Consider the following 115,343-nt stretch of genomic DNA (forward strand, 5'->3'; position numbering starts at 1 on the left):
GACGGGTTTCGATCTCGCCCAGCTCGATGCGAAAGCCACGAATCTTGACCTGATGGTCGATGCGGCCCAGGTACTCGACCAGCCCGTCGGCACGCTGGCGCACCAGGTCGCCGGTGCGGTACAGACGACCGCCCTCGCGGGCAAACGGGTCCGCGACAAAACGCTCCGCCGTCATGCCCGGCCGTTGGTGATACCCCAGGGCCAGACCGGCGCCGCCAACGTAGAGCTCGCCGGTTGCGCCCTGCGGCACCAGCGCCAGGTCGGCGTCGAGAATATAGGCGACGCGCGCGCCGATGAGGCTGCCGATCGGTACGCTGGCGGCACCCTCGTCCAGCTGCTCCGGGGCCAGGCTGGCGAGCGGCATCACCACGGTTTCGGTCGGGCCATAGGCATTGAAAAACACTTGCGGCTGGAACGCTGCGCGAATGCGCTGCAGATGTTCACCGGTCAGCGCTTCGCCACCGGTGATGCACATGCGCACCGGTAACGTCTGCTGCTGGGTGGCCAGCCACTGCGCCAACTGGCTGCCATAGCTTGGGGTGAAACCGAGAATATTGATGCGATGGGTACGGATCAGCGCGCAGATTTGCTCGGCATCCCACTGCCCCTGGGCACGCAATACCACCTGCGCACCGCTGAGCAGCGGCACCAGCAAACGCTCGGTGGCGGCGTCGAAATTGATCGAATAAAAATGCAGCTCGCAGTCGTCCGGGCGCATGCCGAAACGCTCGATCACCGCCTGGCAATGCATGGCGATTTCACCATGGGACACCACCACGCCCTTGGGTTTACCGGTGGAGCCCGAGGTGTAGATCAGGTACGCCTGATGTTGCGCCAGGCTGACAAATGGCACCTCGCTGACGGGGTAGTTCGCCAGCTTCGGCAGGTCATTTTCCAGGCACCAGCAGGCCACGGTCGCCGGCAACGGGCCGAGGGCCTCGAACATCGCCGCATCGCTGAGCAACAGGCCGATGCCGCTGTCTTCGATCATGTAGTGCAGGCGGTCCAGCGGGTACTCCGGGTCCAGCGGTACGTAGGCGCCGCCTGCCTTGAGGATCGCCAGCAAGCCGACGACCATTTCCAGTGAGCGCGGCAACGCCAGGCCCACCCGCACCTGCGGGCCCACACCGCGTTCACGCAGCACCCAGGCCAGGCGATTGGCGCGTGCATCGAGTTCGGCGTAGGTCAGGGTTTCACCGGCGAAGGTCAGCGCGGGGGCGTCACCGCGCTTGAGCGCCTGCTGGCTGAACAGCGAATGGATGCACTGGTCGAGGCGATACTCACCGGCTTCAACCCCGAGGCTGTCCTGCAAGGCACGCTGCTCTGCCGCCACAAGCAGCGGCAACTCGCTGAGGCGCTGCTGCGGATCGGCGATCAACGCCTCCAGCAGGTTGCGCCAATGCTCGGCCATGCGTGCAATGCGTGGTTCATCGAACAGGTCGGTGCTGTAGGTCAGGCAGCAACCCAGGCGATGGTCGAGGTCGGTGACTTCCAGGTTGAGGTCGAACTTGGTGGCGCGCGCATCGTTGGCCAGGTACTCGACGCTCATGCCGGCCAGTTGGCGGCTTTGCTGGAACTCCCAGCGCTGCACGTTGCACATCACTTGGAAAAGTGGGTTGTACGCCGCACTGCGCGGCGGTTGCAAGGCTTCAACCAGGTGGTCGAACGGCAGATCCTGGTGCGACTGCCCCTCGATCACCGTGTGGCGCACCTGCTCGAACAGCTCGCCGACGCTCATCTGCCCGTTGAGCCGGCAGCGCAGCACCTGGGTATTGAGGAACGCGCCGATCAGCCCTTCGCTTTCCGGGCGAATGCGGTTGGCCACCGGCGCGCCGATGCGCAGGTCGGTCTGGCCGCTGTAGCGGTAGAGCAACACCGCCAGTGTCGCGGTCATGGTCATGAACAGCGTGAGGCCACGTTCGGCGTTGAACGCGCGTACGCGCGCCGCCAGATCAACGCTCAGATCAAAGCGATACAGTTCGCCTCGGTGGCTTTGCACGGATGGCCGTGGACGGTCACCGGGCAGTTCCAGCAACGGGTGCTCATGCCCAAGTTGCGCGGTCCAGTAATCGAGCTGGCGCTGGCGCTCGCCGGCTTCCATCCACTGGCGTTGCCACACGCTGTAATCCAAGTATTGCACAGGCAGCGGCGCCAGCGGCGAGTCGCGCTCGTCGATAAAGGCTTCGTACAGGGCGCTCAGTTCACGGGCAAAGATGTCCATGGCCCAGCCTTCGGTGACGATGTGGTGCAGGGTCAGCACCAGGTAATGGTCCTGCTCGGCGGCCTTGACCAGGCACGCGCGCAGTAACGGTCCGGTTTCCAGGTTGAAGGGGGTGTGGGCTTCGTGGTCGGCCAGTTGCTGGATGCGTTGCGGGCGCTCGGCCTCGTTCAGCGCCGAGAAGTCCTGCCAGTCCATGCGCAGGCCGGTTTGCGCCGCGACCCGCTGATACGCCACGCCATCGACGCTCGGGAACGTGGTGCGCAGGGTTTCGTGGCGCATGATCAAGGCCTGCAACGCCGCCTCGAACCGGCCCACGTCCAGCACGCCGCGCAAGCGCGCCATGCCACCGACGTTATAGGCCGGGCTGTCGGGTTCCATTTGCCAGAGGAACCACATGCGTTGCTGGGAGTAGGACAGCGGCACCTTCTGGTTGCGGTCGACCCGGGCGATGGCGGTTTGCTGATTGCGCTGGCCGGCGTTCTGGATCAGCGCGACTTGGGCTGCAAACGCGCCCAGTTCGCTGGCGTCGAACAAGGTACGCAACGACAGCTCGACGTCGCAGGCCTGACGGGTGCGCGAGATGATTTGCGTGGCCAGCAACGAGTGGCCACCGAGGGCGAAAAAGTCGTCGTGCAGGCCGATACGCGGCAAGCCGAGCACTTCGCGCCAGATCGCGGCGATCTGCTGCTGCAGCGGTGATTGCGGCTCGACGTGTTCGCGGATGTGCCACACCGGTTCCGGCAACGCGCGGCGGTCGAGTTTGCCGCTGGGGCTCAGCGGCATTGCGTCCAGGCGCATCAGCACGGCGGGCACCATGTATTCCGGCAGCTCGGCGGCCAGGGCGGCTTTCAGCGCCTGGGGGGCCAGCTCGGCATGGCCGGTGTAGTAGCCGATCAACTGCGCATCGCGCACCAGCACCACGGCCTGGGCGACGCCGTCCTGGGCGAGCAGGCGCGCTTCGATTTCTTCCGGCTCCACGCGGAACCCGCGCAGCTTCACTTGCTGATCCAGGCGGCCAAGGTATTCGAGCACGCCGTCAATGCTCCAGCGCGCACGGTCACCGGTGCGGTACAGGCGCGTGCCGGGCTCGCCCAGCGGGTCGGCGACAAAACGTTCGGCGGTCAGCCCGGCCCGGCCCAGGTAACCCCGGGCCAGGCCGATGCCGCCGATGCACAGCTCGCCCGGCACACCGGCCGGCAGCGGGTTGAGTTGCGCATCCAGCACGCGGCAGATCACATTGCCCAACGGCCGGCCAATCGGCGAGCGCTCGCCATCGACCACCGCGCACTGCCAGTGGGTGACGTTGATCGCGGTTTCCGTCGGGCCATAGCGGTTGTGCAACTGCACCGCCGGCAACTGCGCCAGCACACGGTTGCGCAACTCGGCGGGCAAGGCTTCGCCGCCCGAGAACAGGCGACGCAAGCTGGTGCACTCGGCCGCCAGCGGTTCGTCGATAAACAACTGCAACAATGGCGGCACGAAGTGCAGCGTGGTCACGCCATGCGCCTGCACCAACTGCGCAATGCGATGAGGATCGCGATGCTCACCGGGCCCGGCCAGCACCAGACGGCAACCGGTGATCAATGGCCAGAAGCATTCCCACACCGACACGTCGAAACTGATCGGCGCCTTTTGCATCAGCACGTCGTTGGCGTCGAGCTGATAGGTGGCCTGCATCCATTGCAAGCGTTCGGCCAGGGCCGCATGGGTGTTGCCCACGCCCTTGGGCTGGCCGGTGGAGCCGGAGGTGTAGATCACGTAGGCGAGATTATCGCCGTGCAGGTGCAGGCCGGGCGGCTGGGTTGGCCAGCTGTCCAGGTGCAGGCTGTCCATGGCGATGACGCACACCCCTTCAGCGCTGGGCAGTTGCGCCAGCAGTGAGGTCTGGGTGAGCAGCAGGTGCACGCCGCTGTCCTTGAGCATGTAGGCCAGGCGCTCGGCCGGGTAATCCGGGTCGAGCGGCACATAGGCGCCGCCGGCCTTGATGATCGCCAGCAGGCCGACCAGCAGCTGCGGCGAGCGCTCGGCGGCGATGGCCACGCACACGTCCGGGCCGACGCCTTTGTCGCGCAGGTAATGGGCCAGACGGTTGGCCTGGGTATGCAGTTGGGCGAAGCTCAGGCTGCCGTGCTCCCACACCAGCGCCGTGGCCTGCGAGGTGTGCTGATTGAGCAACTCGGGCAGCCACTGGGTGGCGGGCGCACAAGGCGTGGTGTTCCATTGGCGCTGCTCGTCCTGAGGCATGAGCGGCAAGTCGCCAATCGCCTGTTGCGGCTGCGCGCAGGCGGCGTGCAGCAGCGCAATGTAGTGTTCGGCGAGACGCTGGATGGTTGCGCCATCGAACAGCTCATCAGCGTAGTCGAACGCCAGGCTCAGGCGTCCATGGCGGTCTTCTTCGCTGTGCAGTTGCAGGTCGAACTTGGCTTCGCGACTGTGCCAGGGCAGCTCATCGGCGAGCAGGCCGGGCAGGCGGCGCAATGCACTCAGGTCGCGCTGCTGGTGGTTGAACATGACCTGGAACAGGCCCTGTTCGCGGGCCTGGGGGAAGGCTTCCAGCAGTTGCTCGAAGGGCAGGTCCTGATGGGCCTGGGCGCCGAGTGCGGCCTGGCGCGTTGCCGCCAGCAGTTGATTGAATGGCAGGCGCCCGTCCAGCTCGGCACGCAACACCAGGGTGTTGATGAAGAAGCCGACCAGCCCCTGGGTTTCCTGGCGCGGGCGGTTGGCGTTAGGCACGCCGATGCGGATATCGCGCTGGCCAGTGTAGCGATGGAGCAGGGTCTGGAACGCGGCGAGCAACAGCATGAACGGCGTCGACTCATGGGCCTGGGCCGCTTTGCGCACCGCTTCGCAGAGGTCGGCGCTCAGGCGCACGCTGTGGCGGGCGGCGGTGTGGCGGTGACGGGCCGAGCGCGGGTGGTCGGTGGCCAGGCTCAAGGCCGGATGCTCATCGCCAAGGCGGGCCTTCCAGTACGCCAGTTGCCGCGGGCCTTCGCCTTCGGCCAACCATTGGCGCTGCCAGCTGCCGTAATCGGCGTACTGCAGCGCCAGCGGCGCCAGCTCCAGGGGCTGGCCCTGGGAGGCCGCGGCGTACAGGCGCGAGAATTCATCGATAAGGATATTCAGCGACCAACCGTCGGCGATGATGTGATGCAGGGTCACCAGCAACTGGTGCTCTTCATCGTCCAGACGCACCAGGGTCACTTGCAACAGTGGGCCTTTTTCGAGATCGAACCGGGTCTGCGCTTCGTCCTCGCGGATCTGCTGCGCGCAGGCGTCACGCTCATGGGCAGGCTGGTCGCTGAGGTCGATGACGCGCAGCTCGAACGCCCCGCTCGCCTCGATGCGCTGGAAGGCCTGGCCGTCGCGCTCATAGAAGCGCGTGCGCAGCGCTTCGTGGCGCTGGACCAGGTACTGGAAGCTTGCGCGCACGGCGTCTTCATCCAGCTCGCCGCGCAGGCGCAGCGCGCCGGGAATGGTGTAGGCACTGCTGTCGGGCTGCAGCTGCCAGGTGATCCACAGGCGGTTATGTGCCAGGGATTGCGGCAGTTCGGCCTGGCGCGACAGGGCCTGAATCGCGCCCTGGGCGACACCGCCGTCCTGCTGCAAACGGGCAACGCTGGCGGCAAAATCCTGCAGGGTCGGTGCTTCGAACAGCAGGCGCAGGTTCAGCTCCAACCCCAGGCTTTCGCGCAGCCGTGCGACCACCTGGGTGGCGGTGATGGAGTTGCCGCCGAGCAGGAAGAAGTGATCGTCGGCAGCGACTTGGTTGACGTGCAAGTGCTCGCACCAGATCGCCGCGATCTGGTTTTGCAGCTCGGATTCCAGCACCGCATCCTGGGTCTGCACGGGCAAACCGGGGAACTGCGCGTAGCTGTCGAGGCTGCCATCGGCGTGACGAAGCGCGCAGGCTGAGCGCTGCACCTTGCCACTGGAGGTTTTGGGCAGCGCGCCAGGATTGAGCAGCACCACCACGCTCGGGGCCTGTTGATACGCCTCGGCCACCGCCTGACGGATAGCCTTGATCAGCGCTTCGGGCGGCAGGATTTTCTGCACGCTGCGGCTGATTTCGGCGGCGATGCCGATGCCTTCCAGGCCCTCATCGTTTACCGCAAACGCGGCGACCCGCCCCTTGCGCACCACTTCCACGTCGCGCTCGATGGTCTGTTCGATGTCCTGGGGATACAGGTTGTGGCCGCGCACGATCAGCAGGTCCTTCAAGCGACCGGTGATGTACACCTCACCGTCGCGCATGAAGGCCAGGTCCCCGGTGCGCAACCAGGTGCGGCCGGCATGCTGCATGAACGTTTTGGCGGTGGCTTCAGGGTTGCGCCAGTAGCCGTGGGCGATGCTTGGGCCGCTGGCCCAGAGTTCGCCGACGTGGTTGTCCGCCAGTTCGCTCAGGGTATGCGGGTCGACGATCAGTACGGCATGGTCGGGCTGACCGGTGCCGCAGCTCATGATCGCACTGCCCTGCCCCGGCTCGGCACGGTTGGCGGCCAGCGCCTGGTCATCCACCCGCAGCGCCGGGATGCCCTGACCACGGCGCCCACCGGCGACAAACAGGGTCGCTTCGGCCAAGCCATAAGAGGCGATAAAGTTGTTGTCGCTGAACCCGCAGACGGCGAACTTCTCGGCGAAGCGTTCCAGGGTATCGAGGCGGATCGGTTCGGAACCGGAATAGGCCACGCGCCACTGGCTCAGGTCGAGGCGTTCCAGTGCGGACTCGCTGACCCGTTCGCTGCACAGGCGGTAGGCGAAATCCGGACCGCCGCTGATGGTGCCGCCGTATTCGCTGATCGCTTCCAGCCAGCGCAACGGCCGGCCAAGGAAGTAGGCTGGCGACATCAGCACGCAAGGCACGCCGCTGAAGATCGGTTGCAGCAGGCCGCCGATCAGGCCCATGTCGTGGTACAGCGGCAGCCAGCTGACGATCACGTCATGCGGGTTCAGATCAATGCCAAAGCCACGGCGGATCAGCACTTCGTTAGCCACCAGATTGCCGTGGCTGACCTGCACGCCTTTGGGCAGCGCAGTGGAGCCGGAGGTGTATTGCAGGAACGCGATGTCGTCGGGCTGCAGTTGGGGCGCGATCCACTCGCCGACACCCTGCACGGTATCGACGCTCAGTATCGGCGGCGCGTTCTCAATCTGTGCCAGGCCCTCGGCGAGGCTGGCGATGGTCAGCAGCAGGCGCGGTTCGGCATCTGTGATGATCGACAGCAGGCGCTCCTGATGATGGCGTTTGGTGGACTCCGGCGGGTAAGCCGGCACCGCAATGACCCCGGCGTACAGGCAGCCGAAGAACGCCGCCACATAGTCCGGCCCGCTGGGGAACAGCAACACCGCACGGTCACCCTGTGCGGCGCTGGCTTGCAGGGCTGCGGCAATGGTGCGCGCGCGCAGGTCGAGGTCGCGGTAACTGAGCACCACGTTGTGCTCGGCCGACTCGGCAAGGAAGCGCAGGGCGACCTGGTCCGGGGTCTGCGCGGCACGGCGTTGAAGGGACTGGACCAGGGTGCGGGGAAGTTCGAAGGCGTCCATCATGGGGTTCCTGCCTGAAATCGGCTTACGGGAAATCGAGAAATAGGGGCTGTCAGCCGGCGGCCAGTTGCCGCGCCGCGCCATTGCGAAAGCGGGCCAGGTGTTCCTCGGCGTAGCGGCGCAGGCAGCGCAATACGGCGCTTTCGTGCTGCATGAGGAAGAAGTGGTGGCCGTCGAACATGTCCAGAGAAAACCCGCTGGCTGCGTCGAGTTGCCAGTCGAGCAACTGGTCGGCGCGCACGCTGTCCTGCTTGCCGCCGAACACATGGATCGGCAGGCCCAGCGGCTCACGCTGGCCGTAGGTGAAACTGCCGCACAGCAGGAAGTCGGCGCGCAGAATCGGCAGCATCAATTGCATCAATTCGGGGTTGGCCAGCGCTTCTTCGGCGGTGCCCTGCAGTTCGCGCAGGCGGGCGATTAGCTGTTCATCGGTCTTTTCGACGGCGTATTCGCTGACGTCCCTGGTTGCGGGTCCAGCCGTGCCGGAGGCAAACAGCGCCAGCGGCGCGGGCACGTTAAGGGCGCGCAGGGCGTGGACCAGCTCGAAGGCCAGTAGCCCACCGAGGCTGTGGCCGAACAAGGCGTAGGGGCCGTTCAAATCGCGGCTGATTTCCTCTGCAAGCTGCGCGGCCAGGGCCTTGATATCGCGCTGCAAGGGCTCGTCCATGCGCATGCCGCGCCCAGGCAGTTCCAGCGGGCACACTTGCAGCCAGTCCGGTAAGGATCGACGCCAGCGCGCATACACCATGGCGCTGGCGCCTGAGTAAGGCAGGCAAAACAGCCGCAACCGGGTTGGCGTACTCATCGAGCCGGAACTCCAGGCAAAGACATGCTGCGTGCGCGATAAAAACCCATTGCGTCCTCCTGCGGGTGCTGGTCCATGGCCGTTTTTCCAACGAGCCTGTCACCCAGAAGAACGGACGGCATCGGCAAATAATTAGTCGTCGAGGGCGAGCAAGAGCGCTCACTGCAAGGAGGCGCACCCAGGATTAGTTCGTCTTCTCATTTGACAATCATTATCATTTAGCATAATTTGTTGCCCGATGTGTAGGAGGCCTCAGCAAGGAAGCCCTCCCCTAACCTATTCAGCAGTCAGGTGATTTCCATGACGGAACAAGTATTCACAGGCAGGTGCGACTCACCCCTTCTGCAGGCCTTTGTCGATAATCGGTTGATTCTGGTGAAGATCGCGGCACGCATCACCGGGTGCCGCTCCCGAGCCGAAGACGTGGTGCAGGACGCTTACTTCCGGCTGCAATCGGCGCCGACGATCACTTCATCGTTCAAGGCCCAGTTGAGTTACCTGTTCCAGATCGTGCGCAACCTGGCCATCGATCACTATCGCAAGCAGGCGTTGGAGCTCAAATATTCGGGAACCGAAGAGGAAGGCCTGAATGTGGTGATTCACGGCGCGTCACCGGAAACCTCGCATATCAATTTCAGCACCCTGGAAAACATCGCTGACGCCCTGACGGAACTGCCCCAACGCACCCGCTACGCGTTCGAGATGTACCGCCTGCACGGCGTGCCGCAAAAGGACATCGCCAAGGAACTGGGGGTTTCGCCGACGCTGGTGAACTTCATGATCCGCGATGCGCTGGTGCATTGCCGCAAGGTCTCGGGCAGCCATAGCGATACGTTTGCGCGCAGGGTCTGACACACGGCACACATTCATGTGGGTGGGAGCGTGCTCCCTCCCACATTTTGATTATCTTTGGCTTCAGTGCACCGGCATCACATCGATGCGATACGGCTGGAAAATCTTCAACAGCTGGCCGTCTTCGCGCAGGCGCTTGAGCAACCCGGCGAACGCCTCGCCGCTGATCGGCGCGTTCGGCCGTAACAGGGCGTAGTGGTGATACACCTGGTCAACGCGGTCGGAGACCAGGTATTGCTCGGCCATGTCGGCATTGCGCACCAGAAAATCACTCAGGTACGAGCGCGTCACCAGCGCGATATCCGCCCTGCCGCGCGCGACCATCAGCAGATTGCTGTCGTGGGAGTAGGTCAACGTCGCGTTGAACTGCTCGACCATGAACCTGGGGTCGGGGTTGAAGTTGGCAAAGGCGTAGTGGTAACCGCTGAACACCGCCAGGCGCTTGCCCTTGAGGTCGGCGAAATAGCCCTGGTCGCGCCCGGGCTGTCGCTGAGCGACGAACACCTCGGCGTCTTCCAGGCCCATGTCGACGCTGGTGTGGGGGATGTCCTGCCAACCCCAGGCGGGATTCTCGAAAATGGCCATGTCGATCCGGCCTTGCTCAAGGTCGCGAAAGCGCCGGGGGATCGAGGTGGGCACCAGCACAAAGCGGTAGTCGGTCTGCGTGGCATTCAGGGCTTCGATCAGTTGCGGCAGCAGGCCGGTGTCGGCACCCTGCTCGGGGCGTACGGTGTAAGGCGGAAAATGCGCGGCGCCGATCCTGACCACTTGCGCGGGATTGGTCTGCGCCCACCCTGCGGTGCCCAGTGCCCATAAAGTCAGTCCTGCAGCCAGCCGCCATGGCGAAAACATCAAGGCACACACCGTTCGATTCTCTGATGGCGATAAGCTAGGCGTTTTTGTCTGCGGAGACAACTTTGTACTGGCAAATTAATAGTTTGCCTCTCGATCGGCGTTCAGCCCGGGCGCTGATCAAAAAGCGGCGCGGAACTACAGGCGCGGGCTACGCTCTATCCCCATCAGGACGGAAAAAGTACGGGAACCTGCACCATGCCTCATTGGCTGATTATTGACCTTGAAGCCACAACGGATGAAGGCGGCTGGCCCGTTACGGAGATGGAAATCATCGAGATCGGCGCGAGCCTGGTGAACCGCCAGGGCCGCGAGCTGGATCATTTCCAGCGTTTTGTACGGCCGTTGCGCCGGCCACTGCTGACGCCCTTTTGCCGTCAACTCACCCATATCACCCAGGCGAATATCGACGCCGCCGCGCCGATCACCGAGGTGTGGCCGCTGTTCGAACGCTGGCTGGGTCAGCATCAATCACGCCTGGAAGGCTGGGCCAGTTGGGGCGACTATGATCGCGCGCAGCTGGAGCTTGAATGGCAGCGTCACGGCCTGACCAGCGCGCTCGCAAACACACTGCATGTGAACCTCAAGCAGCGCTTCGCCAAGGCCCGGCGCCTGGACAAACCACTTGGGCTCAACGGCGCCCTGCAATTGGCCGGCATGCAGTTCCACGGCCAACAGCATCGGGCGCTGGAGGATGCACGCAACACTGCGCGCCTGCTGCCACTGATTTTGCCGGTCTAGGCAGTTACAGCGGCCTTGGGCATACTGGCCGACCTTTCCAGACCCTTTTGCGAGGATTCGCCCATGTTCAAAGTCAACGAGTACTTCGACGGCACCGTCAAGTCGATCGCCTTCGGCACCGCAGAAGGTCCGGCGACCATCGGCGTCATGGCCCCGGGTGAATATGAATTCGGCACCGCCCAGCGCGAAATCATGCACGTGGTGTCCGGCGCCCTGAGCGTCAAGCTGCCCGACGCCAGCGACTGGGAAACCTTCGCCGCCGGCAGCCGCTTCAATGTGCCGGCCAACAGCAAGTTCCAGCTCAAGGTCGCCGTCGACACCGCCTACCTCTGCGAATACCGCGGCTAAGCGTTGCGGCGCGAAAAAAATGCCCGTCTCCTGCGAGACGGGCATTTTTTATTCAAGCACTGTCACCGGCATCCCGACCGCCAACTCACCGATGCCGTCGTTGACCAGGTTCTGGCCGAACATCGCACCGTTCTCGGTCTTGCGATAGGTTTCGAGCGTCGCGAAAGGCTCGCGGTCGGCGCTGCGCTCGCCGGTCTGCGGGTCGATGGTGGTAAGGATGCAGCGTGAGCAGGGCTTGACCACGCGAAATTCGATATCGCCGATGCGCAGGCGTTTCCAGCCATCCTCAGCGAAAGCTTCGGCACCTTCAATCACAAGGTTGGGACGAAAACGCAGCATCGGCATGGGGCGCCCGATGCGCGCGGATAAATCGTCGAGCGACGCCTGGCCAATCAACAGCAGCGGGTAGCCGTCGGCAAAGCCCACTTGATCGCTGTCCTTGCCAAAGCCTGCGTCGGTGGCGCGCGCACGCTCCAGCGGCATGTGCACCAGGCGCGTCGGCTTGCCGATGAAGTCGCTGACCCAGCGCGCGGCGGCTTCCCCCGCATCCGGCACACGCAGGGTGTCGCGCCAGATTGTGATGCCGCGCAGTTCGGCCGCGCTGTCGGGCAAGGCCACGTCGAGCGTGGCGTAACCCGGCGAGCTCAGCGTGAGGCCGCCAGCAGGGTTGTACAGCGCCGACAGCTGGCTCATTTTCGCCACTGCCCGCTGTGTGAGAAATCGCCCGCTGGCTTCGTCCACCAGCATCCAGCGTCGATCCCCTTGCAGCCCGAGTTTATCCAGGCCGATGTGCTGCAAAGTGTCGGCCTTGCCGGACTTCAAGGGGTAACGGTACAACGCGCTGAGACGAAGCATGGGCCTGCTTTCCTGAGGGGCAAAGCCGTCACCCTAAGGTCAAGCCGACGCTTCGTCCAGCATCAGACGTTGACGTACTACATCCACCAGCTTGTCGGGCTGGAATTTGGAGAGGAAGTTGTCGCAGCCGACCTTCTTCACCATGGAGTCGTTGAAGCTGCCCGACAACGAGGTGTGCAGCACCACATACAGCTGCCGCAGGCGCGGATCGTTGCGGATCTCGGTGGTGAGGCGGTAGCCGTCCATCTCGGGCATTTCGGCGTCGGTGAAGATCATCAGCAGTTTGTCGGTCATCACCTGGCCGCTGTCGGCCCAGCCCTTGAGCATGTTGAGCGCCTTGAGGCCATCGCTGGCTATGTGCATTTTCATGCCGAGCTGACCCAGGGTGTCGCGCAATTGCGAAAGGGCGACATTGGAGTCGTCCACCAGCAGCACTTCGCGGCCACGGGCGCGCTCGAGCACTGGGTCTTCGAGTTTTTCGCGGGAGACCTTGGCGTTGTACGGCACGATTTCGGCCAGCACTTTTTCCACGTCGATGATTTCCACCAACTGGTCATCGACCTTGCTGATGGCGGTGAGGTAGTGCTGACGCCCGGCGCTGGTCGGCGGCGGCAGGATGGCTTCCCAGTTCATGTTGACGATGCGGTCGACGCCGCCCACCAGGAATGCCTGAACCGAGCGGTTGTACTCGGTGACGATGATGGTGCTGTTCGGACCCGGTACCAGCGGGCGCATGCCGATCGCCTGGGAGAGGTCGATGACCGGCAGGGTCTGGCCACGCAGGTTGACCACGCCGCACACGAACGGGTGACGCTGGGGCATCAGGGTCAGCTTGGGCAGTTGCAGCACTTCCTGCACCTTGAACACGTTGATCGCGAACAGTTGCCGCCCGGCCAGGCGAAACATGAGGATCTCCAGGCGGTTCTCACCCACCAGTTGCGTGCGTTGATCTACCGTGTCGAGAATGCCGGCCATTGAAAGCTCCTGGTGCGCTGAGGGATTGTGCTGTTCGCTTAAGGTTGTTTATCGGCGGCGGGCGCCAGACCTTGACCCCTGTAAAATGCCATTTAAACGCATTGATGTCACACTGATATCATGCTTTACTTCGTTGGTGCTTCCATACGGCATTGCCATGACGCCACGCGACCTTCAAAACGACGCAGGGTTCCGTCGTGTAAGGGGTTCCCCTAGGCGCAATCGGGCCCAACCTGATATTCGCAATATCTAATAGCCATTAATGTGACGCCATTCTCATTGCACGAATGGAGTCAGGCTTTTGCTTGCCATCGCCAGCCCTCGGCCTAAAGGCCTTCAAGACGTAAACCTGACGGCAACCGAAGCGGTGCGAATGAACCCGGCTGCACGTGTCACAGGGGTCAGCCAGACGTTTTTAAATAAACTTCCTACTAAAATATCGGAAGCTGCCTACAGATCTCAGTCATATTTCAGCGCTAGTTTTAAGCCATTCACCCAGTGCGGCATCTCACCACCCGACCTTACGTTGTGGAGACTTGCATGATGAACGACGCTAACGAATGGCAAGTTGCACTTTCCCGATTTCAGCAGGAGTCCGAAAAACTGCTGGCCAAGTCGGAAGAGTGCCTGAGCCACCTGCAGATGATTCGCAACGACAGTGACGCCATCGACTGCATGCAGAGCAGCCTCAGCACGCTGGCGGAAAAGGCCGACAGCCTGGCCCTGCAGGGGATCGGTGAGTTTTCGCGGCATATCCAGCACCTCATCGCCAATGCCGAAAACCCCTTGCAACTGCACGATCAGGCGCTGGCAGCCCTGCACGACTGTCTGACCTTACTGGCCTGGCAACTTGAGCTGATAGATGCCCGTACCGGCCGACTGCAATTGGACGAAACTGAACAAACCACGCTGATCGCGACGGCCTCTCTGCAGATCCCGCAGAAGAACTTCAGCTATAAACCCCAGCAACGTTTGCACCACAGCGCCTGAGTTGCAGGCGGGCATATATTCGTTAACGACGCGAATCGTCGCCGTTTGAACTTTACTTGCCGGCAAAAATATCGATTGGTCGTGAACCGCCCTGCCAATACATACGCGACGGGATACCGCACCGTCCCTTTTCTGACTGCCAAAACTGCCGCCCGGGCCATTGGCCTGAACGGGCCAGGCGACGTCATGCGCCTGGCGACCAACGGTAATAGTGGTGGTACTATGCGCCGCTCGAAGACTCAACTTCATTGGCTCCATCCGCTATGTACGCCAGCCTCAAGTCACTTATCACAAGGTCTGTTTCGCGCAGCAATGCGCGCCGCATGGTTCTTGTCCTGTGCCTTGGGTCGCTGTTGCTGAGTCTGTGGGCGTACGCCCGGTCCAGCCCGCTGCCGCTGGCGGTGCTGCTGCTCAACCTGGCGATGTTGCTGGTGGTCGGCCTGCAACAGTGGAAATCACGCACAGCCATCAGGTTCCAGCCTCAGGAGCTGGCCGAGCGCCTGCTGCAGGTGCAGGAAAACGAACGCCACCGCCTCAGCCGCGAACTGCACGACGATATCGGCCAACTGCTCACCGCCGCCAAGCTGCAAAGCGAATGGCTGCAGCGCCGCCTGCCGGACGACCTGCAGGGTCAATGCACGGTGCTGTGCAACACCCTGACTGAAACCCTGGCCAAGGTGCGCGACGTGTCCGCCATTCTCAACCCGCGTCAATTGTCCAGCCTGGGCCTGGAAGCCAGCCTGCGCGCGCATCTGCTCAAGACACTGGCGAACACCCCGGTGCACTGGAGCCTGGAATGCCAGCAGCGGCTGACCGGTATCCCGGAAGAAATGGCCGTGGCGGCCTTTCGCATTACCCAGGAAGCGGTCACCAACATGCTGCGCCACGCCCAGGCGCACAATCTGCTGGTGCGCCTGCAACGCCTGCCCGAAGGCCTGTCGCTGGTGATCCACGACGACGGCCAGGGCTTCTCCCCCGCCAGCAACCCCGCGCTTGAAGGCCAACGCGGCATGGCCGGGATGTGCGAGCGGATCGACCAGCTGGGGGGCACCCTGGTGGTGAGCAGCCAGCCCGGTAAAGGCACTTGCATCGACGCACTATTCCCCTGGGCACCGCGCGCCCTCGAGCGCGCCAATCGTACGAAGGTTATCGAGTGACCTGCGGTGTGCTCCTGGTGGACGACCACGCGCTGATCAGAGCCGGCGTGCGCGCAATGATCATGGATATTCCCGACTACGCGGTGATCGGCGAAGCCAGCGATGGCGCGCAGTTGCTTGAACGATTCGGCGCCCTGCAACCGGACATCGTGCTGCTGGACCTGTCGATGAAACACACCGGCGGCCTCGATGCCCTGCAGCAACTCAAAGGTGCGTATCCCAAGAGCAAGGTGTTGATTCTGTCGATGCACACCGACCCGGAGATGATCATGCGCGCCCTGGAGTGCGGCGCCCATGGCTATCTACTCAAGGACACCACCGCCACCGAACTGGAACACGCGCTGCGCGCGCTGCGCAACAACGAGCGCTACCTGAGCCCGGCCATCGCCCACACCGTGATCAACCAAGCACTGGTGCGCAGCCAGGGTACAACTTGCGCTGCCGTGCCGAGCCACACGCTCACCGCGCGGCAACTGGAAATCCTGCGCCTGATCGTGCGCGGCAAGTCCACCCGCGAAATCGCCCAGGGCCTGGGCCTGAGCATCAAAACCATCGAAGCGCATCGCTCGCAGATCATGAAGCGGCTGCAGATCTTCGACGTGGCGGGGTTAGTGTTATTCGCCGTGCGCGAGCAGATTATCAGCCTGGACGACTAGCGGCGAACCCTCGGGCAGGTGCACGCGCAAGGCCCTGGGCAGTGCCTCGAAGCGCAGGTCATCGCCGCTGAGCGGCTCACCGTCGAGGTTGATGTAAAGCTCCCTCGCCTGCCTGATCTGCACCCACGGCAGGCGCGCCCGCACAAACATCGCATCCAGGCCCCAGCCATTGTTCATCAGCTCGCGCAGTGTGCCGACCACTTCCTGGGGCGCCGGGAGGATACTCACGTCGAGCAGGCCGTCATCGGCCATCGCTTCAGGGCACAGCTCATGCCCACCGCCCGCCTGCCGACCGTTGCCAATCCCCAGCGCCAGCAGCTCGCCCTGCCAGTGAAAATCCGGCCCGTCCAGCTCGGCATAGGCAGCCTTCAACTCGCTGAAGCGCGTGAGACCAGTAAACAGGTAGGCGGCGCCACCGAGGACTTTTTTGAGGTCTTCAGAAGTGTTGGCGGTGACCTGGCTGCCGAAGCCACCGGTGGCCATATTGAGGAAGATCTGCCCGCCCACCTGGCCCAGGTCAATCGCCCTGGCCGGCGTATCCAGCAGTGCCAGCGCCTGGGCCGGCTCCTGGGGCACACCGGCGGCCTTGGCGAAGTCATTGGCGGTGCCCAAGGGCATCAGCACCAGGCTGGCATCAGCCTTGGACTGGGCCATGGCTTCGGCCACATCACGCAAGGTGCCGTCGCCGCCACCGGCGATAATATGGGTGTAGCCGTTGCCCAGCGCTTCATCGACCAGGCGCCGCGCATCCCCACCCTCCCATGTCACCCGAACCGCCAGCTCCCAGCCCAGCTCGCGCCTGGCGTTCACGGCGCTGCGCACGTCCTCGTTGAGGGCTTGCTTGCCGTGGAGGATCAACAGGGCTTTGGGGGTGGTCATGGGTGGGTTACTCCGGGAGTTGAAGGTGCATGAGCAATGTGACCTTTGCCGAGGGGGATTGGTTTACCGGGGTTGGCGCGATTTTTTGATGATGGCGACTTTGGGTGAGGCTAGGCATGCACTCACTCCGACCCGCGTGTTTAACGCGGCGCTCCAGATCAAAAGCAACATCGCGGCAGCCTTTGCGTCGACCGGTATGGGGGTGTGAACCCGATCAAATGTGGGAGCTGGCTTGCCTGCGAAGGCATCGACCGGGTGTTCCTGATGAATTGAGGTGCCTGCATCGCAGGCAAGCCAGCTCCCACAGAGAAGCGGATTGGGGACAGATCATGCTTTTGCCCTGCTTTTGATCTGCTTTGCTTTGGCTTTTGATCTTGCTTTTGATATTGATCTCAGGCGCCCCGTCAACCACGCTGGCCGCACACCGAGCCTGAGCGAGGTGCCGAGTGGTGGGCCCCCTCCCACAAAAGCCAAGCGCTCCAACCGCACACCTAGCTCTTGTGCAACTTGCTCATCAACTGCGCCTCAGCCTGGGTCAGCCCGCACGACTGCGTCAGCTCATCCACCGTCGCCCCCATGCCGACCAACCTCGCCGCCTGGGCAAACGACAGATTCGCCGGATCACGCTGCTCAAGCTGCTCCAGCTTGTCCGGGATCGGCGCCAGGATCGCGCGCAGTTCATGCACCTCATCCCCCACCTTCACCGCACTCTGCTGGTAGTGATCCACCCGCCGGACCAGATCGAGAATGCGCCGCTCACGCAGCGTATCCCGCTCGGCCTGTTGCAGGGCCAACTCCCGTTGCTGGCGCATGTAACGCAGCACGAACGCCACCGTCCCGGCCCACAGCAGGGCCAGGACAATCACCAACGCTTCAAAGAACAAATCAGATGTTCTCCAGATCCGACCACTCTTCCTCGCTCATCATCTTGTCCAGCTCAACCAGAATCAGCAGTTCGCCGTTCTTGTTGCACACGCCCTGGATGAATTTGGCGGATTCTTCGTTACCCACGTTCGGCGCGGTTTCCACTTCCGATTGGCGCAGGTAGACCACTTCGGCCACGCTGTCGACCATGATCCCGACCACTTGCTTGTCGGCTTCGATGATGACGATACGCGTGTTGTCGTTGACCTCGGTCGGCACCAGGCCAAAGCGCTGGCGGGTGTCGATCACGGTCACCACGTTGCCGCGCAGGTTGATGATACCCAGCACGTAGCTGGGCGCACCCGGGACCGGCGCGATCTCGGTGTAACGCAGGACTTCCTGCACGCGCATCACGTTGATGCCGTAGGACTCGTTGTCCAGTTTGAAGGTAACCCATTGCAGGATCGGATCATCCAAACCTTGTGCGGACGCTGACTTGTTCATTTCTCTGACCCCTTCAAATACCGTAGACACGGCGTGTGTACTTGCCTGACCGCACTTGCGCGCAGCCCTTATTGTTCACTCAACTGCGTTTGACCTGCGCCATCGTCTTGACTGCACCGCTGGCGATCAACTCGGCCAGTTCGGCGACATCAAGCAACGCGCACATGTGTTCGATCACGGTGCCCGCCAGCCACGGCCGTTGGCCACGGTGGCTGCGCCATTTGATTTCGTTCGGGTCCAGGCGCAACGAACGGCTGACTTGATGCACCGCCAGCCCCCACTCGTAGCCCTGCACCGAGATCACGTATTGCAAGCCCTGGCGGAAGTCGTCGCGATAGCGATCGGGCATCACCCAGCGCGCGGTGTCGAGCACCTTGAGGTTGCCGGCCTGGCTGGGCAGGATGCCGAGGAACCACTCTGGTTGCCCGAACAGCGGCGTCAACTCCTGGCCTTCGAGCGAATAGATCGAACCCAGGCATACCAGCGGCACCGCCAAGGTGAGGCCGGCGACATCGAACAGCAGGCACTCGAACGGCTCGGCGGCCCAGGCCGGACGTTCATCGCCACGCACCGGCGGCGGCGTGATGCTCGGTGGCATGTGCACTTCGACCACGGGCTCGACCACTGCCGGCGCAACCACCACCGGCAGCGGAACAATCGGCACCACCACCTGCGCATCGCGCGCCTGTTCTTCCAGTACCGCCAGCTGGAACTCGTCCAACGGGGCTTGCGCCGCCTGGGCCGGTTCGAGCACGAGGATCGGCTCCGGCAATTCTTCGGCGGTCGCTTCCTGCAGCAAGGCATCCAGATAGGATTCGAGTGCCAGCTGCGGCCGGGTCTTGAGCTTGAAATCGACAGGTCGGTTCATCATGCCACCTGCGCCACAAGCTGCTGCGACAACAGGTGCTTGAGCAACGCACGGTAGGCCAGCACGCCACGGCTCTTGCCATCGAACTGCGACGGCGTGAGCCCCGCGCGGCTGGCGTCACGCAGGCGCGTGTCGACCGGGATGTAGCCGTTCCAGATCGCGTCCGGGTAGCCGTCGCGCAGCACACGCAAGGTGCCGAGCGATGCCTGGGTACGCCGGTCGAACAGGGTCGGCACGATGCTGTAGGGCAACGGCTGCTTGCGCGAGCGGTTGATCATCGCCAGGGTGCTGACCATGCGCTCCAGGCCTTTGACGGCGAGGTGCTCGGTCTGCACCGGGATCACCAGCTGCTGGCTGGCCGCCAGGGCGTTGACCATCAGCACACCGAGCAACGGCGGGCTGTCGATGATTGCGTAGTCGAATTCCTGCCACAGTTGCGCCAGGGTCTTGGCGATCACCAGGCCCAGGCCGCTTTGCCCTGGAGACTGTCGCTCAAGGGTGGCCAGCGCAGTGCTGGACGGCAGCAGGGAAATGCTTTCGTTGCTGGTGGGCAGCAGCAGCTGCCCCGGCAAGTCGGCCGGCACACTGCCCTTGTGCAGGAACAGGTCGTAGCAGCTGTGCTCCAGGGCATCCGGGTCGTAGCCGAAATAGCTGGTCATCGAGCCGTGAGGGTCCAGATCGACCACGACCACACGCTTGCCCGCCTCGGCCAGCAAGCCGGCTAAAGCGATGGAGGTGGTGGTCTTGCCGACTCCACCTTTTTGATTGGCAACTGCCCAGACTCTCATTCGGTTGGTTCCTCCCGGCAGGCAATGGCGCGACCGAGACAGTGCATAAAATTAGTGAGCCGGCGACGGGGAATTGACGGAGCCCTGTCGAACCGGCGGCTTAACCGCTGGCGGTGCAGTTTGTGTGCCAGCGCGCTTCAACGCGGCATCCGGTGTTGCATTTGCAGTGCCGGTGCCCGTAAGGCTGCGGCGTACGTCCAGGTTGCGTGATACCACCAGCACCACGCGGCGGTTGCGCGCGCGGCCCTGCACCGTGGCATTGTTGGCCACCGGCTGAAACTCGCCATAACCCACCGACGCCAGGCGGCCGGGGTTCACACCCTGCATGGCGAGCATGCGCACGATGCTCGCCGCCCGCGCCGACGACAGCTCCCAGTTGGTCGGGTACTGCGCGGTGCTGATCGGCACGTTATCGGTAAAGCCTTCCACATGGATCGGATTTTCAAACGGCTTGAGGATCGCCGCCACCTTGTCGATGATGCTGAACGCCTGGTCGCTGGGGATGGCGTCGGCACTGGCGAACAACAGGCTGGAGTTGAGTTCGATCTCCACCCACAGCTCATTGCCGCGCACGGTCATCTGATTGGAGCTGATCAGGTCGCCGAACGCCGCGCTGATGTCATCCGCGATGCTTTTCAGCGGGTCGCTGGTGCCGCCTATTCCCGCAGCGGTTTCGTCGCTGTCGTTGACCAGCGGCTTGGCCGGGGTCACGGTCTTGGGCCGCTCGTCGCCAATGGGAATCGGCTTGAGCGCGCGATCCGTGTCGTTGAACACGCCCACCAACGCCTGGGAAATGATCTTGTACTTGCCTTCGTTGACGGACGAGATCGAATACATCACCACGAAAAACGCGAACAGCAAGGTGATGAAGTCCGCGTAGGACACCAGCCAGCGTTCATGATTGACGTGTTCTTCAGGCTCGCGGCGGCGACGGCTCACTGGCAACTCCCCCCATCAATCCATGAAGCCCTGGAGCTTCAATTCGATGGAACGCGGGTTCTCGCCCTCGGCAATCGACAGGATGCCTTCGAGCAACATTTCGCGATAACGGGACTGGCGCAGCGCAATCGACTTGAGCTTGCTCGCCACCGGCAGCAGCACCAGGTTGGCACTGGCCACACCATAAATGGTGGCGACGAACGCCACGGCAATCCCGCTGCCCAGTTGCGACGGATCAGCGAGGTTGCCCATCACATGGATCAGGCCCATCACCGCACCGATGATGCCGATGGTCGGCGCGTAGCCGCCCATGCTTTCAAAGACTTTGGCCGCATTGATATCGCGGCTTTCCTGGGTGTAGAAATCCACTTCCAGGATGCTGCGGATCGCCTCCGGTTCGGCGCCGTCAACCAGCAGTTGCAGGCCTTTGCGGGCGTAGCTGTCAGGCTCGGCATCGGCCACGCCTTCCAGACCCAGCAGACCTTCCTTGCGTGCGGTGAGGCTCCAATTGACCACGCGGTCGACGCCGCCGGCCAGGTCCACGCGCGGCGGGAAAATGATCCACACCAGAATCTGCATGGCGCGCTTGAACGAACTCAAGGGCGCCTGCAGCAAGGCCGCGCCCACGGTGCCGCCGATCACGATCAACGCAGCCGGACCGTTGGCCAGGGCGCCGAGGTGGCCGCCCTCCAGGTAGTTGCCGCCAATGATCGCGACAAAGGCCAGGGTAATGCCGATCAGGCTCAACACATCCATCAGAGACAGGCCTCCACCAGATGCCGGCCGATGTCGTCCAGGCTGTAGACGGCGTCGGCAAGGTCAGCCTTGACGATGGCCATGGGCATGCCATAGATCACGCAGCTGGCTTCGTCCTGGGCCCAGATGGCGCTGCCGCCCTGCTTGAGCAGGCGAGCGCCTTCACGGCCGTCGGCGCCCATGCCGGTGAGCACCACCGCCAAAACCTTGTCGCCGTAGGACTTGGCGGCGGAGCCAAAGGTGATGTCCACGCACGGCTTGTAGTTGAGGCGCTCGTCGCCCGGCAGGATTTTGATCGCGCCACGCCCGTCCACCATCATCTGCTTGCCACCCGGTGCCAGCAGCGCCAGGCCAGGACGCAGGATGTCGCCATCCTCGGCTTCCTTGACGCTGATGCGGCACAGCTTGTCCAGGCGCTCGGCGAACGCCTTGGTGAACGCAGCGGGCATGTGCTGGATCAGCACGATGGGCGCCGGAAAGTTGGCCGGCAGTTGGGTCAACACCCGTTGCAGGGCTACCGGGCCACCGGTGGAGGTGCCAATGGCGACCAGCTTGTAAGCCTTGCGCTTGGGCGCCGATGAGTGCGTGTGCGCATGGGCGCCGGGCGCCGGGTTACGGGCTGGCGCGGCGGGTGCAGGCCGGGTCGTCGGCGCAGGTGCCGGGCGGTTGAACGAGGAACCTGCGGGCGCAACCGGTGCGGCTGCCGGCGCTGGTGCGCTGGACAGGCTGCGGCGGTTACTGCGCGCAATGCTGTGCACCTTCTCGCACAGCATCTGCTTGACCTTCTCGGGGTTGCGCGAGATGTCTTCGAAATTCTTCGGCAAAAAATCCACCGCGCCGGCGTCCAGCGCGTCGAGGGTCACTCGGGCGCCTTCGTGGGTCAGCGAGGAGAACATCAATACCGCGGTGGGGCAGCGTTGCATGATATGGCGCACGGCCGTGATGCCATCCATCATCGGCATCTCGTAGTCCATGGTGATCACGTCCGGCTTCAACGCAATCGCCTGGTCAATCGCCTCTTTGCCGTTGGTGGCCGTGCCGACCACCTGGATGCTTGGATCGGCGGAAAGAATTTCCGAGACGCGGCGGCGGAAGAAACCCGAATCGTCCACCACCAGGACCTTGACTGCCATAAACACTCCGTTAGGTGGGGCGGGCGTTACCGCCTGGGCCCCACCAAAATCAAATACGCCGTGCGGCGTAACGCTTGAGCATGCTCGGAACATCGAGAATCAGCGCGATCCGACCGTCACCGGTAATGGTCGCACCCGACATGCCCGGGGTCCCCTGCAGCATTTTGCCCAATGGCTTGATCACCACCTCTTCCTGGCCCACCAGTTGGTCGACCACGAAGCCGATGCGCTGGGTGCCCACGGACAGGATCACCACATGGCCTTCGTGTTGTTCCTCATGCTTGGCCGATGCCACCAGCCAGCGCTTGAGGTAGAACAGCGGCAAGGCCTTGTCGCGCACGATCACCACCTCCTGGCCGTCGACCACGTTGGTGCGCGACAGGTCGAGGTGGAAGATCTCGTTGACGTTGACCAGCGGGAAGGCGAACGCCTGGTTGCCCAGCATCACCATCAGGGTCGGCATGATCGCCAGGGTCAGCGGCACCTTGATGACGATCTTGGAGCCCTGGCCCTTCGTCGAGTAGATGTTGATCGAGCCGTTGAGCTGGCTGATCTTGGTCTTCACCACGTCCATGCCGACGCCACGGCCGGACACATCGGAAATCTCGGTCTTGGTCGAGAAGCCCGGGGCGAAGATCAGGTTGTAGCACTCGGTGTCGGTAAGACGGTCGGCGGCGTCCTTGTCCATCACGCCACGCTTGACGGCGATATTGCGCAGGATCGCCGGGTCCATGCCTTTGCCATCGTCGGTGATCGACAGCAGGATATGGTCGCCTTCCTGCTCGGCCGCCAGAATCACCTTGCCGCTGCGCGACTTGCCCGCCGCTTCACGCTCTTCGGGAGTTTCCACGCCGTGGTCGACAGCGTTGCGCACCAAGTGGACCAACGGGTCGGCCAGGGCCTCGACAAGGTTCTTGTCGAGGTCGGTTTCTTCGCCCACCAGTTCCAGGTTGATTTCTTTCTTGAGCTGGCGTGCCAGGTCGCGAACCAGACGCGGGAAGCGGCCGAAGACTTTCTTGATCGGCTGCATGCGGGTTTTCATCACCGCGGTCTGCAGGTCGGCGGTGACCACGTCGAGGTTCGACACGGCCTTTTGCATGGCTTCATCGCCACTGCTCAGGCCCAGGCGCACCAGACGGTTACGCACCAGCACCAACTCGCCCACCATGTTCATGATGTCGTCCAGGCGTGCGGTGTCTACCCGTACGGTGGTTTCGGCTTCGGTGGTGACCGGTTTTTCGGCCACGGCGGCAGCCGGGGCACGTGCAGGTGCTGCGGCCGGTGCCGGCGCGGGCTTGGCCACCGGTGCAGGTGCCGGCTTGGCGACCGGTGCAGGTGCTGGCTTGGCGACCGGTGCAGGTGCTGGCTTGGCGGCCACAGGCGCGGCAGTCGCCGCTGCGGCCGGGGCCACTTCGGCGAACTTGCCCTTGCCATGCAGTTCGTCGAGCAAGGCTTCGAATTCGTGATCGCTGATCAACCCGTCACCGGCCGGTGCTGCGCTGGCGGCAGCAGCGGCTGGCGCGGCGGCGGCTGGCGCCGTCGCGGCGACTTCCGGCAAGGCATCGGCAGCGAACGTGCCCTTGCCGTGCAGTTGGTCGAGCAAGGCTTCGAATTCGTCGTCGGTGATATCGGTGCTGGCGCTGGCTGTGGCTGCGGGCGGCGCGGCCACCGGTGCCACGGCGTCGGCAGCGAACTGACCTTTGCCATGCAACTGGTCGAGCAGGGATTCGAATTCGGCGTCGGTGATGTCTTCGCTGGTCGGCGCGGCAGGTGCCGCAGCCGGTGGCTGTGGCGCTTGCGGTGCTTCGGCCTCGGCCTTCACGGCGTTGAGCGAATCGAGCAGTTGTTCGAACTCGCTGTCGGTGACATCCGGCTCAGGCTCAGGCTCGGCCACCGGTGCAGGCGCAGCTTGCACGGCGACCGCCTCGTCAGCTGGCTCTGCCAGGCGCGCCAGGGCGGCCAGCAGTTCCGGGGTGGCGGCGGTGATCGGGGCACGTTCGCGCACTTCGCTGAACATGCCGTTGACCGCATCCAGTGCTTCGAGAATCACGTCCATCAACTCCGAGTCGACCTTTCGCTCACCCTTGCGCAGGATGTCGAACACGTTCTCGGCGATGTGGCAGCACTCCACCAGCTCATGGAGCTGGAGGAAGCCGGCGCCCCCTTTTACAGTGTGAAAACCGCGAAAAATTGCATTGAGCAGGTTCGCATCATCCGGTCGGCTTTCCAGCTCGACCAGTTGTTCGGACAGTTGCTCTAAAATTTCGCCGGCCTCTACAAGGAAATCCTGAAGGATTTCTTCATCGGCGCCGAAGCTCATGTGGGTGCTCCTTAGAAGCCTAAACTGGATAACAGGTCATCGACATCATCCTGACCTGACACAACGTCTTCACGTTTATCGGCATGAATCTGCGGACCTTCACCCTTGGCGAGATGTTTTTGTGGATCTTTTTCCGAAAGGATCGCCGCACGGTCATGTTCGATGCCGGCAAAACGATCGACCTGCCCGGCCATGAGCACCAGTTTGAGCAGGTTGCTTTCCACTTCGGTGACCAGTTGGGTCACGCGCTTGATCACTTGACCGGTGAGGTCCTGGTAATCCTGGGCCAGCAGAATATCGTTGAGGTTGCTCGCCACGGTGCGGTTTTCCTGTTCGCTACGCGACAGAAAACCGTCGACCCGACGGGCCAGCTCACGAAACTCTTCAGCACCCACTTCGCGACGCATGAAGCGGCCCCAGTCGTGACTGAGCGCCTGGGCTTCGGTGGCCATGCCATTGACCAGCGGCGTGGCGTTTTCCACCAGGTCCATGGTGCGGTTGGCCGCTGCCTCGGTCAGCTTGACCACATAGGACAGGCGTTCAGTGGCATCGGTGATCTGCGAAATTTCTTCGGCCTGGGGCATGTGCGGATCAATCTGAAAATTGACGATCGCACTGTGCAGCTCGCGCGTGAGCTTGCCCACTTCCTGGTACAGGCCGCGGTCACGGGTCTGGTTAAGCTCATGGATCAACTGCACCGCGTCGCCGAAATGACCTTTTTCAAGGCTCTCGACCAACTCGTGAGCATGCTTTTTCAGGGTCGACTCAAAATCGCCCAATGTTGTTTCTTTCTGCTCCATAGCTCCCCCGCGATGGCATTAGCCTTGGATGCGTTCGAAGATTTTTTCGATCTTCTCTTTTAGCGCCAATGCCGTGAATGGCTTGACCACGTAACCGTTTACCCCGGCTTGGGCGGCTTCGATGATCTGTTCACGCTTGGCTTCGGCGGTCACCATCAGCACAGGCAGGCTGCGCAGCTTCTCGTCGGCGCGCACATGGCGCAACAGGTCGATGCCGGTCATGCCCGGCATGTTCCAGTCGGTTACCAGAAAGTCGATGCTGCCGCTGTTGAGGATTGGAATCGCGGTAATACCGTCATCCGCCTCGACCGTGTTTGTGAACCCAAGGTCACGCAACAGGTTTTTTATGATCCGCCGCATCGTTGAGAAGTCATCAACGATGAGGATTTTCATGTTCTTGTCCAATTCGACCTCCAAGCAGTCTTAAACGCGCCCAGCACCTGGACGCGCCATTTCAATCAACAGGCGTTACACAAAAAGGACTGCCGGGTCCACCACGGGTCGAACCCGCGAAAGTAGTGACCTTCGCGGTATCGTCTGCAGTGTCCCCACACTGCCTGTCAGCGCGCGCGCCACTCTCCCAAACGCCCCCGCAAACGGGCTGCGCACTGGCTATGCAACTGGCTGACACGCGATTCGCTGACCCCCAGGACCTCACCGATTTCCTTGAGGTTCAGCTCTTCGTCGTAGTACAGCGCCAGGACCAGGCGCTCACGCTCCGGCAAGTTGGCAATGGCGTCCGCCAGTGCGCCCTGAAAACGTTCATCTTCCAGGTCGCGTGACGGTTCCATATGCGCACTCGCGCCGTCCTCGTGCAGCCCTTCGTGTTCGCCGTCCTGCAACAGGTCGTCGAAACTGAACAGGCGGCTGCCCAAGGTATCGTTCAAAATCCCGTAATAATCATCGAGACTCAATTGGAGTTCGGCCGCAACTTCGTGATCTTTAGCGTCGCGACCGGTTTTTGCTTCAATTGAGCGAATTGCGTCACTGACCATCCGCGTATTGCGGTGCACCGAACGCGGCGCCCAATCCCCTTTACGCACTTCATCGAGCATGGCGCCACGGATACGAATACCCGCATACGTCTCGAAACTGGCGCCCTTGCTCGCGTCGTACTTGGTCGACACTTCGAGCAGACCGATCATGCCGGCCTGGATCAGGTCTTCGACCTGCACGCTGGCCGGCAGGCGTGCCAGCAGGTGATAGGCGATGCGCTTGACCAGCGGCGCATAGCGCTCGATCAATTCGCCCTGGCTGTCACGTGCCGATTTTTTATAGAGGTTGTAGCCGCTGGATGTCATAGCACAGGACCCGCGCTTGTCTGATGCACCAATCGCTCGACGAAGAATTCCAGATGCCCGCGCGGGTTGGCGGGCAGCGGCCAGGTATCGACCTTCTGGGCAATCGCCTTGAATGCCAGCGCGCACTTGGAACGCGGGAATGCTTCGTAGACCGCACGCTGTTTTTGCACAGCCTTGCGCACGCATTCGTCGTAGGGAACCGCGCCAACGTATTGCAGGGCGACATCAAGAAAACGATCCGTGACCTTGGTCAGCTTGGCGAACAGGTTGCGCCCTTCCTGCGGGCTCTGGGCCATATTGGCCAGCACGCGGAAGCGATTCATGCCGTAGTCACGGTTAAGCAGTTTGATCAGGGCGTAGGCGTCGGTGATCGAGGTGGGCTCGTCGCACACCACCAGCAGCACTTCCTGCGCAGCGCGTACAAAGCTGACCACGGACTCGCCAATGCCGGCGGCGGTATCGATCACCAGCACGTCGAGGTTGTCGCCAATGTCGCTGAACGCCTGGATCAGGCCGGCATGCTGCGCCGGGCTCAGGTGCACCATGCTCTGGGTGCCAGAGGCAGCCGGCACGATGCGGATCCCGCCAGGCCCCTGCAGCAACACATCGCGCAGCTCACAGCGCCCCTCGATCACATCGGCGAGCGTATGTTTGGGGGTCAGCCCCAGCAGAACGTCCACGTTCGCCAGGCCCAGGTCAGCGTCCAGCAGCATGACGCGACGGCCAAGCTCTGCCAGGGCCAGGGACAAATTCACTGACACGTTAGTTTTCCCGACGCCACCTTTGCCGCCGGTCACCGCGATCACCTGTACGGGATGCATGCTGCCCATTTTATTTCTTTACCTTGTCTTGCTTAGACGCAGGCTACATGGCTTGGCCGCTTGAATCGCTTGCAGACCATCGATGTAGGTACATTTCACGGCGTTCATCCTGCCTCAACCGACCCGTTTTGCCGGGTTGTGGTAAAGGTCGGCGAACATATCAGCCATTGCTTCCTCGCTAGGCTCGTCTTGCATTTGCACACTCACGGCACGGCTGACCAACTGATGACGACGCGGCAGATGCAGATCATCCGGGATCCGCGGGCCGTCGGTCAGGTAGGCGACCGGTAATTCATGGCTGATTGCCAGGCTCAGCACCTCGCCCAGGCTCGCGGTTTCGTCGAGCTTGGTGAGGATGCAGCCGGCCAGCCCGCAGCGCTTGTAACTATGATACGCAGCGGTAAGAACCTGTTTCTGGCTGGTGGTTGCAAGCACCAGGTAATTTTTCGACTTGATCCCGCGGCCCGCCAGGCTTTCCAGCTGCATGCGCAACGCCGGGTCGCTGGCTTGCAGGCCGGCGGTATCGATCAGCACCACGCGCTTGCGCAGCAGCGGGTCGAGGGCGTTGGCCAGGGACTGGCCCGGGTCGACGTGGGTCACCGGCACATTGAGAATGCGGCCGAGGGTCTTGAGCTGCTCCTGGGCGCCGATACGGTAGCTGTCCATGCTAACCAGCGCGATGTTGTTGGCGCCGTATTTGAGCACGTAACGGGCGGCCAGCTTGGCCAGGGTGGTGGTCTTGCCCATGCCGGCAGGGCCGACCATGGCGATCACACCGCCCTCTTCCAGGGGTTCGATTTCCGGGGTGGCGATCATCCGAGCCAGGTGCGCCAGCAGCATGCGCCAGGCCTGGCGGGGCTCTTCGATGCTGCCGGTCAGCGCCAGCAGGTCGCGCGACAGCGGGCCGGACAGGCCGATGCGTTGCAGACGGCGCCACAGATTGGCCTGTTGCGGCTTGCTGCCTTGCAATTGGTTCCAGGCCAGCGAGCCCAGTTGCACTTCGAGCAGTTCACGCAGGCCGTTGAGTTCAAAGCGCATCGAATCGAATACGCGCTGGTCGACGCTGGCGGCCGGGGCCGGTGCGGCAGGACGCGGCGGTTCGACAAAGGTCGGCTCCACCAGCGGCTCGGCAGCGGTCAGCGGCAGGCCGGCAAACAGCTGGCGATTGGTGGTGGTGTCGCTGTCGCCGCGCATGCTCAGCTCGGCCTGGGCCGACACAATGCGCGAGGCGGTCTTGCGCAGCTCGTCTTCGAGTTCCATGTTCGGCACGCGTGGCGCCAGGGCCTGAGGGGTGTAATCCAGGGCAGCCGTCAGCTCCACACCGCCGGCGATGCGGCGGTTACCGATAATGGCGGCATCGGCGCCCAGCTCATCACGCACCAGTTTCATGGCCTGACGCATATCGGCGGCGAAAAAACGCTTCACTTGCATAACCCACTACCTCAGCCGTTGGGCCCTACTGTCGCGACGATAGTCACTTGCTTATTGTCAGGAATTTCCTGGTAAGCCAACACGTGCAAATTCGGTACTGCCAGACGTCCAAACCGCGACAACATCGCTCGGACCGGGCCTGCCACCAGCAGAATCACCGGTTGGCCCTGCATTTCCTGGCGCTGTGCGGCGTCGATCAACGAACGCTGCAGTTTTTCAGCCATGCTTGGCTCCAGCAGAACGCCCTCTTCCTGGCCTAATCCTGCCTTCTGAATACTATTGAGCAAGATCTGTTCCAACCTTGGCTCCAGGGTGATAACAGGCAGCTCGGAGTCAAGCCCTACAATGCTTTGCACGATTGCGCGGGACAATCCAACGCGCACCGAAGCCACCAACGCGGCGGTATCTTGACTCTTGGCGGCGTTGTTGGCGATAGCCTCGGCAATGCTGCGAATGTCGCGCACCGGCACCTGTTCGGCCAGCAGCGCCTGCAGCACCTTGAGCAACTGCGACAGCGAGAGCACGCCCGGCACCAGCTCCTCGGCGAGCTTTGGCGAGGCCTTGGCGAGCAAACCCATCAATTGCTGGACTTCCTCGTGCCCGATCAGCTCGTGGGAGTGCTTGTAGAGGATCTGGTTGAGGTGGGTGGCGACCACGGTGCTGGCGTCCACCACGGTGTAACCGAGTGATTGCGCCTGGCTGCGCTGGCTGACTTCGATCCACACCGCTTCCAGGCCAAAAGCCGGATCTTTGGCGGTAATGCCGTTGAGGCTGCCGAACACCTGGCCCGGGTTGATCGCCAGTTCCCGATCCGGGTAGATCTCGGCTTCGGCGAGGATCACGCCCATCAGGGTCAGGCGATAGGCACTGGGAGCCAGGTCGAGGTTGTCGCGAATGTGCACAGTGGGCATGAGGAAGCCCAGGTCCTGGGACAGTTTCTTGCGCACACCCTTGATCCGCGCGAGCAACTGGCCACCCTGGTTGCGGTCCACCAGTGGAATCAGGCGGTAGCCGACCTCCAGGCCGATCATGTCGATTGGGGTCACGTCGTCCCAGCCCAGTTCCTTGGTTTCCTGGGCGCGGGCCGGGGATGGCAGCAATTCCTGCTGGCGCGCCACTTCCTGCAGGGCCTGCACCTTGACCGCGTTCTGTTTTTTCCAGAACAGGTAAGCACCGCCGCCAGCCAGGGCCGCCATGGTCAGGAACGACACGTGGGGCATGCCCGGCACGATGCCCATGATCGCCATGATGCCCGCCGCCACGGCCAGGGCTTTGGGCGAGGCGAACATCTGCCGACTGATCTGCTTGCCCATGTCTTCAGAGCCTGAAGCACGGGTCACCATGATGGCCGCTGCTGTGGATAACAACAGTGATGGCAATTGCGCCACTAAACCGTCACCGATGGTCAGCAGGGCGTACACCTTGCCGGCGTCGCCGAAGGTCATGCCGTGCTGGAAGATGCCCACGGCCATGCCGCCGATGAGGTTGATGAACAGAATCAGCAGACCGGCGATGGCGTCGCCACGCACAAACTTGCTCGCACCGTCCATGGAACCATAGAACTCGGCTTCCTGAGCCACTTCCAGGCGGCGGCTCTTGGCCTGGTTCTGGTCGATCAGGCCGGCGTTGAGATCGGCGTCGATGGCCATCTGTTTGCCGGGCATGGCGTCGAGGGTAAAGCGTGCGCTCACCTCGGAAATGCGCCCGGCACCCTTGGTCACCACCACGAAGTTGATGATCATCAAGATCGCGAACACCACGATACCAACCACGTAGTTACCGCCGATCACCACCTCACCGAACGCCTGGATCACCTTGCCGGCGGCGGCATGGCCGTCCTGGCCGTGCAGCATCACCACGCGGGTGGACGCGACGTTCAGTGCCAGCCGCAGCAGGGTGGCCACCAGCAGGATGGTGGGAAACACCGCAAAATCCAGCGGCCGCAGCGCGTACACGCAGACCAGCAGGACCACGACGGACAGGGCAATGTTGAAGGTGAAGAACACGTCGAGCAGAAACGGCGGCATCGGCAACATCATCATTGCCAGCATCACCAGCAACAACAACGGCACACCCAGATTGCCCCGCGAGAGGTCAGTCAGGGTCGTACGGGCCGTACCGAACATTTGAGAGCGATCCACCACCGGTATTCCTCGTAACGTAAAGCAAACTTTTGACGCCAAGAGGCGACTTGCAGGCGGTATTGCAAGAAGCTGTCCAACTTTGGTTTTGGTATCAGGATCAAAAAAATATGGGAGGGGGCTTGCCCCCTCCCATATTTTTTGTCTCGCTGTGTCATCAAGGCTTGGGGGTGGCTGATTTGATCGGCGGCAGCGCGTACGGGCCTTTGGGTCGATGGATCAATTGAAAGGCCAGTTTCCGGCCGACCGAAAACCTGGTCTTGCCCCAATCTCTCTTGTCGACAAATACTTCATCTTTCCAGTCATCAGACCAAATCACCCACTCTTCCCTGATCCGATCGTAGGATTTGACAGCCCCGCTATACACCTTCAACACCGCTCTCCCCGCATCTAGCTCAAAACCTGCGTCACGTTTTCAATGCAATGGAACCGCGCACAGGTATTGCTGGCTACTGTCAAAGTTGACAGGTAGACGCTGCACAACAACGAGTGTTAGAGATGTAAAAATGGGCCACTGTGAAGCCACACCGCGTCAGGAATCGCGCCGCAGCTCCGGCGGAATCGGCAGGTCCTTGAGCGGGTCCGGCCGTTTGCCTTTACCCGCGCGGTACTGGCGGATCTGGTAGACATAGGCCAGAACCTGCGCCACGGCCAGGTACAGACCGGCGGGAATTTCCTGGTCCAGGTCGGTGGAATAGAAGATCGAGCGCGCGAGCGCCGCCGATTCCAGCAACAGGATGTCGTTGGCCACGGCAATTTCACGGATTTTCAGCGCGGTAAAGTCGCTGCCCTTGGCCAGCAGCATTGGCGCGCCGCCTTTCTCGGGATCGTACTTGAGGGCCACGGCGTAGTGGGTCGGGTTGGTGATGATCACATCGGCGTCGGGCACCGAGGCCATCATCTTGCGCTGGGACATTTCACGCTGCAGCTGACGGATGCGCTGCTTGACCTCCGGCCGCCCTTCCTGGTCCTTGTGCTCGTCACGCACCTCCTGCTTGGTCATCAGCAGTTTCTTGTGGCTCTCCCACAGCTGGATCGGTGCGTCCACCGCCGCAATGATGATCAACCCCGCAGACATCCACAGCGCGCTCCAGCCCACCAACTGCAAGCTGTGGATGATCGCCGACTCCAGCGGCTCGTGGGCGATGCGCAGCAGGTCGTCGATATCCGACGACAACACCGCCAGCGCCACGAACAGAATCAGGATGAATTTGGCCAGGGCCTTGAGCAGCTCCACCAGCGCCTTGGCGGAGAACATGCGTTTGAGCCCTGCCCCCGGGTTCATGCGGCTGAACTTGGGCGCCATACTGCTGGCGGCAAACAGCCAGCCTCCCAGCGCCACCGGGCCGATCAACGCAGCCAGCAACAAGGTGATCAGGATCGGCAGCACCGCCAACAGCGCGATATTGCCCGAATGCATCAGGTAATGGCCCATGGCGTCGGGATTGAGCAGCACCTCGCGCGGCAGGCTGAAGTTGTATTTCATCAACTCCAGCAAATCCAGGGCCAGGCCACCACCATAGATCAGCAGCGCGCCGGAACCGGCCATCATGGTCGCGACGGTGTTGAGTTCCTTGGAGCGGGCGATCTCACCCTTTTCCCGGGAGTCCTTTTTACGCTTCTCCGTGGGGTCTTCTGTCTTGTCCTGACCGCTCTCGCTCTCGGCCATGGCTCAGCGCGCCCGTGCCAGGTCACGTAAAAACTGCAGGGCGTCGGTCGCCAGCGGTTGATACTGATTGAGAATGTCAGCCAGGCCGACCCAAAAGATGACCATGCCCATTACAAGGGTCAGCGGGAAACCGATGGAGAAAATGTTCAACTGCGGCGCCGCGCGCGTCATCACGCCGAACGCGATGTTCACCACCAGCAACGCGGTGATGGCCGGCAGCACCAGCAACAGCGAGGCGCCCAGCACCCAGCCAAGGCGCCCCACCACTTCCCAGAAATGATTGACCACCAGCCCCGATCCCACCGGCAAGGTGGTGAAGCTTTCGGTCAGCACCTCGAACGCCACCAGGTGGCCGTTCATGGCCAGAAACAGCAAGGTCACCAGCATCGTCAAAAACTGCCCGATCACTGCTGCCGAGACGCCATTGGTAGGGTCGACCATGGACGCGAAGCCCATGCCCATCTGCACCGAAATGATTTGCCCGGCGACCACGAAGGCCTGGAAGAACAGGGTCAGGGAAAAACCCAGCATGGCACCGATCAGCACCTGCTCGGCGATCAGCAGCAAGGCACTGAGGTCGAGCGCGTTGACCGGCGGCATCGGCGGCAGACCGGGCACGATCACCACCGTGATAGCCACCGCAAAATACAGACGCACACGCCGGGGCACCAGGGTGGTACCGAACACCGGCATCGCCATCAGCATCGCTGTGACGCGAAACAGCGGCAGGATGAACGAGGCAACCCACGTACTGATCTGGGTGTCGGTCAACGCCAGCAGCGATTGCATGGGCTCAGCCGATCAACTGCGGAATACTGCCGTACAGCTGCAGGATGTATTCCATGAAGGTTTGCACCAGCCACGGGCCGGCGACGATCAGCGTGATCAGCATCACCAGCAGGCGCGGCAGGAAGCTCAGGGTCTGTTCGTTGATCTGGGTCGCGGCCTGGAACATCGCCACCAGCAGGCCCACCAACAGGCTCGGCACCACCAGCACGGCGACCATCATGGTGGTCAGCCACAGCGCTTCACGGAACAGGTCGACCGCTACTTCTGGCGTCATGGCCTCATACCCCTCCGAAGCTGCCGGCCAGGGTGCCGATTATCAGCGCCCATCCGTCCACCAGCACAAACAGCATGATCTTGAACGGCAACGAGATGATCAGCGGCGACAGCATCATCATGCCCATGGCCATCAACACGCTCGCCACCACCAGGTCGATGATCAGGAACGGGATGAAGATCATGAAGCCGATTTGAAACGCGGTCTTGAGCTCCGAGGTGACGAACGCCGGCACCAGGATGGTCAGCGGCGCCTGATCCGGGGTGGCAATGTCGGTGCGCTTGGACAGGCGCACGAACAGCTCAAGGTCGCTGGAGCGCGTCTGCGACAGCATGAAGTCCTTGATCGGACCCTGGGCCCTGTCGATTGCGACCTGGGGGGTGATGGTCTCGGCCAGATAGGGTTGCAGGGCTTGCTGGTTCACCTTGTCGAACACCGGCGCCATGATGAACATGGTCAAAAACAGCGCCATGCCAGTGAGGATCTGGTTCGACGGCGTCTGCTGCAGGCCCAGGGCCTGGCGCAGGATCGAGAACACGATGATGATCCGCGTAAAGCTGGTCATCAGCATGACGAACGCCGGGATAAAACTCAGCGCGGTCATGATCAGCAAAATCTGCAGGCTGACCGAATACTCCTGCGCGCCGGCTGCGTTGGTGCCCAGGGTGATCGCCGGGATCGACAACGGGTCGGCGCCCAGCGCCAGTGGCGCGACCAGCAACAGCATGAGCGTCAATAAAACGCGCATTACTTCTTATCCTTCTGATCCTTGCCCAGCAACTCCATCAGGCGCTGAGCGAATTCCGGCGTGGCAGGCGTGGACGTGTCCACGTTCACCGGGTTCTTGAGCACGTGCAGCGGGGTGATACGGCCCGGCGTGATGCCCAGCAAGATCTGTTCGCCGCCCACCTGCACCAGCACCAGCCGGTCCCGCGGCCCCAGCGCACGCGCGCCGATCATCTCGATCACCTGGCCATTGCCGGGGCCGATACGCTGCATGCGGCGCATCACCCAAGCCAGCACGAAGATCAGCCCTACCACCAGCAGCAACCCCAGCACCAGCTGGGTCAGTTGCCCGCCGACACTGCCGCCGACCACGGGCGCGGCCGCCTTCGCCACAGGTTCGGCCGCGAGGGCGCTCAATGGCAGCGCCAGACACAGTCCCGCCAGTGAATACTTCATGTCAGCGCAACTTCTTGATGCGTTCGCTCGGGCTGATCACGTCCGTCAGGCGGATGCCGAACTTTTCGTTGACCACCACCACTTCGCCGTGGGCGATCAGCGTGCCGTTGACCAGCACATCCAGCGGCTCACCGGCCAGGCGGTCCAGCTCGATCACCGAGCCCTGGTTGAGCTGCAGCAGGTTGCGGATGTTGATTTCGGTGCTGCCCACTTCCATGGAGATCGACACCGGAATGTCAAGGATCACGTCCAGATTGGGACCGTCGAGGCTCACCGGGTCATTGTTCTTCGGCATGCTGCCGAATTCTTCCATCGCCAGGCGCTTGCCGGCGGGCGCGGTGGCGGCATCGGCGGCCAGCAGCGCGTCGATATCGTCCTGGCCGACATCGCCGGTTTCTTCCAGGGCCGCTGCCCATTCGTCAGCCAGGGCCTGGTCTTCGGCGGAAGTGTTTTCGTGTTCGGTAGCCATTACATGTCCTCGGCGAAGCAAACATTCATAAAAAGAGGGGGATCAGCGCCGGTTGATCGGCTCGATCACCTGCAGCGCCAGGTTGCCCTTGTGGGAACCGAGCTTGACCTTGAACGACGGCACGCCGTTGGCGCGCATGATCATTTCTTCCGGCAACTCGACCGGAATCACGTCGCCGGGCTGCATGTGCAGAATATCGCGCAGGCGCAACTGGCGACGGGCCACGGTGGCGCTCAGCGGTACGTCGACGTCGAGCAGGTCTTCGCGCAGGGCCTTGACCCAACGTTCGTCCTGGTCGTCAACGTCGGACTGGAAGCCGGCGTCGAGCATCTCGCGCACCGGTTCGATCATCGCGTACGGCATGGTCACGTGCAGATCGCCGCCGCCGCCATCGAGTTCGATGTGGAACGTCGACACCACAATAGCCTCGCTCGGTCCGACGATGTTGGCCATGGCCGGGTTCACTTCCGAATTGATGTACTCGAAATTGACCTCCATGACGGCCTGCCAGGCTTCCTTCAAGTCGATGAAGGCCTGCTCCAGCACCATGCGCACCACACGCAATTCGGTAGGGGTGAATTCGCGGCCTTCGATCTTGGCGTGGCGACCGTCGCCACCGAAGAAGTTGTCCACCAGCTTGAACACCAGCTTGGCGTCGAGGATGAACAGCGCGGTGCCGCGCAGCGGCTTGATCTTGACCAGATTGAGGCTGGTGGGCACGTACAGCGAATGCACGTACTCGCCGAACTTCATCACCTGCACGCCGCCCACCGCCACGTCGGCCGAGCGACGCAGCATATTGAACATGCTGATGCGGGTGTAGCGGGCGAAACGTTCGTTGATCATCTCCAGGGTCGGCATGCGCCCACGGACGATGCGATCCTGGCTGGTCAGGTCATAACTTTTGACGCTGCCGGGCTCGGCAACCATTTCGGTCTGTACCAGACCATCGTCCACGCCATGCAGCAGCGCATCGATTTCATCCTGGGACAGCAGGTCCTGCACGGCCATGTCGTGATCCTACTGCAATACGAAATTAGTGAAGAGCACTTGCTCGACGGCGACTTTACCGAGTTCCTTCTGGGACACTTCCTGCACGCTGGCGGTGACTTTCTGGCGCAGCATTTCCTGGCCAACCGGGGTCACCAGGCTGTCGAAGCCCTGTGCGGATAACAGCATCACCAGGTTGTTGCGGATCACCGGCATATGCACCTTGAGCGCATCCAGGTCCGCCTGATTACGCGCCAACAGCGTCATGCTCACCTGCAGGTAGCGTTGACGGCCGTTCTGATTGTAGTTGGCGACAAAGGCCGGCAGCATCGGCTCGAAGATAGCCGGCTGCTTGGCGTTGGTGGCGGCCTCGGCGACGGGGGCCGGTTTGCTGGCACTGCTGTGCATGATGTACCAGGTGCCGCCCACTGAAGCACCAATGGCCAGGAGCAGACCCAGGACGATCATCAGGATAAGCTTGAGTTTGCCCTTCCCCTTGACCTTGCCTTCGGGTGCTTGTGCTGCGTCTTCGCTCTTCGCCATGCCAATAATCCGTCACTATTCTGGGATTCATAGATCTACGGAAAGGCAAGAGCAAGTGTTATGCCAGAATTGTCTGGTAGACAGGCACATATCCATGTGGGAGGGAGCAAGCCCCCTCCCACATTTAATCAGGCGTAGTAATCAACGGCGCTGGAGCCGATCACGCTGGTCGTTACCGGCGCTGTGGCAGCGGTGACTTCCGCGTGGTCAGCACTGTCGGCCCTGCCACCCCGTGCGCCGCCACTCACGCCGCGCATCTGGTTCTGCTGTTGCTGTTGCTGCTCCTGACCACGGGACTGGTCGGACACGTTCACGTCCACCTGGCCCATGCCCTGCTGAGCGAACATCTCGCGCAGGCGGCCGGACTGGCTTTCCAACGCTTCACGCACCACGGCGTGACCGCTCATGAACGTCACCTGAGCCTGCTGATCCGGTGTCATGTTGACCTTGATGTCCAGACGCCCCAGCTCGGCCGGCTGCAACTGAATCTCGGCCGACTTGAGGCTGGCGCTGGAGAGGTACATCACGCGGTTGACCACCTCTTCGGTCCAGCCGCTCTGGTGCATCGCCAACGGTGCGTTGGCTACCGGCGGCAGCGCATTGGCGGTTTTCGGGGTGGCGGCCTGGGTCAGCGCGGCCAGGCGATCGGCGAAGTTATCGACGCGGGTATCGCTGCCGGCGTTTTTCAGGTCCTTGAGACCGTCATCGATCAACGCGCCGAACGCCTTCTCGCCGCCCTGATGGGTGCTGCCCTTGGCGGCTTGCTGGTCCACCAGGGTGGCGATGCCGGCGGCAAATGTCTGCGCGGCGGTTGGCTGATCCTGGGTGGAGGTAGTCGGTGCGGCCTTCTGCGGCGCCTGGCTGCTGGCGGACACGTGACCGCCCTGTTCCATCGCCAAACGCACGGCGGGCATATCGTCCAGCGGGTCGGCGGCGGGGTCGAAGGCAGGCTTGGCTGCATCGGTTGCCGCGACAGGCGCTGCGACCGCAGGTTGCGTCTTGTCAGCCTTGTCGGGCTTGGCGGCAATCGGGGTCGGCGTTTCCGGCGGCACCGGCAAAGCCACTGGCGTGAGCGTGGCCACCAGGGCCGGGTCGACTACCGGATCGGCCGGCGGTTGTTGCGCCAGGGCCGGGTCGGTGGGTTTGTCGTCGTCACTGCTGGCGCTGTCGTCGGACTTGGCTGGCGGCGTGGCAGGCAAGGGTTTGCCGCTATCGGCAACCGCCGGCGTGCTGGCGGCAGGTTTGTCGCTGTCGGCAACCGGCTTGGCCGGGCTTTCGACAGGCTTGTCGCGCGTGGGTTTGGCCGGGCTGGCGTCGGGTTTTGCGGCAGGTTTTGACGCTTGGTTGGCGAACACTTGAGCGAAGCCAGGGCCTTTATCCCGGGGGTCCGCCGCCACTGAAGATGAAACGGCGACGGGCGCTTGAGGCTTGGCCGCAGGGGCAGCCTGAAGGAGGGCGTTGGGGGCGACTGGCATAAGTAGGGTCTCCAACTGCATGGGGGTCATGGGATGCAGTTGTGGAGATAAAGCAAGAGTTGGGCCAGGTTGGATTGGTTGGATATATATCGCCGCACTGGGCCAGTGCGCTAACCCGGTGTCCTGCCGGGTTACCCACGGATTCAAGCCTTCGTTCGGCCAGCGTGGTTAACGGGTCGCCTGAGCTCAAGAGCCGGAGCAAAGCAGATCAAAAGCGGTGTGATATCCATCAGACAAATGGAGATTCAAATGTGGGAGGCAAACAATCCCGGTCGGCTCCAAGGCCGCCGCACTCTTGCTTTTAATCAGGGAGCCCCTTCAGCCGGGCCAAGAATGATCGCCTCCGCCGTAAGGGCGGAACCCAATCACCCCGCAAAAACCCGCTGCAGCTCGCGCTTATACATGGCCCGAACCAGAGCAAACTCGCGGTCAATCTGATCCACCAACCCGCCAATATCCCCCGCCGACGCCATCTCCAACTCCTGACACAACAAGGCCAACTGCACCGCTCCCAGGTTCCCGCTGCTCCCCTTGAAACTGTGCGCAATCTGCCGCAACGCCTGCGTATCACCACCCGCCTTGTGCAGCGCCTTCACCCGCTCTTCAGAGTCATGCAAAAAGGTATCCAGCAAATGCGGATACTCCCCCTCCATGACCTCCTGCAAACCCGCCAACACCTGCGGGTCCATATGAACATCAACCACTTGCTCGCTCCTTGATCAAGAATCGCCGGATTATGCCAGAGCCCCCCAGCAAAACTCCACGCATACACTGCGCCCGCCATCCGACCAGCCTACAGTGCTGCTCAATTGACGCACCAGGCTGAGCCCCCGGCCAGACAGACGGTCGATATCCAGCGGCCGCGCCAGTATCTGCTCCACGTCAAAGCCCTGACCACTGTCCTCAACGCGCAAGCTCAGGGTGCCCCCGGTATCAGTGGGCACCACCTGCACATGCACGCGCACAAATCCCGTGTCCAGTTGCGCCAACCGCTCGTTGCGCAGACGGTAATACTGCGCAAACCCCTCGGCATCGCGCTTGAGCCGCGAGTCCAGCCCCAGCACGCCATGTTCCAGCGCATTGGAATACAGCTCGGCCATCACGCTGTAGAGCGCCCCGCTCTGCTCGCGCAGGCCGTGGATTTCCAGCAGCAGTTGCAGCAGGTAGGGCAACGGGTTGTAACGCTTGAGCGTGTCGGCGCGAAACTCGAAACTCACCGACCAGTCCAGCGGACACGACTGGCCGCTGTCGGCATACAAAGGCCCGGTCGCACGCAGCGACTGACCAGCCTGCAGGGTGATTTCCACCATGCTCACATCATCGCGCACCTCGCCGCGAAATGCCGCCAGCGCCTGCTCGATGTCTTCGAACAGGCGGTCCGGTTCGCGATTGGCGGCAAATACCTGCAGCAAGCGCTCGGCACCAAATAATTGTTCGTTGGTGTCGGCGGTGTCGAGCACGCCATCGGACAGCAAAAACACACGGTCGCCCAAGGCCATCGGCCAGACCTCGGTGCTGTCGTCAAACTGCTCCGCCGACAGCACGCCCAGGGGCAAATGCCGTGACATCAACGGCGTGCGCTTGCCCGTGGCGACCTCGTGCACATAGCCCTCGGGCATGCCGCCATTCCACACCTCCACCGCTCGCCGCTGGGTGCTCAGGCACAGCAGCGTGGCACAGCAGAACATGTCCGCCGGCAGGATGCGTTTGAGCTTGGCGTTCATCTCGCGCAAGGTCTGAGCCAGGCCATAGCCCTTGGCGGTCATGCCGTAGAACACTTCAGCCAGCGGCATGGCGCCCACCGCTGCAGGCAAGCCATGGCCGGTGAAGTCGCCGAGCAGCACGTGCATGTCACCCGACGGCGTGTAGGCCGCCAGCAGCAGGTCGCCGTTGAACAGCGCATAGGGCGATTGCAGGTAACGGATGTTCGGCGCCGCGTTGATGCAGCCCGAATGGGCGACCTTGTCGAACACCGCCTTGGCCACCCGCTGTTCGTGCAGCAGGTATTCATGATGCTTGGCGATCAAGTCGCGCTGCTGCAATACCGTGGCCTGCAGGCGACGCAGACGGTCCATGGCGTTGATCTTGGCCGCGAGGATCACCGGGTTGTAGGGTTTGGCCAAAAAGTCGTCGCCGCCGGCATCCAGGCACTGTGCCAGGGCTTCGCTTTCGCGCAGGGAGGTGAGGAAGATCAGCGGCACCAGCGCTTCCCCCGCCAGTTGCTTGATGCGCCGCGCTGCCTCGAAACCGTCCATTACCGGCATCAGCGCATCCATCAATACCAGGTGCGGGCGTTCACGGGTGAACACCTCGACCGCTTCAGCGCCGTTGGTGGCGGTGAGCACCTGATGACCCTGTCGCCGCACGATGGTCGACAGCAACAGCAGGTCGGCGGCGCTGTCTTCGGCGATCAGAATCGTCAGCGCCTCAAGCACGGGGGCCTGGACACTCATTCGATATCGAACAGTTTGTCGAAGTTGGAAATGGCGAGGATCTTGCGCACGTCGGAACTGCTGTTGACCACACGGATATAGGCCTTGTCGCCCCCCGCATGGTCGCGCAGCAACAGAAGCATGCCCAGGGCCGAGCTGTCCATGTAGGTGGTTTCCTTCAAGTCCACCACGACTGTCTCGGGCTTGGGGTAAACGTCTTCATAAACGTTGCGAAAATCCTGGTGGCTGCTGAAATCGAAGCGGCCCTTGATCACGATCGTCAACGTCTTCCCGTCCATGGATACTTTTTTTTCGACTGACATTTACTGCTTCCTTGTCATTGGCAATGTGACACAGGTTTAGCAGCTCAAAGGAATCCGAGCAACACAGCAAATCAATTGCACGAGAGCCCCTGCCACATTCAGAACGGGGACTGGCGAGGCAGACGTTGCGACAGCTCATCGAGCAGCTTCTGCTCGCGCTTGTCTTCCAGCGCGCGCGCTTCGTCGATGTAACGCTGTACCAGCTTGCGCAGGCCCTCGACCCGGGCATAGGCGGCCTGCCAACTTTCGCGCGCCTTGTCGAGGTTGTTCTGATGCCAGGCCAGGCTCTGGCGCTGCTGGCCGACGGCGGTTTCCAGTTGGTTGAGAAAACCCTGGTACCCCATCAGCCACTGGCCGGACACGCCCTTGCTGCCACGGTCGATCCACTGCTGCTGGTACTCGCCGCGAAAGCGTTCAAGGTCGCCCAGCTTGCTTTCGGCCAGGCGGACCTGCCCCTGAAAATACCCCAGACGCTGCACCGCAGCTTTTTCGGCCTTTTCGGCCATCTCCACCACCGGCGCAAGGCGTGCAGAACGCGAGTTGGCCATGGCTTAGCCGCCCGGCGCGGGGGCGAAAATCGACTGCAAGTGAGCCTCGCTTTCGCCCATGCTGATGTTGTCGTTGAGGCCCTGGCGCAGGTAGGTCACGAGTTGCGGTTGCAGGGCAATCGCAAGATCGGTCTCGCGATCACCGCCGGCCACGTAGGCCCCCACGCTGATCAGGTCGCGGCTTTGTTGATAGCGCGACCACAGTTGCTTGAACTGCTGGGCCCGGGCCATGTGCTCCGGCGTCACCACCGACGGCATTACCCGGCTGATGGAGGCTTCGATATCGATGGCCGGGTAGTGCCCTTCCTCGGCCAGACGCCGGGACAGCACGATATGGCCGTCGAGCACGCCCCGCGCCGAGTCGGCAATCGGGTCCTGCTGGTCATCGCCTTCGGACAATACCGTGTAGAACGCGGTGATCGAGCCCCCGCCCGCCTCGGCATTACCGGCGCGCTCCACCAGTTTGGGCAACTTGGCGAATACGGACGGCGGATAACCCTTGGTCGCTGGCGGCTCGCCGATGGCCAGGGCGATTTCCCGCTGGGCCTGGGCGAAACGCGTGAGCGAGTCCATCAGCAACAGCACGTTCTTGCCCTTGTCGCGAAAATATTCGGCGATGCGCGTGCAGTACATGGCCGCGCGCAAGCGCATCAGCGGCGCATCATCGGCCGGCGATGCCACCACCACCGAACGCTTGAGGCCTTCCAGGCCAAGGCTGTGCTCGATGAACTCCTTGACCTCACGGCCACGTTCACCGATCAGCCCCACCACGATGATGTCGGCCTCGGTGAAGCGCGTCATCATGCCCAGCAGCACCGATTTACCCACGCCGGTACCGGCAAACAGGCCCAGACGCTGGCCGCGGCCAACCGTCAATAATCCGTTGATGCTGCGAATGCCCACGTCGAGTGGCTGGCTGATGGGGTTGCGATTGAGCGGGTTGATCGTGGGACCGTCCATCGGCACCCAGTCCTCGGCCTTCATGCCACCCTTGCCGTCGAGCGGACGACCGGCGCCGTCGAGCACGCGGCCGAGCATGCTCATGCCCATGGGCAGGCGGCCGGTGTCGGCCAGCGGCACCACGCGGGCACCGGGGGCAATGCCGGCAACGCTGCCGACCGGCATCAGGAATACCTTGCTCCCGGAGAAGCCCATCACTTCGGCTTCGACCTGCACCGGGTGGTAGCTGTCGTCGTTGATCACCAGGCAGCGGCTGCCCATGGCGGCGCGCAGGCCTTCGGCTTCGAGGGTCAGGCCGACCATGCGCAGCAGGCGCCCTTCCAGAATCGGCTGGCCGGGCAACTGCGTGGCCTCGGCGTAACCGCCCAGGCGCTTGGCGAAGCTGGTGCGATCAAGGCGCATCCGGGCGGTCCAGGTCGATACTGATATCGGGTTCGCCCGGGTTCATGGCCTGTTCGTGCTGCTGGTCGAGCAACTTGGCCATGATCTGGCTGATGCGGGTTTCAACCGTGGCATCGATGCGGCTGTGTTCGGTCTCGACTCGGCAGCCACCGGGCTGCAGCGCGGCGTCCTCGACGATGCGCCAGGTTTCTTCATGGCGCTCGCGCAAGGCTTTGACCTGCTCGAAGTCCTGCGGATTGATGTACAGCCGCACGTTGCCGACGCCCAGAGGCAGCAATTTGAGCGCTTCGCGCATGACGCCTTCAATCTGGCTGGAGTCCAGCACCAGTTCGCGCTGGATCACTTGGCGCGTGATGTGCTGCACCAGTGCGACCATCGATTTTTCGATCTGCGCATCCTGCCCGGCGATCGGTTCGAACAGCCCGTCCATCAGGCGCTCCAGGCTGGCGAGCTTGACACCCAATGCCACCTCGGCCTCCTGGCGCACCTTGAGGGTGGTGCTGCGAAAGCCGTCCTTTTCGCCCGCCGCGAAGCCTTCGTTGTAGGCCTCCTGGCGGATGGCCTCCAACTCATCGAGGGTCAGCGGCTGGACTTCATCCAGCGGCACTTCCTCCATCTCCACCGGGGTTTGCACCACCGGCTCGGGTTCGGGCTCCGGCACGTGCGGGTCGAAGCTGGGCAACGACCAGATGTCGAACCCGCCCACGTCCCGCGCGCGAATCAGGTCGCTGGGCGTTTCATCTTTGCTCGACATGGGCAGCGCCTTAAATCATTTCTTCGCCGCCCTTCCCGCCGAGAACGATTTCTCCGGCTTCGGCCATACGGCGGGCAATCGTGAGGATTTCCTTCTGCGCGGTTTCGACGTCGCTGACGCGTACCGGCCCCTTGGCTTCCAGGTCGTCGCGCAGCAGTTCGGACGCGCGCTTGGACATATTCTTGAAGATCTTCTCCTTGACGTTCTCGTCGGAGCCCTTGAGCGCCAGCACCAGTACGTCCGAGGACACCTCGCGCAGCAACGCCTGAATGCCACGGTCGTCGACATCGGAGAGGTTGTTGAACACGAACATCAGGTCTTCGATCTGGCCGGACAGGGTATCGTCGATCTCGCGGATAGAGTCCATCAACTGGCCTTCGACCGAGCTGTCGAGGAAGTTCATGATATCGGCCGCGCGCTTGATGCCACCCAGGGTGGTGCGCGAGGCATTCGAATTGCCGGAGAACTGCTTCTCCAGAATAGTGTTGAGTTCTTTGAGGGCCGCCGGTTGCACGGTGTTCAGCGACGACACGCGCAGGATGATGTCCAGGCGCACCTTATGGTCGAAATGACCGAGCACTTCGCCGGCCTGGTCCGGGTCCAGGTACGCGACGACGATGGCCTGGATCTGCGGGTGTTCGTAGCGGATCACGTCGGCCACCGCGCGCGGCTCCATCCACTTGAGGCTGTCCAGGCCGCTGGTGTTGCCACCGAGCAGGATGCGGTCGATCAGGCCGTTGGCCTTGTCTTCGCCCAGCGCCGAGGTGAGCATCTTGCGGATGTAGCTGTCGGAGCCGACGCCCAGGCTGGTCTGGTCGCCGACAATCTCGACGAACTCGCTCATCACCTGCTCGACTTGCTCACGGTGCACATTGCGCATCTGCGCCATGGCCACGCCCACGCGCTGGACCTCTTTGGGCCCCATGTGACGCAGCACCTGGGCGGCGTCGGTTTCCCCCAGCGACAGCAGCAGCACGGCGGCTTTGTCGACTCGGGAGAGCTTGGCAACAGCGGCTCGATTATCACTCATCTGCGTTGATCCACTCTTTCACGACCTGGGCCACACGGCCCGGGTCTTCTGCTACCAGACTCTTGATTGCGTTCAGCTGAGCGTCATAGCCTTCGCTCGGGCTGGGCAACAGGATGCTTTGCGGGCCGCCGAGGCTGACGCGGTCGTTGGCCAGTTCGCCGTCCAGACCGCCCATGCCACCCAACTCGACGTCGCCACCGGCCAGGGCCAGTTGTTTCTTGCCGTTGCCGGTGATGTTATTGAGCACCGGACGCAGCACACCGAACACCAGCACCAGGATGAACAACACCCCCAGCACTTGCTTGACGATGTCCCAGAACCACGGCTGGGTGTAGAACGCCGCTTCAGCGATGACTTCGCCACGCTCGGCAGAGAACGGCATGTTGATCACGCTGACGCTGTCGCCACGGCTGGCGTCGAAACCGACGGCGTCCTGCACCAGGCGGGTGAAGCGCGCCAATTCGTCGGCGGTCCACGGCGCACGGGTCACGGCGCCATCGGCGGCGTTGACCTTGACCTGGTCATCGACCACCACCGACACCGACAGGCGATTGATGCGGCCCTGCTGCTGCTTGGTATGGCTGATGGAACGGTCAAGCTCGAAGTTCTTGGTGGACTGGTTACGCTTGTCCGCCGGGTATGGCGCGAGCATCGGCTGGCCGGTGGCCGGGTCCATGATCTGTTGGCCGTTGGCGTCGAGCAGCGGCTGCCCGGCGGCAATGGCGCCCGCCGTCGCGGCGGCACCACCGGTGGTTTGCGGGGCAGTGGCCGGCGTCGGTGGCTGGTTGCTCAGGGCACCCGGCACACCTTGCGGGCCACTGCTGGCGGTACGTTGTTCGCTGGTCGATTGCTCGCTGCGCAGCGCGGGCTGGTCCGGGTTGAACTGCTCTGAGGTCGACTCGACGGCGCTGAAGTCAACATCGGCGGACACTTCGGCCTTGTAGCGGTCGTTGCCCAGCACCGGTTGCAGGATGTTATGCACCCGCTGGGTGAGCATGCTTTCCATGCGGCGACTGTAGTCGAACTGCTTGCCGGCCTGGGTCAGCGCAGAGTTTTCGGCCATGTCGGACAAGAGGTTGCCCTTCTGGTCGACCACGGTGATTTGCGACTTGCTCAATTCGGGAACGCTGGTGGCCACCAGGTTGACGATCGCCAGTACCTGGCCAGGCTCCAGGGAGCGGCCGGAAAACAGCTCGACCAATACCGAGGCGCTGGGCTTGCGCTCATCACGCACAAACACCGAGCTTTTCGGAATCGCCAGGTGCACACGGGCGCCCTTGACGTTGTTCAGGCTGGAGATCGTGCGTGCCAGTTCGCCTTCCAGGCCACGACGGTAGCGGGTGGCTTCCATGAACTGGCTGGTGCCCAGGCCCTGGTCCTTGTCGAGGATTTCAAAACCGATATTGCTGTCGGACGGCGTCACGCCAGCGGCGGCCAGCTTCATGCGGGCACGGGCCACGTCATCGGCCTTGACCAGCAGGGCGCCGGAATTGGGCTCTACGGTATAGGCGATGTCGGCTGCGGCGAGGGTTTCCATGATCTGCTTGGAATCCATGCCCGCCAGGCTGCCGTACAGCGGACGGTAATCGGGTTGCTGCGACCACAGCACCACGGCAAAACCAATCGCCACGCTCGCTGCCAGGCCGACCATCAGGCCTACCTGACGCAGCATGGTCATTTCCGAGAGGTTTTCCAGGAACGACAGGCCAAACAGCGGCGGCTTGCCACCTGCCTTGGCGGGTACGTTATCGGTGACTGCTTCTGCCATGACTTAACTCTCGCCCTTAAACCGGCATCTGCATGATGTCTTGGTAAGCCTGAACCACTTTGTTACGCACTTGGGTCAAGGCTTGAAAGGAAACGCTAGCTTTTTGCGAGGCGACCATCACATCGGTGAGGTCCACGCCGCTTTTGCCGATCTCGAACGCGGTGGCCAACTGGCTGGAGGCTTGCTGGGTGTCGCTGACCTTGTTGATGGCCTGACCGAGCATGTCGGCAAAATTGCTTTGGCCCAATTCCGGCACGGGTGCGACGGATTTCGGCCGGGCCATGGCGTCCATTTGCATGGAGCGCATATCCAACATCAACCGATTGAACTCAATACCCTGGCTCATGACCTTCTCTCTCCGACAACCCGCAAATTTTTGACACTACGCAGCAGTTATCAGGGGTAGGTGCAACAAGGGTGCCAGCTCTGCAGCAACTCGTAAGAAAAGGCGACAAAGCTGGTCGGACTATATTCCACACAGCCACTAACGACGACTACAGACCTGTGGCGAGCGGGCAAGCCCTAATGCCGTTCAGTTAAGCGCAGACTCCCTGTGGCGAGCAGGCTTGTCCTGCGTTGGGCTGCGCAGCAGCCCCAAAACCAGGCGCTGAGCAGCATCAGGTACACCGCGTTTTGCTGGATTGGGGGCGCTTCGCACCCCAACGCGGGGCAAGCCCGCTCGCCACAGGGAATCTGAGCTTTATTGAACGGCATTGGGACAAGCCTGCTTGCCAAAGGATCCGAGCAAACCTGTGGAGGGTTGACTCAGGTGGCGAAGAGGTAGGCTTCGACGTCCATGCCGGCGTCGCGCATCTGCGCCAGCTTGTAGCGCAGGGTGCGCGGGCTGATGCCCAGGCGCTCGGCGGCCTCTTTGCGGCGGCCGCGCTCGGCACGCAGGGTGTCGATGATCATCTGGAATTCGCGGCGACGCAGGTCGTCGCCCAGTGCGCCGGCCGATTCAGCTTCGGCGACCACGGGCGCCGGTGCCAGGCTCGGCAACGGCGCCGCGCCTGTGCCGGTGGCCAGGCAGAAGTCCTGCGGCTGGATCAGGCCGCCCTGCTGCAGGATCAACGCGCGCTGGATCGCATTGTCCAGTTCGCGCACGTTACCCGGCCACGGGTAGCCGATCAGGCAGGTCTGGGCCTCGGCCGACAGCCGTGCCTGGGCGTGCTTCATTTTTTTGACGTGGTTGCGCAACAGGCGCTCGGCCAGCGGGATGATATCCGCCGGGCGCTCGCGCAACGGGCGCCAGGCCAGGGGGAACACCGACAGCCGGTAGAACAGGTCTTCGCGAAAGCGCCCCGCCGCCACTTCGCCCGCCAGGTCGCGGTTGGTGGTGGCGACCACGCGAATGTCCAGCTGGATCGGCTTGCGCGCGCCTACCCGCTCTACTTCACGCTCCTGCAATACCCGCAACAGCTTGGCTTGCAGGCCCAGGGGCATTTCCGAGATTTCATCGAGCAGGATGGTGCCGCCGTCCGCTTGCTCGAACTTGCCGGCCTGGGCCGCGATGGCACCGGTGAACGAGCCCTTTTCATGGCCGAACAAGGTGGCCTCGAGCATGTTGTCAGGGATCGCTGCGCAGTTGATCGCGATAAACGGTTGTTTGGCGCGGCTCGATTGCTGGTGGATGTAGCGCGCCAGCACTTCCTTGCCGGTGCCGGACTCGCCGGAAATCAGCACGGTGGAATCGCTGCGCGCCACACGGGCCGCGAGCTCCAGCAATTGGGCGCTGGCCGGTTCGAAGGCAATCGGGCCCTCGCCGTCGGGATTGGAAATAACGCCAAGGGCGTGCCGGGCAACCAGCTCTATAAGCGCCTTGGGCTCGAATGGCTTGACCAGATAATCCGCAGCGCCCTGGCGCATGGCATCCACCGCGCGCTCGACGGCACCGTGGGCGGTCATCAGCAGCACCGGCAGTTGCGGGTGGCGCGCGCGCAGCAGGCCGAGCAATTGGTGACCGTCCATGCCGGGCATGTTCACGTCGCTGACTACCAGGCTGAACGCCTCCTGCTCCACGGCTGCCAAGGCGTCTTCAGCGGAACCGACCGCACAGTAGTCATGGCCCGCCAGCAGCAGCGTGTCAGCCAATGCTTCACGCAGGGCGCGATCGTCTTCCACCAACAGAACCTTGATAGCCATGTCCTTACTCCGTGCCTGCCGCGCTGGTAAACAGCGGCAAGGTCATCAATGCACAGGTGCCGCGCCCCAGCCGGGAATGCAGCAGCAATTCTCCCTGATGGGCACGCGCCACGGCCTTGACCACGGTGAGGCCCAGGCCCGTGCCGTTGGTCTTGGTGGTGAAAAACGGTTCGCCCAGACGCTGCAGCACCAGCGGGTCGATGCCGCTGCCGCTGTCGCTGATGCACAGGCGCAGGGTTTGCTCACGGCTGTACAAGTGAATCTTCAGGCGTGCGCCAGGGCCGCTGGCCTGAGTGGCGTTTTCGATAAGATTGAGCAGCGCGCCCACCAGGGTGTCGCGGTTGCACAGCAGCTCACCGAGGTGGCTGTCGCACTGCCAGCGCACTTGCACGTCCTGGATATGGGTGGCAGCGGCGGCCTGCAACGCCTGCATCAGCGCCGCCGGGGTGACGCGGTCGGTCAGCGGCAATTCGCCACGGGCAAACACCAGCATGTCGCGCACCTGATGCTCCAGCTCATGCAGGCGCTCTTTGAGGCGTCCGGCAAAACGCTGGTGGGTGGTGGCGGGCAATTGCTCGTCAGTCAAATGACTGGCATAGATCAGCGCGGCCGACAGCGGCGTGCGGATCTGGTGCGCCAGAGAAGCGACCATACGGCCCAACGACGACAAACGTTCATGGCGTGCCAACTGATCTTGCAGGTGCCGGGTTTCCGTCAGGTCGTTGAGCAGCACCAGTTGACCGGGCTCGGCGTCAAGAGAACGGGTGGCGATGGACAGGCGGCGCCCGTCCTTGAGAGAGATTTCATGACCGTCGTCTTCACGCGGCGCAAAGCAGCGAGCAATGACTTCACGCCACAGCTCGCCTTCGAGCGGCAGGCCGAGCATGTCGCAGGCGGCCGGGTTGGCCTCACGCACGCGGCCCTGATCGTCAATCACGATGACGCCCCCGGGCAACAACGAGAGCAGGTTTTGCAGACGATTGGCCAGACGCTCTTTCTCGGCCAGCTCTTGCATGCGCTGGGCGCTGACCACCGCCAACTCGCCCTTGAGCTCGGAAACCCGGGCTTCCAGCAGGCTGTAGGAGTCGGTCAGTTGGCTCGACATCTGGTTGAACTGGGAGAACGCCTGCTCAAGACCCTGGTGGATCGGCGACTCTACAGGCGGAACCAGCCCCTGGATGGCAGGGGCCGAGGATAGCTGGGCGGCGTGGGGCATGATGCTCTCTCGCTGGCTGACCGTCAGTTAAACGGAACGTTGCGAGAGCTATAGCAATACCCGTGCCTAAAAAAATAAGCTTACTTTTCAGTCAGTTGAAAAACAGGCGTCAATCATCTGCCTGTTCATCACCTTCCCGACGGCTCATTCCGTACTTGCGCATCTTCTCCACCAGGGTGGTCCGACGGATGCGCAGTCGCTCTGCGGCGCGGGCGACGATGCCGTTGGCGTCGTCAAGCGCCTGTTGGATCAGGCCTTGTTCCAGGTTGCCGAGGTAGTCTTTCAGGTCAAGACCTTCGGGCGGCAGCATCGCGGTGGAACCGAAGTCCTGAGTATGGCCGTTGATGGCCACTCGCTCCTCCATGTCACTGCGCAGGCTGTCGACCATCTGTTCGTCTTCATCGTCGACGTAGCGGAATTTCTTCGGCAACTCGACCACACCGATCACACCGTAGGGATGCATGATCGCCATGCGCTCCACCAGGTTGGCCAGCTCACGGACGTTGCCCGGCCAGCCGTGACGGCACAGGGACATGATCGCGGCCGAGTTGAAACGGATCGAGCCGCGTTTTTCATGTTCCATGCGCGAGATCAGTTCGTTCATCAACAACGGGATGTCTTCCACGCGCTCGCGCAGCGGAGCCATCTCGATGGGGAATACGTTGAGGCGGTAGTACAGGTCTTCGCGGAAGCTGCCGATCTCGATCATGCTTTCGAGGTTTTTGTGGGTGGCCGCGATGATGCGCACGTCGACGCTCTGGGTCTTGTTGCTGCCCACACGTTCGAAGGTGCGCTCCTGCAACACGCGCAACAGCTTGACCTGCATCGGCAGCGGCATGTCGCCGATTTCGTCGAGGAACAGGGTGCCGCCATTGGCCAGCTCGAAGCGCCCGGCACGGCTGGTGATGGCACCGGTGAAGGCGCCCTTCTCGTGGCCGAACAGTTCGCTTTCGAGCAGCTCTGCAGGGATCGCCCCGCAATTGACCGGCACAAAGGGCCCGTCACGCCGCTTGGAATGATAGTGCAGGTTGCGCGCGACCACTTCCTTGCCGGTGCCGGACTCGCCCAGAATCAGCACGCTGGCGTCGGTATCGGCCACTTGCTGCATCATCTGGCGCACGTGCTGGATCGCACGGCTGGTGCCGACCAGGCTGCGGAACAGATTGGGTTCGCGGTGACGGCCGCGCTCGCGGGCCTGGTCGTACATCTCGCGATAGACCTGGGCACGGTGCAGGGAATCGAGCAATTTGCTGTAGCTGGGCGGCATTTCCAGGGTGGACAACACGCGGCGGCGCTGGTCTTCGGGCAACTCGACCGAAGAAATATCGCCCATCAGCAACACCGGAAGGAACTCATCCCAGGTCGACAGTGTCTTTAACAGGCCCAAAACTGCGCCAGGAGCATTTACCGTCCCGATCAGCACACAGATGACTTCACGGCTCGATGACAATGAGCTGACCGCCTGCTGCCAATCATGGCTGCCACAGGGCAGATTTTCTTCGCCAAGAAAATTCAAAATCACCGCCAAATCGCGGCGGCGAACGCTATCGTCATCAATCAGCAGAATTTTGGTTTCACGCCACATGCAATAGCAACTTCCCTAGTAAAACTTCCTGCCCCAGTGTGAGGGCAATCAAGACGCCTGTAGGACTTATTACCTTGTAGACGTCTGAAATCTGAAAACAACACTAGTTAAGTCAAAAAAACCTGCGCAGTCAAATTTATGACGCGCATCAGGGTTAGCCGACTCTGTTCAACCAAACAGATGGTAGACCTTTGACGCGTTTTTCGCCTGGTTGATCTGCGACATCTCTTCGAAAATCGCCTGCCGCTCCCCCGTCGTCACCTCGAGCAACTGCTGATACACCGCCAGCAGGCTTTCCAGTTTTTCACGCAACGCATCCTCATTGACCGGCGCTTCGCTGAGCACCTGGTCGATCACATCGCGGCAGCCCAGGTCGAGTTCGCCGATAGCCTCCCAGTTACGGTCCGCCAGCGCGCCCACCAGCGCCTCACGGGTTTCATCAATGCGTTGCAGTGCATGACTCATGACGTATTCCTCAAGGCCGGTGGCCTTACTGTGCGGCGCCTTGTGGGGTAGCGATACCATCCCAGCCTTGCTTGACGGTAATCATCAAGCGCGCAACTTCGTCGATCATCTCGGGGTCGTTATGCAGGTTGGCTTCCATCAGACGGTTGGTCATGTAGGCATACAGACTTTCCAGTTGCTGGACATACGCCGGGTCTTCGCTTTTTTCAGCGTCCAGACCGTCGCGCAAGCCGATGATGATATCCACCGCCTTGCCGAGCATCAGCCCCTTTTGGGCGATGTCGCCACGCGCCAGCGCACCCTTGGCCTGAGCCATGCGGTCAAGCCCACCCTCCATCAGCATCTGCACCAGACGGTGCGGACTGGCTTCAGAGATCTGAGCATGGGAATTGACCTTCTGGTATTGGCGAAGGGCTCTCATGGGATTCATGGTTCTACCTCGTAACAGGCGACAGCGGAAAGATTTCAGTAACGTTTATGTCGACGCGATTACCCATAACTTTAATCCCACGGTTATCAAAAAAGCCAATGCACTCAGCATTGGCTTTTTGCGTCGTGCCGCGAGGGCGCCATAAATCCGATTGGTACAGTTCCTGCTTTGCCCCTTTCCAATCGTAGGAAACGATATTTAATTGACAGTCGCGGGCACCATGAAAAATATCATCAAGTTGTTAGTGCCAGAGATGCCGAAGGTCGAGCAGATTCTTCCGTACTGGCAGCAGATCGATGAAAACCGCTGGTACACCAACTTCGGCCCGCTGGTCTGCGAACTCGAAGATCGGCTCTCGCGCTCATTCAGTCGCGAGCCGACAAAGGTGCACGTAGTGTCAATGGCCAATGGCACCTGTGCACTGCAAATCGCCCTCGAAGCGTTGAGGCTGCGCAAGGCTGGCCGGGTGCTCGTGCCGGGGCTGACTTTCGTCGCCACCGCCACCGCCATTATCCGTGCGGGGCTGACCCCGCTGATCAGTGATGTAGATCCCAACAGCTGGCTGCTGACACCCGCGATAGCACGTGCGGCACTCGCTGAAACGCCGTTTGACGCAGTGATGCCTGTCGCGACGTATGGTTGCCCTCAGGATGTCGCGGGCTGGGACCTGTTCACCGCCGAAACCGGCATCCCGGTGGTGGTGGACGCCGCAGGCGCCTGGGGCAATCAACAGGTCGGCCTGACCACCAAAGTCGCCTTCAGCCTGCACGCCACCAAGGCACTGGGCGGCGGCGAAGGCGGTTTCGTCGCCGCCCGCCACCACGCGTACGGCCAGAGCATGCGCGCACTCAGCAATTTCGGCATCGACGCCCAGAGCGGCGGCCTGGTGTTCGATGCGGGCGAGAACGGCAAGATGAGCGAATACCACGCCGCCGTTGCCCTGGCCGCGCTGGACAACTGGCCGACCGTCGCCGACACACGGCGCAATCTGCATCAGCGCTACGCCACACGCCTGCTTGAAAAAATTCCCGCGCTGAAACTTCAAGTCAAACCTGCGGACGGCGTGTACAGCCTGATGCTCGTGTTACTGCCGCCCGGCTTTCGCGGGGTGGACATTCAATTGCGCCTGCTCGGCGAAGACATCGAAACCCGCCGCTGGTATTGCCCTCCCCTGCACGGCCACCCGGCTTTCCAGGCCTGCGCGGCCGGTCCGCTGCCGGTAGTCGACCTGCTGACCGAGCGCCTGCTGGGTTTGCCCTTCCATCTGTCACTGACCGATGCAGACATCGAACGCGTGATCGACTGCCTGGCAGACCTGCTCACCAATCAACCGACAGCGCCATGACCGACAGCCGGTTCAACCTTCGCCCTTTGTTCAAACTGGTGTGAGCATGACAACTATTCCTTCAGCCCCACACATGCCGCTGGTCAGCATTGCGATACCGGCCTACAGCCCTCGATTCTTCGAGGCGGCATTGAGCAGTGCGCTGAACCAACGCTACGCCAATATCGAAGTGGTGATTACCGATGATTGTCGCGACGACGGCGTCCGCCTGATTACCGAACGCCTGATTGCACAGTCGACTGTGCCGGTGCGTTACCTGCACAACGAACAGCAGTTGGGCGGCATGCTCAACCTTAACCGTTGCATGCAGGAGTCCCAGGGCGAATACATCAAATTTCTCAACGACGATGACGTGCTGCTGCCCGACTGCGTCTCGCGCATGGCGGCGGTACTCCAGGCACGCGGCGACATCGCGCTGGTCACTTCGCGGCGCACGATAATCGATGCCCAGGGTGAGGCGCAGCCGGATATCCTCGAAACGTGCGGTGTATTCAGCGAAGACACCTGCCTGCACGGCGAAGACATCATTTCGCTGCTCTGCGACTGGCCGGTCAATTTCATCGGCGAGCCCAGCACCGTGATGTTTCGCCGCGCGCAGTTGAGCGACAAGCTGCCGCACATCTGCGCCCTGGGCGGCGTGGTGATCCGCGCCATCAACGACCTGGCGATGTTCGTGAACCTGCTGCAGCACGGTAACCTGGCGTTCCTGCATGAGCCGCTGTCGCTGTTTCGTCGACATGCCGACCAGCGTCAGAACCAGCCCGATATGAAAGCGTTATTCACACAGAGCCGCGCCGACTTCGTCGAGCAGATTCATGCGCTGGGGTTGTATCGCCCGCAGTTCCAGGCGCAGGTGCGTCGCAGGCCCCTGCCTGGTCCTCAGGCCTTCAGATTGTTTGCGCTGCGCGATGCTTACACTGCCTCCGGTGCCGACGCAGCGGTCTCGGCGGTCTCGGCAGCCAACGCCGAAACATGCGACTTGCTGGAGGTGCAGCGGCCCGCTCTGCCGGACAGCGAGCCACCCGTGGCGGTGGTTATCCATGCCTTCCATCCGGATATGCTTCTGGACATCCTGAAGCGCCTGATTCAGTTGCATGAACGCCTGCATCTCTACGTCACCTGCATGGCAGAACGTGAAAATGAAGTACGCGAGCATTTAGCGGCGAGCGGCCTGGGTTATTCACTGTTCCGCGTGCCCAATCATGGGCGCGATGTGCTGCCCTTTTTGAACGTACTGCCGTTTTTACGCGCCGATAATATCCACACCCTGGTCAAGCTACACACCAAGCGCTCGGTGCACTTGGGCGTGAAAAATTCCTGGGCCAGCGACCTGTTCGATGATCTGCTCGGCCCGGTGCGCTTTCGCCAGTCGGTGGAGTACCTGGCCAATCCGACGCACCATCCGTTGCTCGGTACGGAGCGCTACCGCCAGGCGGTGACCACCCATCTGGCTGAAAAAAACCGCACTCACCTGCTCGCTCTGGCCGAGCGTGCCGGCATTGATCCGCAGCACATCGACGAGGCGGATTTCTTTGCCGGCACCATGTTCTTCGTGCGCCTTGAGGCCCTGGCCCCGCTGGAGCGCATGCACGTGACACGTGCCGACTTCGAAACCGAAGCCGGCCAGCTTGATGGCACGCTTGCCCACGCGTTCGAACGTTTTTTCGGCGTGCTGGGACATCTCGGCAAACAGCAGCGCAATGTCCACCTGTATCAGCGCTGGCTGGAAACCCGGCAACTGGCCGCCAGCGAGTTCGAAGGCCTGCCGGCGCGGCTGGCCAGCTGGCCGCAGCAGCCCGGGGTGTTGCTGGTGGTGACCGATACCAGCGGTGACATGGCCGCCTTGCGCGCGACCCTGGACAGCATCCACAGCCAGGTCTATCAGGCGGCGGCCATCGCCATACTGTCCAATGCCGAACCCATTGGGATAACCCCGGCCGACAATCTGGTGTGGCTGCCGCTGGCAGAGTCCTGGCCGAGCCAGCTCAATGAATTGCTGCAAGGCATCCAGGCCGACTGGTGCTACCTCCTTCGCGGCGGCGACCAACTCGACCCCCATGCAGTGCTGCTGCTCGCCGAAGGGATCGCGCTGACCCCCGGCATCATCGCCTGTTACAGCGACGAGGATTCGATCACCGCCTCGGGCTGTCAGGATCCGGTCTTCAAGCCGGACCTCAATCTCGACCTGTTGCGCAGCTACCCGTATGTGGGCCGCGCCCTGGCCTTCAGCCGCGACGCCGCCCTGCAGGCCGATGGTTTCGATCCCGCCTTCGCGGAACTGGCGCCCCATGACCTGCTCTTGCGGTTGATCGAAGCCCACGGGCTGGGCAGCGTGGGCCATATCGCCGAAGTACTGGTGCACCAGGCCATCAACTTCGGCCAGTGGCTGGGTGAAGCACAGGTGATCGCCCACTCTGCTGCGGTCGTCGAGGCACACCTGCGGCGCCTGGGCGTCGCGCACCAATTGCGCACCGGCCCCCTGCCGATGGTGCACCGTGTGGTCTATCAGCACCCGACAACACCGTTGGTGTCGATCATCATCCCCACCAAAGACCAGTTGCCTATGCTGATGCGCTGCATAGAAAGCCTGATGGAGAAAACCCGCTACACCCATTACGAACTGCTCATCGTCGACAACAACAGCCAAACCGCCGAAGCCCGTGAATGGTTCGCCGGCATGGAGCGCCTGAACGACGCCAAGGTGCGCATCCTGCGCTACCCGCACCCTTTCAACTATTCGGCCATCAACAACTTTGCCTTCAGCCGCGCCCGTGGCGAGTACCTGGTGCTGCTCAACAACGACACCGCCGTCATCGACGGTGATTGGCTTGACGCCCTGCTCCATCACGCCCAGCGCCCGGAAGTCGGCATCGTCGGCGCCAAACTGCTGTTTCCCAACGGCACGGTGCAGCACGCCGGCGTGGTTCTTGGCTTGCGCGGCGTGGCAGATCACGCGTTCATCGACAGCCCAATGCTGTCCAACGGTTACCTGCACCGCCTGCAGATCGATCAGAACTACAGCGCTGTGACCGCCGCCTGCCTGATGATCCGCACCGAGCTGTATCGCCAGGTGGGCGGGATGGACGAGGCCGGCCTGGGGGTTTCCTACAACGATGTGGACCTGTGCCTGAAAGTCGGCCAGGCCGGGCAACTGGTGGTCTGGACGCCTTACGCGATACTGATGCACGAGGCCAACGTGAGCCAGAATCAGGTCGACAAGGCCACTCAGGACGCCAAGCTCGAGCGCTTCAAGCGCGAACAGGCGGTGATGTACCAGCGCTGGCTGCCGCAGTTGGCGAACGACCCGGCCTACAACCGCAACCTGACCCTCGAAGGCAGCGGCTTCGCGTACGAATGCCGCAGCGAGGTGGGCTGGCATCCGTTCGCCAGCCGCGCGCTGCCTTACGCAATGTGCTACCCCGGCGACTCCTTCGGCAGCGGGCATTATCGGGTGCGTCAGCCTTTCGCCGCCTTGCAGGCCGCCAGGTTGATCGACGGCGAAGTGAACGATTTGCTGCTGCAACCAGTGGAACTGGAGCGCCTGGCGCCGGACACGATCATCTTCCAGCGTCAGTTCACCAAAACCCAACTGGAAGTCATTCAGAACGCTCGGTCGCTGTCCAAAGCCTTCAAGGTGTACGAGCTGGACGACTACATCCTCGATGTCCCCGCTGGCAACCTGACCCGCTCGCTGTTTCCCAAGGACATTGCCAAGCGCCTGAAAAAAGCCGTGGGCCTGTGTGATCGACTGGTGGTCTCGACCCAACCGCTGGCCAATGCGCTCAAAGGCTACAATGCCGACATTCGCGTGATGGAGAACCGCCTGCCCGCCCAATGGTGGAGCGGGCTGAGGAGCTTGCGCCAACAAGGGCACAAGCCTCGGGTGGGCTGGGCCGGTGGCTCAAGCCACGGTGCCGACCTGCAGGTGATTGCCGAGGTGGTTCGCGAACTGGCCGGCGAGGTGGACTGGGTGTTCATGGGCATGTGCCCACCTGCACTGCGCCCCTTTGTCCACGAGTTTCACGGTGGCGTGAATATCGACCAGTACCCGGCACGCCTGGCAGCCCTGAACCTGGACCTGGCGCTGGCGCCGCTGGAAGACAACTTTTTCAACGCCTGCAAAAGCAATCTGCGACTGCTGGAATACGGCGCCTGCGCCCTGCCGGTGATTTGCTCGGACATCCTGTGTTATCGCGGTGACTTTCCGGTAACCCGGGTCAAGAACCGCTCCAGGGACTGGATTGCCGCCATTCGCGAACACCTGGCCGAACCGGACGCCAGTGCGGCCGCCGGCGATGCCTTGCACAGAGTGATACTGGACAAGTGGATGCTCAGGGAAGACAACCTGCTGGCCTGGCGAGAGGCGTGGCTGCCCTGACTGGGTACGGGGAACGCTTCCCAGCAATGGAGCTATTTTGTGGCGAGCGGGCTTGCCCTGATGCCGTTCAGTTAAGCGCAGATTCCCTGTGGCGAGCAGGCTTGTCCTGCGTTGGGCTGCGCAGCAGCCCCAAAACCAGGCGCTGAGCCGTATCAGGTACACCGCGTTTTGCTGGACTGGGGGCGCTTCGCACCCCAACGCGGGGCAAGCCCGCTCGCCACAATAAGCCCACACATTTTCTTTAACTGAACGGCAATAGGACAAGCCTGCTCGCCACAGCGGATATCGGCGATGCATAAAAAAGCCCGGGCCAAAGACCCGGGCTTTTGCCAATCGGTTAAATCAGTTGTTTTTCTGGTTGTTCAGCGCGTTGAGCGTACCCAGCACGTTGTTACTCTGCTGGCGCAACTGAGCCACCAAGGTGTCCATCGCCGCGTACTTGTTGGTCAGCGTGGTCTGGTAGGCATCGATACGTTGATCCAGCGCAGTCTGCTGCTTGGCCAGGTCCTTGAGGCTGTCGGACAGCGACGTGGAGCGCGTTGCCAACAAGCCGGTGGTCGGTTTGGCGTAGGCATCGGTTGCGGTAGTCAAGCGCGCCAGCAAGCCGTCCTTGCCCGTGAAGATGCTGCTCAAGTCCGCAGCGTTGGTCTTCATCGCGTTGTCCCACTGCTTGTCGTCGATCGACAGCAGGCCGGTGGTCTGGTCGGTTTCGACGCCGAACTGGGCCAGGGACTTCAACGCACCGTTGCCCGACATGGTGTTGAACTCGTTGCGGATCGCCGATTGCAGCGTGCGCATGGTCGAGTCACCGGTCAACGTGGCCGCCACGGGGTCGCCTGCCGCGTTTTTGGTCACCGCTGTTTCTGCCGTCATCGCCTTGAGCAAGGCGTTGTAGGTATCGACGAAACCCTTGACGCCGGACTTGAGTGCCGTGGTGCTGGTGCTGACGGAGATGGTCAGAGCCGTACGCACAGGATTATCACTTTTGTCGCCAGCAGTCGCCAGCGGCGACACCGTCAGCAACTTGATGCTGACCCCGCTCACCGCATCGGTAATGTTGTTGGACTTCGATTCGGCGGCAATGCCATCGATGGTGTACTTGGCGTTCTGCGGCGGGTTGACCACCGTGTAGCCGGTATCGACGCCAGAGTTGCCGGACATGGTCAAATCCGTGCCTGCACCGCCATTGGTCGAAGTCAGGATCAACCGCGAGCCGTTGGAGTCGGTGAGGATGTTGGCACTCAGGCCCGCGGTGCCGAACTGCGAGTTGATCGAATCACGCACCTGTTGCAGGGTCGCGCCGGGCGCGACGCTAACGTCGAAGTTCTTGCCTGATTGCGAGATGGTCAGTGTGGTGGCCGTGTCGCCCTTGTTGACCACGCTCGACGCGCCGCCGGCAAAGTTGGTGCTGCTCAACTTCGAAGGCTGGGCCAGTTGCGACACCACCAGCGAAAACGTCCCGTTGGAGGCGCCCGCCCCTGCGGTCATGGTGGCGACTTTTTCGTCCGAGGACGTACCGACCAGGCCACTGAAGCTGTTGTCGGTGCCCTGGGTCTTGAGCGCGCCACGGAACGCGTCCAGGGCTGCCTGGATCTTTCCGATGGACGAAAGTTGAGTGGTCGCTTTTTGCGATTGCGTGTTGATCTGAAGCTGTTTCGGTGCTTTTTCAGCATTTACCAGCGACGTAATGATCCCGCTGGTATCGATACCAGAACCCACACCACTAACCGTTGTACCCGCCATCATCGTGCTCCTAATTCGGTAGTTGCCGTTTTCTTGACGAGCAACCCATCAAGACATCACCGCAACAAGTTTCATGCCAGCTCAGACCTTTTCGTCGAACAGCACGTGACTGGCATTTGCCAGGTTCTGCGCCAACTTCAAGGCTGTTTCCGAGGGAATCTGGCGAATTACCTCGCCACTGTCGGTGGCGATGACCTTGACCACCACCCGGTGGGTAGAGTCGTCGATCGAAAAATCCAGTTTGCGCTGGGCCGCTTGTACGAATTCGCGAATATCGGTAACCGCTTGCTCCAGATCAGCCCGTTCCGGCTTGCCGGGGATCGGCGCGATGGCCTCGACCTTGGTCTTGTCCTTGTCCGCCACGAGGGCGGCCGGTGCGCTTTGAGGTGCAACCGGTGGATAAGACGAGGCTAGCTTTACACTCATGTCCATGTCCAATCTCCTCTAAAACCGAAACGACGAAAGGGCACGTTAAACGCGCCCTTCCGTCAGTCACCAAGCGCGGTTATTACTGAAGCAGCTTCAGTACAGCGGATGGCAGCTGGTTGGCCTGCGACAGGATCGCGGTAGCGGCCGATTGCAGAGTTTGCTGTTTGGTCAACTCGGCTGTTTCAGCAGCGAAGTCGGTGTCTTGTACAGTCGAACGTGCAGCGGTGGAGTTCTTCTGAATGTTGGTCAGGTTGTCTACGGTAGTGGTCAGACGGTTCTGAACAGCACCCAGGCCCGAACGTACGCTGTCGATGCCGCCGATTGCCTTGTCGATCACTGCCACTGCGGCCTGTGCGTTGAAGGCACTGGTCACGTCGGTTTGAGCGATGGTGGTTTTGGTCGACGCTGCGGCAGTACCGGTAGCGGCGAACAGACCGGTTACACCGGCACCGTTCAGTGCGTAGCCTTTGGACGAGTCCAGGTTCACGGAACCAGTAGCGGTCAGGCCGTTGGACAGGGCAACAGCGGTGCCGTAATTGCCCGAACCATCTTTGGTGGCGACAGTGATAGCACCGGCTGCGGTGGTAGCGCTGAAGGCCAGGTTCTCACCGGAGTCGGATTTAACCGACAGGGTGCCTTTGGCTTCGTCGTAGTTGACGCTGATACCGAGCTTGGCGGAGTTGGATTTCAACTGGTCGGCCAGGCTGGCAGTGTCGGTTACGCCGGTGAACGTGGTGGTCTGGCCGCCAACGGTCATGCTGAACGAAGCTGGAGTGGTCTTGGCAGCAGCACCAACGGAGAACTGAGCTTCAGTGCTGGCGGTAGCCGACAGGCCGCCTACAGCGCCGTTCAGTTGGCTGGCGATGGTTTTGGCCGAAGAACCTGCCGCGACAGTGACGCTGGCAGTCTGGCCGTTACCGGTGATGCCTACTACGCCGCCGGCTACGCCGCTCGCGGTTGGAGTGATAGCAACGCTTTTGATCTGCTGCGAACCGATGTTGTTGGCGGCTACGTTGTCCAGGCTCAGGTTGATGGTTTCGTTAGCGTTGGCGCCAACCTGAATGGCTTTGGTGCCGTACGAACCGTCGAGCAGCTTCTGGCCACCGAAAGTAGTGGTCTGCGAGATACGGGTCAGTTCCGAAGTCAGCGCCTGGTATTCTTCGTTGTTCGAAGTACGGTCAGCGTCGCTCAGGGAGCCGGTAGCCGAGGACAGAGCCAGGGTACGCATCTTTTGCAGAATGTCGGTCGAAGCCTGCATTGCGCCTTCAGCGGTCTGCGCGATGGAGATACCATCGTTGGCGTTCTTGACCGCTTGGCCCAGGCCGTTGATCTGGCTGGTCAGACGGTTGGAGATCTGAAGGCCCGAAGCGTTGTCTTTAGCACTGTTGATGCTCAGACCAGTGGACAGACGCTGCATGGAGGTTTGCAGCGAGTTGGCCGCTTTGCCAAGGCCGTTCTGGGTAGTGATGGAAGCAATGTTGGTGTTTACTGTTAAAGCCATGACGAAATCCTCGATGGTGGTTTACTGCGGCTTCCGGCCCTGGCAACCGCCGGGTGTGCCTGAGAACCTTCGTAATAGTTATCGTCGTGTGAGCCGGTTGCTTGAGGTTTTTTTTGAATATTTTTAATAGCCCCGTGCCACCCCTTGCAATTCAAGGGTTTACGCGAGCCTGAAACACCGTAATCGCGGGTTTTTCTGGCGCCAAATAAAAAACGCCGATGATCTTTCGATCATCGGCGTCTTGTGTGGCAGCTATATTAAGGTGTCACGGGCGATACAGAATCGCCGAGCCCCACGACAGGCCCACACCGAACCCGCTGATTGCCACGCGTTTCCAGGTGGCGTCCATCACGTGCTTTTCCAGCAGCAACGGAATGCTCGACGACACGGTGTTGCCGGTCTCGACCATGTCCTTGATGAACTTGTCCACCGGTGCATCTTCAAAACGCCGCGCCACGGCGTCGACGATGGCCGCGCTGCCCTGGTGAATGCAAAACGCATCGATCTCGTCGGCCTTGAGATCCGACTCGTTGAGCAGCTCGTGCAAATGGGCCGGCACCTTGAGCAAGGCAAAGTTGAAGACCTGACGGCCGTTCATGAAGAACACGCCGTCGCTGACCTTGAGGTGCGGCGCGCCGGAACCATCGGTGCCGAACTTGGACTTGCCGAGCAACCAGGGTGCATCTTCGGCCATCCAGGTAGCTGTGGCGGCATCGCCAAACAGCATGGTGGTATTGCGGTCTTCGGGGTCGACGATTTTCGAGTACGGGTCGGCGGTGATCAGCAGGCCGTTTTTCAGGCCGGTGGCTTCCATGAAGCCTTTCATCGCGTAGATGCCGTAGACGTAGCCGGAGCAGCCCAGGGAAATATCAAAGGCGGCCACGTGGGTCGGCAGGCCGAGTTTGTCCTGCACGATGGCGGCGGTATGAGGCAGCCCCTCTTCGTCGCCGTTCTGAGTGACGACGATCAGTGCGTCGATCGACTCGCGCTTCAACTGCGGGTTGTTGGCAAACAAGGCGTTGACCGCCTCGACACACAGGTCGGAGGTTTCCTGCGCAGCTTCCTTGCGTGGCAGGAACGCCGACCCGATCTTGCCAATGATGAATTCTTCATCCTTGGCGAATTTGGCACCCTGGGCGTAGTTATCGATCCCTTCTGCGGGCACGTAACTGGCGATGCTTTTTATGCCAATCATTGTGGCTTCCCAATACCGAATAGCTGGAGAACACCCCCGGGACTGCGCCTGGAGTGCTGACAATAAGAGGGGGTAACCCCGTAAAATCTCGCTGAAAGCCGCGCCGCACGGTGTGCTGGGCGACTTATCCTTTTCACACGATACAGTGAAGATGCGCTTAATGACTCACAGGTCACTCAATTTTCTGCGCTTTGTGCAAAACCCTTCAACAATTTAGCCGTGAAAACGACAACGGCCCACCCCGTTTTAGGAGTGAGCCGTCGGTGTGCTGCGCGTGCCTTACATCTTGTTGAACAGGCTCAACTGCGAGATTTTCACGAACGCCAGTTGCGAGGCCTGCAGCATGGTCTGCTGCAAGGTCAGGTTGATCGCCGCCTGCGCGGTGTCGATGTTGCCCAGGTCGCTCATGGTACTGGTGTTGGCCAGGCCGATGCTGGCGTTCTCACTGGCCTGGGTGTCCAGGGCATTCTGCCGTGCACCGATGGAGCCGCGTACCACGTCGATCTGAGTACTGGAGTTGGTGAAGTTGCTGATCGCGGCGGACAGTGCATCCTTGAGCTTGACCGTCGCCGCCGGGTTGCCGTCGGCCGGCAGCTCCAGCGCCTGGCGCAGCTGGCTCAGGGTATCGAGCGCATTCTGGGTTTTCTGGGTGGCGGCCCCCACCGCAAACTGATCGCCGTTCTGCGGCGTGCCGCTGATGTCGAACGTCACCCCGGCCGCGACGACGGTGGTACCGCCACCGGTATCGCCGGTGGCGATGGACTTGCTGTCGGCCGTGTACGGCTGGGCATACACCTGGTACGCAGTGGCGCTGGTGAACTTGATCACCGCGCCGCTGTTGGCCGGGAACGTGCTGGCATATGAGGCCTGGTTGGTCACGCGGGCATTGGTCAACTGCGCCGTCGAGGGGTTGCTGGCGGTGCGCGACACGCTGAAGGTGTCCGGCTTGGCTTCCAGGCTGAACGAGCGATCCTTGACCACTGCATCGGAGTTGGGCCCCGAAGCAACGTCACCCAGGTTGAAGTTGATGTCGAACTTCACGCCGCGCAAGTTGATGCTGGAGCTGCCCTCTTTGGTGGAGTCGAACGTACCGTTGCCAGGGATCTGCGAGGTGATGTCGACGCCGTTCTTGTCGACCACGGCGTACTGGGTACTGCTGCTGAACGTCAGCTTGTAAGGCTGGCCGTCGGCGAACTTGTTGGTGTAGTCGATGCCATTGGTGACCAACCCGGACGACAACGCCACTTTATTGTCGTTGGCTGCCGGCTGGGTGGCCGGTGGCACCACTGCCGGCGCAATCCAGGTAGCCTGGGTGCGACTGGAGTTGACCGCGCCCTCCAGAATGTTCTTGCCGGTGTCACCGGCGCTGATACTCAGGGTGTCGGACACCTGCAGGCTCAGCGGGGTCTCGTCGCCCTGATAGTTATAGGTGCCGTCACTGTTGCGGCTGTAGGGCGGCGTGTCGGTCTTGGAACCGGAAAACAGGTAGTTGCCCGACGAGTCCTTGCTGTTGAGCAGGCCCAGCACTTGCTCTTCGATGGCACCGACTTCGCTGGCCACCGAACGGCGGTCCGCATCACTGAGAGAGCCGCCCGCACGCAGCGCCAGCTCACTGGCACGGCCCAATGCCAGGTTGATCGACTGCAGCACGCTTTCTTCGTTGGTCAGGGAGTTTTTCAGGCTGGTGACGTTGGTGTTGAACTGACCCAGCATGTCTTTCTGCTGCTGCAGCATCAACAGGCGCGCGGCCGCTACCGGATCATCGGCGGCTGTCTGCACGCGTACGCCGGTGGAGGCCTGATCCTGAGCCTGTACCAGGCTTGAATAGTTGGTTTGGTACTTGGCGGCAGTGGTATCGAAATACTGCTGTGTGGAAATGCGCATCGTCCCAGGCTCCCTTAAAGACTATTGATCAGCGTACTGAAGGTTTCTTGCGCCGCCTTGATGATCTGCGACGACGCGGTGTAGTACTGCTGAAACTTGATCATGTCGCCCGCCTCTTCATCCAGGTTGACCTGGGATACCGAGTTGCGCGCGTCCTGGTTGGCCTTGAGCAGTGCGCCCGTGGCGGTGGTGTCGGTGTTGCCCGACGCCGCCTTGGCGCCGACGGTGGACACCAGTCGACTGTTGGCCCCGACCAGGCTCACGCCGCCGCCGTTGCCATCACTCAGGCCCACCGTAACCTTGGTCTGCAGGTCGAGCAGCGCCTGGGCGTTGCGGTTGTCCGACTTGCCCGTCGCATTGAACGAAAAGGTGGTGCTGTCGCCATTGGCGGGCGAGCCGGCGACAGTGGTATCGAACTTGAAGCTCTTGGCCGGCACCAGCACGGCGCCACTGGAATCACGCATCGGCACGTCGACCGTGATCTTGTTGGTCTGGCCCGGGATGATAGTGCCGCTGCCGATCGAGTTACCCTGGGCATCGTTGAGCGAGTAGCTCTGGGTGCCATCGGCGGCCGGCTTGCCGAACACCATTTTTACCGGCATCGAGTGTTCGATTCCGGTACGCAATTGCGCGGTGTCGGCGCCGCCGTGAATATCAATCGGCACGGTCAGGGTCGGCGGAGTGAAGGTGCCGGTACCCTGGTTGGTCTTGCTGCCCTCGCCCAACAACGGCGCGGCGAACGCGACTTTATTGGCGTCGGTCAGTTGGGTGCCGATCGTGGTCGCGCCGTTGGCGGTAGGGCTGACCTTGAAACTGTCGCCGGCGGCCATCGGCCCCTTGCCGTCCAGTGCCAGGGTGAAACCATCGATCACTGGCGGCGGCGCGGTATTGGTGTCGAACGCGCCCAGCGCCTTGCCGTCGGAGCGCATCACGGTGTAGGTGTTGCCACTGGTGAAGCTGACCTTGTAGTCGTAGGTCGACAGCTTGCTCGTGTCCTTGATCGTGACATTCAGGTTGCCGGAGCCGGCGCTGTTGCCGGCCGCGCCCTGGCTGCGCTGCGCAATGGCGGCGGCGCTGTTGATGTCCTTGAACAACGACGCACCGAAGTCACCGTTAAGGTCCAGGCCCTGGCCCAACTGGCTGTTGACGGTGTCGGCGGTGGCCAGTGCAATACGCCCCAGGTCGTTGATGGTGGGCGTCAGCACATCGCTGCGGTAACGCAACAGGCCACCGATGCTGCCACCGCTGAGCACATTGCCCAGGTCGATCGCGGTACCGCTGCCGGCATTGAGCTGGATAGTGTACTGGGTCGGGTCGCTTTTGCTGGGCACCGCCGAAATGCTGTTGGACTGGTCGCCCAGCACCAGGGACTGGCCACTGCCGGTGCTGACACTGAACACGCCATTCTTCTCGCCGGTGGTGACACCCACCAGCTCATTGAGCGAACGCACCGCCTCGTTGCGCGCATCCAGCAGGTTGGCCGGTGCACTGAGGTTGGAGCCCTGCGCCTGGGTAATCTGCTTGTTGAGCGAGGCAATCGAGGAGGTCAACTGGTTGACCTGATCACTCATGGTGCTCAACTGACCGTTGATCGACTCTTTCTGCTGGGTCAACTGGCTGGAGATTGCGTTGAAGCGGTTGCTCAGGGTTTGGGCGCTGGTCAGCAGCACCTGGCGGGCGGACACGTCGCTGGGGTTGGCCGCCGAGGTCTGCACGGCGGCAAAGAACCCACTCAACACCGAAGACATGCCGGTGGTCTTGTCCGACAAGGTCTTGTCGATGGCGCTGGCCTGGCCCGAATACGCCTTGGCGTCGTTATTGAGCGCCGTGCTGTTCTGGTAAGCCGCGTCGAGGAATTCGTTGTACACCCGGCGCACGTCGGCCAGGGTCGTACCGGTGCCGACAAACAACCCACCGTAGGGGTTGGCCGCGCTGGCGTTCTGCGTGGTCTGCTGACGCGAATAGCCCGAGGTATTGGCGTTGGCGATGTTGTTACTCAAGACTGACAACGACCCTTGAGCGGCGTTGAGCCCCGACATCCCGATACTGAGCAAACTCATGATTCAAACCTTATAAATGTGTGGTTGCGCCAGCGGCAGCGTAACTCTGGTAACTGCCCATCGTTTTTGCGATCTGCGAAATCTTGCTGGCGTAATCCGGGTCGGTTGCGTATCCGGCTTTTTGCAACTCGCGCACAAACTGTTCCGGGTTGTCGGCTGATTTCACAACATCTTTATAGCGGTCATTGCTTTGCAGCAACGTGACGAGGTCGTGGAAACTGTCCTGGTAGGACGTATAGGAACGGAACTGCGCCGTTTCCTTGACCATCGCCCCATCACGAAACTCGCTGGTGATCGCACGGGCCTGCTCGCCCTGCCAGCTTTTGCCGGCCTTGATACCAAACAGGTTGTGGCTGCTGCTGCCATCCTGGGCGCGCATCACCGACTTGCCCCAACCGGTTTCCAGGGCGGCCTGGGCCACCAGGTACTTCGGATCGATACCAATGCGCGCAGCGGCCGCTTTGGCCATCGGCAGCATGGTGGCGACAAATTCATCCTGCGAGCTGAACGCTTTCTTCGCCGGCGCCAACGGTGGCTGGGCCACAGCGCGGGCGTACACCTGCATCTGCCCGCTCGGCGCGGCAAACGCACGTGCGCTGCTGTTGACCACATTGTCGGCGGCCGCGCTGTTGCGCAGCGGCGCGTTTTTGGCGTCGATGGCCACCGGCGCGGTCGGCACGATGCCGGCGAGCAGGCGGTCGGTCAGCTTGCTCGGCAAGGCAATGCGGCGCTGATTCATCAGTGCCACGTCATTGCTGTGGGACGCCGCGCCGCCGGCCTGGGGCTCAGCCACACGGTACGCCCACAACGGCCGCTGGCCATTGGAGCGGCCCAGCGGGCCGGAGGCCTGGGTGCCGGCCGCGATCTCGGTCGGCACATCGACTTTCTTCGCCGGTTCCACTGCACCGGGGCCTTGCAGGGTGGCCGCCTGGGCGTCCACCGGCTTGTTCTTCTGCATCTGACGCATCAGCACATCCGCCAGGCCGATGCCGCCGCCCTCGCGGGACATCGACACCGCCAGCTGCTGGTCGTACATGTCCTGATACTGTTTGGCGGCATCGGTGTTCAGCGGGTTGTCTTCGCCCACGGCATCGGTGGCCTTGCGCATCGACTTAAGCATTTCGCTGAGAAACAGCGACTCGAATTCCTGCGCCACTTTGCGCATGTTTCCGTCGCTGTTCTTGTCGCCGACCTTCAGCTGGTTAAGCCGGTTCAAGTCGGAGTAAGACCCCGAGTCCGCCGTGCTGCTGATGCCGCTTTTGCGCATATCCATGGCCATGGCCTCAGATCACGATCAGGTCGGCTTGCAAGGCGCCGGCCTGTTTCAGGGCTTCGAGAATCGCCATCAAGTCGCCTGGCGCCGCGCCCACCTGGTTCACCGCACGGACGATCTCGTCCAGGGTGGTGCCGGGGCCGAACTTGAACATCGGCTTGGCTTCCTGCTGGGCATTGACCCGCGAGCGTGGCACCACGGCCGTCTGGCCGTTGGACAACGGGCCGGGCTGGCTGACGATCGGGTCTTCGGTAATGGTCACGGTCAGGCTGCCGTGTGTGACTGCCGCCGGCGAAACCTTGACGTTCTGGCCGATCACGATAGTGCCGGTACGCGAGTTGATGATGACCTTGGCCACCGCCTGGCCGGGATCGACCTCGAGGTTTTCCAGGATCGACAGATAATCGACGCGCTGGCTTGGGTCCAGTGGCGCGGTGACGCGCACGGAGCCACCGTCGATGGCCTGGGCCACGCCTGGGCCGAGCATGTCGTTGATCTTGTCGACCACACGTTTGGCAGTGGTGAAGTCGGAGCGGTTGAGGTTCAGGGTCAGGCTGTTGCCCTGGTTGAAACCGCTGGGCACGGTGCGTTCCACCGTGGCACCGCCGGGGATGCGTCCGGCTGACGGAACGTTGACGGTGATCTTCGAACCGTCGCGGCCCTCGGCGTCAAAACCGCCCACCACCAGGTTGCCCTGGGCGATGGCGTAGACGTTGCCGTCGATACCCTTGAGCGGCGTCATCAGCAAGGTGCCGCCACGCAGGCTCTTGGAGTTGCCGATGGACGACACGGTGATATCCACCACCTGGCCCGGCTTGGAGAACGCCGGCAAATCGGCGCTGATCGACACCGCCGCGACGTTTTTCAGTTGCACGTTGCCCGAACCCGCCGGCACCTTGATGCCGAACTGCGAGAGCATGTTGTTGAAGGTCTGCAGGGTGAACGGGGTTTGGGTGGTCTGGTCGCCCGTACCGCTGAGCCCCACCACCAGGCCGTAACCGATCAACTGGTTGGAGCGCACGCCGGAAATACTGGCGATGTCTTTCAGGCGCTCGGCCTGGGCGACCGCGCTCAGGCTCAGCAGGAGCGCCGCCGCCAGCAGTTGCTTGAGATTCAAAGTTCTCACCTTAATGGGCACCTAGAAAGGAAACAGCGGGCTAAGGAAGAAACGGTCGAACCAGCCCGGCTGGCTCGCATCGGCAAACGCGCCAGTGCCGGAGTACGTGATGCGGGCATCGGCGATGCGGGTCGACGGCACGGTGTTGTCGGTGGAAATATCATCTGCACGCACCATGCCAGCAATGCGCACCAGCTCGTCGCCGGTGTTGAGGGTCATCCACTTTTCACCGCGTACGGCGATGATGCCGTTGGGCAATACATCGGCCACGGTCACGGTGATCGAACCGGTAAGGCTGTTGCCCTGCCCTGCCGCGCTCTTGCCGTTGGTGGCGCGGTCGCCGCTGTAGCCGGCACTCAGGCTCAGGTCGCCATCGCCCAACGGATTATTGACGTTGGGCACGGCGCCGAACAACGAGGTGAGGCCGATGCCGGCCTTGCTGGTCTTGCCCACCTGGGAATTGGCGTTCTTGCTGGCCTGGGTACGCTCGTTCAGGGTGATGGTGATGATGTCACCGACCCGGAACGCCTTGCGGTCGCTGTACAGGTTCTGCTCGAAACCGGCCTGGTAAATCGAGCCATTGTTGGCGGCCGCCGGCAATGGCGTGCGCGGCAGCACCGGCGCGTAGTACGGGTCATTGGGTTTCGGCGACGGCGCGACACATCCCGCCAGCACGCTGATCCCACTCAATGCCAAAACACAAACAAAGCGATTCATGACCCTAACCTCACGGTGTTGCAGACGCGCTCGCAAGCGCCCCATAGACTTGATTACAGATTCTGCGTAACGAACGAAAGCATCTTGTCGGCGGTGGAAATCACCTTGGAGTTCATCTCGTAAGCGCGTTGAGTGGTGATCATGTTGACCATCTCCTCAACGGTGCTGACGTTGGAAGTTTCCAGGGTGCTTTGCAGGGTGGTGCCGAAACCGTTGAGGCCTGGGGTGCCGATCTGCGGCGCGCCGCTGGAGGCGGTTTCCAGGAACAGGTTGCCGCCCATGGCCTGCAGGCCGGCCGGGTTGATGAAGTCGGCGGTCTGCAGGTTGCCGATCACTTGCGACGCCGGGTTGCCGGCCACGGTGATCGACACGGTGCCGTCGTTACCGACGGTGAAGGTTTGCGCGTTGGCAGGCACTACAATCGCCGGCTCCAGGGCAAAACCGTTGGCGGTGACGACCTGACCGTTGGCGTCCAGGTGGAATGTGCCGTCACGGGTATAGGACGTGGTGCCATCTGGTTGCAGGATCTGGAAGAACCCCTTGCCGTTGATTGCCATGTCCAGGGGTTGCCCGGTTTGCTGCAGGTTACCGGCGGTGAAGTTTTTCTGGGTGCCGACGATCTGCACACCGGTACCCAGTTGCAGGCCCGACGGCAGTTCGCTGTCCTGGGTCGACTGGGCGCCCGGCTGCTTCTTGATCTGGTAGAGCAAGTCCTGGAACTCGGCGCGATCACGTTTGAAACCCGTGGTCGAGACGTTCGCCAGGTTGTTGGAAATGGTGGTCAGGTTGGTGTCCTGGGCGGACAAACCGGTTTTGGCAACCCATAGAGCCGGAAGCATGCTGTTCTCCTTCGTGCGCCTGATCGTTGGCGCCGTGCTGCGAAATTAGTGGGTGACTTAGCTCATCTGCATGACGCGAGTCATGGCCTGATCGTCTTCCTTGGCGCTGTTCATCATCTTGATGTGCAGCTCGAACTGTTTGGAAAGCGCCAGCACCGCGGTCATTTCCTCCACCGCGTTGACGTTGCTCGCCTGCAGGAACCCCGAGTTCAGCGTGACCCGCGCATCGGCCTGGGCAGGCTGGCCATCCTTGGTATGGATGGTGCCGTCCAGCCCCTTGGTCATGTTCTTGAGGTCCGGCTGGACCAGCTTGATGCGGTCCACTTCGGCCATCACCCGCGGGCCTTCGCCCATGGCACGGATGCTGATGGTGCCGTCGGTGCCCACTTCGATTTTCTGCTGGGGCGGCACGGCAATCGGACCGCCGTTGCCCATGATCGGCATGCCGTTGGCGGCGCGCAGTACGCCCAGCGCGTCCACATTCATGCTGGCGCTGCGCACGTAGGCTTCGCCGCCATCCGGGGTTTGCACGGCCATCCAGCCGTCGCCGCCGACAGCCACATCGAGGTCACGACCGGTTTCGATCATGGCACCCGGCGAGAAGTCAGTGCCCGGCCGTTCGGTCAGGGCAAACGCCCGCGCCGGAAAGCTGTCACCAAACACTGGCATCGAACGCGCCTGCTCCAGGTCGCGCTGGAAGCCGTTGGTGGAAATGTTCGCCAGATTGTTGGCATGGGCCTTCTGCGCCAGAGCATTCTGGCTGGCGCCGGTCATTGCCACGTAAAGGTATTTGTCCACGCTCTATCCTCTTTCTGACGGACGCTTGCCGCCCACCGCTGTACTGATGTGGCTTAAGCAATTTGCGGTCCAACTTTTTAGAATGGACGAAAGTGCAGGTGGGGCGGGGGTTTGGGGGGAGTTGGGGTGGGCGGATGGGTGGGGGATAGTCGAAAAAACGGCGGACTACTGCCGCGGGCGGCAAGTATCGGACTTGAAACTGACGCGGGTTGGTTTTTTTGGGGGGAGGTTGTGTACATATCCGTTATTTGGGTAACGGCGACTGGCTCGAAATGCCCGCACGCCGGCGTGGTTGACGGGGCGCCGGGACTGTCATAAATTTTGTGTTCGGGCATAACATGTTGATAGAGGTGCATGTATGCCGACCAAAAAGAAACCGGCCCGTGAGGCCCCGCGAGACCTTCCATCCATTCCCCAAGAGCTGATCGACCAGTTCGTCAGCGGCCCGATGAGTGCCGAAGCCATTCAGGATGCCTCGATGGCGTTCAAAAAGGCGCTGATCGAGCGAGCTCTTGGTGCCGAGTTGGGCCACCACCTTGGCTATCCTCAGGGCGCGGAGCGCCCTGAGGAATCGAGTAACCAGCGCAACGGCAAGAGCGGAAAAACGGTGCTAACCGATGACGGTCCGCTGCGTTTGGACATTCCCAGAGACCGTGATGGAAGCTTTGCTCCGATTCTGATCCCCAAACACGAACGGCGTTTTACCGGCTTCGATGACAAGATTATCGCGATGTATGCCCGAGGCATGACGGTTCGCGAAATCCGGGCGTTTCTCTCTGAACAGTACGGAACAGACGTCTCTCACGATTTCATCAGCTCAGTCACTGACGCAGTGTTGGAGGAGGTTACCGCCTGGCAACAGCGACCGCTTGAACCGATGTACCCGGTAATTTTCTTCGATGCATTGCGAGTCAAAATTCGCGACGAAGGCCTGGTTCGCAACAAAGCGATCTACTTGGCACTGGGAGTATTGCCGGACGGAACGCGAGATATTCTGGGCATTTGGATTGAAACAACCGAAGGCGCCAAATTTTGGATGAAGGTCTTTAACGACCTGAAAACCCGAGGCGTCGAAGACGTCTTGATCGCCGTAACTGACGGTCTCAAAGGCATGCCCGAAGCGCTGAGTGCTGTGTTTCCTGAGACGACGTTGCAGACCTGCATCGTCCACCTGATCCGTAACAGCCTCGATTACGCCCCGTGGGATAAGCGCCGTGAGCTGGCCAAGGCACTGAAACCGATCTATCAAGCACTTAATGCTGACGCCGCAGAACAAGCGCTACTGGCTTTCGAAGCCGGGCCTTGGGGTAAGCAATATCCGACAGTCGTATCGGCTTGGAAGCGTGCTTGGGATCGAGTTATCCCGTTCTTCGTGTTTCCCCCGGCGATACGCAAAGTGATCTACACAACCAATGCCATCGAGAGTATCAATGCCCAGTTGCGCAAGGTCATCAAGACGCGAGGCCACTTCCCAACGGATGAAGCCGCGACAAAGCTAATCTGGCTGGCATTACGAAATATCACCGCGAACTGGGGCAGTGCAGCTCATGATTGGAAGAACGCAATGAATCAATTTGCGATTCTGTACGGAGATCGATTTATCAGGCCGACCTGGTAAAGATAGGGCCTGCCTGACGGCAGGCCTTAACCGGCCCGAACACAAAAAATCTGACACTCTCGGGCGCCTGAGATCAAAATCAAAAGCCAAAGCAAAGCAGGGCAAAAGCATGATCTGTCACCAATCCGCTTCTCTGTGGGAGCTGGCTTGCCTGCGATGCAGACACCTCAATCCATCAGGAAAACCCAGTCGATGCCTTCGCAGGCAAGCCAGCTCCCACATTTACAACGTACGGCAGACAATCCCGGTCGGCTCTAAGGCCGCAGCGCTCTTGATCTTAGGCGCCCAGGCTTGGGCGAGGTGCCGAGTGTTGGGGCAAAAGCCCTTTGGTTATTTTGGGCTGGGCCGGCATTCCGGCTTTTCCAAAGTGAACCGCCGTAAGGGCGGAACCGCCAGTCGCCGTGACCTGAGAAACGGATATGTACCCCACCCAAAAAACCACTCACCCCCCTTTCACCACCCCATAATCGCGCAACTTATTGGCAATAGTCGTATGCGAAACCCCCAACCGCTTGCCCAACTGCCGACTACTGGAATGCTCCACGTACAACGCCTCCAACACTGCCTTCTCAAACCGCCCGACAATCGCCTCCAACCCCCCTTCCAGCGAAAAATCCCCCAGCGGCTGACGCACGCCATAATCGGGCAGTCGAATATGCTCCACCTTGACCACCCCGCCCTCACACAACGAAACCGCCTGAAACAACACATTCTCCAACTGCCGCACATTCCCCGGCCAATGGTAATGCGCAAGCCGGTCCATGGCCGCCGGCGCCAGTGTCGGCAGCGGGCAGCCGATCTGCCGGCTGGCCTGGTCGAGAAAGTGCTCCACCAACGGTGCCAGACCATCCAGGCACTCGCGTAACGGCGGGATGTGCAACGACAACACATTCAGCCGGTGATACAGGTCCTGGCGAAACTCCCCCCGCGCGCAGAGTTCGGACAAATCCACCTGGGTCGCGCAAATCACCCGCACATCCAGGTAAACCTCTTCATCGCTGCCCACCCGACGAAAGCAGCCGTCCTGCAGAAACCGCAGTAACTTCACCTGCAACCGCGCACTCATTTCCCCCACGCCATCAAGAAACAAGGTCCCGCCCGCCGTCAGTTCCAGCAGCCCGAGCTTGCCCTCGGCGCGCGCACCTTCAAATGCGCCGGGGCCGTAGCCGAACAGCTCGGTCTCGGCCATCGATTCCGGCAACCCCGCGCAGTTGAGCGCCATCAACGGCGATTGCCCACGCGGGCTGGCCAGATGGCAGGCGCGGGCCAGCAGTTCCTTGCCAGTGCCGGTTTCGCCTTCTATTAATAGCGGCGCATCCAACGGTGCCATGCGCCGTGCTTCGCGGACCACGGCGGCCATGACCCTGGAACTCTGGAAAATGCTGTCGAAGCCGCGCAACTCCTGCTTGCGCACGTTGTAGATGCGCTCACCGACGCGGTCAGCACGGTGCAGGGTCAGTACGGCGCCGGCCATGGCTTCGCTGTCGTCGTGTTCGGACGATTGCAGTGGCGCGATATCGGCCAGGAACACGTCGCCCTTGACCTTGACCCGCAAACCGTTGATGCGCGACTTGCTGGCGCGCACCAGCTCCGGCAAGTCGAAATCCTCGGCGTAGCGCGACAGCGGAATCCCCGGCACCTCGTCCACCCGCACTCCGAGCAACTGTGCAGCCGAACGGTTGGCAGCGACGATGGAGCCGCCCATATCGATCGACAGCACCGGAAACTCGAGGGCGCCAAGCAAAGCGTTGAGTTCCATGTGCCGGCGCTCGCTGGGCATCAGCCCTACCCGCTTCACGCCGAATACCCCGCCAATGGCCTCGAACTGCGGGCGCAAGGCCTGAAACTGCATGTTCACCAGGTTCGGGCAGTACAGGTAGATGGCGTTGCCATGCTCACCGCCGACCTCGCCCTTGGCGACGTTGACGCCGTATTCCACCAGCAGGTTGAGAATGTCCCGCAGAATGCCAATGCGGTTCTGGCAATGCACTTTGATACGCATGAAGAAACCCGAATAGTGGGAAGGCACCGCGTGTTTTTGCCGCTGCGCGCAGATTGTCGTCAAGATTATGTTACAGCCAGTGTCCTTTTCCCAGCCCAACGCCGTGACGAGCGCCTGTTCGTAACGAATACTTTACGAACCACGGTAACTTTTCCTGCAACATCTCCTTTAAAGCGGATGGAATCCCGCCCGGCACGGCGTATCAATACCGGTATCGCAGGACATAACAATAACGAACGCCTAGCAGGAGAACCCTATGAAGCAGACGCAATACGTGGCCCGCGAGCCCGATGCGCAAGGTTTTATCCATTACTCGCCGGAAGAACACGCGGTATGGAACACCCTGATCACGCGCCAACTGACTGTGATCGAGGGTCGCGCCTGCCAGGAATACCTGGACGGTATCGACAAGCTTGCCCTGCCACTGGACCGCATCCCGCAACTGGGCGAAATCAATCAAGTGCTGGCCGACACCACCGGGTGGCAAGTGGCCCGCGTGCCGGCGCTGATCCCCTTCCAGACTTTCTTCGAACTGCTCGCCAGCAAGCAGTTTCCGGTGGCCACCTTCATCCGCACCCGCGAGGAACTCGACTATCTGCAAGAGCCGGATATTTTCCACGAGATCTTCGGCCACTGCCCGCTGCTGACCAACCCCTGGTTCGCTGAATTCACCCACACCTACGGCAAGCTCGGCCTGGCGGCCACCAAGGAGCAACGGGTGTACCTGGCGCGTTTGTACTGGATGACCATCGAATTTGGCCTGGTCGATACCCCCGCCGGCCTGCGCATCTACGGTGGCGGTATTCTGTCGTCACCCAGAGAGACGGTGTACAGCCTGTCTGCGCAGCCCGAACATCAAGCCTTCGACCCGCTGGAAGCAATGCGCACGCCGTATCGCATCGACATCCTGCAACCGCTGTATTTTGTCTTGCCCGAGCTCAAGCGCCTGTTCGACGTCGCACAGGAAGACATCATGGGCATGGTCGAGCGCGGCATGCAGTTGGGGCTGCACGCGCCCAAGTTCCCACCCAAGCCCAAGGCTGCGTGAACCTTGTATTTTGAAGCCAGGTGAGTCTGTTCCCTGGCCGCGCGTTGCTTTAGGGTGACGCCACTGACCTTCACCTTTCGAATTCAGGACATCTCCATGACCACGTTGAACCAAGCCCACTGTGAAGCCTGCCGCGCCGACGCCCCGCAAGTCAGCGATGAAGAGTTGCCGGTGCTGCTCAAGCAGATCCCCGACTGGAACATCGAAGTGCGCGACGGCGTGATGCAACTGGAAAAAGTATTTCTGTTCAAGAACTTCAAATTCGCCCTGGCCTTCACCAACGCCGTGGGTGAAATCGCCGAAGCCGAGGGCCATCACCCCGGCCTGCTCACCGAATGGGGCAAGGTCACCGTGACGTGGTGGAGCCACTCGATCAAGGGCCTGCACCGCAACGACTTCATCATGGCCGCGCGCACCGACGAAGTGGCCACCGGCGCCGAGGGCCGCAAGTAATGCATTTCGATGCCATTGCCCGCGTGCCCGGCGACCCGATCCTGGGCCTGATGGACCTGTATGCCCAGGACACCAACCCGCACAAGTTCGACCTCGGCGTGGGCGTGTACAAGGATGATCAGGGCCTGACGCCGATTCCCCACGCGGTGAAACTCGCCGAGCAGCGCCTGGTGGACAGGCAGACCACCAAGACCTACATCGGCGGCCACGGCAATGCGGCTTTCGGCACCCTGCTCTGCGAACTGGTGCTGGGCGCCGATTCAACCGTGCTCGGCGAACGCCGCGCCGGCGCCACCCAGACGCCGGGCGGTACCGGCGCCCTGCGCCTGAGCGCCGACTTCATCGCCCAGAGCTTGCCCGGCCGCGGTGTCTGGCTGAGCAACCCGACATGGCCGATCCACGAAAGCATCTTCGCCAAAGCCGGGCTCAAGGTCAGCCACTACCCCTACGTGGGGGCTGACAATCGCCTGGACGTGGCGGCAATGCTGGCGACGCTGGCCACGGTGCCGGAGGGTGACGTGGTGCTGCTGCACGCCTGTTGCCACAACCCGACCGGTTTCGACCTGTCCCAGGATGACTGGCGCCATGTGTTGCAGATCGTGCGCGAGCGCCGGTTGCTGCCGCTGATCGACTTCGCCTACCAGGGCTTTGGCGACGGCCTGGAAGAAGACGCCTGGGCCGTGCGCCTGTTTGCCGCCCAGTTGCCCGAAGTGCTGGTGACCAGCTCGTGCTCGAAGAACTTCGGCCTCTACAGCGACCGTGTTGGCGCGCTGATCGTGTGTGCGGCCGATGCCGAGAAGCTCACGGATGTCCGCAGCCAATTGGCCAATACCGCGCGCAACCTGTGGTCGACGCCGCCGGATCATGGTGCGGCAGTGGTTGCAACCATCCTCGGCGACGAGGAACTGCGCGCTCTGTGGAGCGGCGAAGTCGAAGCCATGCGCTCGCGCATCGCGCAATTGCGTGCCGGGCTGGTGGACGCCCTGGCGCCGCACGGGCTGGCTGAGAAGTTTGCGCATATCGGGACGCAGCGCGGAATGTTTTCCTACACCGGCCTGAGTGCCGAGCAGGTCCAGCAACTGCGAGAAAAGCACAGCGTGTACCTGGTGAGTTCTGGACGGGCCAACGTCGCAGGCATGGATGCAACGCGCCTTACCCTGCTGGCCCAAGCCATCGCCGACGTCTTCAACTGACGAAACCGACGCTAAATGTGGGAGGCCCAAGCCCCCTTCCACATTTGGGTTGCATGGGCCTTTAGCCTGCCACCATCTCAGCTTTTAGCAGCGCCTCCTTCGCCTGCGCATCTGCCAGGCGATACAACTCGATCTGCCCATCCCAGTGTTCGATCAGCGCCGTGCACGACTCCACCCAATCCCCACAGTTGAGGTAATCCACCTCGCCCACCTTGCGAATCTCGGCATGGTGAATATGCCCGCACACCACGCCATGCAGTTCGCGCCGGGTCACTTCATGGGCGATGGCTTCTTCAAAATCGCTGATAAAACTCACCGCCGTTTTGACCTTGTGCTTCAAATACGCCGACAGCGACCAATAGCCGTAGCCATAGCGCGCCCGCCAATGGTTGAGCCAGCGGTTCAACGTGAGGGTGAATTCGTAAGCCGAGTCGCCCAGGAACGCCAGCCAGCGGTGATAGCGGGTGATCACGTCAAACTGGTCCCCGTGGATCACCAGCAGATGACGACCATCAGCGGTGACGTGCACGGCTTCATCCACCAACTGGATATTGCCCAGGATCAGCTTGGAGTAGCGCCTTAAAAATTCGTCATGGTTACCGGTGACATAGATCACCTCGGTGCCGCGCTTGGCCATGGTCAGCAGGCGGCGGATCACGTTGGTGTGGGCCTGGGGCCAATACATGCCGCCGCGCATTTTCCAGCCGTCGATGATATCGCCCACCAGGTACACCTTGTCGGCGTGATAGCCCTTGAGAAATTGCGACAGGTGTTCAGCCTGGCAATCCCGGGTGCCCAGGTGCACGTCGGAAATCCACAGGGTACGCACCCGTTGCTTGCGGCTGGGCTTGATGGACTCTGCACTGGTCATGGGCTTGCCTCGGCGGTGTTTTCGCGAGCTTGCGCCCTGGCGATTAATAGCCCATGACAACGGTGCGTCAGTCTGATGACAGCGCTCCTGCTTCTTTCATCCCGCTGCAGCGTGCAGTGTAGGAAACGTCACGCGATAAAAATCGCAGCGCGGACGACAGACGCTGACCTGCGCGACCCTCTAGACTGCGCACCTGTCCGCTCGTTGATTCAAGGATCGCAATGACTCCCCGCTCAGCCCTCGGCGCCCTGCATATCGGCGCACTGATGTTTGGCCTCACTGGCGTATTCGGCAAACTGGCCGCCGCCTCCCCCGCCATCATCGTGTTTGGTCGCGCCGCGTTTGCCGTGCTGGCCCTGGCGGTATTTGCCCGGTTCGCCAGCAATGCCCCCTGGAAACCATTGCGGCGCGACTGGCGTCGACTGGTGGTCAGCGGCGTTTTGCTGGCGGCGCACTGGGTGACATTCTTCATAGCGGTCAAAGTCGCCGGTGTCGCGGTTGCCACTCTGGGGTTTACCGCGTTTCCGGCGTTTACCGTGATTCTCGAGGGGCTGATTTTTCGCGAACGCATTCGCGCCAATGAAGTGCTGCTGGTGGCGCTGGTCACGGTGGGCCTGGTGCTGGTGACGCCGGACTTCAATCTCGCCAGCGAAGCCACCGGCGGCCTGCTGTGGGGGATTGCCTCGGGGTTGCTGTTCTCGTTGCTGTCACTGAATAACCGTGCCGGTTCCGGGCGAGTTCCGGCGGTGCAGGCGGCCTTGTGCCAGAACGTGGTGGTCGCGGTGTGCCTGTTGCCCGTGGCGGCACCGGGGCTGGCGGATGTGCGCGCGATTGACTGGCTGTGGATCGGCCTGCTCGGGGTGTTCTGTACGGGCCTGGCCCATAGTCTGTTTGTCGCCAGCCTGGCAGTGATCAAGGCGCGCACTGCGTCGGTGGTGTTCGCCATGGAGCCGGTCTATGGCATTACCGTGGCCTGGCTGTTGTTCGCCGAAACGCCAACCCTACGCATGCTGCTGGGCGGCGCGCTGATCATCGTCGCCATCGTGCTGTCCGGCCTGATGGGCAGCGCCGCTCAGGCCAAACAGCCGGCGGGGGCGAGTTGATCCCTACGCGGTACGATCGTTGTGCCCGAGGTCACGCTGCGGGTCGATCTGGTCGCGCAGCCGTTGCTTGAGCACCTTGGCCTCGGGAAAACCGCCGTCGGCCTTGCGCTCCCACAGTTGCACGCCGTCGCAGGTAATCCGAAACGTCCCGCCGGTCGCAGGCTCCAGCGCGACCCGGGCCAGGTCCTCGGCAAAGGTGCTTAACAGTTCCTGCGCCAGCCACGCCGCGCGAAGCAGCCATTGGCATTGGGTGCAGTAGGTGATGACGATCTCGGGTTTGCTCACGGACATAATTTGACAGGCTCCTGGCGTAACGGCCTCGGCGGATCGAGTGGCTATAATACCGGCCATTATCGCCCAGCCTTGAGATTCATGATGCGCCGCCTGCTGTCCTGCCTGTTCCTGTTCCTGTGCCTGCTCCCTCTTCTTGTCGATGCCGTTGAACCACCACGGCCGAAAATCGGCCTGGTGCTGTCCGGCGGCGCCGCGCGTGGCCTGGCCCACATCGGCGTGCTCAAGGCGCTGGAGGAGCAAGGCATCCACATCGACGCCATCGCCGGCACCAGCATGGGCGCGGTGATTGGTGGGCTGTATGCATCGGGCTACAAGATCGACGAACTGGAAAAACTCGCGCTGGGCATCGACTGGCAGCAAGCCCTGTCCGATGCGCCACCGCGCGAGGACGTACCGTTTCGACGCAAACAGGATGACCGGGATTTCCTGGTCAAGCAGAAACTCAGCTTTCGCGACGATGGCAGCCTCGGCCTGCCGCTGGGCGTGATCCAGGGCCAGAACCTGGCGCTGCTGCTGGAGAGCATGTTCGCCCACAGCAGCAACACGCGTAATTTTGACAAACTGCCCATCCCGTTTCGGGCGGTGGCCACGGACATCACCACGGGCGAAAAAGTGGTGTTCAGCAAGGGCCACCTGCCCCAGGTGATTCGCGCCAGCATGTCGATTCCCGCCGTGTTCGCCCCGGTGGAGCTGGACGGCCGATTGCTGGTGGACGGTGGCATGACCGATAACATTCCCCTGGATGTGGCCCGTGAGATGGGCGTCGACATTGCCATCGTGGTCGACATCGGCACCCCGCTGCGCTCGCGCAAGCAACTGGCAACGGTAGTGGACGTACTCAACCAATCCATCACCCTGATGACCCGGCGCAATTCCGAAGAACAACTCAAGGCCCTGCATCCCAAGGACGTGCTGATCCAGCCGCCGTTGAGCGCCTACGGCGTCAGCGACTTCGGCCGCGCCAGGGACATGATCGACGCCGGCTACCGCGCCACCCGCGCACTCGACCAGCGCCTGGCCCACTTGCGCCCCGCCGAACCCATTGACGCCGAACTGGCGGCCGCGCGGGCACCGGGCGAACGCACTCCGGTCATCACCGCTATCACCGTAGAGAACGACTCGAAAGTCAGCGATGACGTGATCCGCTATTACATTCGCCAACCCCTGGGCGAGCCCCTCAACCTGGGTCGACTGCAATCGGACATGGGCACCCTGTATGGCCTGGATTACTTCGAGCAGGTGCAATACCGCGTAGTGAAAAAGGGCCGCGACAACACCCTGGTGATCAGCGCACGGGGCAAGCGCAGCGGCACCGACTACCTGCGCCTGGGCCTGAATCTGTCAGACGACATGCGCGGCGACAGTGCCTTCAACCTGGGCGCCAGTTACCGTGTAAACGGCATCAACCGCCTCGGCGCCGAATGGCTGACGCGGATGCAGATCGGGGATCGGCAGGAGTTGTACAGCGAGTTCTACCAACCGATGGACGCTGGCTCGCGTTACTTCGTTGCGCCCTATATCACCGCCAAGGCACAAAACGTCGAGCTGGTGCTGGACAACGACCCGATCGCCGAATACCGCGTGGAGCGCTACGGATTCGGCCTGAATGTCGGCCGGCAGATCGGCAACAGCGGCGAGATTCGCTTCGGCGTCGGCGAAGCCTGGGGCAAGGCGGACGTACGCATCGGCGAACGCGACCTGCCGAGCGCAAGCTTCAGCGAAGGCTTCTATGAACTCAAATACTCCTTCGATTCGCTGGACAACGTGTACTTCCCCCACACGGGCGAAGATATCAGCCTGGCGTTTCGCGAATTCGAACCGGGACTGGGCTCCGACCAACGCTACCGACAATGGGAGTTCAAGCTGGACAAAGCCATGAGCCACGGCCCCGACACCCTGGTGCTGGGTGGGCGTTATGGGCGCACGCTGGACAATTCGGAGGTGGTGGTTTCCAGCTTTCTGCTGGGCGGCGCGCGGCAGCTGTCGGGGTTTCGTCAGGATGCGATTTCGGGGCAGAACATCAGCCTGATGCGGGCGGTTTACTATCGCCGGCTGACACCGCGCTCATATCTGCCGCTGGATTTTCCGCTGTACCTGGGGGCATCTCTGGAGCGGGGTCGGGCGTGGAACAATGATAATGAGTTCGACAGCGGGTATATCAATGCTGCGAGTGTGTTTTTGGGGTTTGATACGCCGCTGGGGCCGCTGAATTTCAGTTACGGATTTAATGATGAGCGGCAGAAGGCGGTTTATTTGAATTTGGGGCAGACGTTTTAAGGGGGGTGTTTTTGGGTGGGGTATATACCCGTTGCTGCGGTGATGGCGGATATTGAGAGTGTCAGATTTTTTGTGTTCGGGCCGGTTAAGGCCTGCCGTCAGGCAGGCCCTATCTTTACCAGGTCGGCCTGATAAATCGATCTCCGTACAGAATCGCAAATTGATTCATTGCGTTCTTCCAATCATGAGCCGCACTGCCCCAGTTCGCGGTGATATTTCGTAATGCCAGCCAGATTAGCTTTGTCGCGGCCTCATCCGTTGGGAAGTGGCCTCGCGTTTTGATGACCTTGCGCAACTGGGCATTGATACTCTCGATGGCATTGGTTGTGTAGATCACTTTGCGTATTGCCGGGGGAAACACGAAGAACGGTATAACTCGATCCCAAGCACGTTTCCAAGCCGATACGACTGTCGGATATTGCTTACCCCAAGGCCCGGCTTCGAAAGCCAGTAGCGCTTGTTCTGCGGCGTCAGCATTAAGTGCTTGATAGATCGGTTTCAGTGCCTTGGCCAGCTCACGGCGCTTATCCCACGGGGCGTAATCGAGGCTGTTACGGATCAGGTGGACGATGCAGGTCTGCAACGTCGTCTCAGGAAACACAGCACTCAGCGCTTCGGGCATGCCTTTGAGACCGTCAGTTACGGCGATCAAGACGTCTTCGACGCCTCGGGTTTTCAGGTCGTTAAAGACCTTCATCCAAAATTTGGCGCCTTCGGTTGTTTCAATCCAAATGCCCAGAATATCTCGCGTTCCGTCCGGCAATACTCCCAGTGCCAAGTAGATCGCTTTGTTGCGAACCAGGCCTTCGTCGCGAATTTTGACTCGCAATGCATCGAAGAAAATTACCGGGTACATCGGTTCAAGCGGTCGCTGTTGCCAGGCGGTAACCTCCTCCAACACTGCGTCAGTGACGGAGCTGATGAAATCGTGAGAGACGTCTGTTCCGTACTGTTCAGAGAGAAACGCCCGGATTTCGCGAACCGTCATGCCTCGGGCATACATCGCGATAATCTTGTCATCGAAGCCGGTAAAACGCCGTTCGTGTTTGGGGATCAGAATCGGAGCAAAGCTTCCATCACGGTCTCTGGGAATGTCCAAACGCAGCGGACCGTCATCGGTTAGCACCGTTTTTCCGCTCTTGCCGTTGCGCTGGTTACTCGATTCCTCAGGGCGCTCCGCGCCCTGAGGATAGCCAAGGTGGTGGCCCAACTCGGCACCAAGAGCTCGCTCGATCAGCGCCTTTTTGAACGCCATCGAGGCATCCTGAATGGCTTCGGCACTCATCGGGCCGCTGACGAACTGGTCGATCAGCTCTTGGGGAATGGATGGAAGGTCTCGCGGGGCCTCACGGGCCGGTTTCTTTTTGGTCGGCATACATGCACCTCTATCAACATGTTATGCCCGAACACAAAATTTATGACAGTCCCCGGATATTGGTTCCGCCCCTACGGCGGATCACTTTGGAAAAGAGCCGGAATGCCGGCCCAGTTCAAAGTAACCAAAGCAAAAGCAGTGTGATATCCATCGGAAAAATGGAGATCCCAATGTGGGAGGGGGGACCCACCAAACCACGGCACTCACTCAATCAAGACTTTTCCAAATTCCGCAAAATATGCCCATGCACCCGCATGCACACCTTCAAATCCGCCTCATCCACCCCCACAAACAACTCATGGCGCAAGGCAGTCGCAATCGTCTCAATCTGATCAATCAACGGCCGAGCCGTATCACACAACAAAATCCGCTTGGCCCGCCGGTCTTCCACCACCGCCTGACGCTGCACCAACCCCTGCCCCTCGAGGCTGTCGAGCAACCGCGCAAGGGTCGGACCTTCCACACCAACGCTCTGCGCCAGCTCTCGCTGAGTCGGCGCGTCTTCGAACCGCGCCAGGTGCAGCAGCACCAGCCAGCGTGCCTGGGACAAGCCCAACCCCGCGAGGCGGCGGTCAAGCTCGGCGCGCCAACCTCGGGACATTTGCGCCAATTGCATGCCAAATCGGTGTTGATCGGTTAACGGCATAAAAAACTCGTGGGTTAGACTGAAAATAAAGTTTGGCTAATTATTAGTCAGCTAAGCATGAGCCATGCCCATAGGCAATAGTGGCTATGTACTGATTCGTTACATTGTCGCAATTGACCCATTAAATCTCGAATTCAGACTGCAAGGCCGCCCGTACGCAGTACAAGACGCCTTCCGGAACACGTCCGCTGAACAACGGTGCGATCTCCGCAACCGGCGGCAATTCGCCCTCTCCGTCAAGAAACGCATCCTGAATTTCGCCGAGCAGATCCTCCGGCAAATCAAGGGCCTGCTCAAGTGACAATTGCTGCTTGCCAATGGATTCGGCGAGCAAGGTATAGACGTTTTTTTCCGAACATTGCAGTTGGCCGGCAATCTGGATCGGCGTCATGCCGGCCCGCGCCAGGCTGATCAGTTCGTGGCGGATATCGGCGACTTCCTTCGGCGCTTCGGCCTGCCCGCCCAGCACTTCGAGGAAGGCCTGGCCATAACGCTCCAGCTTGCGCGCGCCCACGCCGCTGACTCTGCCCATCTCGGCCATGGTGGTGGGCTGCTCGCGCAGCATCTCCAGCAGGGTGGAGTCGGGGAAGATGACGTAAGGCGGAACGCTGTGTTCCTGCGCCAGTTTGCGGCGCAGGGTGCGCAGGGCTTCCCACTGCTCGCGCTCTTCACCGCGCACCAACTGACTGGCCGGGCTGGTGCTGCTGCTTTTCGCGGTGGTCTGGGGCTTGAGATCGCGGCGCAGTTCCAGGGTCACTTCGCCCTTGAGCAGCGGCCGGCAACTGTCGTTCAGGCGCAGACCACCGTAGCCTTCGATGTCGATGTCCACCAGGTTGCGCGCGACCATCTGCCGGAACAGCGAGCGCCATTCGCCCTCGGCGCGGGCCTTGCCGACGCCGTAGACCGAGAGTTTTTCGTGGCCGAAGCTGCGCACTTTCTCGTTGTCCTTGCCCAGCAGCACATCCACCAGGTGGCCCACGCCGTAGCGCTGGCCGGTGCGGTAGATAGTCGACAACGCCTGACGCGCCGGCTCGGTGGCGTCCCACGTCTGCACGCCATCGGTGCAGTTGTCGCAATGGCCGCAGGGCTCGGGCATGTCTTCGTCGAAGTAGGCGAGCAAGGTCTGGCGGCGGCAGCGGGTTTCTTCGCACAGCGACAGCATGGCGTCGAGCTTGTGCTGCTCAAGGCGCTTGTGACGCTCGTCGCCTTCGGAGTTCTGCAGCATCTGCTTGAGCATCACCACATCCTGCAGCCCGTAGACCATCCAGGCATCTGCCGGCAGGCCATCGCGGCCGGCACGCCCGGTTTCCTGGTAGTAGGCCTCAAGGGATTTGGGCAGGTCCATGTGAGCGACGAAGCGCACGTTTGACTTGTCGATGCCCATGCCGAACGCAATGGTTGCCACCATGATCAGACCTTCCTCATTGAGGAAGCGCTTCTGGTGGGCCGAGCGTGTCTCATTGGGCAGGCCCGCGTGGTACGGCAGCGCCGGGTAGCCCTGCTCGCAAAGGAACGCGGCGACTTCGTCGACCTTTTTGCGCGACAGGCAATAGACGATGCCCGCATCGCTGCGCCGCTCGGACAGGAGCGCAAGCAACTGCTTGCGCGGCTGCTCCTTGGGCACAATGCGGTAGAAGATATTCGGCCGGTCAAAACTCGACAGGAAGCGCTCGGCGTTCTGCAGATGCAGGCGTTCGACGATTTCTTCGCGGGTACGCTTGTCGGCGGTGGCGGTCAGGGCGATACGCGGCACGTCGGGAAACAGCTCGGCCAACTGGCCCAACTGCAAATACTCGCGACGAAAATCATGCCCCCATTGCGACACACAGTGAGCTTCGTCGATGGCGAACAGGGCGATTTCCAGGCTCTGCAGGAACGCCAGCATGCGCGGCTGCACCAGACGCTCGGGGGCCAGATAAAGCATTTTCACTTCGCCGCGCTTGATGCGTGCGGCCAGGTCGCGCTGCTGCTCGGCGCTGAGGGTGGAATTCAGGGAGGCGGCAGCGACGCCGAGTTCTTCCAGGGTGGCCACCTGATCGTCCATCAACGCGATCAAAGGCGAAACCACTACCGCCAGGCCGTTGCGCAGCAAAGCGGGCACCTGGAAGCACAAGGATTTACCACCACCGGTAGGCATCAATACCAGGGCATCACCACCCTTGGCCACGCGCTCAATGATCGCACCCTGGCGGCCACGAAAACTGTCGTAGCCGAAGATGTCCTTGAGGACGCGTTGAGCCTGCTCGAGCATGTAAAACTCCAAAATGGTGCCAAAATCCCTCTGTACAGGCTGGCCGAAAAACGGTGCTGGCACGGAAAATAATCCGTAAGCGAAGTTTTCCCGCGCTGCCGACCAGCCTGCATGGGGCATCACAAAACGCGGCAGTATACCCGAGCGTCATCCGGCAAAGGGCGCGACTGACGAATAGACCTCTCTCGCTAAAACCTGGCAAATATGCAGTGCGGCTGGCCTGGGCGCTCAAGAAAGCCTAGAATTCAGCATCGTTTATTCCCAAGGTAGTCCTTCAATGTCCTTCGCTGAGCAACTAACCCGCCTGCAAGCCTTCCTCGACGCCGATGAGCTGCATGACGAGGCGCTGGACTACGTGGCCGCCCACGGCTACCTGACCGCCCTGTCGATCTGCGCCGAAGTCGTCCCCGACCGTGAATGGATCGACGCGCTGTTCGCTGAGGAGCCTCGCTACACCGACGACGCCCACCGCGAGGAAATCGAATCCACCCTGCTGGCCCTCAAGGCCCACATCGGTCGCCAACTGGCATCCGACGAGGAATTCGAGTTGCCGTGCGAGCTGGACCTGGGCGAAGATCCGGACGACTCCGACCTGCGCGGCTGGTGCATCGGTTTCATGGAAGGCGTGTTTCTGCGTGAAGCCGCCTGGTTCGAGTCGGCTGAAGAAGAAGTCAGCGAGATGCTCCTGCCGATCATGGTCGGTTCTGGCCTGTTCGAGGAAGAAGCTGAATTCTCCGATATCGCCGCCGACGCCAACCTGATGGACGACATGATCGTACAGATCCCGGAAGCCCTGACCGCGCTGTACCTGCTGTGCAACGCGCCCGACGAAAAACCGGCGATTCTCAAGCCTCGCCACCACTGAGTGGTTTGCCCGTGACACCCATGGGCAATCGCTCGCCGCTCCTGCGCTATACGCTGCTGGCTATCGGCTGGCTCAGCGTGGCGCTGGGAGTGATTGGCATTTTCCTGCCGGTGCTGCCCACCACCCCCTTCCTCCTCCTTGCCGCCGCCTGCTTTGCACGCAGCTCGCCGCGCTTCTACCACTGGCTGGTGGAACACCCGCAGCTGGGCCCGTGGATTCGTGGTTATCTGGACGGCAACGGCATCCCGCTCAAGGGCAAGGTCTACGCCATCGGCCTGATGTGGTTGAGTATCAGCGTCTCCTGCTACCTGGTGCCTTCGCCTTGGGCGCGCGGGTTCATGCTGACCAGCGCCGTACTGGTGACGGTCTACATCCTGCGTCAGAAAACCCTGCCTCCGAGGTGATCGAGGGGGCGACCTTGGTCGACACTGACTAACACCCTGCATCATGCGAGACTGTCCCACCGGGCCGGGTCTGCCTGGGTGTTCCTGTGCTCGGAGTTAACATGACGCTGTCCAGCGGGCTGATCGCCGCCGTTGCCCTGGCCTATATGGCCATTATGTTTGCCATCGCCTTTTACGGTGACCGCCGCCGCGCGCCATTGCCACCGCGAGTGCGCGCCTGGGTGTATAGCCTGTCGCTGGCGGTGTATTGCACCAGCTGGACATTCTTCGGCGCCGTCGGCCAGGCCGCCGAACAACTCTGGGCATTCATCCCGATCTACCTGGGCCCGGTGCTGTTGCTGGTACTGGCACCCTGGGTGCTGCAAAAGATGGTGCTGATCAGCAAGCAGGAAAACATCACCTCCATCGCCGACTTTATCGCCGCCCGCTACGGCAAATCCCAGTCGCTGGCCGTGGTGGTGGCGTTGATCTGCCTGGTCGGCGTGCTGCCGTATATTGCCCTGCAACTCAAAGGCATCGTGCTTGGGGTCAATCTCTTGATTGGCTCTGGCGCCGACACCACCGGCACCCGCGCACAGGACACGGCGCTGGTGGTATCGCTGGTGCTGGCGCTGTTCACCATTGTTTTCGGCACCCGCAACCTTGACGCCACCGAACACCATCGCGGCATGGTGCTGGCGATTGCATTTGAATCGCTGGTCAAGCTGTTCGCATTTCTCGCGGTCGGCGCGTTTGTGACCTACGGCCTGTACGACGGTTTCGACGACCTGTTCAGCCAGGCGATGCTCGCACCCCGACTGGAGGAATACTGGAAAGAGACCATCAATTGGCCGTCGATGGTGGTACAGACGGGCGTCGCCATGATGGCGATCATCTGCCTGCCGCGGCAGTTCCACGTCACGGTGGTCGAGAACATTGATCCACAGGACCTGCGTCTGGCCAAGTGGGTGTTTCCGGCGTACCTGATCCTCGCAGCACTGTTTGTGGTGCCGATTGCCCTGGGCGGCAAAATGCTGCTGCCCGGCTCGGTGCTGCCTGACTCCTACGTGATCAGCCTGCCCCTGGCCGAAGCTCATCCGGCACTGGCAGTATTGGCGTTTATCGGCGGCGCCTCGGCGGCCACCGGCATGGTGATCGTGGCCAGCATCGCGCTGTCGACCATGGTCTCCAACGACATGCTGCTGCCCTGGCTGCTGCGCCGCTCCAGCGCCGAGCGGCCGTTCGAAGTGTTCCGCCACTGGATGCTCTCGGTGCGCCGGGTCAGCATTGTGATCATCCTGCTGCTGGCCTATGTCAGCTATCGGCTGCTGGGCTCCACCGCCAGCCTGGCCACCATCGGCCAGATCGCCTTTGCCGCGGTGACCCAACTGGCCCCCGCCATGCTCGGCGCGCTGTACTGGAAGCAGGCCAATCGACGGGGCGTGTTTGCAGGCCTCGCGGCAGGCACGTTCCTGTGGTTCTACACCCTGGTGCTACCGGTGACCGCGAAAAGTCTCGGCTGGTCCTTCAGCCTTTTCCCCGGCATGACCTGGCTGCATTCGCACCCGCTGGGGTTGTCCGTTACCTCGCTGACCCTCGGTACGGTGTTTTCCCTGGCAGGCAACTTCACCTTGTTCGTGTGGGTGTCGATGCTGTCGCGCACGCGCGTTTCCGAGCACTGGCAGGCCGGCCGCTTTATCGGCCAGGAGACCAGCCAGCGTGCGGGCGCCCGCTCGATGCTGTCGGTGCAGATCAGCGACCTGCTCAGCCTGGCGGCGCGCTTTGTCGGTGAGGAACGCGCGCAGCAGAGCTTCATCCGCTTCGCCTATCGCCAGGGCAAAGGCTTCAACCCCAACCAGAATGCCGACAACGACTGGATCGCCCACACCGAACGCCTGCTGGCCGGCGTACTCGGCGCCTCGTCGACGCGGGCGGTGGTGAAAGCGGCCATTGAAGGTCGGGAAATGCAGCTTGAGGACGTCGTCCGAATCGCCGACGAAGCCTCGGAAGTGCTGCAGTTCAACCGGGCGCTGTTGCAAGGCGCCATCGAGAACATCACCCAGGGCATCAGCGTGGTTGACCAGTCCCTCAAGCTGGTGGCCTGGAACCGCCGTTATTTGGAGCTGTTCAACTACCCGGACGGGCTGATCAGCGTGGGCAGGCCGATTGCCGACATCATTCGCTACAACGCCGAACGCGGCCTGTGCGGGCCGGGCGAGGCCGAGGTGCATGTAGCGCGACGCCTTCACTGGATGCGCCAGGGCCGCGCGCACACCTCCGAGCGTCTGTTTCCCAATGGCCGGGTGATCGAGCTGATCGGCAATCCGATGCCGGGCGGTGGCTTTGTCATGAGTTTCACCGACATTACCGCGTTTCGCGAAGCGGAGCAGGCACTCACCGAGGCCAATGAAGGCCTGGAACAACGGGTGACCGAGCGCACACATGAACTGTCCCAGCTCAATCTGGCACTGACCGACGCCAAGGGTGTGGCCGAGTCCGCCAGCCAGTCGAAAACCCGCTTTCTCGCGGCGGTGAGCCATGACTTGATGCAACCTTTGAACGCCGCACGTCTGTTCTCCGCTGCCCTTTCCCATCAGCACGACGGCCTGTCGAGTGACGCCCGGCAACTGGTGCAGCACCTGGACAGTTCGCTGCGTTCGGCTGAAGACCTGATCAGCGACCTGCTGGATATTTCGCGCCTGGAGAACGGCAAGATCAATCCGCAGCGTCAGCCGTTTGCGCTGAACGAACTGTTCGACACCCTCGGCGCCGAGTTCAAGGCGCTGGCCCAGGAGCAAGGCCTGCGCTTTCGTCTGCGTGGCAGCCGTCTGCGAGTCGACAGTGACATCAAGCTGCTGCGGCGGATTTTGCAGAACTTTCTGACCAACGCCTTCCGTTATGCCGAAGGACCGGTGCTGCTGGGCGTACGCCGGCGTCGTGGCGAATTATGCCTGGAGGTGTGGGACCGTGGCCCGGGCATTCCGCTGGATAAACAGAAGGTCATTTTCGAGGAATTCAAGCGCCTGGACAGCCACCAGACCCGCGCCGAAAAAGGCCTGGGACTGGGCCTGGCGATTGCCGACGGCTTGTGCCGAGTGCTGGGCCACCGTCTGAGCGTGCGCTCCTGGCCGGGCAAAGGCAGTGTGTTCAGCGTGCGCGTGCCATTGGCGCGCGATCAAGCCAGCCCGTCGCTCAAGCCCCCGCCGGAAACCGGTCAACCGCTGAGCGGTGCGCGGGTGCTGTGCGTGGACAACGAAGACAGCATCCTGATGGGGATGCGCAGCCTGCTGACCCGTTGGGGCTGCGACGTATGGACCGCCGCCGACCAGGCGCAATGCGCCGCCTTGCTCGCCGACGGCGTACGTCCACAACTGGTGCTGGTGGACTATCACCTGGACCACGGCGAAACCGGCACCGAGCTGATGGGGTGGTTACGTGCGCAATTGGCCGAGCCGATTCCCGGCGTGGTGATCAGCGCCGATGGCCGTGCGGAAACAGTGGCCGAGGTGCACGCAGCGGGGCTGGATTACCTGGCCAAGCCGGTAAAACCTGCGGCGCTGCGGGCACTGTTAAGCCGGCACTTGCCGCTGTAAGCCCGCTTCACTCGGTCAACATGTGGAGGGGGCTGCGTTTTTATTCAGGAAGGTGCGCCACGCCGTCGGCGTCGGTCATTGCGCGTTCGAGCAAATCGGCCGGCAGGCTTTTGCTGGCGCGGGCGCCGAGCAGCCTTAACTGTTCGGTGCGGCTGACCAGGTTTCCGCGTCCATCCGTAAGCTTGTTGCGCGCTGCGCTGTAAGCCTTATCCAACTGCTGCAGACGGTTGCCCACTTCATCCAGGTCTTGAATAAACAACACGAACTTGTCGTACAGCCAACCGGCGCGTTCGGCGATCTCCCGCGCGTTCTGGCTTTGACGCTCCTGCTTCCACAGGCTGTCGATCACGCGCAAGGTGGCGAGCAACGTGGTGGGGCTGACGATCACGATATGGCGGTCGAACGCTTCCTGGAACAGGTTGGGTTCGGCCTGCAAAGCCGCCGAAAAAGCCGCCTCGATGGGGACGAAGAGCAGCACGAAATCCAGACTGTGCAAGCCTTCCAGACGCTTGTAATCCTTGCCGGCCAAGCCTTTGACGTGATTGCGCAGGGACAGCACGTGCTGCTTCAGCGCGGCCTGGCCGATCCCCTCGTCATCCGCCGCCACGTACTGCTGATAGGCGGTCAGGCTGACCTTGGAGTCGACCACCACCTGCTTGTCACCGGGCAACATGATCAGCACATCGGGCTGGAAGCGCTCACCGTCCGGGCCTTTGAGGCTGACCTGTGTCTGGTACTCGCGGCCCTTCTCCAAGCCGGCATGTTCCAGCACCCGTTCAAGAATCAACTCGCCCCAGTTGCCCTGGGTTTTCTGGCCCTTGAGGGCGCGGGTCAGGTTGGTGGCTTCGTCCGACAGGCGCAGGTTCAGTTGCTGCAGGCGTTCAAGCTCCTTGGCCAGGGAGAAACGTTCACGGGCTTCATTCTGATAGCTTTCTTCGACGCGCTTTTCGAAGGACTGGATGCGCTCCTTGAGCGGATCGAGCAACTGGCCGAGGCGTTCCTGGCTGGTCTCGGCGAAGCGCTGCTCGCGCTCATCGAAGATTTTCCCCGCCAGCTCAGCGAATTGCGCACGCAGTTCATCCCGTGAACCTTGCAGGTCGGTGAGGCGTTGCTGGTGGCTGTCCTGCTGCTCGCGCAGCTCGGCGCGCAACGCGGCCGCCAGAGCGTCCAGGCGGCGCAGTTCGGTTTCATTGGCGCTGCGCTCGAGGTTCCAGGCGTGGGCGGCATCGCGCGCATTGTCGCGGTCGATCTGCAGCAGTTCGACCTCGCGCCGCAAGGCCGCGAGATCAGCCTGCTTGGCCGCATTGGCATGGCTCAGGTCGCTGATCTCATCGCGGCTGGCGTCCAACTGGGCGGCAAGCCCTTCCTGAGCCAGTTGCGCGGTGGCCAGTCGTTCTTCGAGCAGTTCCCAGCCGGTGGTGCGCGCGGTCAGGCGCCGCTGAAGCTGCCAGCACAGCGCCAATAACGGCACCGCCGCGCCTGCAAGGCCCAGCGCGAGGCTGGTCCAGTCAAAAGCCATAACCATGTTTGCCGTCACCGAAAAAGACCAAGGTTAACCAAGCGCAGGGCAGGAGGACAGCTCAGTCTTCGACCTGGCCCAATTCGCGCAGGGCACGGCGGTCACCGGCGCGAGCGGCCAGGCGCAGCAGGTCGTGGCCGATGCGCCGGTCTCGGGCATTCCCGCATTCGCGGCACATGAGTTGACCCAGGCGACTCTGCGCGGCCACCACCCCTTCGCGGGCCGGCTGTTTGAGCAAGCGCCCGGCAAAGTGCTTGACGTTGGCGTGGTGCCCCAGGCGCGGGCTGTCGAGCAGCCACAAGGCGACTTTAAGGGAAAAACGCTTGGGCGCGGTAACAGTCTGGGAGGTATCGGTAACAGAAGATGATACTGAGCGAAACTTCATAAAGCACTGTGGGACAGATCGGAAGGCGCGCCACTCTACTCTTTTTTTCGTTCAGGTAAAGCTGAAATAAACCTGCACGCCCGTGCTAGAGCAAGCGCTTGGGACAATCCACAGAAGCTGTGGATAACTCAGTGGACAACCGTGCTTTAACCTGCGCAAAGCCCCATGGAACGGGGGCCGCAGTCAAACTGACGATTTTTTCACCAATAAAAAAAAGCGATGTTTTTCATTGACTTAAATTTTCATTGCAGGCAAATGGCGGCTTCGGAGCGCAAGCAGGGGAAGAGCGACACACGCTGCAACCAATGTGCACAAGTGGCAATCAGCCGGCTATATGAGTGTGTTTTTTTGATTCGTCAACCGGCGCAAATGTTACCGAAGGTGCAAAGCCGGGACTTTTCAAATGCCGTTCCGGTCGCCACACTGCCCCACCTGGCAGCGCATCGGTATACGGATACATGAAAGGAATGCTGTTATTCGCCGTGTTGTTATTGGCCATCTGCGCAACATCCCTGGGCATCAATGCGGCGCTGCCCTCCCCCGACGGCGCACTGTTCGCCATTGCTATCCTGCTGTCTGCCGCGTTTACGGCGGTGAGCCTGTGCATTGAGCTGGGTGAAGGCCGGATCAACGACATGGGGGACGTGATGAAGGTGGTCGAAACAGGCCAATCACTGCGACTGACCCTGGCCACCTACGCGCTGGGCTGTTCATTGGCGGCAGCGATTACGGTGCTGGTCTATCGCGGGCTGCTTGGCGGCTGAATGAAGTTTTTTTGCCGACACACTTTCTTTTGGGATTTCGATCCGTTACTATCCGCGGCGTTAGTACCAAGCTGAAAGTCAATTCTGGTCGAAGAAATCCCCTGAACAACGCGGGATCGACCACCTAGATGGTTTCCAGGTATCGCTTGCGACGACACAGCCTTTGAACAAGCAAAGGGTGTCGCGAAGCTTCAATGCTCTGACCGAACCACCCTGCAGATTGATCAGGATCTTCACCCCGGGCCCAGAACCTTTGCCCTTGTTGTGTTGCCTGCCCTCCTAAGTACCTACCTGCCAGCCCAAGCGCGCCTTGATTATCAGCGCTTCAAACTGGCGGCTTTGTTCCAGTCAGGTTCTTCGTTTGATCAATGGTGATCAACGTTACTGGAACGTTTTAACGTTGCACGGTTCTTAAACCGTGTCATTTGTAGGAACACCCATAATATGAACGCTCAAATCCACACTCAGGATGCCATCCGCACCCTCACCAACGCTTTTGCCCCAATGAACTGCCTGATCATGGCCGCTCGCAAAGGCTGCTTCAGCTTCACGCTGGTCAACGAACACGGCATCGCGCGTCACAGCGAACGCCTGTACCCCGATCAATACTCCAGCGCAGAACCGCTGCAGGCCGTGATCGAGCGTACCCGTCAGGCATTGGTTGCCTGATCGACCCGAGTCGCTGAAACACAAAAACCCTGTCTGAAAAACAGGGTTTTTTATTGTCCGCGATTTGTACTCCTCTATGTATTCCTCAGCTCAAATAGATATAACCGTTATAACTGAATAAAGAAGATGTTTTAAAAACAGCCTTTTACATCACAAATATCACACTACACTTCAACTCGAGCGGCATGATCCGCTTTCGACGAGCCTGAGCTTCGATCCATTGCTGCCAAGCCCTCCGTGCTCGGGCTTCGTCGACCCTCCTCGCAGGTTGAAGCGTGAGCGAGTCTGCTCGACAGATGACACGTATCTGAAAATAAATATTTCATGGGCAACGCGCACTGCGCACTTTGCTCAACGCCCGGTAAACCGGTGTTTCACCCATGAATCATGAGGCCCGCCCACCGGGCAATTTGCAAGATGCGTCAAATAACGGGAATTATGGTCGGATTGTCCTACAAAACCGCTCTATCTCCTGTATTACAGCCTATAGCGCGATGTTAAATTTATTGATACTTTCCGCAACGGTGATCACCACGGAGTTCTAATAATGAAAAAAGTAATGCTCAAGACCACACTTAGCTTCGCCGTTGCCATGGCCTCCTCCCAACTGTTCGCAAGCGGCTTTGCGCTGAACGAACAGAGCGTCAGCGGGATGGGTACGGGTTTCGCAGGTCGTTCCTCTTCTGCCGATGATGCAAGCACTGTCTACGGCAACCCTGCCGGCATGGCGCGCCTGCAAGGCCAACAGGTCACCGGTGGCGCTGCAGCCATCGACGCCTCCACCGATATCAGCGACGTAAGTGGCCGCTCACGCGGCAGCAACAAAGGCGATATGGTGCCTTTCACTGGCGTTCCTTTCGGTTTCTACACCAATAAACTAAACGATCAATGGGCAGTCGGCTTCGGCGTTTATGCTCCGTTCGGCCTGGTGACCGATTACGAAAGCGGCTTCCAGGGCCGTGGCTTTGGCAGCAAAAGCGAAGTAAAAGTCATCACGTTGCAGCCTACCGTCAGCTACGCCTTCAATGATCGCGTTTCCGTAGGTTTTGGCCCGACCATCAACCGCATCGCCGGTACCCTGGAATCGGACCTGACGCTCAACCCTGCCGCGCCGGACACCAATATCAAGATCAAGGGTGACGACACCGCACTGGGCTTCAACGTCGGCGTGCTGGTTCAAGCCACCGATACCACCCGTGTCGGCCTGACCTATCACTCCAAGGTCAGCTACAAGCTTGATGGCCACACCGAAATCACCGCACCGACCGCGACCTCACCGTTCCTGCGCAGCAATCGCTACGATGCGTCGCTGAAGATCGACACCCCTGAGTCCTACGACCTGTCGGTCACCCAGGACCTGACTGATGCCTGGAAACTCTACGCGGGCGCCAGCTGGACCCGTTGGAGCCGTCTGAAAGACATCACCGTCGAAAACAAAGGCGTGAGCGGCGCTACCGGCGGTGCATTGGCACCAGCCCTGGTGAGCACCATCAAGGAAGACCAGAACTGGCACGATACCTGGGCCTACGCCCTGGGTACTTCGTACCAGCTGACCAAACAGGTGGTACTGCGTACCGGCCTGACGTTCGACCAGTCGCCGACCAACAACACGGATCGCTCGCCGCGCATCCCGACTGGCGACCGCACCATATTCAGCCTGGGCCTGGGCTACGAAGTGATGCCGAACATGACCGTCGACGTCGCCTACTCCTACCTGAAGGAAGAGGACGTCAAGGTTTCACGCGCCAACCAATTGGCCAGCTACAACGCCAAGTATGAAAACAGTGCCAATGGTTTCGGCCTGGGCATGACCTACCGCTTCTGATTCACAGCGGTATAAAAAAGCCCCGCTCTCCTGCAAGGGAGGCGGGGCTTTTCAATGGGCGTCGATCAGGGTTTGGAAGCGATTGCCTTTTCCACCGCCTCGATCAGCTCCGGGCTGTCCGGCTTGGTGAGGCTGGAAAAGTCGGCAATCACCTTGCCCTGGCGGTCCACCACGTACTTGTAGAAATTCCATTTGGGCGCGTTGCTCTGCTGCGCCAACACCTTGAACAGGTGCACCGCGTCCGCGCCCCTGACCGGCTGCGGCTCGGTCATGGTGAACGTCACGCCGTAATTCACATAGCAGACCTTGGCGGTCTCCTCGCCGGTCTTGGCCTCCTGCTTGAAGTCATCGGACGGCACGCCGAGCACTTCCAGCCCTTGATCCTTGTAACGTTGGTACAAGGCTTCAAGGCCTTTGAATTGCGGCGCGAACCCGCAGAAGCTCGCGGTGTTGACGATCAGCAACGGTTTGCCGGCAAAACGCTGGCACAGATCAATGGATTCTTTCGCACGCAACTTGGGCAACTGCCCTTCGAGCAGCGGCGGGCATTCGGCCGCCATCGCCACACCGCCAAAAGCCGCCATCAATACGGGAACTGCAAGCCAGCGCATGTGCATGTCGAAATATCCTATGAAGAATTCAGAGACCGAACTTAACAGATCGACATGCCCAGCTGCATCAACGCCAATCCGCCACGTTGCCAGCCCCACCAGGCCATCAGCAACAGGATGATGCCGGCGACAATCATCAACGACCTTGCTGTCCCGCTCATGCTGCCTCCATCTGTGCCTGCAGCCTCGCCACCGGCCGCTCGCGCACCGGCCAGTTCAGGCCTGCAGCGATCAGGCTCAGCACAATTGCCACCTGCCAGATCAAATCGTAGTTGCCGGTATGATCATAGACCACCCCGCCCAACCAGCCGCCGAGGAACGAGCCGATCTGGTGAAACAGGAACACGATGCCACCGAGCATGGAGAGGTTTCTCACACCGAACAGCGTCGCGACCGTGCCGTTGGTCAGCGGCACGGTGGACAACCACAGGAACCCCATGGCCATGCCGAACACGTAGGCGCTGACCTGGGTCACCGGTGCCCACAGGAACAACGCAATCACCACCGCCCGCAACAGGTACAACCCCGTGAGCAGGCGCGGCTTGGACATGCGCCCGCCGAGCCAGCCGGCGGTGTAGGTGCCGAAGATATTGAACAGGCCGATCAACGCCAGCACGGTGGTGCCCACCGTGGCCGGCAGATGCTGGTCCACCAGATAAGCGGGCAAATGCACGCCAATGAACACCACCTGGAAACCGCAGACAAAGAAGCCGAACGCCAGCAACCAGAACCCGGAGTGGGAGCAGGCTTCCCGCAACGCTTCACGCAGGGTCTGCTGGCCGGCCAGTACCGGCAGCGGCTTGTCCTTGAGCATGCTGACCAGCGGCAGAATCAGCGCCACCATCAAGCCCAGCGCCAATAGCGCGGCCGACCAACCCAGCCAGCTGATCAGCCCCAAGGTGCCCGGCACCATGGCGAATTGGCCAAAAGACCCGGCGGCGCTGGCAATGCCCATGGCCATGCTGCGTTTTTCCGGGGCCACCGCGCGCCCTACCACACCGAGAATCACCGAAAACGACGTGCCGGACAGACCGATGCCGATCAACAGGCCGGCACTCACCGACAGTGACCACGCCGAATCGGACAAGCCCATCAACACCAGGCCCACGGCGTAAAGAACGCCACCGACAAACACGGTTTTGGTCGCACCGAAACGGTCAGCCAGGGCCCCGGTGAACGGCTGCGCCAAGCCCCAGATCAAGTTCTGAAGGGCAATGGCGAAGGCGAAAGTCTCGCGACCCCAGCCGAATTCGGCACTCATTGGCGACAAAAACAGACCAAAGCCGTGTCGCACGCCCAACGACAACGCCAGGATCAGTGCACTCCCCACAAGCACCCAGCCACTGGTGCGCCACATCGAATTCATTTCTTATTCTCCGCTCGCGGGTATATACCCGCTTGTCATCGAACGCACCCGCCTTCAGGCGAGTTCGTCCAGCAAGGCCAACAGGGTTTCGCGCTTGTCGGCGCCCAGTCGGTCAATCAGTTTCTGCTGCGCCGCTTCCCACGCCGGCAAAGCGGCAGCCAGCCGTTCTGCACCGGCTTCGGTCAACATCACCAGGCGATTTCGCAGGTCGCTACCCTCGACCAACTGCACCAGGCCTTCGCATTCCAGCACCCGCAGATTGCGCCCCAGGGTGCTGCGATCAAGGCCCATGGCGTCCGCCAAACTGGAAATGCTCGGCTGATCCAACCGCTGCAGGTTGCACAGCAGCGAATATTGGGCAACGTTGATGCCGAAGCCGTCGAGGGCGCCGTCGTAGTGCCTGCTGACGCCACGAGCGGCGCGACGCAGGTTGATGCATAAACATTGAGAGGCAAGCATGGAGCGTGTATATACCCGCGATTGAGCAAATGCAAGAAAGTGTTACAACGCCAGCCCGACCAGTACCGCGACTTCCAGCAGCTCCAGCACGGCGCCGGCCGTATCGCCGGTGGTGCCGCCGAGCCGCTTGACCATCAGCCGGCGCAGGCCGACAAAGCACAGTGCAGCCAGCAACACGGCGATGCCGCCGCTGAAACCGCCGATCAGCAGGCACGCCAGGCCGCTGAGAATCAGCACCTGCTGGCCCACCACGCGCGGTAAATAATCTGACAAAGCCTGGCCCAATCCCCCTGCCCGCACGTAGCGCGTGGTGAGGAACAGCGCCAGCATCGAGGCGCGTCCGATCAGCGGCGCCAGGATCAAGGCCGCGCCGTTGTGCTGTTCGATCAAGGCCACCAGAGCCGCGAACTTGAGCAGCAACACCAGGCCCAGGGTCACCACGGCAATCGGCCCGCTGCGCGGGTCTTTCATGATGCTGAGCGTGCGCTCGCGGTCGCCGAAGCCACCTAGCCAGGCATCCGCACTGTCCGCCAGACCGTCCAGGTGCAGCCCACCACTGAGCAGCACCCACGCGGTCAACAACAGCGCGGCGTGCAGCAACAACGGCGCGCCCATCAACACGTTGTTGAGCCCCCACAGCAGCAGCCCGAACAGCACGCCCACCAGTGGATAAAACAGCAACGACCGCCCCAGTTCCCGGGGTTGCGGCATGCCCGGCAAGCGAATCGGCAGGCTGCTCAGAAATTGCAGGGCGATCCAGAACGGCAACATGATCAGACGCCTTCCTTCAATACGCCGCCTGCGCCGACCCGCAGGCTGAACAGCCCACCGTGGCCGACTTCGACATTCAGCAACTGTTCACGGGGCAGGCCGCGCGCGCGCGCCAGCAGCAAACGCATGACCCCGCCGTGGCTGATCAACAACACGCGCTCACCGGCATAGGCCTGATGCAGACGTGAGACAGCGCCAAGTACCCGGTCGGAAAAATCGCTGACCAGCTCTCCCTCGGGCGGCGTAAAGCTATAAGGATCGGCCCAGAACAGGCCCAGGCCTTCGGCATCGGTTTGCATCAATGCCGCCGCGCTCTGTCCTTCCCAGGCGCCGAAATGCAGCTCCTGCAGGTCTCGTTCCAGGCTCACCGGCAAGTTGAGACGTGTGCCCAACTCCTCGGCAAAACGCGCACACCGTTGCAGCGGAGAACTGATCACCCGGTCCCAGGGTCCTTGCTCGACCACAGCGGCGCGCATCTGCGCCCAGCCGTTGGCGGTGAGCGCGTCATCCAGGCTGCCGCGCAGGCCGCCGCCCAATTCGGTTTCACCATGACGCAGCAAGTCCAGGTGCAAGGTCATGCGGGACGATCCGCCACGGCCGCTTCGGCGAATGTCGCCATCTGCCCGTGCAGTGCGCAGGCCAGTCGCAACAGCGGCACCGCCGTTGCGGCGCCACTGCCCTCGCCCAGGCGCAGGCCAAGGTCCAACAACGGCCGGGCGTCGAGGCTTTGCAGCACATGGCGATGCCCCGGCTCGGCGCCACGATGGCCAAACAGCAGCCATTCGCGGCACGCCGGGCTAAGACGCGTAGCCACCAGCGCCGCAACGGTGCAGATAAACCCGTCCACCAGCACCGCCACGCCCTCCTGGGCACAGGCCAGATACGCGCCGACCAGGGCCGCGATCTCAAACCCGCCGAGATTGAACAGCGTTTGCAACGCATCACCGCGTTGCCCGGCATGCAGCGTCAGCGCGCGCTCGATAACCGCCACCTTGTGGCTGACGCCCTGGGCATCTAGACCCGTACCCGGTCCGGTCAGGTCTGTCACCGGGCAATCGAGCAAGGCACACGCCAGCGCACTGGCGGCGGTGGTGTTGCCGATGCCCATCTCGCCACCGATAAACAATTGCGCGCCGCTCTCCAGCGCGCGCAGCACGCTGTCGCGGCCGGCTTGCAGCGCTTGCTTGCCCTGGGCCGCCGTCATCGCTGGGCCGTTGACGAAATTCGCCGTGCCCGCGCCGAGATTCAAATGACGCACGCCGGGCAAGCTCAACGCGGGCGTGACAGTGCCCAGGTCGACCACCTCCAGTTGCGCATCCAACTGACGCGCCAACACACTGATGGCCGCGCCGCCGCTGACAAAGTTATGCAGCATCTGCCCGGTCACTTCCTGGGGAAAGGCCGATACCCCTTCGGCGACCACGCCATGATCACCGGCGAAAATCGCGATCCACAGCCGATCCACCGACGGTTTGACCCGTCCCTGCAACCCCGCCAATTGCACTGCCAGCGCTTCCAACTGGCCAAGAGAACCGGCCGGCTTGGTCAATTGCTGCTGGCGTGCCAGAGCTTGTTCGTACGCCGGGGCGTCAATCGCCTTACATGGGTTGAGCCACCAGTTGTCAGTCATAACGCAGTACCTTTCAAAGTCATAGGCAGGCCGGCGACGGTCAGGACAACACGCTGACAACGCTCGGCCAGGGCTTGATGCAGCCAACCGGCTTCATCCACATAGCGGCGAGTCAATTCGCCCAGCGGCACGACACCCAGACCGGTCTCGTTGCTGACAAAAATAATCTGCCCCGGCAGCGAGGCCAGGGTATCGAGCAGTTGATCGCGCTCTAGCGCCAGACGCGCGGGGTCTTCGAGCATCAGCAGGTTGGTCAGCCACAAGGTCAGGCAGTCCACCAGCAGGCACCGCCCGGGGGCTGCGTTTTCCCGCAGCACGCGCGCCAGCTCAATCGGCTCTTCGATCAGGCCCCAGTGGTCCGGGCGCCGTTGACGATGAAGGGCAACGCGCTCGTTCATCTCACCGTCCAGCGGTTGGCTGGTGGCGATGTAAGTGACCGACAGGCCACTGTCGCTGGCAAGCTTTTCGGCGAGACGGCTTTTGCCGGAGCGGGCGCCACCGAGGATCAGTTCAAGCATGGGATGGCACCTTCGGTTGGCTGAAATTGTGTGACTGTCAGGCCGCCATCGCGGGCAAGCCCGCTCCCACAGAAACGCACATCAGCTGTTGATCTGGCTGTTGATTTTGATCTCAGGCGCCCCGTAAAACCACGCTGGCCGAACGCAGGTTTGAATCCGTGGGCAACCCGGCAGGACGCCGGGTTAGCCGCACTGGGCCAGGGATGGCACATTGCGGCGGCCCACGGATTCAAGCCTGCGTGCGGGCACACCGAGCCTGAGCGAGGTGCCGAGTGGTGGGGCGAGAGCCTTTTGGTTACTTTTGGGCTCTTCCAAAAGTGACCCGCTGTAAGAGCGGAACCATAAGCCGCCATTACCGCAACAACGGATATGTACACCGAAAAACCGCCATCGGTAGCAAGCCCCCTCCCATATTTGGAATGTGGCGCTTCAGTTACATAGTGATCGACTCTCAAACCGCCATCGCGGGCAAGCCCGCTCCCACAGAAACGCACATCAGCTGTTGATCTGGCTGTTGATTTTGATCTCAGGCGCCCCGTAAAACCACGCTGGCCGAACGCAGGTTTGAATCCTTGGGCAACCCGGCAGGACGCCGGGTTAGCCGCACTGGGCCAGGGATGGCCCATTGCGGCGGCCCACGGATTCAAGCCTGCATGCGGGCACACCGAGCCTGAGCGAGGTGCCGAGTGGTGGGGCGAGAGCCTTTTGGTTACTTTTGGGCTCTTCCAAAAGTGACCCGCTGTAAGAGCGGAACCATAAGCCGCCATTACCGCAACAACGGATATGTACACCGAAAAACCACCATCGGTAGCAAGCCCCCTCCCATATTTGGAACGTGGCGTTTCAGTTACATAGTGATCGACTCTCAAGCCGCCATCGCGGGCAAGCCCGCTCCCACAGAAACGCACATCAGCTGTTGATCTGGCTGTTGATTTTGATCTCAGGCGCCCCGTAAAACCACGCTGGCCGAACGCAGGTTTGAATCCTTGGGCAACCCGGCAGGACGCCGGGTTAGCCGCACTGGGCCAGGGATGGCCCATTGCGGCGGCCCACGGATTCAAGCCTGCATGCGGGCACACCGAGCCTGAGCGAGGTGCCGAGTGGTGGGGCGAGAGCCTTTTGGTTACTTTTGGGCTCTTCCAAAAGTGACCCGCTGTAAGAGCGGAACCATAAGCCGCCATTACCGCAACAACGGATATGTACACCGAAAAACCACCATCGGGAGCAAGCCCGCTGCCACAGGGAATCTGTCCGTACACCGTCAGATTCCACACAGTTTGCGCAACAACGCGGTGTCCAGATGGTTCTCCACCAAATCCGCCAACCGCTCGATATCCCGCTCACGCAGCGCGTGGTAATCCACCTCCTGCACATCCTGCAACCCGGCCCAACGCAGCAAGGCGCTGCACGCCGCGGGGGTTTCGAACAAACCGTGCAAGTAGGTGCCAAGGATTTGCCCGTCAGCACTGCGCGCGCCATCAGTGCGCCCATCATCCAGCAGCACCGCAGCACGCGTCAGACCGTCACCCGACGTCACCCCCGCATGAATCTCATACCCACTCACCTCAGCGTCTTCCAAAAACAGCCGCCCACGCACATTGCGCAACTGCTTCTCTTCTTCCAACGTGGTGCTGAACCCCAGCAGTCCCAGCCCGTCGCTGGACCCTGCAGCCCCTTCCAGCCCAAGCGGGTCATGCACCTGCTCACCCAGCATCTGCAAACCACCGCAAATCCCCAGCACCTTGCCGCCATAGCGCAAATGCCGCGCCACGGCGCTGTCCCAGCCATTGGCGCGCAGATACGCCAAATCACTGCGCACACTTTTCGAGCCCGGCAGGATGATCAGGTCGGCGGCCGGGATCAGCTGGCCCGGCCCCACGAACTGCAGGTCCACCTGGGGGTGCAGGCGTAACGGGTCGAAATCCGTGTGGTTGCTGATGCGCGGCAATACCGGCACGACCACCCTGAGCACCTGGGCGACCTTGTCGATCTGGCGCCGGTCGATGCCGTCCTCGGCTTCCAGGTGCAGGTCCATCACATAGGGCAACACGCCCACCACCGGTTTGCCGGTGCGTGCCTGAAGCCAATCGAGCCCCGGCTGCAGCAGCGCAATGTCGCCGCGAAAGCGGTTGATGATAAAACCCCGGACCCGCGCCTGTTCGCTGGGCGAGAGCAATTCCAGGGTGCCTACCAGATGGGCAAACACGCCGCCACGGTTGATATCGGCGATCAGCAGCACCGGGCAGTCCACCGCTTCGGCAAAACCCATGTTGGCGATGTCGTTGGCGCGCAGGTTGATTTCTGCCGGCGAGCCCGCGCCTTCCACCATCACCACCGGGTAGGCTGCGCTCAGGCGCGCATGGGAGGCCAGCACCGCCTGCATCGCGATGGCTTTGTAATCGTGGTAGGCCACCGCGTTCATGCTGGTGACGGCGCGGCCGTGGATGATGACCTGCGAGCCGGTATCGCTGTTGGGTTTGAGCAACACCGGATTCATGTCGGTGTGGGGCGCCAGGCGGGCGGCTTGGGCCTGCACCGCCTGGGCGCGGCCGATCTCGCCGCCTTCGGCGGTCACGGCGCTGTTGAGGGCCATGTTCTGCGGTTTGAACGGCGCCACTGCCACGCCCTGGCGCACCAGCCAACGGCACAGCGCGGTCACCAGGGTACTTTTGCCGGCATCGGAGGTGGTGCCCTGCACCATCAGCGTACTCATGCCGCCTCCCGGTAAGCGGCCAGTGCCGCATCGAGGCGCAGCCAGTCGGCCTCGGTGTCGGGCAGGCCGAAGCGCAGGCTGCTGTTGTGCGCAAACAGACGCAGCAGGATGCCGCGCTGGGCCATGAATTCGTGCAGCCGCTCGGCGTGTGTCGTGATCAACCATTGGAACAGGGCACAGCCGCCCTGCGGCTGAAAGCCGTGGCGCTCAAGCAAGGCAAACAAACGCTGCCCGGCCTCGACACAGCGCGCGCGCTGGCGCGTGTGCCCGTCGGTATCACGCAAACAGGCCTGACCCAGTACACGCGTCGGCCCGCTGACGGCCCAGGGGCCGACCTGCTCGGCGAGCAGCTTGAGCAACCGCCGCTCGGCCAGGACAAAGCCCAGCCGCACACCGGCCAGGCCAAAGAATTTGCCGAATGAGCGCAGCACGATCAGCCCGACCTGATGGGCATGGCCCGCCAGGCTCAGGTGCGGGGTGACGTCCATGAAGGCTTCGTCCACCACCAGCCAGCCTCCGCGCTGCGCCAGGCGGGTGTGCCAGGCGAGCAGGCGTTGCGGGCTCAGGCTCAACCCCGTGGGGTTGTTCGGGTTAACCACCACCAGCACATCGAGGCTGTCGAGAAAGAAGTCGACTTCCTGCTCCTGTACTTCGCGCACCACATACCCGGCGCGACGCCAGGCTTCGGCGTGTTCGGCGTAGCACGGCGACAGCACGCCGACCTTGCCGGAACGACGCAGGCGCGGCAGCAACTGGATGGCCGCCTGCGAACCGGCCACTGGCAATACATGCGCCGCGCCGTAATATTCGCTGGCGGCCAACTCCAGGCCATCGTCGGTTTCCGGCAGACGCGCCCAGGCGCGCAACGGGATCTCGGGAATCGGCCAGGGCCACGGCGCCAGACCACTGGACAGGTCGAGCCACTGGTCTTCGGCAATGCCGTACTGGATTGCCGCCTTGCGCAGGCGTCCGCCGTGTTCAAGCATAAAATTGCGCCCCCGCGCACAGAATCAGCAGCCACAGCCATACGCCGCGCTGCACCAGTTGCCAGCCCCGCTCGATGGCATCGGCATCCGCCGCCGGGCCTTCGCCCAGCGGTGGACGCTGATGCAGCTCGCCGTGATAGATCGCCGCACCACCCAGCGCCACGCCCAGCGCGCCCGCGCCGGCCGCCATCACTGGCCCGGCGTTGGGGCTGTCCCAGGTCGGACCCTGGGTGCGCCAGCACTTGAGCGCCAGGCGGGTCTTGCCCAGCACGGCGTAGGTCAAGGCCACCAGCCGCGCAGGAATATAGTTGAGCACATCGTCAATTCTGGCAGCTGCCCAGCCGAAGCGCTCGAAGCGTTCGGTGCGGTAGCCCCACATCGCGTCCAGCGTATTGCTCAGACGATAGAGCACCACGCCCGGCACGCCGGCGACCACAAACCAGAACAGTGCGGCAAATACTGCGTCGCTGCCGTTTTCCAGCACCGACTCGGTGGCAGCGCGGGCGACGTCGGTGGCGTCCAGTTCGGCGGTCTCGCGGCTGACCAGGTAACTCACCCGCGTGCGCGCCTCAACCAGGTCATCGCTGCGCAGGGCCTGGGCCACCGGTATCACATGCTCACCCAGGCTGCGCATGCCCAGGGCGCAGTACAACGCGAGGATCTCCAGCGTCCAGCCAATATAAGGCGCCCATGACAAGGCGGTGGCCAGCAGGGTCAACGGCACCACCGCGATGACCCAGGCGGTGACCCCATGGCTGCGCCAGCCGCGCCCACCGCTGTTGAAGCGTTGCTCGATGCGCCCGGCAAAGTTGCCGAATGCCACCAGCGGATGCCAGCGCCTGGGCTCACCCAGCAGCGCGTCCAGCGCCACGGCAGCGACGCACAGCAAGGCCACACTCATTGACTCACTCCCCACGCATTTTCATACAGCATCTCACTCAACGGCTGTGGCTCGCGCCAGCCCTCGAGCTGTAGCATTGGCGCCGGATAAAATTCGGCGACAGGGCCCAGGCACAATACGGCCAGGGGCTTGGCACCTGGCGGCAAGCCCAGCAGGTCGGCCAGGGCCTGGGGTTCGAACAACGACACCCAGCCCATGCCCAGCCCTTCCACCCGCGCGGCCAGCCACAGGTTCTGGATTGCGCAGGACAGCGAGGCCATGTCCATTTCGGGCAAGGTGCGACGGCCGAAAATATGCCGTTCACGGTCATCCATCAGCGCTGCCACCAGCACTTCGGCGCAGTCGTGGATGCCTTCGACCTTGAGCTTCATGAACTGGTCGGAACACTCCCCCAGGGCCTGAGCGGTGCGCACGCGTTCGTCTTCCACCAGGTGCTGGATCCGCTCGCGCAACGAGCGGTCGCTGATGCGGATAAAGCGCCAGGGCTGCATCAGGCCCACGCTGGGGGCCTGATGTGCGGCCTGGAGCAGGCGCTGCAGTAATTCGGGGGCGACCGTGCCACCGCTGAAGTGGCGCATGTCGCGGCGTTCGGCGATGGCGCGGTACACGGCGTCGCGCTCGGCCTGGGGGAATGCGTGGTCGGTCATGGCCCTACCGTTTGATCTGTAAACGCTATCAATGTGGGCGCTGGATTGCCTGCGACAGCGGTCTTGAGATCCGGCGCAAAAAGCGCGGCCACCGCCGCCGGATTCGACGGGAAGTAAAAGTGCACATAGGAAGCGGTCATCCGGCCCTGCCGATACACCGCCTCGGCACCGCGCCCGCCATTGGGGCTCAGGCCACGGGCGATCGGATCCCATTCGGTGCTGGTCAGCGAATGGTGATAGGTGTGCCCGCGCAACGTGCCCTCCGGCAGCTCGACACTCTGCAGCGCCAGCGCCGCCAGTTTCTTCTGCATCACCGCGTCGCCCCGCAACAGGCCCACCAGTTCGGCGCGGATGCCGTCAACGTCGGTGAGCGAGTCGAGCAGATACAACATGCCGCCACACTCGGCGAGCAAGGGTTTATTCGCCGCGTGATGGGCACGAATGGCTGCGAGCATCGAGGTATTTTCCGACAGCGCCTGGTGATGCAGCTCCGGGTAACCACCGGGCAGGTACAGGCTGTCGGCCTCAGGCAACTGACTATCGTGAAGCGGTGAGAAGAACCTCAGCTCGGCGCCCATCGCCCGCAACAGGTCCAGGCTGGCGCCATAGGTGAAGGCAAACGCTTCGTCCCGGGCGATGGCAATGCGCACGCCGGCGAGCAACGGCTCGGCCGCGATCACCTCGGGCACGGCAAAGGTCACCGGTGGCGGCACCGCCACTTCGCAACTGCTGCCCAGGGCCTGGGCGGCGGCGTCCAGGCGCGCATCGAGGTCATTGAGCTCGCTGGCCTGCACCAGGCCGAGGTGACGGCTGGGCAGTTCGATTCCAGTCTCGCGGGACAGCGCGCCGTACCAGCGCAGGCCTTCGGTGAGGCTGCCTTCGAGCAACTGCGCATGACGCAGGGTGCCGACCCGGTTGGCCAGCACGCCGGCGAACGGCAGGTCCGGCTGATAGCGCGCCAGGCCCAGGGCCAGTGCGCCGAAGGTCTGGGCCATGGCGGTGCCGTCGATCACGCCGAGCACCGGCACACCGAAATGTCGCGCCAGGTCGGCGCTGGAGGGCGTGCCGTCGAACAGGCCCATGACGCCTTCGATCAGAATAAGGTCGGCCTCGCCCGCCGCTTCCCACAACAGGCGGCGACTTTCCTGCTCGCCCACCATCCACATGTCCAACTGATACACCGGCGCACCACTGGCGCGCTCGTGGATCATCGGGTCGAGGAAGTCCGGGCCGCACTTGAACACGCGCACCTTGCGCCCCAGATTGCGGTGCAGCCGGGCCAGGGCGGCGGTCACGGTGGTTTTGCCCTGGCCGGACGCCGGTGCGGCAATCAGAACGGCCGGGCAATGACGGGGCTGATTCAAAGTTCGACGCCCTTCTGAGCCTTGATGCCGGCCTGGAATGCGTGCTTGAGCATGCCCATTTCGGTGACGGTGTCGCCCATTTCAATCAGCTCGGGCTTGGCGCCACGGCCGGTGACCACCACGTGCTGCATCGGCGGGCGGGCCTGCAGGTCGCTGAGGACCTGGTCAAGGTTGAGGTAGCCGTGCTTGAGGGCAATGTTCAATTCATCCAGCACCACCAGGCCGATGGAGGGGTCCTGCAGCATTGCCCGCGATACCGCCCAAGCGGCTTCGGCGGCGGCGATGTCGCGCTGGCGGTCCTGAGTTTCCCAGGTGAAACCTTCACCCATCACGTGAAAGCGCACCTGCTCGGGGAAGCGGCGGAAGAACATCTCTTCGCCGGTGCTGAAACGGCCCTTGATGAACTGCACCACACCGCACTGCATGCCGTGGCCCATGGCACGGGCCAGCATGCCGAAGGCCGAGCTGCTCTTGCCTTTGCCGTTGCCGGTGAGCACCAGCAGCAGGCCGCACTCATTCGGCGAGTTGGCGATGCGCTCGTCGATCACGGCTTTTTTGCGCAGCATGCGCGCCAGATGGCGCTCGTCGCGTTCGGGGGAATCGGTCATGGCAGCTCTCCGTTGGGGCTGGACAAAAACGGCGGGCAGGAACAAGCACATACAGACAGCCAAGCATCGCCCACCGTGATGCTGTTGAATGTTCAAGGCCGGTCTCCGGACTCATGAGTGGCGCCTGCACGTATCAAGCGCAGGCAAGCCGGCGGCGCGCCTTCCCATATCGCGGGCGATACAGTGGCAAACAGCACCGTGTTGACTCATTTACCGTTGCGGGGGCAGCGCCGGGATCGCGGCAGCACTGTGTACAAGTGCGCTCACTCACCGGCTTCCCTGTTTCACTCTGTCGACGCACGCGCCACGGAGCACCTGGAACAAGCGGCGAAGGTTAGTGGGTTGGGGGTGGAGCGTCAATTAAAGCTGGCCTGGCACTTGAACCATCCCGCGCTGGCAATCCTCTACCCTTACAGGCATTCAGGAGAAAACCATGCATAAAACAAGACTCGCCTTACTCATCATGCTCGCCGGCACCCTTGCCGCCTGCGGTGAAAGCTCGACGCTGCAGGTGTCGGATGGCACCGGGCCGTCGCCCAAGTTGCCGCAACCGAACAAGACGCTGATCCCAACAGTAAACATCGCACCGGCCATCGGCTGGCCTGAAGGCGCCAAGCCGACCGCCGCCGCTGGCACTCAGGTCGCTGCGTTCGCCGAAGGCCTGGACCACCCGCGCTGGCTCTATGTGTTGCCCAATGGCGACGTACTGGTGGCCGAAACCAACGCGCCGCCCAAGCCGGATGATGCCAAGGGCATTCGCGGCTGGGTGATGGAGAAAGTCATGGGCCGCGCCGGCGCAGGTGTGCCGAGCCCGAACCGCATCACCCTGCTGCGCGATGCCGACCACGACGGCGTGGCCGAGACACGCACGGTTTTCCTGGAAAACCTCAACTCGCCATTCGGCATGACCTTGGTGGGCAACGACCTGTACGTGGCCGACTCGGACAAGCTGCTGCGCTTTGCCTATCAGCCGGGCGAAACCGCGATCAAAACCCAGGGCACTACAGTCGTCGATTTGCCAGGCGGTCCGCTGAACCACCACTGGACGAAAAACGTGGTGGCGAGCAAGGACGGCAGCAAGCTCTATGTGAGCGTCGGCTCCAACAGTAACGTTGGCGAAAACGGACTGGAGGCCGAACAAGGCCGCGCAGCGATCTGGGAAGTTGACCGCACCACCGGCCAGCACCGGATTTTCGCGTCGGGCCTGCGCAATCCCAACGGCATGGCCTGGGAACCGCAGAGCGGAAAACTGTGGACGGCCGTCAACGAGCGCGACGAAATCGGCAGCGACCTGGTGCCGGACTACATCACCTCGGTCAAGGATGGCGGCTTTTATGGCTGGCCGTTCAGTTACTACGGTCAGCATGTGGACGTGCGCGTGACGCCGCAGAATCCGGAGCTAGTGGCCAAGGCCATTGCACCGGACTACGCCGTGGGCCCGCACACCGCATCCCTGGGGCTGACCTTTGCCGAAGGCAGCAAACTCCCGGCGACCTTCAGCAACGGCGCGTTCATCGGCCAGCACGGCTCGTGGAACCGCAAGCCGCACAGTGGCTACAAGGTGATCTTCGTGCCGTTCGAGGGCGGACAACCCAAGGGGCAGCCGGTGGACGTGCTGACCGGGTTCCTCGACAAAGACGAGAAAGCCATGGGCCGGCCAGTGGGCGTGGTCATCGATCAGCAGGGGGATCTGCTGGTGGCCGATGATGTGGGGAATAAGGTGTGGCGGGTTTCAGCCGCTAAATAAACACCGCAAAACACATGTGGGAGGGGGCCTGCTCCCGATAGCAGTGGATCAGTCAATGAATGGTTGAACTGATGCACCGCCATCGGGAGCAAGCCCCCTCCCACGTGCGGATCCTGGTTTGAGCGTTAAGGATTGCGCGCCAGATGCTCGGCCGGCAATACGCGCTTGGCGCTCAGGTACGCATTCTGCCAATACGCCTTGGACAAGGTATCCAGCTTCACCGTGCCGCCGGTTTGCGGCGCATGCACGAAACGGCCCTCGCCCACATAGATGCCCGCATGGCTGACCTGGGAACCGCCGCCGGTGGCGAAGAACAGCAAGTCACCGGTCTGCAGGTTCTGCTCACTCACATCCTGGGCGCGCATCACGATCAGTTCGCGGGTGGTACGTGGCAGGGAAATACCGGCCGCATCGCGGTAGACGAAGCCGATCAGGCCGCTGCAATCGAATCCCGAGTCCGGTGTATTACCGCCCCAGCGATAAGGCGTGCCGACCAGACCGAGTGCACGGAAGAGCACGTCTTCGGCCGCAGGCGAGAAACTTTGGGTGGCAGCGTAGTTGAACACCGGCTTGGGCTTGACGGCGACAGGCGCCGGCGGCGGTGGACGGCTTGCGCAGGCACTGAGCAGCGCGGCGCAAACAAGAAGCATGAGGCGGGCCGAGGTCGACATGGGCAGAACAATCCTGGTCTGGAGCGGCTTTTCGCTGCCGAACGCTGAAAACCAGAACGCGCAAGCAGGGCTCGCGCGAACGGATTACAACAATGTCCAGGGATTCTAGCCCTTACGCGTCAAACTTCAAGTATCACTTTAACTTTACTTACTGGCGGTCACTGTAGACGGGGCCATGGCGAGTGCGCGCTTGGCTTCGATGAAGGTTTTGCTCCAGTAGCTGTCGCCCAGGCTGTCGACTCGAACGCCGCCACTGCGACGGCTGCTGGAGTGGATAAACTGGTTATCGCCCAAGTAGATACCGGCGTGGCTGACACGACCACGGCCTGCCGTACTGAAGAAAAGCAGATCGCCGGGCTTGAGGTTGTTGCGCGCGACCAACGGTGCTTTCACGTTGATCATTTCGCGCGTCGAGCGTGGCAGATTCATGCCCGCCTCTTCACGAAACAGGTAACCGATAAAGCCGCTGCAATCGAAACCGGCTTCAGAGGTACCACCAAAACGGTAGCGGGTACCGATCAGGGACATGCCACGTTCGAGGATGCTGTCGGCCAGCACAGGAAGCTGATAAGGCTTGCTGCCGGAAAAATCGGTCAGTTCTTTTTCGGTTGCCAGTTCGTCTTCGTAAACGGAAGCAGACTGCGCGGCAACGAATTTTGCCTGGCTTTGAACCTGTGGTTTTTGCTGGACAGCCACTTGCTGGGGCTGGGAGGCGCAACCAAACAACAGGGTGACGAGTGCGAGAGGCACGAGGGGTGCGAAGCGATTTAGCATGGGCACGACCGTGGCTGGTATGTAAAGAAGCCGAGACTATGCCCGCTATCGGATCGATTTGCAAATTCAATCGAGGTCTATGTGACTTGGCAATTGGACTGCGACATCTAAGCCGTAATTCCATTTAATGGGCAAAATGCGTAGCCGATGCGGCTCAAACGCAGGATTTCTGGCGCCTGAAAAATGCCGAATCCATGCAAATCAAACAGTTACCAGCCCAACGTCTCTTTGAGAAAAGGGATCGTCAATTTTCTTTGCGCCTGCAGGGACGCCTGGTCAAGCTGTTCGAGCAAATCGAACAGCGCGCTCATGCTGCGCGTGCCACGAGTGAGAATAAAATGCCCGACTTCGTCGGTAAGGTGCAGGCCGCGACGAGATGCACGCAATTGCAGGGCGCGCAATTTGTCTTCGTCGGACAAGGGTCGCATCTGGAAGATCAGCGCCAGGGTGAGACGGGACTTGAGGTCGGCCAGCTTGACCGGCAACTCCCGGGGCGAGGTGGACGCGGCGATCAACAGGCGCCTGCCGCTGTCGCGCAGGCGGTTGAACAGGTGGAACAAGGCTTCTTCCCACTGCGCCTTGCCGGCGATGACCTGCAGGTCATCCAGGCACACCAGTTCGTATTGCTCAAGGTTGTCGAAGATGCCGATACCATGGTCCATCAGCTCGGCCAACGGCAGGTACACCGCCGGCTCGCCCATCTGCTCGAAGCGCAGGCACGCGGCCTGCAACAGGTGGGTACGCCCCACGCCATGCTTGCCCCACAGATAGATCAGGCTTTCCGTCCACCCGGCGTCGGCTTCGCATAGCCGCTCGACATAGCCGAGTGCTGCGGCATTGGCGCCTGGGTAGTAATTGATAAAGGTTGCGTCATCACGCAGACGCACACCTAGGGGCAGCTGAATCGGTTTCATGCTGACTGAACGGCTCCCATCGAACCGCTAGTGGCCTCTGTGTAAAGTTCGCAAAGTCTATACCCGTGACGCCGGGCGCACAATGCAGCAGACCACAAGCAAAATCAAAGGTTTGCGTTAACCTGCCGGTTTACACGGATTGTTTGACGCACCCACCTTATAAACAACAAACCCGGCCAGAAGCCGGGTTTGTCGTATTGCGATTACAGCTCGGGGTCTTCGACGCCGGTGTACACATCCGAATCCTTGTACAACACGTGTACATGCCGTACCAACACCATGATCACTGCCGCCACGGGCAGTGCCAGCAGGATACCGGTGAAGCCGAACAGCTCACCGCCCGCCAGGATCGCGAAGATCACCGCCACCGGATGCAGGCCGATTCGATCGCCCACCAGCAAGGGCGTCAGCACCATGCCTTCGAGGGCCTGGCCGACCATGAACACCGCGACAATCCCCAACATCGGGTACAGGTCGCCGCCGAACTGGAACAACCCTGCCACCAGCGCAGCGCCGATCCCGATCACAAAGCCCATGTACGGCACGATGGCCGCCAGGCCTGCGATGAGGCCGATCAACAGGCCCAGCTCCAGGCCGATAGCCATCAGCCCGGCTGCATAGATGATGCCCAGCGCCAGCATCACCAGCAACTGGCCGCGCACAAACGCACCGAGTACCTCATGACACTCTGCAGCCAGGGACACCACGCGTTCTTCACGGTCTCGCGGCAGCAGGCCGCGAATCTTGGCCATCATGATGTCCCAGTCGCGCAGCAGGTAGAACGCCACCACCGGAATCAGCACCAGGTTCGTCAGCCAGCCGATCAGCGCCAGGCTTGAAGCAGTGGCCTGGCTGAGCACCACACCGACGATGTCGGTGGTCTGGCCCATATGCTCGCTGATCGCGGCTTTGACCTTGTCGAACTTCCAGAACCCTTCCGACAATCCGAGTTTGGCCTGAGCCCACGGCATCGCCGTGTGCTGCAGCCAGTCGAGCATCTGCGGCGCCAACTCGTACAAACGAAACAGCTGCTTGGCCAGCATCGGCACCAGCACCAGCACCAACGCGGTGATGATCAACGTGAACAGCGCGAACACCGTCACCACGCCCAGGGTCCGCGAAAGTCCGAGCTTTTCCAGGCGATCCACGACCGGATCGAACAGGTAGGCGAGCAACAACGCGACCAGGAACGGCGTCAGGATCGAATGCAGCAGGAATACAAAAACGCACAGCAGGACAATCCCGCCAAGCCACACCCAACGACGC

At 61.8% G+C, this 115,343-nt stretch carries 100 protein-coding genes and 1 riboswitch (2 of these 101 running past the window's edge); of the genes, 21 read left to right on the forward strand and 79 right to left on the reverse strand.

Features of this window, described 5'->3' with window-relative positions; genetic code table 11:
- Positions 1-7,765 carry the 5' portion of a non-ribosomal peptide synthetase gene (locus H045_RS12845; protein ID WP_015372579.1) on the reverse strand. 5,126 nt of this gene lie to the left of the window's left edge, so 7,765 of the gene's 12,891 nt are visible here — the first part of the coding sequence; its start codon is at positions 7,763-7,765; the stop codon falls past the left edge of the window.
- A 49-nt stretch (positions 7,766-7,814) separates the two neighbouring features.
- Complete coding sequence (locus tag H045_RS12850) at positions 7,815-8,567, reverse strand: thioesterase II family protein (protein ID WP_015372580.1); 753 nt, start codon at positions 8,565-8,567, stop codon at positions 7,815-7,817.
- A gap of 300 nt (positions 8,568-8,867) precedes the next feature.
- Here H045_RS12850 and H045_RS12855 point away from each other — a divergent pair, with 300 nt between their 5' ends.
- Positions 8,868-9,419 (forward strand): RNA polymerase factor sigma-70, encoded by a 552-nt coding sequence (locus H045_RS12855; RefSeq protein WP_015372581.1) that lies wholly within the window; start codon positions 8,868-8,870, stop codon positions 9,417-9,419.
- Positions 9,420-9,482: 63 nt separating this feature from the next.
- Here H045_RS12855 and H045_RS12860 read toward each other — a convergent pair whose 3' ends face one another.
- Entirely contained in the window at positions 9,483-10,271 is a 789-nt protein-coding gene (locus H045_RS12860) for a substrate-binding periplasmic protein (protein ID WP_015372582.1), read from the reverse strand.
- 198 nt (positions 10,272-10,469) lie between these two features.
- Here H045_RS12860 and H045_RS12865 point away from each other — a divergent pair, with 198 nt between their 5' ends.
- The gene (locus tag H045_RS12865; protein WP_015372583.1) at positions 10,470-11,012 is read left to right on the forward strand and encodes a 3'-5' exonuclease; all 543 of its coding nucleotides are present in this window, start codon (positions 10,470-10,472) and stop codon (positions 11,010-11,012) included.
- A gap of 63 nt (positions 11,013-11,075) precedes the next feature.
- Complete coding sequence (gene ppnP, locus H045_RS12870; protein WP_003236826.1) at positions 11,076-11,360, forward strand: pyrimidine/purine nucleoside phosphorylase; 285 nt, start codon at positions 11,076-11,078, stop codon at positions 11,358-11,360.
- Positions 11,361-11,408: 48 nt separating this feature from the next.
- Here ppnP and H045_RS12875 read toward each other — a convergent pair whose 3' ends face one another.
- Together H045_RS12875 and H045_RS12880 are read right to left on the reverse strand one after the other, a co-directional pair.
- Positions 11,409-12,215: an MOSC domain-containing protein gene (locus H045_RS12875; RefSeq protein WP_015372584.1), complete on the reverse strand. Its 807-nt coding sequence runs from the start codon at positions 12,213-12,215 to the stop codon at positions 11,409-11,411.
- Between the two features lie 39 nt (positions 12,216-12,254).
- Entirely contained in the window at positions 12,255-13,190 is a 936-nt protein-coding gene (locus H045_RS12880) for a chemotaxis protein CheV (protein WP_003236830.1), read from the reverse strand.
- A 540-nt stretch (positions 13,191-13,730) separates the two neighbouring features.
- On the opposite strand from H045_RS12880, the gene H045_RS12885 reads away from it, so the two are divergent.
- The 3 genes from H045_RS12885 (at position 13,731) to H045_RS12895 (ending at position 15,993) form a co-directional block, all read left to right on the forward strand.
- Complete coding sequence (locus tag H045_RS12885) at positions 13,731-14,180, forward strand: hypothetical protein (RefSeq protein ID WP_003236832.1); 450 nt, start codon at positions 13,731-13,733, stop codon at positions 14,178-14,180.
- Positions 14,181-14,443: 263 nt separating this feature from the next.
- Positions 14,444-15,337: a sensor histidine kinase gene (locus H045_RS12890; protein ID WP_041931509.1), complete on the forward strand. Its 894-nt coding sequence runs from the start codon at positions 14,444-14,446 to the stop codon at positions 15,335-15,337.
- Positions 15,334-15,993, forward strand: coding sequence for a response regulator transcription factor (locus tag H045_RS12895; protein ID WP_015372587.1), 660 nt, complete (start codon positions 15,334-15,336; stop codon positions 15,991-15,993). Before H045_RS12890 ends, H045_RS12895 begins: the two co-directional genes overlap by 4 nt.
- On the opposite strand, the gene yegS is transcribed toward H045_RS12895, so the two are convergent.
- From yegS to fliS, 38 genes are all read right to left on the reverse strand, one after another.
- Complete coding sequence (gene yegS / locus H045_RS12900) at positions 15,952-16,872, reverse strand: lipid kinase YegS (RefSeq protein WP_015372588.1); 921 nt, start codon at positions 16,870-16,872, stop codon at positions 15,952-15,954. The genes H045_RS12895 and yegS overlap by 42 nt on opposite strands.
- A gap of 491 nt (positions 16,873-17,363) precedes the next feature.
- A complete protein-coding gene (locus tag H045_RS12910; RefSeq protein ID WP_003236841.1) occupies positions 17,364-17,756 on the reverse strand; it encodes a DUF2802 domain-containing protein in 393 nt (130 codons plus the stop codon).
- Between the two features lies 1 nt (position 17,757).
- Entirely contained in the window at positions 17,758-18,240 is a 483-nt protein-coding gene (locus H045_RS12915; protein ID WP_003236843.1) for a chemotaxis protein CheW, read from the reverse strand.
- A 79-nt stretch (positions 18,241-18,319) separates the two neighbouring features.
- Positions 18,320-19,108, reverse strand: coding sequence for a CheW domain-containing protein (locus H045_RS12920; RefSeq protein ID WP_003236845.1), 789 nt, complete (start codon positions 19,106-19,108; stop codon positions 18,320-18,322).
- Positions 19,108-19,896 carry a ParA family protein gene (locus H045_RS12925; protein WP_003236847.1) on the reverse strand — a complete coding sequence of 263 codons (789 nt, stop codon included), beginning with the start codon at positions 19,894-19,896 and terminating at the stop codon, positions 19,108-19,110. The genes H045_RS12920 and H045_RS12925 overlap by 1 nt, the downstream gene beginning before the upstream one ends.
- 51 nt (positions 19,897-19,947) lie before the next feature.
- The gene (gene motD, locus H045_RS12930; RefSeq protein ID WP_003236849.1) at positions 19,948-20,835 is read right to left on the reverse strand and encodes a flagellar motor protein MotD; all 888 of its coding nucleotides are present in this window, start codon (positions 20,833-20,835) and stop codon (positions 19,948-19,950) included.
- A gap of 15 nt (positions 20,836-20,850) precedes the next feature.
- Complete coding sequence (locus H045_RS12935; protein WP_003236851.1) at positions 20,851-21,591, reverse strand: flagellar motor protein; 741 nt, start codon at positions 21,589-21,591, stop codon at positions 20,851-20,853.
- Positions 21,591-22,724, reverse strand: coding sequence for a protein-glutamate methylesterase/protein-glutamine glutaminase (locus tag H045_RS12940; RefSeq protein ID WP_003236854.1), 1,134 nt, complete (start codon positions 22,722-22,724; stop codon positions 21,591-21,593). Before H045_RS12940 ends, H045_RS12935 begins: the two co-directional genes overlap by 1 nt.
- Before the next feature lie 49 nt (positions 22,725-22,773).
- Complete coding sequence (locus tag H045_RS12945; protein WP_015372589.1) at positions 22,774-25,044, reverse strand: chemotaxis protein CheA; 2,271 nt, start codon at positions 25,042-25,044, stop codon at positions 22,774-22,776.
- 11 nt (positions 25,045-25,055) lie between these two features.
- The gene (locus tag H045_RS12950; RefSeq protein WP_003236860.1) at positions 25,056-25,844 is read right to left on the reverse strand and encodes a protein phosphatase CheZ; all 789 of its coding nucleotides are present in this window, start codon (positions 25,842-25,844) and stop codon (positions 25,056-25,058) included.
- 18 nt (positions 25,845-25,862) lie between these two features.
- Complete coding sequence (locus H045_RS12955) at positions 25,863-26,237, reverse strand: chemotaxis response regulator CheY (RefSeq protein ID WP_162276124.1); 375 nt, start codon at positions 26,235-26,237, stop codon at positions 25,863-25,865.
- 167 nt (positions 26,238-26,404) lie between these two features.
- Positions 26,405-27,145: an RNA polymerase sigma factor FliA gene (fliA, locus tag H045_RS12960; RefSeq protein WP_003236863.1), complete on the reverse strand. Its 741-nt coding sequence runs from the start codon at positions 27,143-27,145 to the stop codon at positions 26,405-26,407.
- Entirely contained in the window at positions 27,142-27,975 is an 834-nt protein-coding gene (fleN, locus tag H045_RS12965) for a flagellar synthesis regulator FleN (protein WP_003192912.1), read from the reverse strand. Before fleN ends, fliA begins: the two co-directional genes overlap by 4 nt.
- A gap of 105 nt (positions 27,976-28,080) precedes the next feature.
- Positions 28,081-29,397, reverse strand: coding sequence for a flagellar biosynthesis GTPase FlhF (gene flhF, locus H045_RS12970; protein ID WP_003236865.1), 1,317 nt, complete (start codon positions 29,395-29,397; stop codon positions 28,081-28,083).
- An 11-nt stretch (positions 29,398-29,408) separates the two neighbouring features.
- Positions 29,409-31,523: a flagellar biosynthesis protein FlhA gene (gene flhA / locus H045_RS12975; protein WP_186351057.1), complete on the reverse strand. Its 2,115-nt coding sequence runs from the start codon at positions 31,521-31,523 to the stop codon at positions 29,409-29,411.
- A 547-nt stretch (positions 31,524-32,070) separates the two neighbouring features.
- Positions 32,071-33,207, reverse strand: a complete 1,137-nt coding sequence (gene flhB / locus H045_RS12980) for a flagellar biosynthesis protein FlhB (protein WP_003236872.1) — start codon at positions 33,205-33,207, stop codon at positions 32,071-32,073.
- A 3-nt stretch (positions 33,208-33,210) separates the two neighbouring features.
- Positions 33,211-33,996: a flagellar biosynthetic protein FliR gene (fliR, locus tag H045_RS12985; protein ID WP_003236874.1), complete on the reverse strand. Its 786-nt coding sequence runs from the start codon at positions 33,994-33,996 to the stop codon at positions 33,211-33,213.
- Between the two features lie 4 nt (positions 33,997-34,000).
- On the reverse strand, positions 34,001-34,270 hold the full coding sequence (fliQ, locus tag H045_RS12990; RefSeq protein WP_003214552.1) for a flagellar biosynthesis protein FliQ: 270 nt from the start codon (positions 34,268-34,270) through the stop codon (positions 34,001-34,003).
- 4 nt (positions 34,271-34,274) lie between these two features.
- Positions 34,275-35,018 carry a flagellar type III secretion system pore protein FliP gene (gene fliP / locus H045_RS12995; RefSeq protein WP_003236875.1) on the reverse strand — a complete coding sequence of 248 codons (744 nt, stop codon included), beginning with the start codon at positions 35,016-35,018 and terminating at the stop codon, positions 34,275-34,277.
- Complete coding sequence (fliO, locus tag H045_RS13000; RefSeq protein ID WP_003236878.1) at positions 35,018-35,452, reverse strand: flagellar biosynthetic protein FliO; 435 nt, start codon at positions 35,450-35,452, stop codon at positions 35,018-35,020. The genes fliP and fliO overlap by 1 nt, the downstream gene beginning before the upstream one ends.
- A gap of 1 nt (position 35,453) precedes the next feature.
- Positions 35,454-35,921, reverse strand: a complete 468-nt coding sequence (gene fliN / locus H045_RS13005; RefSeq protein WP_003236880.1) for a flagellar motor switch protein FliN — start codon at positions 35,919-35,921, stop codon at positions 35,454-35,456.
- 42 nt (positions 35,922-35,963) lie between these two features.
- Positions 35,964-36,932 (reverse strand): flagellar motor switch protein FliM, encoded by a 969-nt coding sequence (gene fliM / locus H045_RS13010; RefSeq protein WP_003236882.1) that lies wholly within the window; start codon positions 36,930-36,932, stop codon positions 35,964-35,966.
- 9 nt (positions 36,933-36,941) lie between these two features.
- Positions 36,942-37,454 (reverse strand): flagellar basal body-associated protein FliL, encoded by a 513-nt coding sequence (gene fliL / locus H045_RS13015; RefSeq protein ID WP_003236883.1) that lies wholly within the window; start codon positions 37,452-37,454, stop codon positions 36,942-36,944.
- Between the two features lie 128 nt (positions 37,455-37,582).
- A complete protein-coding gene (locus tag H045_RS13020) occupies positions 37,583-38,929 on the reverse strand; it encodes a flagellar hook-length control protein FliK (RefSeq protein WP_041931510.1) in 1,347 nt (448 codons plus the stop codon).
- A 365-nt stretch (positions 38,930-39,294) separates the two neighbouring features.
- Positions 39,295-39,633 carry an Hpt domain-containing protein gene (locus H045_RS13025; protein ID WP_003230980.1) on the reverse strand — a complete coding sequence of 113 codons (339 nt, stop codon included), beginning with the start codon at positions 39,631-39,633 and terminating at the stop codon, positions 39,295-39,297.
- 30 nt (positions 39,634-39,663) lie between these two features.
- Positions 39,664-41,382: an ATP-binding SpoIIE family protein phosphatase gene (locus tag H045_RS13030; protein WP_032869863.1), complete on the reverse strand. Its 1,719-nt coding sequence runs from the start codon at positions 41,380-41,382 to the stop codon at positions 39,664-39,666.
- A complete protein-coding gene (locus H045_RS13035; RefSeq protein WP_003230976.1) occupies positions 41,379-41,684 on the reverse strand; it encodes an STAS domain-containing protein in 306 nt (101 codons plus the stop codon). Before H045_RS13035 ends, H045_RS13030 begins: the two co-directional genes overlap by 4 nt.
- 98 nt (positions 41,685-41,782) lie before the next feature.
- On the reverse strand, positions 41,783-42,232 hold the full coding sequence (gene fliJ, locus H045_RS13040; RefSeq protein WP_003230974.1) for a flagellar export protein FliJ: 450 nt from the start codon (positions 42,230-42,232) through the stop codon (positions 41,783-41,785).
- A gap of 3 nt (positions 42,233-42,235) precedes the next feature.
- Positions 42,236-43,594 carry a flagellar protein export ATPase FliI gene (gene fliI, locus H045_RS13045; RefSeq protein ID WP_003230971.1) on the reverse strand — a complete coding sequence of 453 codons (1,359 nt, stop codon included), beginning with the start codon at positions 43,592-43,594 and terminating at the stop codon, positions 42,236-42,238.
- Complete coding sequence (gene fliH / locus H045_RS13050; RefSeq protein ID WP_015372591.1) at positions 43,584-44,348, reverse strand: flagellar assembly protein FliH; 765 nt, start codon at positions 44,346-44,348, stop codon at positions 43,584-43,586. The genes fliI and fliH overlap by 11 nt, the downstream gene beginning before the upstream one ends.
- 10 nt (positions 44,349-44,358) lie before the next feature.
- Complete coding sequence (fliG, locus tag H045_RS13055) at positions 44,359-45,378, reverse strand: flagellar motor switch protein FliG (RefSeq protein ID WP_003230967.1); 1,020 nt, start codon at positions 45,376-45,378, stop codon at positions 44,359-44,361.
- A complete protein-coding gene (fliF, locus tag H045_RS13060; protein ID WP_003230965.1) occupies positions 45,371-47,146 on the reverse strand; it encodes a flagellar basal-body MS-ring/collar protein FliF in 1,776 nt (591 codons plus the stop codon). The genes fliG and fliF overlap by 8 nt, the downstream gene beginning before the upstream one ends.
- 16 nt (positions 47,147-47,162) lie before the next feature.
- The gene (fliE, locus tag H045_RS13065) at positions 47,163-47,492 is read right to left on the reverse strand and encodes a flagellar hook-basal body complex protein FliE (protein WP_003230964.1); all 330 of its coding nucleotides are present in this window, start codon (positions 47,490-47,492) and stop codon (positions 47,163-47,165) included.
- A 419-nt stretch (positions 47,493-47,911) separates the two neighbouring features.
- The gene (locus H045_RS13070; protein ID WP_003230961.1) at positions 47,912-49,288 is read right to left on the reverse strand and encodes a sigma-54-dependent transcriptional regulator; all 1,377 of its coding nucleotides are present in this window, start codon (positions 49,286-49,288) and stop codon (positions 47,912-47,914) included.
- A gap of 4 nt (positions 49,289-49,292) precedes the next feature.
- Positions 49,293-50,504, reverse strand: a complete 1,212-nt coding sequence (locus H045_RS13075; protein ID WP_015372592.1) for a sensor histidine kinase — start codon at positions 50,502-50,504, stop codon at positions 49,293-49,295.
- A gap of 109 nt (positions 50,505-50,613) precedes the next feature.
- The gene (locus H045_RS13080) at positions 50,614-52,089 is read right to left on the reverse strand and encodes a sigma-54 dependent transcriptional regulator (protein ID WP_003230957.1); all 1,476 of its coding nucleotides are present in this window, start codon (positions 52,087-52,089) and stop codon (positions 50,614-50,616) included.
- Between the two features lie 168 nt (positions 52,090-52,257).
- Positions 52,258-52,554 carry a flagellar protein FliT gene (gene fliT, locus H045_RS13085; protein ID WP_003230955.1) on the reverse strand — a complete coding sequence of 99 codons (297 nt, stop codon included), beginning with the start codon at positions 52,552-52,554 and terminating at the stop codon, positions 52,258-52,260.
- Between the two features lie 25 nt (positions 52,555-52,579).
- Positions 52,580-52,984 (reverse strand): flagellar export chaperone FliS, encoded by a 405-nt coding sequence (gene fliS / locus H045_RS13090; protein WP_003230953.1) that lies wholly within the window; start codon positions 52,982-52,984, stop codon positions 52,580-52,582.
- Positions 52,985-53,204: 220 nt separating this feature from the next.
- Between fliS and H045_RS13095 the strand changes: the two genes are divergently transcribed.
- Both H045_RS13095 and H045_RS13100 read left to right on the forward strand, forming a co-directional pair.
- Positions 53,205-54,329, forward strand: a complete 1,125-nt coding sequence (locus H045_RS13095; RefSeq protein ID WP_003230952.1) for a DegT/DnrJ/EryC1/StrS family aminotransferase — start codon at positions 53,205-53,207, stop codon at positions 54,327-54,329.
- A gap of 73 nt (positions 54,330-54,402) precedes the next feature.
- Positions 54,403-58,707, forward strand: a complete 4,305-nt coding sequence (locus H045_RS13100; RefSeq protein WP_015372593.1) for a glycosyltransferase — start codon at positions 54,403-54,405, stop codon at positions 58,705-58,707.
- Positions 58,708-59,049: 342 nt separating this feature from the next.
- Here the strand turns inward: H045_RS13100 and fliD are convergent, their stop codons facing one another.
- The 11 genes from fliD to H045_RS13155 all read right to left on the reverse strand — a co-directional run bounded on the left by fliD (position 59,050) and on the right by H045_RS13155 (position 72,263).
- Complete coding sequence (gene fliD, locus H045_RS13105; protein WP_015372594.1) at positions 59,050-60,450, reverse strand: flagellar filament capping protein FliD; 1,401 nt, start codon at positions 60,448-60,450, stop codon at positions 59,050-59,052.
- Between the two features lie 81 nt (positions 60,451-60,531).
- Complete coding sequence (locus H045_RS13110) at positions 60,532-60,882, reverse strand: flagellar protein FlaG (RefSeq protein WP_003230946.1); 351 nt, start codon at positions 60,880-60,882, stop codon at positions 60,532-60,534.
- 76 nt (positions 60,883-60,958) lie between these two features.
- Positions 60,959-62,380 carry a flagellin N-terminal helical domain-containing protein gene (locus H045_RS13115; protein WP_003230944.1) on the reverse strand — a complete coding sequence of 474 codons (1,422 nt, stop codon included), beginning with the start codon at positions 62,378-62,380 and terminating at the stop codon, positions 60,959-60,961.
- Positions 62,381-62,645: 265 nt separating this feature from the next.
- Positions 62,646-63,575, reverse strand: a complete 930-nt coding sequence (locus H045_RS13120) for a ketoacyl-ACP synthase III (RefSeq protein ID WP_003230942.1) — start codon at positions 63,573-63,575, stop codon at positions 62,646-62,648.
- 279 nt (positions 63,576-63,854) lie between these two features.
- Complete coding sequence (locus H045_RS13125; protein WP_003230940.1) at positions 63,855-65,459, reverse strand: flagellar hook-associated protein 3; 1,605 nt, start codon at positions 65,457-65,459, stop codon at positions 63,855-63,857.
- A 14-nt stretch (positions 65,460-65,473) separates the two neighbouring features.
- Positions 65,474-67,519, reverse strand: coding sequence for a flagellar hook-associated protein FlgK (gene flgK, locus H045_RS13130; RefSeq protein WP_015372595.1), 2,046 nt, complete (start codon positions 67,517-67,519; stop codon positions 65,474-65,476).
- A 10-nt stretch (positions 67,520-67,529) separates the two neighbouring features.
- Positions 67,530-68,798: a flagellar assembly peptidoglycan hydrolase FlgJ gene (gene flgJ, locus H045_RS13135; protein ID WP_015372596.1), complete on the reverse strand. Its 1,269-nt coding sequence runs from the start codon at positions 68,796-68,798 to the stop codon at positions 67,530-67,532.
- 4 nt (positions 68,799-68,802) lie between these two features.
- Complete coding sequence (locus H045_RS13140; protein ID WP_003230933.1) at positions 68,803-69,909, reverse strand: flagellar basal body P-ring protein FlgI; 1,107 nt, start codon at positions 69,907-69,909, stop codon at positions 68,803-68,805.
- A gap of 21 nt (positions 69,910-69,930) precedes the next feature.
- The gene (gene flgH / locus H045_RS13145; protein ID WP_003230932.1) at positions 69,931-70,626 is read right to left on the reverse strand and encodes a flagellar basal body L-ring protein FlgH; all 696 of its coding nucleotides are present in this window, start codon (positions 70,624-70,626) and stop codon (positions 69,931-69,933) included.
- A 53-nt stretch (positions 70,627-70,679) separates the two neighbouring features.
- A complete protein-coding gene (gene flgG / locus H045_RS13150; RefSeq protein ID WP_003230929.1) occupies positions 70,680-71,465 on the reverse strand; it encodes a flagellar basal-body rod protein FlgG in 786 nt (261 codons plus the stop codon).
- 57 nt (positions 71,466-71,522) lie between these two features.
- A complete protein-coding gene (locus H045_RS13155; RefSeq protein ID WP_003230926.1) occupies positions 71,523-72,263 on the reverse strand; it encodes a flagellar basal body rod protein FlgF in 741 nt (246 codons plus the stop codon).
- Between the two features lie 358 nt (positions 72,264-72,621).
- On the opposite strand from H045_RS13155, the gene H045_RS13160 reads away from it, so the two are divergent.
- A complete protein-coding gene (locus H045_RS13160) occupies positions 72,622-73,881 on the forward strand; it encodes an IS256 family transposase (protein ID WP_015372597.1) in 1,260 nt (419 codons plus the stop codon).
- A 442-nt stretch (positions 73,882-74,323) separates the two neighbouring features.
- Here the strand turns inward: H045_RS13160 and H045_RS13165 are convergent, their stop codons facing one another.
- A complete protein-coding gene (locus H045_RS13165) occupies positions 74,324-75,883 on the reverse strand; it encodes a sigma-54-dependent phenylalanine hydroxylase transcriptional regulator PhhR (protein ID WP_003238760.1) in 1,560 nt (519 codons plus the stop codon).
- Between the two features lie 256 nt (positions 75,884-76,139).
- Here H045_RS13165 and phhA point away from each other — a divergent pair, with 256 nt between their 5' ends.
- The 3 genes from phhA (at position 76,140) to H045_RS13180 (ending at position 78,577) form a co-directional block, all read left to right on the forward strand.
- On the forward strand, positions 76,140-76,931 hold the full coding sequence (phhA, locus tag H045_RS13170) for a phenylalanine 4-monooxygenase (protein WP_015372598.1): 792 nt from the start codon (positions 76,140-76,142) through the stop codon (positions 76,929-76,931).
- Positions 76,932-77,027: 96 nt separating this feature from the next.
- Positions 77,028-77,384, forward strand: a complete 357-nt coding sequence (locus H045_RS13175) for a 4a-hydroxytetrahydrobiopterin dehydratase (protein WP_003238764.1) — start codon at positions 77,028-77,030, stop codon at positions 77,382-77,384.
- Positions 77,384-78,577 carry an amino acid aminotransferase gene (locus H045_RS13180; protein ID WP_015372599.1) on the forward strand — a complete coding sequence of 398 codons (1,194 nt, stop codon included), beginning with the start codon at positions 77,384-77,386 and terminating at the stop codon, positions 78,575-78,577. The genes H045_RS13175 and H045_RS13180 overlap by 1 nt, the downstream gene beginning before the upstream one ends.
- Before the next feature lie 61 nt (positions 78,578-78,638).
- Here H045_RS13180 and H045_RS13185 read toward each other — a convergent pair whose 3' ends face one another.
- Positions 78,639-79,448 (reverse strand): UDP-2,3-diacylglucosamine diphosphatase, encoded by an 810-nt coding sequence (locus tag H045_RS13185; protein WP_003238767.1) that lies wholly within the window; start codon positions 79,446-79,448, stop codon positions 78,639-78,641.
- A gap of 221 nt (positions 79,449-79,669) precedes the next feature.
- On the opposite strand from H045_RS13185, the gene H045_RS13190 reads away from it, so the two are divergent.
- Entirely contained in the window at positions 79,670-80,551 is an 882-nt protein-coding gene (locus tag H045_RS13190; RefSeq protein WP_015372600.1) for a DMT family transporter, read from the forward strand.
- A 3-nt stretch (positions 80,552-80,554) separates the two neighbouring features.
- Here H045_RS13190 and H045_RS13195 read toward each other — a convergent pair whose 3' ends face one another.
- Positions 80,555-80,842 carry an Rdx family protein gene (locus H045_RS13195; protein WP_003238771.1) on the reverse strand — a complete coding sequence of 96 codons (288 nt, stop codon included), beginning with the start codon at positions 80,840-80,842 and terminating at the stop codon, positions 80,555-80,557.
- 84 nt (positions 80,843-80,926) lie between these two features.
- Between H045_RS13195 and H045_RS13200 the strand changes: the two genes are divergently transcribed.
- Entirely contained in the window at positions 80,927-83,122 is a 2,196-nt protein-coding gene (locus tag H045_RS13200; RefSeq protein WP_015372601.1) for a patatin-like phospholipase family protein, read from the forward strand.
- A 115-nt stretch (positions 83,123-83,237) separates the two neighbouring features.
- Here the strand turns inward: H045_RS13200 and H045_RS13205 are convergent, their stop codons facing one another.
- From H045_RS13205 to recQ, 3 genes are all read right to left on the reverse strand, one after another.
- On the reverse strand, positions 83,238-84,497 hold the full coding sequence (locus H045_RS13205; RefSeq protein WP_015372597.1) for an IS256 family transposase: 1,260 nt from the start codon (positions 84,495-84,497) through the stop codon (positions 83,238-83,240).
- 211 nt (positions 84,498-84,708) lie between these two features.
- Positions 84,709-85,143 carry a MarR family transcriptional regulator gene (locus H045_RS13210; protein WP_003238775.1) on the reverse strand — a complete coding sequence of 145 codons (435 nt, stop codon included), beginning with the start codon at positions 85,141-85,143 and terminating at the stop codon, positions 84,709-84,711.
- A 121-nt stretch (positions 85,144-85,264) separates the two neighbouring features.
- Positions 85,265-87,394, reverse strand: a complete 2,130-nt coding sequence (gene recQ / locus H045_RS13215; RefSeq protein WP_015372602.1) for a DNA helicase RecQ — start codon at positions 87,392-87,394, stop codon at positions 85,265-85,267.
- A 277-nt stretch (positions 87,395-87,671) separates the two neighbouring features.
- Here recQ and H045_RS13220 point away from each other — a divergent pair, with 277 nt between their 5' ends.
- The 3 genes from H045_RS13220 to H045_RS13230 all read left to right on the forward strand — a co-directional run bounded on the left by H045_RS13220 (position 87,672) and on the right by H045_RS13230 (position 92,235).
- Positions 87,672-88,259, forward strand: coding sequence for a UPF0149 family protein (locus H045_RS13220; RefSeq protein WP_003238779.1), 588 nt, complete (start codon positions 87,672-87,674; stop codon positions 88,257-88,259).
- Between the two features lie 20 nt (positions 88,260-88,279).
- Positions 88,280-88,663 carry a YbaN family protein gene (locus H045_RS13225; protein ID WP_003238781.1) on the forward strand — a complete coding sequence of 128 codons (384 nt, stop codon included), beginning with the start codon at positions 88,280-88,282 and terminating at the stop codon, positions 88,661-88,663.
- A 101-nt stretch (positions 88,664-88,764) separates the two neighbouring features.
- Entirely contained in the window at positions 88,765-92,235 is a 3,471-nt protein-coding gene (locus H045_RS13230; RefSeq protein WP_015372603.1) for a hybrid sensor histidine kinase/response regulator, read from the forward strand.
- Between the two features lie 40 nt (positions 92,236-92,275).
- Here H045_RS13230 and H045_RS13235 read toward each other — a convergent pair whose 3' ends face one another.
- Both H045_RS13235 and H045_RS13240 read right to left on the reverse strand, forming a co-directional pair.
- Positions 92,276-93,640 (reverse strand): DNA recombination protein RmuC, encoded by a 1,365-nt coding sequence (locus tag H045_RS13235; protein WP_176717693.1) that lies wholly within the window; start codon positions 93,638-93,640, stop codon positions 92,276-92,278.
- Positions 93,641-93,815: 175 nt separating this feature from the next.
- On the reverse strand, positions 93,816-94,139 hold the full coding sequence (locus tag H045_RS13240; RefSeq protein ID WP_032871629.1) for an SEL1-like repeat protein: 324 nt from the start codon (positions 94,137-94,139) through the stop codon (positions 93,816-93,818).
- 458 nt (positions 94,140-94,597) lie between these two features.
- Here H045_RS13240 and H045_RS13245 point away from each other — a divergent pair, with 458 nt between their 5' ends.
- From H045_RS13245 to H045_RS13255, 3 genes are all read left to right on the forward strand, one after another.
- Positions 94,598-94,903, forward strand: a complete 306-nt coding sequence (locus tag H045_RS13245; protein ID WP_032871631.1) for a hypothetical protein — start codon at positions 94,598-94,600, stop codon at positions 94,901-94,903.
- A gap of 444 nt (positions 94,904-95,347) precedes the next feature.
- Complete coding sequence (locus tag H045_RS13250) at positions 95,348-95,572, forward strand: hypothetical protein (protein WP_003175353.1); 225 nt, start codon at positions 95,348-95,350, stop codon at positions 95,570-95,572.
- A gap of 547 nt (positions 95,573-96,119) precedes the next feature.
- A complete protein-coding gene (locus H045_RS13255; protein ID WP_003238791.1) occupies positions 96,120-97,397 on the forward strand; it encodes an OmpP1/FadL family transporter in 1,278 nt (425 codons plus the stop codon).
- A 65-nt stretch (positions 97,398-97,462) separates the two neighbouring features.
- Here H045_RS13255 and H045_RS13260 read toward each other — a convergent pair whose 3' ends face one another.
- The 13 genes from H045_RS13260 to cobO all read right to left on the reverse strand — a co-directional run bounded on the left by H045_RS13260 (position 97,463) and on the right by cobO (position 109,971).
- Positions 97,463-98,014 (reverse strand): glutathione peroxidase, encoded by a 552-nt coding sequence (locus tag H045_RS13260; protein WP_015372605.1) that lies wholly within the window; start codon positions 98,012-98,014, stop codon positions 97,463-97,465.
- A 151-nt stretch (positions 98,015-98,165) separates the two neighbouring features.
- A complete protein-coding gene (locus H045_RS13265) occupies positions 98,166-99,374 on the reverse strand; it encodes an MFS transporter (RefSeq protein ID WP_015372606.1) in 1,209 nt (402 codons plus the stop codon).
- A 54-nt stretch (positions 99,375-99,428) separates the two neighbouring features.
- The gene (locus tag H045_RS13270; RefSeq protein WP_003238800.1) at positions 99,429-99,833 is read right to left on the reverse strand and encodes a MarR family winged helix-turn-helix transcriptional regulator; all 405 of its coding nucleotides are present in this window, start codon (positions 99,831-99,833) and stop codon (positions 99,429-99,431) included.
- 42 nt (positions 99,834-99,875) lie between these two features.
- The gene (locus tag H045_RS13275) at positions 99,876-100,604 is read right to left on the reverse strand and encodes an adenosylcobinamide-GDP ribazoletransferase (protein WP_015372607.1); all 729 of its coding nucleotides are present in this window, start codon (positions 100,602-100,604) and stop codon (positions 99,876-99,878) included.
- 2 nt (positions 100,605-100,606) lie between these two features.
- Positions 100,607-101,182 carry an alpha-ribazole phosphatase family protein gene (gene cobC, locus H045_RS13280; RefSeq protein WP_003238804.1) on the reverse strand — a complete coding sequence of 192 codons (576 nt, stop codon included), beginning with the start codon at positions 101,180-101,182 and terminating at the stop codon, positions 100,607-100,609.
- A complete protein-coding gene (gene cobT, locus H045_RS13285; protein WP_015372608.1) occupies positions 101,179-102,234 on the reverse strand; it encodes a nicotinate-nucleotide--dimethylbenzimidazole phosphoribosyltransferase in 1,056 nt (351 codons plus the stop codon). Before cobT ends, cobC begins: the two co-directional genes overlap by 4 nt.
- The gene (gene cobU / locus H045_RS13290) at positions 102,231-102,752 is read right to left on the reverse strand and encodes a bifunctional adenosylcobinamide kinase/adenosylcobinamide-phosphate guanylyltransferase (protein ID WP_015372609.1); all 522 of its coding nucleotides are present in this window, start codon (positions 102,750-102,752) and stop codon (positions 102,231-102,233) included. Before cobU ends, cobT begins: the two co-directional genes overlap by 4 nt.
- 1,261 nt (positions 102,753-104,013) lie before the next feature.
- Positions 104,014-105,465 (reverse strand): cobyric acid synthase, encoded by a 1,452-nt coding sequence (locus tag H045_RS13295; RefSeq protein WP_003238810.1) that lies wholly within the window; start codon positions 105,463-105,465, stop codon positions 104,014-104,016.
- The gene (gene cobD / locus H045_RS13300; RefSeq protein ID WP_003238811.1) at positions 105,462-106,451 is read right to left on the reverse strand and encodes a threonine-phosphate decarboxylase CobD; all 990 of its coding nucleotides are present in this window, start codon (positions 106,449-106,451) and stop codon (positions 105,462-105,464) included. The genes H045_RS13295 and cobD overlap by 4 nt, the downstream gene beginning before the upstream one ends.
- Positions 106,444-107,352: an adenosylcobinamide-phosphate synthase CbiB gene (gene cbiB / locus H045_RS13305; protein WP_003238813.1), complete on the reverse strand. Its 909-nt coding sequence runs from the start codon at positions 107,350-107,352 to the stop codon at positions 106,444-106,446. The genes cobD and cbiB overlap by 8 nt, the downstream gene beginning before the upstream one ends.
- The gene (bluB, locus tag H045_RS13310) at positions 107,349-107,999 is read right to left on the reverse strand and encodes a 5,6-dimethylbenzimidazole synthase (protein ID WP_015372610.1); all 651 of its coding nucleotides are present in this window, start codon (positions 107,997-107,999) and stop codon (positions 107,349-107,351) included. Before bluB ends, cbiB begins: the two co-directional genes overlap by 4 nt.
- A complete protein-coding gene (locus tag H045_RS13315; protein WP_015372611.1) occupies positions 107,996-109,363 on the reverse strand; it encodes a cobyrinic acid a,c-diamide synthase CobB in 1,368 nt (455 codons plus the stop codon). Before H045_RS13315 ends, bluB begins: the two co-directional genes overlap by 4 nt.
- Positions 109,360-109,971, reverse strand: a complete 612-nt coding sequence (gene cobO / locus H045_RS13320; protein ID WP_015372612.1) for a cob(I)yrinic acid a,c-diamide adenosyltransferase — start codon at positions 109,969-109,971, stop codon at positions 109,360-109,362. The genes H045_RS13315 and cobO overlap by 4 nt, the downstream gene beginning before the upstream one ends.
- Before the next feature lie 79 nt (positions 109,972-110,050).
- Positions 110,051-110,305: riboswitch (cobalamin riboswitch) on the reverse strand.
- Between the two features lie 99 nt (positions 110,306-110,404).
- Between cobO and H045_RS13325 the strand changes: the two genes are divergently transcribed.
- On the forward strand, positions 110,405-111,718 hold the full coding sequence (locus tag H045_RS13325) for a PQQ-dependent sugar dehydrogenase (protein ID WP_015372613.1): 1,314 nt from the start codon (positions 110,405-110,407) through the stop codon (positions 111,716-111,718).
- A gap of 125 nt (positions 111,719-111,843) precedes the next feature.
- Here the strand turns inward: H045_RS13325 and H045_RS13330 are convergent, their stop codons facing one another.
- From H045_RS13330 to H045_RS13345, 4 genes are all read right to left on the reverse strand, one after another.
- The gene (locus H045_RS13330) at positions 111,844-112,389 is read right to left on the reverse strand and encodes a C40 family peptidase (RefSeq protein ID WP_003238823.1); all 546 of its coding nucleotides are present in this window, start codon (positions 112,387-112,389) and stop codon (positions 111,844-111,846) included.
- Between the two features lie 144 nt (positions 112,390-112,533).
- Positions 112,534-113,163: a C40 family peptidase gene (locus tag H045_RS13335; RefSeq protein ID WP_003238825.1), complete on the reverse strand. Its 630-nt coding sequence runs from the start codon at positions 113,161-113,163 to the stop codon at positions 112,534-112,536.
- 209 nt (positions 113,164-113,372) lie between these two features.
- A complete protein-coding gene (gene hda, locus H045_RS13340; protein ID WP_003238826.1) occupies positions 113,373-114,077 on the reverse strand; it encodes a DnaA regulatory inactivator Hda in 705 nt (234 codons plus the stop codon).
- A gap of 203 nt (positions 114,078-114,280) precedes the next feature.
- On the reverse strand, positions 114,281-115,343 hold the 3' portion of the coding sequence (locus H045_RS13345) for an AI-2E family transporter (RefSeq protein WP_003238829.1). It continues 11 nt past the right edge of the window; 1,063 of the gene's 1,074 nt are visible here — the last part of the coding sequence; its start codon lies off the right edge, out of view; its stop codon occupies positions 114,281-114,283.

The organism is Pseudomonas poae RE*1-1-14 (assembly GCF_000336465.1).
GTDB classification, from domain to species: domain Bacteria; phylum Pseudomonadota; class Gammaproteobacteria; order Pseudomonadales; family Pseudomonadaceae; genus Aquipseudomonas; species Aquipseudomonas poae.

Bases quoted from the DNA above. Each gene is read 5' to 3' on its own strand.
- flhF (WP_003236865.1), bottom strand. From the start codon at position 29,397: ATGCAAGTGAAGCGTTTTTTCGCCGCCGATATGCGTCAGGCCATGAAA.
- fliS (WP_003230953.1), bottom strand. From the start codon at position 52,984: ATGAATCCCATGAGAGCCCTTCGCCAATACCAGAAGGTCAATTCCCAT.
- H045_RS12945 (WP_015372589.1), bottom strand. From the start codon at position 25,044: ATGAGCTTCGGCGCCGATGAAGAAATCCTTCAGGATTTCCTTGTAGAG.
- cobT (WP_015372608.1), bottom strand. From the start codon at position 102,234: ATGACTGACAACTGGTGGCTCAACCCATGTAAGGCGATTGACGCCCCG.
- H045_RS13225 (WP_003238781.1), top strand. From the start codon at position 88,280: ATGGGCAATCGCTCGCCGCTCCTGCGCTATACGCTGCTGGCTATCGGC.
- hda (WP_003238826.1), bottom strand. From the start codon at position 114,077: ATGAAACCGATTCAGCTGCCCCTAGGTGTGCGTCTGCGTGATGACGCA.
- fliP (WP_003236875.1), bottom strand. From the start codon at position 35,018: ATGCGCGTTTTATTGACGCTCATGCTGTTGCTGGTCGCGCCACTGGCG.
- H045_RS13185 (WP_003238767.1), bottom strand. From the start codon at position 79,448: ATGACCAGTGCAGAGTCCATCAAGCCCAGCCGCAAGCAACGGGTGCGT.
- H045_RS13330 (WP_003238823.1), bottom strand. From the start codon at position 112,389: ATGTCGACCTCGGCCCGCCTCATGCTTCTTGTTTGCGCCGCGCTGCTC.
- H045_RS12950 (WP_003236860.1), bottom strand. From the start codon at position 25,844: ATGGAGCAGAAAGAAACAACATTGGGCGATTTTGAGTCGACCCTGAAA.
- H045_RS13125 (WP_003230940.1), bottom strand. From the start codon at position 65,459: ATGCGCATTTCCACACAGCAGTATTTCGATACCACTGCCGCCAAGTAC.
- H045_RS13220 (WP_003238779.1), top strand. From the start codon at position 87,672: ATGTCCTTCGCTGAGCAACTAACCCGCCTGCAAGCCTTCCTCGACGCC.
- H045_RS12855 (WP_015372581.1), top strand. From the start codon at position 8,868: ATGACGGAACAAGTATTCACAGGCAGGTGCGACTCACCCCTTCTGCAG.
- fliA (WP_003236863.1), bottom strand. From the start codon at position 27,145: ATGACATCCAGCGGCTACAACCTCTATAAAAAATCGGCACGTGACAGC.
- fliR (WP_003236874.1), bottom strand. From the start codon at position 33,996: ATGCAATCGCTGCTGGCGTTGACCGACACCCAGATCAGTACGTGGGTT.
- H045_RS13240 (WP_032871629.1), bottom strand. From the start codon at position 94,139: ATGAAGTTTCGCTCAGTATCATCTTCTGTTACCGATACCTCCCAGACT.
- H045_RS13180 (WP_015372599.1), top strand. From the start codon at position 77,384: ATGCATTTCGATGCCATTGCCCGCGTGCCCGGCGACCCGATCCTGGGC.
- H045_RS13265 (WP_015372606.1), bottom strand. From the start codon at position 99,374: ATGAATTCGATGTGGCGCACCAGTGGCTGGGTGCTTGTGGGGAGTGCA.
- cobC (WP_003238804.1), bottom strand. From the start codon at position 101,182: ATGACCTTGCACCTGGACTTGCTGCGTCATGGTGAAACCGAATTGGGC.
- H045_RS13260 (WP_015372605.1), bottom strand. From the start codon at position 98,014: ATGCACATGCGCTGGCTTGCAGTTCCCGTATTGATGGCGGCTTTTGGC.
- H045_RS13095 (WP_003230952.1), top strand. From the start codon at position 53,205: ATGAAAAATATCATCAAGTTGTTAGTGCCAGAGATGCCGAAGGTCGAG.
- H045_RS13335 (WP_003238825.1), bottom strand. From the start codon at position 113,163: ATGCTAAATCGCTTCGCACCCCTCGTGCCTCTCGCACTCGTCACCCTG.
- H045_RS12925 (WP_003236847.1), bottom strand. From the start codon at position 19,896: ATGAGAGTCTGGGCAGTTGCCAATCAAAAAGGTGGAGTCGGCAAGACC.
- flgJ (WP_015372596.1), bottom strand. From the start codon at position 68,798: ATGGCCATGGATATGCGCAAAAGCGGCATCAGCAGCACGGCGGACTCG.
- H045_RS13115 (WP_003230944.1), bottom strand. From the start codon at position 62,380: ATGGCTTTAACAGTAAACACCAACATTGCTTCCATCACTACCCAGAAC.
- flgH (WP_003230932.1), bottom strand. From the start codon at position 70,626: ATGAATCGCTTTGTTTGTGTTTTGGCATTGAGTGGGATCAGCGTGCTG.
- H045_RS12920 (WP_003236845.1), bottom strand. From the start codon at position 19,108: ATGAACCGACCTGTCGATTTCAAGCTCAAGACCCGGCCGCAGCTGGCA.
- fliN (WP_003236880.1), bottom strand. From the start codon at position 35,921: ATGGCTACCGAACACGAAAACACTTCCGCCGAAGACCAGGCCCTGGCT.
- H045_RS13165 (WP_003238760.1), bottom strand. From the start codon at position 75,883: ATGCGTATCAAAGTGCATTGCCAGAACCGCATTGGCATTCTGCGGGAC.
- H045_RS13210 (WP_003238775.1), bottom strand. From the start codon at position 85,143: ATGCCGTTAACCGATCAACACCGATTTGGCATGCAATTGGCGCAAATG.
- H045_RS13075 (WP_015372592.1), bottom strand. From the start codon at position 50,504: ATGCCCCACGCCGCCCAGCTATCCTCGGCCCCTGCCATCCAGGGGCTG.
- H045_RS13205 (WP_015372597.1), bottom strand. From the start codon at position 84,497: ATGCCGACCAAAAAGAAACCGGCCCGTGAGGCCCCGCGAGACCTTCCA.
- flhA (WP_186351057.1), bottom strand. From the start codon at position 31,523: ATGTTCGGTACGGCCCGTACGACCCTGACTGACCTCTCGCGGGGCAAT.
- H045_RS13250 (WP_003175353.1), top strand. From the start codon at position 95,348: ATGAACGCTCAAATCCACACTCAGGATGCCATCCGCACCCTCACCAAC.
- H045_RS12885 (WP_003236832.1), top strand. From the start codon at position 13,731: ATGATGAACGACGCTAACGAATGGCAAGTTGCACTTTCCCGATTTCAG.
- H045_RS13080 (WP_003230957.1), bottom strand. From the start codon at position 52,089: ATGTGGCGTGAAACCAAAATTCTGCTGATTGATGACGATAGCGTTCGC.
- fliM (WP_003236882.1), bottom strand. From the start codon at position 36,932: ATGGCCGTGCAGGACCTGCTGTCCCAGGATGAAATCGATGCGCTGCTG.
- cobD (WP_003238811.1), bottom strand. From the start codon at position 106,451: ATGCTTGAACACGGCGGACGCCTGCGCAAGGCGGCAATCCAGTACGGC.
- H045_RS13030 (WP_032869863.1), bottom strand. From the start codon at position 41,382: ATGAGTGTCCAGGCCCCCGTGCTTGAGGCGCTGACGATTCTGATCGCC.
- H045_RS13175 (WP_003238764.1), top strand. From the start codon at position 77,028: ATGACCACGTTGAACCAAGCCCACTGTGAAGCCTGCCGCGCCGACGCC.
- cbiB (WP_003238813.1), bottom strand. From the start codon at position 107,352: ATGAGTGTGGCCTTGCTGTGCGTCGCTGCCGTGGCGCTGGACGCGCTG.
- H045_RS13270 (WP_003238800.1), bottom strand. From the start codon at position 99,833: ATGCTTGCCTCTCAATGTTTATGCATCAACCTGCGTCGCGCCGCTCGT.
- H045_RS12875 (WP_015372584.1), bottom strand. From the start codon at position 12,215: ATGCTTCGTCTCAGCGCGTTGTACCGTTACCCCTTGAAGTCCGGCAAG.
- recQ (WP_015372602.1), bottom strand. From the start codon at position 87,394: ATGCTCGAGCAGGCTCAACGCGTCCTCAAGGACATCTTCGGCTACGAC.
- fliL (WP_003236883.1), bottom strand. From the start codon at position 37,454: ATGGCGAAGAGCGAAGACGCAGCACAAGCACCCGAAGGCAAGGTCAAG.
- flgK (WP_015372595.1), bottom strand. From the start codon at position 67,519: ATGAGTTTGCTCAGTATCGGGATGTCGGGGCTCAACGCCGCTCAAGGG.
- fliT (WP_003230955.1), bottom strand. From the start codon at position 52,554: ATGAGTCATGCACTGCAACGCATTGATGAAACCCGTGAGGCGCTGGTG.
- H045_RS13295 (WP_003238810.1), bottom strand. From the start codon at position 105,465: ATGAGTACGCTGATGGTGCAGGGCACCACCTCCGATGCCGGCAAAAGT.
- H045_RS13035 (WP_003230976.1), bottom strand. From the start codon at position 41,684: ATGTCAGTCGAAAAAAAAGTATCCATGGACGGGAAGACGTTGACGATC.
- phhA (WP_015372598.1), top strand. From the start codon at position 76,140: ATGAAGCAGACGCAATACGTGGCCCGCGAGCCCGATGCGCAAGGTTTT.
- H045_RS13325 (WP_015372613.1), top strand. From the start codon at position 110,405: ATGCATAAAACAAGACTCGCCTTACTCATCATGCTCGCCGGCACCCTT.
- H045_RS13120 (WP_003230942.1), bottom strand. From the start codon at position 63,575: ATGATTGGCATAAAAAGCATCGCCAGTTACGTGCCCGCAGAAGGGATC.
- H045_RS12935 (WP_003236851.1), bottom strand. From the start codon at position 21,591: ATGGATGTGTTGAGCCTGATCGGCATTACCCTGGCCTTTGTCGCGATC.
- H045_RS12915 (WP_003236843.1), bottom strand. From the start codon at position 18,240: ATGAACAAGTCAGCGTCCGCACAAGGTTTGGATGATCCGATCCTGCAA.
- fliF (WP_003230965.1), bottom strand. From the start codon at position 47,146: ATGGCAGAAGCAGTCACCGATAACGTACCCGCCAAGGCAGGTGGCAAG.
- H045_RS12860 (WP_015372582.1), bottom strand. From the start codon at position 10,271: ATGTTTTCGCCATGGCGGCTGGCTGCAGGACTGACTTTATGGGCACTG.
- H045_RS13020 (WP_041931510.1), bottom strand. From the start codon at position 38,929: ATGCCAGTCGCCCCCAACGCCCTCCTTCAGGCTGCCCCTGCGGCCAAG.
- H045_RS13160 (WP_015372597.1), top strand. From the start codon at position 72,622: ATGCCGACCAAAAAGAAACCGGCCCGTGAGGCCCCGCGAGACCTTCCA.
- fliG (WP_003230967.1), bottom strand. From the start codon at position 45,378: ATGAGTGATAATCGAGCCGCTGTTGCCAAGCTCTCCCGAGTCGACAAA.
- H045_RS12955 (WP_162276124.1), bottom strand. From the start codon at position 26,237: ATGAAAATCCTCATCGTTGATGACTTCTCAACGATGCGGCGGATCATA.
- ppnP (WP_003236826.1), top strand. From the start codon at position 11,076: ATGTTCAAAGTCAACGAGTACTTCGACGGCACCGTCAAGTCGATCGCC.
- H045_RS12890 (WP_041931509.1), top strand. From the start codon at position 14,444: ATGTACGCCAGCCTCAAGTCACTTATCACAAGGTCTGTTTCGCGCAGC.
- H045_RS13245 (WP_032871631.1), top strand. From the start codon at position 94,598: ATGAAAGGAATGCTGTTATTCGCCGTGTTGTTATTGGCCATCTGCGCA.
- H045_RS13255 (WP_003238791.1), top strand. From the start codon at position 96,120: ATGAAAAAAGTAATGCTCAAGACCACACTTAGCTTCGCCGTTGCCATG.
- fliO (WP_003236878.1), bottom strand. From the start codon at position 35,452: ATGAAGTATTCACTGGCGGGACTGTGTCTGGCGCTGCCATTGAGCGCC.
- yegS (WP_015372588.1), bottom strand. From the start codon at position 16,872: ATGACCACCCCCAAAGCCCTGTTGATCCTCCACGGCAAGCAAGCCCTC.
- cobU (WP_015372609.1), bottom strand. From the start codon at position 102,752: ATGCTTGAACTGATCCTCGGTGGCGCCCGCTCCGGCAAAAGCCGTCTC.
- H045_RS13230 (WP_015372603.1), top strand. From the start codon at position 88,765: ATGACGCTGTCCAGCGGGCTGATCGCCGCCGTTGCCCTGGCCTATATG.
- H045_RS13200 (WP_015372601.1), top strand. From the start codon at position 80,927: ATGCGCCGCCTGCTGTCCTGCCTGTTCCTGTTCCTGTGCCTGCTCCCT.
- fliJ (WP_003230974.1), bottom strand. From the start codon at position 42,232: ATGGCCAACTCGCGTTCTGCACGCCTTGCGCCGGTGGTGGAGATGGCC.
- H045_RS12850 (WP_015372580.1), bottom strand. From the start codon at position 8,567: ATGAGTACGCCAACCCGGTTGCGGCTGTTTTGCCTGCCTTACTCAGGC.
- fleN (WP_003192912.1), bottom strand. From the start codon at position 27,975: ATGGGCAGCATGCATCCCGTACAGGTGATCGCGGTGACCGGCGGCAAA.
- fliH (WP_015372591.1), bottom strand. From the start codon at position 44,348: ATGTCGAGCAAAGATGAAACGCCCAGCGACCTGATTCGCGCGCGGGAC.
- H045_RS13195 (WP_003238771.1), bottom strand. From the start codon at position 80,842: ATGTCCGTGAGCAAACCCGAGATCGTCATCACCTACTGCACCCAATGC.
- cobO (WP_015372612.1), bottom strand. From the start codon at position 109,971: ATGACCGATTCCCCCGAACGCGACGAGCGCCATCTGGCGCGCATGCTG.
- H045_RS13110 (WP_003230946.1), bottom strand. From the start codon at position 60,882: ATGGACATGAGTGTAAAGCTAGCCTCGTCTTATCCACCGGTTGCACCT.
- H045_RS12865 (WP_015372583.1), top strand. From the start codon at position 10,470: ATGCCTCATTGGCTGATTATTGACCTTGAAGCCACAACGGATGAAGGC.
- fliE (WP_003230964.1), bottom strand. From the start codon at position 47,492: ATGAGCCAGGGTATTGAGTTCAATCGGTTGATGTTGGATATGCGCTCC.
- flhB (WP_003236872.1), bottom strand. From the start codon at position 33,207: ATGGCCGAGAGCGAGAGCGGTCAGGACAAGACAGAAGACCCCACGGAG.
- H045_RS12940 (WP_003236854.1), bottom strand. From the start codon at position 22,724: ATGGCAGTCAAGGTCCTGGTGGTGGACGATTCGGGTTTCTTCCGCCGC.
- H045_RS13275 (WP_015372607.1), bottom strand. From the start codon at position 100,604: ATGTTGCCGTTCTGGATCGCCCTGCAATTTCTGAGCAGCCTGCCGATT.
- H045_RS12880 (WP_003236830.1), bottom strand. From the start codon at position 13,190: ATGGCCGGCATTCTCGACACGGTAGATCAACGCACGCAACTGGTGGGT.
- H045_RS13100 (WP_015372593.1), top strand. From the start codon at position 54,403: ATGCCGCTGGTCAGCATTGCGATACCGGCCTACAGCCCTCGATTCTTC.
- H045_RS13190 (WP_015372600.1), top strand. From the start codon at position 79,670: ATGACTCCCCGCTCAGCCCTCGGCGCCCTGCATATCGGCGCACTGATG.
- fliI (WP_003230971.1), bottom strand. From the start codon at position 43,594: ATGCGCCTTGATCGCACCAGCTTCGCCAAGCGCCTGGGCGGTTACGCC.
- fliQ (WP_003214552.1), bottom strand. From the start codon at position 34,270: ATGACGCCAGAAGTAGCGGTCGACCTGTTCCGTGAAGCGCTGTGGCTG.
- fliD (WP_015372594.1), bottom strand. From the start codon at position 60,450: ATGGCGGGTACAACGGTTAGTGGTGTGGGTTCTGGTATCGATACCAGC.
- bluB (WP_015372610.1), bottom strand. From the start codon at position 107,999: ATGACCGACCACGCATTCCCCCAGGCCGAGCGCGACGCCGTGTACCGC.
- H045_RS13070 (WP_003230961.1), bottom strand. From the start codon at position 49,288: ATGGCTATCAAGGTTCTGTTGGTGGAAGACGATCGCGCCCTGCGTGAA.
- flgG (WP_003230929.1), bottom strand. From the start codon at position 71,465: ATGCTTCCGGCTCTATGGGTTGCCAAAACCGGTTTGTCCGCCCAGGAC.